This is a genomic window from Nocardia tengchongensis (assembly GCF_054781395.1).
On sequence record NZ_BAAGUM010000015.1, the window covers coordinates 285693 to 398806 of the forward strand.

Below are 113114 nucleotides of genomic sequence, written 5' to 3' on the forward strand. Positions count from 1 at the left end.
TCACCGCCGTCATCCCCGCCACCCGCAAGGTGCTGGCCCGGGCCGGACTGTCGATCGACGACATCGACGTCTACGAGGTGAACGAGGCCTTCGCGCCGGTCCCGCTGGTGTGGGCGCGTGAACTCGGCGCGGACCCGGCCAAGCTGAACCTGCGCGGTGGCGCCATCGCCCTGGGCCACCCGCTCGGCGCGTCGGGCGGCCGCATCCTGGCCACCATGCTCAACCACCTCGAGCAGACCGGCGGCCGCTACGGGCTCATGACCATGTGCGAGGCCGGCGGCCTGGCCAACGCCACCATCATCGAACGCCTCTGAAAGTCGCCGTCCCGCACCGGAATCGGTGCGGGACGCGGCACGGGGCAGAGGCGAGATCGCGGATGATGTCGGTGACCGGCCGTAAGCTGTGGCCGGTTGCGCGACGGGCGCGCGCCGCGGTGCGGGGAGGGATGATGCGGGTCTCGTGGGATCAGGTCTTCGCGTGGCGGGTGCGGCGGCAATTCGTTGATCCGCGCACCAAAGGCGATGCCGTCGCCGTGGCCGAACGGCTCTGCGGGATTCAGGCGCAGGTGACCTCGGCGGCCGAAACGGCGGTGGCGCTGCGACGTTCGGCCGGTGAGCCGGGGGCCGTGGTGCGGGCGCTGGGGGAGGGCACGCTACTGAAGACCTGGGCGATGCGCGGCACGCTGCACGCGCTGCCGCCTGAGCTGGGCGCGGCGGCGCTCTCGCTCATGGGCTCGGCCCGGACCTGGGAGAAGCCCGCGTGGACCAAGGCATCCGGGGCGACACCCGAGGATGTGGCCGCGCTGGTGAAGGCGGTCGGCGGGATTCTCGACGGGCAAGTGCTGACCCGGGACGAGCTGGTGACCGCGTTGATCGCCGAACCGCGCTTCCAGCCGTTGGAACAGCATCTGCGCTCGGGGTGGGGTTCCATGCTCAAGCCGCTGGCCTGGCAGGGCGCGCTCTGTTACGGCCCGGCGCGCGGTACTTCGGTCACCTTCACCAATCCCGCGCACGTCGTGCCGGGCTGGTCCGGGATACCCGACCCGGATGACGCCGCGCCGGCCGTCATTCGCGCGTATCTCGGCGCGTACGGACCGGCGACGCCGGAGATCTTCAACACCTGGCTGACCCGTGGGTTCCTGAGCAAACCGACTGTGCGCCGCTGGTTTTCGGCCCTGGGCGGCGAGCTGACCGAGATCGAGGTGGAGGGCCGGTCCGGCTACTTCCTCACCGAGCATCTCGATCAGCTGGCCGCGACGAAACCGACCTCTGCCGTCCATCTGCTCGGCCAGTTCGACCAGTACGTCCTCGGGCCCGGCACCGGCGACACCGCCCTGCTGCCCGGCGACCATCGGGCCAAGGTCAGCCGTACCGCGGGCTGGATCTCACCGCTGGTTCTGATCGGCGGCAAGATCGCGGGAACCTGGGAGGTCGAGGAGGAAGCCCTGGTGGTGTCCATGTTCGATGGCACACCGGTGCCGACCACCGAGATCACCGCCCGGCTATCGACCCTCACGAAGGCCACCGGTCAGCAGGTGACCACGGTTCGGGCCGCCTGACTGCATCAGCGTTGTTCGTCGACCGGTTGCACCCAGACCCACCACAGGCTCTCGGCAATGGTGATGGGAATCGTGCGGCCGTCCATGGTCACCTGGGCCGCGCCCGCACGGTCGGCGCGCCCGTAGGCCCACCCGACCCCGTCCGGGTTCTCGCCGAAGCCGAGGACGTAGGCGGAGTCGCGACCCCGCAGGGCGATGAACTCGCCTGCGCCCAGGCTCATTCCGGCGTGCCAGGCGTCGTCCTCCCCGAGGTACAACTCCTCGAGATTCACCTCGACGCCGTCGCCATTGGTGTCGACCAGCGCGAAGGCGACCGCGCCATTGCTCGCCAGGGCCAGGACGCGGGCGTGCCGACTCCACCCGCCGACGGCGAGGACGGTGTCCGGACTCGGCTGCGCGGGTTCGGTTTTCTCAGTGGTGTGCGACATCATCACAATTCTTACCCTCGGGAAGGTGACCGGTCCATCTCCGGTAGCAGGGCCGGGTCGTGCGCGCCGGGGCCCAATTGCGGTCGCAGGTCCTTGACCGTGAGGTGGTCGCCGCATTCCGAGCACACGGGCCGGACGGTGATCACGTGGCCACAGCCCTTGTGCACGGTCTGGATCGGCGGGCCGTCGGGTGCGGCCCATTCGTCGCCCCACTGCCGCATGGCCATCACGACCGTCCAGAGTGCGCGGCCCTTGTCGGTGAGCCGGTAGTCGTAGCGGACCGGGTTGTCCTGGTACGGGGTTTTCGCGAGCACGCCCTGTTCGACGAGGTGTTCCAGGCGCTGGGTCAAGACATTGCGGGCGATGCCCAGGCGGGAGCGGAAGTCGTCGAAGCGGGTGATTCCGAACAGGGCGTCGCGAATGATCAGCGGCGTCCACCACTCGCCGACCACCTCCAGGCATTGGGCGATGGAGCAGTTCATGTCCTCGAAGCTGGTTCGCCGCATGACCCCAGCATAGTCGGTTGCTTGAAAAGACTCACTCGCCTATGGTCAGTCTCATGATGCAACTCACTGGGCGCTGCGCCTCGACACATGGGGGAGAGCGATGAATGCCGTTGTCACACAGGAAGAACGGCGGGCGGTCGATTCGCGGGTGGTGCTCGGCATCGTCGCGGTCGCGGTCCTGCTGTCCAGCCTGGACCTGTTCATCGTCAATGTGGCGCTGCCGCGGATCGCCGAGGATTTCTCCGGCGCGCGCATCTCGGGCCTGTCGTGGGTGCTCAACGCGTACGCGATCGTCTACGCCGCGCTGCTGGTGCCGGCCGGGCGACTCGGTGACCGCAACGGCCACAAGACGACCTTCCTGACCGGCCTCGGCGTCTTCGTGCTCGGGTCGGCGTTGTGCGCGGTGGCCCCGAACACCGGGGCCCTGGTCGCGTTCCGGGTCGTGCAGGCCGCCGGCGCGGCACTGCTCACCCCGTCCTCGCTCGGGCTGCTACTGGCGGCGACGCCGGCCGAACGGCGGGCGACCGCGGTGCGGCTGTGGGTCGCCTTCGGCGGTCTGGGCGCGGCGCTGGGCCCGGTGCTGGGCGGCTTGCTCGTCGAACTGCATTGGCGCTGGGTGTTTCTGGTGAACGTGCCGCTGGGGATCATCGCCCTGGTGGTCGGCCTCCGGCTGCTGCCGCGGCCCGCGGGCACCGGCGGGCCACTGCCCGACGGTGTCGGCGCGCTCTCGCTGATCGCGTCGGTGGGCTCGCTGATTCTCGCGGTGGTGAAGGGTCAGGACTGGGGCTGGGGATCGGCCGGTGTGCTCGGCGCGATCGCGGCGACCCTGGTCTTCGCGGCGGTCTTCGTGATCTCGTCTCGTCGCCACCACAGTCCCGTCGTCGATCCGGGCCTGCTGCGGGTCCCGAATTTCGCTGTCGTGCTTGCCAATTCGCTGCTGTTCAACTTCGCTTTCGCGGGCATGCTGCTCTCGGCGGTGCTGTGGATGCAGAACGTCTGGGGCTGGTCGGCCTTGAAGACCGGTCTCGGCATCGCACCCGGCCCCATGGTCGTGCCGGTGGTGGCGATCGCGGCGGGACCGTTCATCGCCCGGGTGGGTGTGGGCCGAGTCCTCGCCCTCGGCGGGTTGGCGTTCGCGGCCGGAACCGTCTGGTGGGCGCAGGCCGTCGCCCTGCACGCGAACTATGCGAGCGGCTTGCTCGCCGGCATGCTGCTGACCGGACTCGGCGTCGGCCTGACCCTGCCGACCGGCACCGCCGCCGGCACCTCGGGCCTGCCACCCCAGCAGTTCGCGACCGGATCGGCGGTACTGACCATGGCCCGGCAGCTCGGAATGGCCGTGGGCGTGGCGGTGCTGGTGGCCGTGCTGGGTTCGCCGCTGGGCGGACCGGCGACCCTGGACGCGTTCCGGCACGGCTGGTACGTGATCGCGGCCGCGTCCGTGGCGGCGGGCGCGCTGGGCCTGGTCGTGCGCATGCCCAAGCCCGCGACCACAACCGGCTAGACCCGGGCCCGCGCGGATTCGGCGAGCAGCGCGACGATCTCGGCGGTCGTGCCCGACTCGCCGAGCCGCGGGAAGATCCGTTCGACGCTGTTGCGATGGGCGTCCATGTCCAGGTCGGACATGGCGTCCGTCGCGAGCGTCACGTGGTAGCCGTGCTCGTAGGCGGCACGGGCGGTCGACTCCACGCCGACGCTGGTGGTCAACCCGGCGAGCACGATGTGGGTGACGCCGCGGCGGCGTAGTTGCAGGTCGAGGTCGGTGCCGTGGAAAGCGCTCCATGCCCGCTTGGTCACCGTGACGTCGTCGGGATGGCCGCTCAGCTCGTCGACGATGTCGTCCCAGCCCGCGGGCAAGGAACCCGGGTGCCGCGGAATTTCGTTGCGCCCCGGCGGCGCATCCGAACCGTCCCCGCGCGCCGTGACCCGCACCAGGACGACCGGGGCATGGTGTTCGCGAAAGGCCCGAGCCAATTCGACTGTACGAGCTACCACCTCGGGGCCGGAGTGGGGGACCGTGGGCGCGGCCACGAGGGCATTCTGCACATCGATGACGACCAGGGCGGTCGAAGAATCCAGAGCGGTGACCGTCATGAGATTGCGCCTTTCTGCGACAGGGCATGGGACGTAGCCGCGGCCGGAGTCGCGGGTTCGGGGCGGCGGGGGAGCAGGAGCGGGCTGGCCAGGATCAGCAGGCCCGCGACCGCGAGGGCGGTGCGGGGGCTGGTCACGCTCGCGAGCAGTCCGCCCAGGGCGCTGAGGATCGCGATGGCGGCGCCGCTGCTGATCGACCAGGCCGAGAGAGTGCGGGCGATGCGGTCTTTCGGCGTGTGTTCGAGTCGATAGGTGGCCAGTACCGGGTTGTACAGGCTCATGCTGATGATGATCGCGAGCTCGACGGCGATCACGGTCAGCAGGCCCGGGACACCGGGCTGCACGAAGACGAGGCCGATCAGCCAGATGGCGCGCAGCGCGCCGACGGTGCGCAAGACGCGGATTTGGCCGTAGCGCTTCACGACTCGGCCCGCCAGGCGTGAGCCGACCAGGCCGCCGAGGCAGGGGGCGGCGAAGGCGAGGCCGTATTGCCAAGGGCTGAAACCGAGTTCGCGGAGCAGCAGGACGGCCAGCAGCGGTTCGGTGGCCATGATCAGGCCGCTGACGAGCAACTGGTTGAGGTAGAGGGCCCGCAGGCCCGGATGATTCAGCAGGTGCCGCCAGCCTTCGAGCAGGTCGGCGATTCGCAGCGGGCTCGCGCTGTTGCGCTGCGGGCGTTGTTCGTTGCTGCGGATCGCAGTGACCGCGAAGGCCGACAGCAGGTAGCTCAGCGCATCGGCGATCACGGTGACGACCGGTCCGAATATGCCGATCGCCGCGCCGCCCAGCGGTGGACCGACCGCAATGGAACTCCAGTTGGTCGACTCGAATCGCGAATTCGCGACCAGCAGGTCGTCCGGGCGGACGAGAGCCTTCAGATACGCGCCGCTCGCGGCGCCGAAGGCGATCTTGGCCGCCGCGATCACGGCCGAGACGATCATCAGCTGAATGAAGCCGAGGTGGCCGAGGGCGTAGGCGATCGGGATCGTCGCCATCACCGCGAAACGCAGCAGATCCATGGCGATCATCACCGGTCGTTTGCGCTGGAACTCGACCCACGGGCCGAGGGGCAACGCGATCAGCGCGCCCACCGCGGGCCCGACCGCCGCCAGCGCGGACACCTGAATGGCGCTGGCGTGCAACACCGTGACGGCGATCAGCGGCAGTGCGCCGAATCCGAGCCCGGAGCCGTAGGCGCTGACCGCGTAAGAGGCCCACAGCCATCCGAATTCGCGGCCCAGGTCTCGTCTGGCCATCACGTTGTGTACCTCCCGAACAACCCGCTGTTGACAGAGGTGATCCAAGCAAGGTGGGGAAGGCCGGATCAAACAACCGATCGATCGGCGAGCCACAACCAACCGTTGTGGGAGTACGGTGAGCCGGTGGATCTCACCGGCGTGCGCACCTTCGTCGTGGTCGCCGAGGCGGGCCGGTTCCAGGAGGCCGCTTTCGAGTTGTCGATCACTCAGCAGGCGGTCTCCAAACGCATTGCGGCGCTGGAGAAGTACCTGGGCGTGCGGCTGTTCGCCCGCACCGCGCGCGGCGCCGAGCTCACCATCGACGGACGGGCGTTCCTGCCGCACGCGCGGGAACTGCTGCGGGTCGCCGACCGCGCCGACGCCTCCGTGCGTCCGGGCCGGCGCGCGCTGCGCGTGGATGTGGTCAACCGGCGCGTGGTCATGGCGACGCTGATGCAGGACTTCCACCGCGCCCATCCCGACATCGCGCTCGATATCGTCACCCTCGAGGGCGACGCCCAAGCCGCGATCGCGGCGGTCGAGGCCGGCACGATCGACGCCACCTTCCATGCCGTCCCGGTGCGCCGGCAGCTGCCCGCCGGGGTCGCCACCGCCCGGGTGCTCGACGAGCCGCACGAACTGCTCATCGGCCCTCGCCACCCGTTCGCCAACGCCCATGCGGTGACGCCCGCGCAGCTGGCCGGGCATCGCATCTGGATGCCCGGCCTGCCCACGCACGGCGAGGTGGCCGACTACTTCGCCGAGCTCACCGCCACGTTCGGGTTCACCATCGACCGGCTGGGTCCGGTCTTCTCGAAAGAGGCGCTGCTCGAGGAGATCGCCGACTCCGCGAGCCTGGCGACGCTGGTCGGCGTGGGCACCCGGTATCTGTGGCCGGACAGCTACGACCTGCGCCGCATCCCCGTGAGTGATCCGGCGCTGGTCTATCCGCTGTCGATGATCTGGCGCACCGACAATCCGCACCCCGCGCTCACCGCCCTCCGTGACCATCTCGACGTGCGGCGAACGATCCGGCCGGCCGGTGAGATCTGGCTGCCGACATGGGCGCAACGCATCCCCGGGGCCGTGGACTGACGCCCGCTAGGCTGCGCCAATGCGGACGGAGCGGGAGCAGCGGCTGATCGACACGGTGGCGTGGGTGCGGATCGAGGGCGGGAGGATCCTGTGCGCGCGGCCGAGCGGCAAGGACGTCTTCTATATCCCGGGCGGCAAACGTGAAGGGGCGGAGACGGATCTGCAGACCCTCGTGCGCGAGATCCGCGAGGAGTTGACGGTCGAGATCGCGCCCGAGACGGTCGCGCACGTCGGCACCTACGAGGCGCTGATCCCCGAGGCGGTGGTGCGCATGGCCTGCTACACCGCGGACTATTCGGGCACCATCGCGGTCAGCAGCGAGATCGAGGAGATCGCGTGGTTCAGCTACGCCGATCGACCGCACGTACCGCCCGTGGACCAGCTGCTATTCGACGATCTGCACGCCGACGGCCTGCTCTCGCACGGCTGACCGTTCCCGGCAACTAGAACATGTTGTTGACATGGACCTACGGGTAGTCATCGAGAGACTGGTCCGAATGTAGAACATGTTCTAGTGTGGTGGGCACAACATTTCCAGTGCCGGAAAGTTCAGAGGAGCCCACCACACCATGCGTACCGAGATCTGCGATCGCCTCGGCATCGATGTGCCCATCTTCGCGTTCACCCACTGCCGGGACGTGGCCGCCGCGGTCAGCAATGCGGGTGGTCTGGGCGTGCTCGGCGCGGTCGGCTTCACCGCGGAGCAGCTCGAGGTCGAGCTGCAGTGGCTCGACGAGCACGTGCAGGGCGTCTACGGCGTCGACCTGGTCATCCCCTCCAAGTACGAGGGCAAGGGCGTCGAGGGCCTGAGCCCCGAGGAGCTGGAAGCCCAGCTGGCCAAGCTGGTTCCGCAGGGCCACCGCGACTTCGCCGAGAAGATCCTCAACGACCACGGCGTGCCGCACCTGCCGCCGGAGGAGAAGCACAACCAGCTGCTGGGCTGGACCGCCACCACGGTCGCCCCGCAGATCGAGGTCATCCTCAACCACCCCAAGGCCAAGCTGGTCGCCAACGCGCTGGGCACCCCGCCCGATGACGTGATCAAGCAGATCCAGGACTCCGGCCGCCTGATCGGCGCGCTGTGCGGTTCGGTCAAGCACGCGCTCAACCACAAGAACGCCGGACTGGACTTCGTGGTCATGCAGGGCACCGAGGGCGGCGGCCACTGCGGCGAGATCGCCTCGGTGGTGCTGTGGCCGCAGGTCGTCGACGCGATCGGCGACATGCCGGCGCTGGCGGCCGGTGGTATCGGCAATGGCCGTCAGGTCGCCGCGGCCCTCGCCATGGGCGCGGCGGGCGCGTGGACCGGTTCGCTGTGGCTGACCGTCGAGGAGGCCAATGTGCCGCCGGCGCAGATGCAGACCTACATCGACGCCTCCAGCTCCGACACCGTGCGTTCGCGCTCGTGGACCGGCAAGCCGTGCCGCATGCTCAAGAACGACTGGACCGAGGCCTGGGAGGCCGAGGACACCCCGAACCCGCTCGGCATGCCGCTGCAGATGATGGTCGCCCTCGACGGCGTCAAGCGCGGCCACCGCTACCCCGAGCAGGCCAAGGACGTGAACTTCAACCCGGTCGGCCAGGTCGTCGGCATGATGAACAAGATGGAGCGTTCCGCGGACGTGGTCCAGCGCCTCATCGCCGAGTACCTGGAGGCGTGCGAGCGCCTCAACAAGCTGAACAACGCCTGATCCACACCGCCTGATTCTCAGGACAATTCGGCGCGCCGGGTAGCTACTACCCGGCGCGCCGTCGTATATCCGCAGGTGGGGGCGTGGGAAGGGCTGCGCCGCCATTGTTTTCGATCTTCGCCGGACCCACCATGGAGTTACGGTGGGTGTGACACAGGTCTCCGAACCTCGCGTGCGACTTGCCGATTGGGGTCGCCGATTGCGAAGGTTTGCGGGATATGTTGCGCACAAATCCATTACGCCTGTCGGACCGCCTGTCCCCGGCCCAGCGCCGCCTGCTGAAAGCGGTCGTATCGCTATTGATCGTGGTCGCGCTGGCCGTTGCGGTCACCATCCTCGAAAAACGCGGCGGCACAGACAAACCGGATTCGAGTGGCCCGCCGATTCCCGATCGCGGCGCGCAACCGGCCGGATCGGCCAAGGAGATCAACGCGCTGCTGGGCAAACTGAAGGTGGCCGACGAATTGCCGATGACCGGCTACTCGCGTGACCGCTTCCCGCACTGGGACACCGACAAGCCCGAGCATGGTTTCGGTGACGCCTTCGCGCAATACAGCCGCTGCACCACCCGCGAGGTGGTGCTGCTGCGCGACGCGACCGGACCGGTGAAACTGGATCCGAGCAGCTGCAAATTCGGCGGCCTCGGCGCCGATGCGGGCTGGCGCGACCAGTACGGGGTCATGGACAAGAAGACCAACGCCCTCAAGCCCTACAAGTGGACCACCGATTCGTCGGGCCTGGACATCGACCACATCGTGGCGCTGGCCGAGGCGTGGCGGTCGGGCGCCGCGAAACTCGACGACGATACCCGCCGCCATATCGCCAATGACGCGCTGAACCTGGTGATTTCCGATCCCACCGCCAACCGTTCCAAGGGTGACCAGGATCCGTCCAGTTACCTGCCGCCCGGAAACTTCCGGTGCGCCTATATCGGGCACTACATCCAGGTGAAACTAAAGTACGGATTGAACGTCGACACCAAGGAACAGTCCGCATTGCAGACAGCGGTGAAGGACTGCATCAGCAAGGGAGAGTTCACATAGTCGCCATCGTCGAAATCCAGACCGAGGCAGCCGTCATGACCCGGGAAGAGGGAACGGTCTCCGGGGATCTCGATGTGACGCTGGACTACTCGGGCCACGGGCTCGTGCGCTATCGCGGTACCGCCACCTGGTACACCATCGGAAATCTGGAGGACGAGGAGCCGCGCAGCTGGACCAGCGTGCAGGACCTGGCCACCGCCATCGAGGACGAAAGCGGTGGCCGCGACGCCACGGGCAATGTGACGCCGTTCGAGGCGTGAACGCTAGTCGCGCACGGCTTTCAGGGCCTCGGCGCGGGCCTTGACCCCGTCGGTCATGCCGGTGAAGCCCTTGCGCAGGGCGCCGCCGAGCAGTCCGCCGACCACCACCGACAGCGGGCCGTTGAGCTGGAAGTGCGAGTCGTAGCGGGTGCGTCCGTCGCCGAGATCGGTGATCAGGTGCGAACGTTCGCTGCTGAGCACACCCAGCGGCGCGGGCTTCATGTTGTAGCTGAATTCGCGTTCCGGAGTGCAGGACCGGATGAATTCACGCTGCTGCTTGGGCGGGCCGACCAGCTGGACCCGCATATCGATGGGCGATCCGGGTTCCAGGGTGGTCTTGCACTCCAGGACGAAGGGGTTCCATTCCCCGTACGCGTCCACGTCGGTGAGCACCTGCCACACCAGGGCGGCGGGTGCGTCGATCTCCACGCTTTTGTCGATGACGAAGGCCATGGGGGAACAATACTGAAACCAGTTCCAGAAGGTGGGGTCGGTCTCACTCCGTGGCGGGAGCGCGGTCTCACCCCGGCGGGGGATCCCCGCGACCGCGCGGCGATCGTACGGTCAGGGCATGACGGACGAGCGGGCCATACCGGCGGTACCGAGGCTGCGGGAACTCGACGCCCTGCGCGGATTCGCCCTCGGCGGAATCCTGCTGGTCAATATCGAGATCATGTCGGACCCGAGCGGATTCGTCCCCGGCGCCGCGATGACGGTGTCGGAGGCGTTGTTCCACAACAAGTTCTATGTGTTGTTCTCGTTTCTGTTCGGCTATTCGCTGACGATGCAGTTCCGATCGGCCGAACGGGTGGGGGCGAGTGGGCGCGGGCGCACCGTGCGACGGTGCCTCGCGCTGATGGCCATCGGGGCCGTGCACGCGGTGTTCTTCTTCACCGGTGATGTGTTGTTCGGCTATGGGGCGATCGGGCTGGTGTTGCTCGCGCTCGGCCGGCTGCGGCCGCGGGGCGCGCTCCAGGTCGCGGCCGCCCTGTACGGGATCGGCACGCTGATCATCGCGATGATGGCGGTCGCGGGACGGGACGCCGGCGTCTCCGCCACGGAACGTGAACGACTGCTCGACATCGCGCGGGCAGGCTGGGGGACCGCCGCCGCGTGGCGGTGGGAGCTGTTCACGGATCGGCTGCCGACCTTCCTGCTGTTCGGTCTGTTCAACGTCCTGCCGCTGTTCCTCGTGGGCCTCGCCGCGGGCAAGGCGCGGCTGCTCGAATCGCCGGCGCGGTATCTGCCGTGGCTGCCCGGTGTGCAGTGGATCGGTTTCGGTATCGGACTGCCGATTTCGGCACTCGATGCAATAACGCACTGGCCGCCACTGGCGGGTTTCTCTGTGATCGCGGGTCCGCTGGTGGCCGCGGCCTACGGGGCGACGCTCTTGCGGATCATCCATAGCCGTCCCCGAGTGACCGATGTCTTCGCACCCGCCGGCCGGATCGCCGCCACCGTCTACATCGGCCAATCGCTGATCACGTCGCTGATCTTCACCGGCTACGGTTTCGGCCTGGCGGGCCGCTTGTCGGACTGGACGGTCCTGTCGATAGCGGTCGTTCTCTACGCCGCGCAATTGGCCCTCGCCTCCCGGTGGACCCGGCAGCACCGCTACGGCCCGATCGAATACCTGCTTCGCGCAATCACCTACGGCCCCACCCGCTTACGCCCCGGCCCCCGTACCGTCGAATCATGACTCTCGCCGAGCGTTATCCGCTGCTGCATGCCCCCGCCCGCTGGGAGTGGGGTGGGCTCGATGTCCAGTTCTCGACCGAGCTGCCACCCGATGAGCTGGTCACCAATATCCATCTCGTGTGTTTCGTCGGCGATCGCATCGTGCTGTGCCGCGACGACCGCGATGTCTGGATTCTGCCCGGCGGAACTCGCGAAGCGGGGGAATCCATCGAGTCCTGCGTCATTCGGGAGCTGGTCGAGGAAGCGGGCGCCGAACTTGCCGGTCCCATTCGGCAATTCGGTGCGCATTACGGGACGACCGACCACCCGGAGCCCTACCGGCCGTGGCAGCCGCATCCGCACAAGGCGTGGCTGTGGTGCACCGCTGATGTGAGGCTGGTGGGCGAACCCACCAATCCTGATGACGCCGAGAACATTCTGGAAGTGCGGACATTCAGCTTGGAAGAGGCGCTGCGGCACGCCGGCGACGACGGCTCGTACGTGCGGGAGCTGATCCGGCTGGCGGTGGAAGTCCACCGGGCGGGCGGCTCGACTACCGCACTGTGACAGCCTGGTTCACCAGCAGAGTGACGGCGCGTTCGACGCGGGCGGTGTCGCCGGTGATCCACCAGTCCATGATCAGGCCGCGGACGCCGGAGACGAGCAGGGTGGCAGACGCTTCGGGGTCGGGGAGATCCGGGTCGATGCGGCGCAGGGATTCGGTCATCGGGACGACGAGGGCCTGGATGGCGTCGGTGGCGTAGGGGCGGAAGGGGCTGCCGGGAACGGTTGCGGCGCCGAGGACCTGGAGCAGGGCGCGCAGGCTGACGGCGCTGTCGCCGGAGGTGTTGCGGTCGAAGGAGTGCGACAGGCGGGCGGCGAGGGTGGCGGGGTCGTCGATGCCGGTGAACATGGCGCCGATGTCGGGGCGGTGGGATTCCAAGGCGGCGACCAGCATTGCCTCCTTGGTGCCGAAGTAGTGGATGAGCATGCGGGAGCTGGTGCCCAGATAGTCGGCCAGCGGGCGCAGGGAGAGTTCGGCGAGGCCGTGGTCGGCGATGTAGGCGATGACGCCCTCGAGGAGCTGGGCGCGGCGGGCGTGGTCGAGTGGGCGGGGCACGGGTTGACTGTAGCGGGTGGTACAGGTATTCATGTCGACATGAGTGTAGCGATTGGTACAGAAACTCACCGGGGTGTCGTGGTGACCGCGATGGCCGCCACCACCTGCCTGGGATCCGATGTCGAAACGACCTGGTCGCGGCTGCTGGCGGGGGACAGCGGAATCGGTGCGCTCACAGATGATTTCGTCGCCGAATACGATCTGCCGGTGCGGATCGGCGGGCGGCTGGTGACGCAGCCGGGGGAGCGGCTGACCCGGATCGAGCAGCGCCGCATGTCGTTCGTGCAGCAGCTGGCGCTGGTGCTGGGCCGGCAGGTCTGGCAGGAGGCCGGGACGCCGGAGGTGGAGGCCGAGCGGCTGGTCGTTGCGATCGGAACCGGGCTCGGCGGCGGGGAGGCGCTGATCGGCGCGGTGGATCTGATGCGGAGCGCGGGCTATCGGAAGGTGCCGCCCATGACGGTGCCCATGGTCATGCCGAACGGCCCGGCGGCCACCGTCGGCCTGGAGATCGGGGCGAAAGGCGGTGTGTACGCACCGGTGTCGGCCTGTGCCTCGGGGGCGGAGGCCATCGCGCACGCCTGGCGGTCGATCGCCACGGGCGAGGCGGACGTGGCGGTCGCGGGCGGCGTGGAAGGGCATATCGACGCGGTCCCGATCGCCAGCTTCGCCATGATGCGCGCCCTGAGCACCCGCAATGACGAACCCGCGCGCGCCTCACGGCCTTTCGACCGCGACCGGGACGGCTTCGTCTTCGGGGAGGCGGGCGCACTGCTGGTGCTGGAATCGGAGGAGCATGCGCGGGCGCGGGGTGCGCGCATCCTCGGCCGGGTCCTGGGCGCGGGCATCACCTCGGACGGCTATCACATCACCGGCACCTCGCCCGACGGTGACGGCGCGGCCCGCGCCATGCGCAAGGCCCTCGCGGCCGCGGGGCTGACCGGCGCGGACATCGATCACGTCAACGCGCACGCCACCGGCACCCGGATCGGCGACGCTTCGGAGGCGAAGGCCATCACGGCGGTCGCGCCGCGGGCATCGGTCTACGCGCCGAAGTCGGCGCTGGGCCATTCCGTCGGCGCGGTGGGCGCGCTGGAGGCCATTCTCACGCTGCGCACGCTGGCCGAGCAGATCGTGCCGCCCACCCTGAATTTCGAGACGCCCGATCCGGATATCGACCTCGACGTGGTCGCCGACAAGCCGCGCTATCAGGAGCTGCGGTACGCGTTGAGCAATTCGTTCGGTTTCGGCGGCCACAACGTCACCCTCGCGCTGGCGCCGGCCTGAGCGAAAGCGCGGTCACCACACCGCGATTCGGCTCGATCAGGGCAGCTTGTCGGTCTGGACGCGCGGGTCCAGTTTGCGGAGCGTGTCGGGGCGGTCGGTCAGGCACGGCCAATCCCGGCTCACCGCTTCGAGAGTGGCGTGCCCGGCGGGGATGAGGGCGTCGGCGTCCGGCCGATCGGCGAGGGTGTCGCCGAGTTGTTCACTGGCCGGGCGGTCGAGCGGCTGGATGACGGTGTTGGGCAGATCCAGCAGCACCGAGAGGATGTCCCAGCGCCCGGGCGGGATCAGGGCGCGGGCCGCGGCGAGCGCGGTGGCGGGGACGATGATGGTGTGCCCGGCATCCGCGGTCGCCCAGACCACCGATTGCACGTAGGCCACGCGGTGGGCCCAGGCGGTCAGCGCGGCGGTGTCGAAGACGACGCCGCCCAGCGTGGGGGCGGCGGGGCTCATGCCGCGCCGGCGTGGTCGCCGGGGGCCTCCTCCTCATCGGATAAGGGTGGCAGGCCCTGCACCGCGCGGGCGCGATTGATCAGGTCCAGGGGCGGGCGGCCGCCGAGCGCGTTCTCGAGCCGGGCCAGGGAGTCGGCACGGTCGACGCGGGCCTTCACGGATTCGGCGACGAACGCGGAGATCGAGGCGATGCGTCCGGAGCTGCGCCAATCGTCGAGAGTGGCGGCGATCTCCTCGGGCATCGTCACGGTTATCTTGCGGGTGCGACGCTGTCTCGCCATACCGCGATAGTAAAGCGGTATGTGCGGGGGACAAAAGCTGACACCCGCGGGGTCGGGCCGGGCGCGAGCGCGCAATCCCGCACGAAAACGGGCTATTCGGATCCCCGTGATCGGAAACCTGCCGGTCAGGCCGGGCTCCGGGTTCGATACGGTGGAGTGTGCCCACCGCCGTGGGCGTTGCCGCAAATCTCCAGTCAAGAGGACATAACTCGATGGATCAGAGTTCGATCACGTGGGCCGACGGCGCCCTCGTCACCATCGACCAGCGGGCACTGCCGCACGAGGTGCGGGAGCTGCGGATCACGACGGTCGACGAGGTCATCGACGCCATCAAGACGCTGGCCGTGCGAGGGGCGCCGGCCATCGGCGTGTGCGGCGCGTTCGGTGTGGTGATCGCGGCGCGGGCCGCCGCCACCGCCGACGGTGTCCTCGACACCGCGCGCGTGCAGGCGGAGGCCGCGCGTATCGCCGACGCCCGGCCCACCGCGGTGAACCTGGCGTGGGGCGTGCAGCGCACGCTGGCCGAGCTGCCCGGCGGCGTGCCGGCGCTCGAGGCCGAGGCGCTGGAACTGCTGGCCGAGGACGGCCGCGTGAACCTGGCCGCCGCCACCGCGGCCGCCGATCTGATTCAGCGGCTGTGCGGGGACCGCCCGTTACGACTGCTCACGCACTGCAACACCGGCCGCCTCGCGACCACCGCGTGGGGCACCGCCATCGGCGCGCTGCGGGTGCTGCACGAGCGCGGCGCGCTGGCCGAGGTGATCGTGGACGAGACCCGCCCGCTGCTGCAGGGCGCGCGCCTGACCGCGTGGGAGATGGCCGAGGCGGGCATCCCGCATCGGCTCACCATCGATTCGGCGGCGGCCTGGGCGATGGCCACCGAACAGGTCGACGCCGTGGTCGTGGGCGCGGACCGGATCACCGCCGACGGCGCAGTGGCCAACAAGATCGGCACCTACATGCTGGCCATCGCGGCCGCGCACCACGGCATTCCGTTCATCGTGGTGGCCCCCGAATCGACGCGCGACATCTCCACCGCGCGCGGCTCCGACATCGTGGTGGAACAGCGCGCCGCGGCCGAGGTGACCGGATTCGGCGGCGTCGCAACGGCTCCCGAGGGCACCTCGACCTTCAACCCGGCCTTCGACGTCACCCCGGCGGAGCTGGTGACCGCCGTGGTCACCGAGTTCGGTGTGCTCGAGGACGCGGCTGCGGCGCGAACGTCCGCCGGAACGAACACGGCGACCGCATCGGCGTCTACCGCCGGCGCGGAGATCGCCGAGATCGCCCGTGGCCTCTATGCGAGCGGCTGGATGCCGGGCACGGCGGGCAATATCTCGGTGCGCCAGGGCGATACGGCCGTCATCACCGCGAGCGGGCTGTCCAAGGGCGAGCTCACCGCCGCCGACACGGTCACCGTAGCCGTGGTCGATTCCAAGCCGGTGGATGCCTCCGGCCGCAAGCCGTCGGCGGAGACCACCATTCACACCGCCGTCTACCGCACCCGTGGCGCGGACGCCGTCGTGCACGTACACCCGCCGCACGCCACGGCTGTAGCCGTCAAGACCGCCGGATCCGGTGTCACCACTACCCGTTTCACCGGATACGAGCTGATCAAGGGCCTGGGTTCGGCCCGCCCGGATCTCATCGACATTCCGGTGTTCCCGAATCACGCGGACGTCCCGCAGATCGGCGCGGATATCGAGAAGTACCTGACCGAGCATCCGGAGGCCCCGCCGGTGCTGTTCATCGCCGGGCACGGCATCACCACCTGGGGCGCGTCGCTGGCGCAGGCGCGGGATCGCGCGGAGTGCCTCGAGGCCATGTGCGAATTGACTACTTTGACCGGGCAGCGCGAAATTGCTGTGGGCGACAACTAGTTCCGAGAAGGGAACCCGATGACTCTGTTGCAGATCATGTCCGACACCGACGCCGGTGAGGTCGTGCTGCGCACCGGTGACGACGCGGTGATCGCCGCCGAGCTGGGCAAGCGCGGCATCACCTTCGAGCGCTGGCCGCTGCTGGAGGGCTTCAGCGCCGCCACCACGATCGAGCAGCTGCTGGCCGAATACCAGGGCCGCATCGACGAATTGAATGCCGACGGCCGCTACAAGTTCATCGACGTGGCCCGCATCCACCCCGACGACAGCGACCCGGAGTGGCCCGCCAAGGCGGTCGCCGCACGCACCAAGTTCCTCGACGAGCACCGCCACGCCGAGGACGAGGTCCGGTTCTTCGCGGCCGGCGCGGGCTGCTTCTACCTGCACCTGGGCAACGAGGTGCTGGCGACGGTGTGCACCGCGGGCGATCTGGTCTCGGTGCCGGCTGGCACCCTGCACTGGTTCGACATGGGCACCCGGCCCGAGTTCGTGGCCGTGCGCTTCTTCGAGGAGGAGGACGGCTGGATCGGCGATTTCAGCGGCGACAAGATCTCCGCGGGCTTCCCGACCCTGGACGAATTGCTGGCCCCGGCATGATCAAGGTGGTCGTGCTCGATATCGAGGGGACTACCAGCCCGACCAGTTCGGTGCGGGAGGAGCTGTACGGGTACACCCGCGAGCGGCTCCCGAGCTGGCTGGCCGAAAACGTGGGTAGCGCAGCCGATCCCGTCATCGAGGCCACCCGCGCCCAGGCCGACCGTCCCGACGCGGACGCCGCCGAGGTGGCGCGGATCCTCATCGAGTGGCTCAACACCGACGTGAAGTCCGAGCCGCTCAAGACCGCGCAGGGGATCATCTGCGCCGAGGGCTTCCGCAACGGCGCACTGCACGGCGAGTTCTTCCCCGACGTGCCGCCGGTCCTGCGGGCCTGGCGCGACGCGGGCCTGGAGCTCTACATCTACTCGTCGGGTTCGGTTCGCAACCAGAAGGATTGGTTCGAGTTCGCGCGCGGCGGTGATCTGTCCCCGCTCATCAGCGGACACTTCGACCTGTCGACGGCGGGCCCGAAGCGCGAGGCCGCCTCGTACGAGAAGATCGCGAGCGCCATCGGCGTTCCGGCCGATCAGATCCTGTTCCTGTCCGATCACCCGGACGAGGTGGACGCCGCGGCGGCCGCGGGCTGGCAGGCCATCGGCGTCACCCGCCCGGGCGAGCCGAACAGCCCTCGCGGAACACACCGCTGGATCAGCGACTTCGCCGACGTCGTCCCGAACTGATCAGCGCCACAACGACATCGAGCCCGTCCGGAACATTCCGGACGGGCTCGATTCGTCTATCACTACAAGAGCTTCAGCGCACCCCGGCGGTGGCGGCCCGATCGATCAGGTACTCGACCAGGGTCATGAGCACGTTCTTGGCCGAGCCGCGATCGCGAGCGTCGCAGAGCAGCACCGGAATCCGCTCGTCCAGGTCGAGGGCGTCACGCACCTCGGCCGGGGTGTAGAGCGGCGCGCCCTCGAAGCAGTTCACGGCCACCGTGAAGGCGACGCCACGGCGTTCGAAGAAGTCGATCGCCGCGAAGGAGCCCTCCAGCCGACGGGTGTCGGCCAGCACGACCGCGCCCAGCGCGCCGCGGGCCAGCTCGTCCCACAGGAACCAGAAGCGGTCCTGACCGGGCGTGCCGAACAGATAGAGGACCAGGTTCTGGTCGATGGTGATACGACCGAAGTCCAAGGCCACCGTCGTGGTGGTCTTGCCTTCCACACCGCGCAAATCGTCTACGCCGGTGGACAACTCGGTGATGAGTTCTTCGGTCCGGAGCGGAGTGATCTCACTGATCGCCCCCACCATGGTCGTTTTGCCAACGCCGAAACCGCCCGCGATGAGAATTTTCACCGAGGCGGCCATGGGCGCGGCGGATTCAAAGTTTTCGGATGCCATCGAGTACCGCTCGCAGAATGTTGAGGTCACCGGGTGCGGACTCGGGGGAGGCCGGGGCCCGGAATTTGAGGATGTTATCGGAGATCAGGTCCCCCACCAGTATTTTCGTTACCGCCAGTGGCAACCGCAGGGCGGCCGAGATCTCGGCCACCGTCAGCGGAAGGCGGCACAACCGCACGATTTCCGTGTATTCCGGTTCGGCACGCCGCAGCGGCGGGGCGGTATTGGGTACCACCACCACCGTGAGCATGTCCAGATCGTGCCCCGCGCCCATGGTTCGGCCACCGGTCCGTGCGTAGGGGCGCACGAGCGGACCGGCCGCGTCATCGAACCACTGTTCCCCCGGCCCCCGCGTCATGACAGCCGCGGGTTGCCTTGTCCGGCCAGGTTGTGGCGCGGCGTGGTGGACAGGAAGCTACCGACGCGCTGCACGGTCAGGTTCATCTCGTAGGCAACCATACCGAGATTGGCCTGTTCGTTCGCCTGCAGCGCGAGGCATGCGTGGCTGCCGGCCGCGGTCACGAACAGCACCGCGCGCTCCAGCTCGATGACGGCCTGGCGGACCCCGCCACCGTCGAATCGGCCTCCGGCGCTGCGCGCCAGCCCGTAGAGGGTGGAGGACATGGCACCGAAGTGCTCCGCGTCCTCGCGGCTCATGGCGGATGAGCGGCCCAGCAGCAGTCCGTCGGTGGAGTGCACCACCGCGTGACGGACGCCCGCTAGCCGGTCGACCAGATCATCGAGTAGCCAGTTGAGATCACCAGCGTTTGAGGTGGTCACCGTCGCCTTCCTGTCGTTCCGAGTTTGCCTGGGACTCAGGCCCGAACGAACCGGGGTCGGCCTGGCGGCCCTGCCTGGTTCCGTTTTCGATGGCGGAGAAAAGGTCTCGGGCCTGCTCGGCCGTGCGGGTGGCCTGGACCGCCGACTCGGGGGTCGGCTGTTCCTGCGCCAATTCCGGTGCGAGACTTGCCTGCCGGTGCCGTCGCGGGAGCGCGGGCCGGGCGTCGGAGCCAGTGTAATGGGACCGTCCGTGTTCGCGAGCCCGGAACCCGTTTTCGACCGGCGGGATCGGGGTACTCGGCTGGTCCTGCCACTGACCGTTCTGCGGCTCCGGCCGCGGATTGGTCGGCGGGTCGAACGGCGTCGCCGCCCCGAAGGACATGACCGGCGGCACCAGCGAACCGGTGGTGGTCGGGCCGAATGTGGTGGTGGGCGGCGCGTACGAACCGGTGGTCGGGCCGAAAGTGCTGGTGGGCGCGGCGAACGAACCGGTCGACGGGCCGAAGGGTTCGGGCTGCGGCTCGGCCGGGGTGGCCGGCGGCTCGGTCGCGGGCGGGGTGTCGTAGGACAGCAGGGGCAGTTCGTAGCTCGAGGTCATCGAGGGCGGAACCGCCGGTGCGGCAGGCAGTTGCGGCAGCGCGGCCACCGCGACCGATGCCGCGGACGGCCCGGCGGTCTCGAGCTGACGCGGCACCACCGGCATCTCACCGGTGCGGCCGGAGGCCTGCACGGTCAGCGAGGTGGGCACCAGCACGATGGCTCGCACGCCGCCGTAGTCGGACTCGGTGAGGCGCACCGAGATTCCGTGGCGCGCGGCCAGCTGGGCGACCACGAAGCGGCCCAGGCGGAAGTCGTCGGGCAGCATGGCGACACCGAAGTCCGGGGCCTCGCGCAGCACCGCGTTGATCCGGGTGAGCTCTTCCTCGGGCATACCCATGCCCTGGTCGATGATCTCGATGGCGACGCCCTTGCCGACCACGTTGCCGCGCACCTCGACCTGCGACTGCGGCGGCGAGAAGTGGGCGGCGTTGTCGACCAGCTCGGCGAGCAGGTGCACGAGGTCGGCCACGGCGCTGCCGACGATGGAGATGTCGGGCAACCGGGCGATCTTGACGCGGGTGTAGTCGGCGGTCTCGCCGACGCTGGAGCGCACGATCTCGAGCAGCTGCACCGGGTTTCGCCACTGCCGTCCCGGCTGACCGCCCGCGAGAATGATCAGGTTCTCGGCGTTGCGGCGTTCGCGGGTGGCCAGGTGGTCGAGGCGGAAGTAGATGTCGAGCAGCGCGGGGTCTTCCTGCTTCGACTCCGCGGCGTCGAGGATCTCGAGCTGCCGGTGCACGATGACCTGGCTGCGGTGGGCGATGTTGAGGAACATCGCCTTGACGCCTTCACGGGTGCGGGCCTCGGTGATGGCCGCTGTCACGGCGGAGGCGTGGGCGTGGGTGAACGCCTTTGCCACCTGGCCGATCTCGTCGTGGCCGAAGTCCAGGATCGCCTTTTCCTCGTCGGCGTCGAGCGGGCGGCCGTCGCGCAGCTTGGCCATGATCTCGGGCAGCCGCTCGTCGGCCAGCTCCAGCGTCTCGTCACGCAGGCCCTTGAGGCGGCGGATGATCCGGTTGGCCAGGATGAGCGAGACCAGGAAGGCGAGTGCCGACACCGACACCATGGCGCCACCGACCAGCGCGGAGTTGCGGGCGTCGGTGTCGGCGACCTCGGCGGCCGCGCGCTCGTTGTGCTTGCTGTTCTTGTCCCAGAGCTTGAGGACCTGGGTGGTGAGGCGCGACACCGTGTCCCGCCATTCCTGCGGGGTGAAGGTCAGCGGTGCGACCACCGGCGGGGTGCCGGGCTTGGCGGGCGGCAGGGTCATGGGATCGAGCGCCCGGGAGATCAGGACGTTCTCCATCATGACGATCTTCGTCCAGTCCGGATCGTTCATGAGGGCTTGCATATCGGTATTGCCGCTGCCGCCGTCGCCGCCGGCCAGCACGCCGAGGTTGACCCGGTAGGTGCCCGCGACGCGGGAGAATTCGATGGCCAGTTCGGGCGGCAGGGCGCCACCGGCGAGCAGCACCTCGGCCACCGCGGCTTCGCGGGAGAGCATTTCGGCGGACTGCACGATCTGCAGGCCGTTGAGCGTCTCCATGGCCACCGTGGCATTGGGCGCGTGGTCGGCGACGATGCGGGTGCCGATCCAGATGAACTCGAGCACCTTGCCGTAGAAGTAATAGGTGTCCGACACCGACACCGAGTTGGTGTCGATCCCCGTCCGCAGCCCCGCGAGCTGCCGGGTGAGGGTGAGGAAGCCACCCACGTCTCCGGTGACGGAGTCCGGACCGCTCTGCTTCATGGAGGCCGAGACCGGCGCCATCCCCAGCAGAGCGTTGTCGAGCCGGGTCCGCGCCTGCGCCAGGGCTTTCGGATTGGCGTCGTCGGCACCGCTCATCTGGGCCAGCGAGAGCTGTCGCTCCTGCTCCACCGCGGCGATCACTTCTCCGGTCGGCGTTCCGGCGGCCGACAACGCGTCCGCCCACTCCCGCGCGTGCTTGCTCTCGACCACCAGGTACCCCGCGCCACCCACGCCGATCGCGAGCAGCGCGAGGCTCGGGACGAGTGCGATGGCAAGCACGCGGGTCCGGACCCCGAGCCTCGCTCTGAACATCGGGCAAAGGTAACGGGACGTAGGTCACATTCGCCCCTTCGATCCCGTTGGGCGGGAGTGCGTTTGACACGTTTGTTCATGCATGCCGCCGCATCGCAATCGAAGTCGCCGAACAGCAATTCACTGGCTACTTGAATACCGGGCGGCACAGGGCGATTCACCGAGCTCGAGGCCGGTTCCGCGAATCAGCGGCGAGCGCCGAATCCAGTCCGGCGACGGTGGGATCCCCGGAATTTCCGCGTTCGATCAGACGGGCGGGAAATAGGACGATCGCCCGCACGCCACCGTGATCGGAGTCGGACAATCGGACCGAGATGTCGTGACGGGCGGCCAGTCGCGACACCACGAACAACCCCATCCGGGAGTCCTCGGACAATCGGGTGACCGCGAAATCCGGTGCGGCGCTCAGCAGATCGTTGCCGCGCTCGAGCTCCTCGGCGGGCATGCCCATGCCCTGATCACTGATCTCGACGACGACGCCACGACCCACCGCCGAACCGGTGATCTCGACCCAGGACTGCGGTGGCGAGAAGGTGGCGGCATTGTCGACCAGCTCGGCCAGCAGGTGGATGGCATCGGCCACCGCGGCGCCGACCAGGAAAACCGCAGGCAGACGGCCGATCCGGACCCGGGTGTAGTCGACGGTCTCCCCGGCGGCGGAACGCACCAGCTCGAGCAGGGGGACCGGGTTGCGCCACTGGCGGCCCGGGCGGCCGCCCGCCAGCACGATCAGGTTCTCGGCATTGCGGCGTTCCCGGATGGCCAGGTGGTCGAGGCGGAAGTAGATGTCGAGCAGCGCGGGATTCTCCTGGCGCGCTTGAGCCTCGTCGAGGATCTCCAGCTGCCGGTGCACCACCACCTGGCTGCGATGCGCGATAGCGATGAACACCGACTTCACGCCCTCGCGGGTGCGTGCCTCGGCGCGGGCGGCCCCGACGGCCGACGCGTGCGCGTGGCCGAAAGCCCGCGCCACCTGCCCGATCTCGTCGCGCCCGAAATCCAGGACCGGCGCGGCGGGCTCGGTCCCGAGGTCCTGGCCGGCGGCCAGCCGCCGCATGGTCGCGGGCAGTTCGTCGGCGGCGAGCGCCAGGGTGCGGTCACGCAAACGCCGCAGCCGCCGAATGATCCGATTGGCCAGCTCCAAGGCGACCAGGATCGCGAGCACGGCCACCACGACCATGCCCGCACCGGCCCACAGCGAATTGCGGGTGGTCTCGGCGGCAGCGGCCACCGCCAGATGCTGGGCCTCCGCGTTCTCCGCCTGCCAGAGCTCGGCCAGCCCGTGGGTGACCTCGTCGGCGCTGCGCTGCCACTCGGGCACCGAGATCGGAAGCGGTTGCGGTGCGGACCGTTTGGCCGGGCCCTCCGACGGGGCGAGCGTGCGCTGGGCCAGGACGGGCTCCACCGAGCCCAGCCGCTGCCAGGCGGCGCTCTGGACCAGGGTGCGCGCGACCGCGGCCTGCTGCTCGTCGGGCGCGTCGACGATGTCGCCGACCCGCGTGCGGTAATAGCCGACCAGACTGAGGTATTCGGTCCCGAGCTCCGGGGTGAGCCGGTTGCCGTCGAGCAGCGCCGCGGCCAGCGCGTTCGCGCGGCTCATCGCCTCCAGGCTGCGGAGCACGTCCGCGGCCTGGGCGAGCTCGACGGCGGTGGCCGAGTCGGGCGCGGTGCGCTGCACGACCGCCACGCCCGCCATCACGCCCTGCGGGATGCGGTTGTAGAAGGTGTAGGCATCCGCGACGGGAACGGTGCCCGCGTCGATGCCGGAGCGAATCACGGCCAGGTGCTTGCTGGTTTCGCCGAGGGCGTCGGTGGCCTGACCCATGGCGTCGGGCCCGATCCGGGACAGTTCGGATTGGGCCGGGGCGAGCAGTCGCACCGCGGTGTCGAGGCGTTGGCGCGCCGTGGTCAGCTGTCGCACATCGACTTCCGCCCCGGCCAGCCGCCAGAGTGTCAGCTGTCGTTCGGCCTGGACCGCTTCGATCAGCTCCCGGGTGGGCGCGATCCCGGCGCGCATTTCATCGGCCCAGGTGCGGGCGCGGTGGGCGCGGTCCACCAGGGTGCCGGTCGCGCCGATCCCGCTGAGGGCCAACGCCATGCTCGGGACCAGCGCGATGGCCAGGATCCGGGTCCGGACCCCGAGCTTCGGAAGACGCATCGCCGCAACGTAGCCGGGCAGCGGATGGCCCGGCGGCGCGAGTCCTTTTGTGCGGGACGGCAATTGACACCGCTTCGGCAGGTCCGTAAGCCGGGCGTCGACGAGACGGGGAGAAGGCATACGTTTACCTGCGAGCCAACTGTGAGTTTTCTGTGTGTCGGCAACGGGCAAACATGCAGCACTACGTTCAGCCGCGCCCGGCTGACTGCGGGCCGCGCCGCCGGGCCTCCGGGACGCGATGACGGAGGAGACGAAGTGCAGCACAGGAAACGCGCATGGGCGGTCGCGGTCGCGGCCACCACCGCCGCGATGTCGGTCGCGACGCTGGTCGCCGGTTGCGGGTCGGACGCCAAGGGCGACAACGAGGTGCGCAACATCATCTATCTGCTGGGCGACGGCATGGGACGCACCCACGTCACCGCCGCCCGGCAGCGCTTCGAGGGCGCCGGCGGCCACCTGCAGCTCGAGCAGCTCCCGTACGTGGGCGCGGTCGCGACCTACGCGGTGGAGCCCAACAGCGCCAAGCCGTCGCTGGTGACCGACTCGGCCTCCGCGGCCACCGCGTGGTCCTCGGGCGTGAAGACCTACAACGCCGCCATCGGCGTGGACGCGTACGGCAAGACCGTGCCGACCCTGATGGAGCAGGCCAAGGCCGCCGGCTTCGCGACCGGCAACGTCAGCACCGCCGAGATCACCGACGCCACCCCGGCCGCCATGTTCAGCCACGCGCTGCTGCGCGGCTGCCAGGGCCCCACCTTCAGCGAATCGACCTGTCTGCCCAAGAAGTCCGACGGCAGCTACGAGGCGCAGCCCGCGGACAAGACCCTGGTCACCCCGATCGCCGAGCAGATCGCGCGCAACGGCACCGCCGACGTCATCTTCGGCGGCGGCCTGGCCCGGTTCGAGCCCGACGACCAGAAGGTCATGCAGGACAAGGGCTATGAGGTGCTGGGCAGCATGGGTGATCCGGCGCTGAAGGCGCAGACGCCCGAGAGCCAGAAGGTGCCGACCGCCGCGGACCTGAAGTCGGTGACCGCGCAGAAGGTGATCGGCCTGTTCAATCGCGGGAACATGACCGTCACCAATGCCCGCAACGCGCTGCCGGATTCGGCCCCGCAGAAGCAGGAGCCGACGCTGGCGGACATGACCACCAAGGCCATCGACCTGCTGTCGGCGCGCAAGGGCGGCAAGGGCTTCCTGCTGCAGGTGGAGGGCGCGCTCATCGACAAGCGCTCGCACGCCAACGACGCCGCCCAGACCCTCGACGAGGTCAAGGCCTTCGACGACGCGGTCAAGGCGGCCGTGGACTTCGCCGAGAAGGACGGCCACACCATGGTCGTCGTGACCGCCGACCACGAGTGCGCCGGCTTCAGCATCATCGAGAAGAACACCTTCACCAACGCCGAGGCCGTCGCGCCGCCGACCAATGTCGACGCCACCAACCCGGCCAACAACTCCAAGCCCGCCCGGGACGGCAAGGACAACGTGAAGGACCCGGTGCGCTCGCCCGGTCTGGTCAACGGTGCGGGACAACAGGATCCGCGCAACTTCGCCCCGGCCACCTTCCGCACGCCCGACGACCCGGCCGAGGTGAAGGACGGTTCGCCCGAGGCCAGCCTGTGGCTGACCTACCTCTCGGGCAACCACACCGGCGCGGACGTGCAGATCTACGCCTACGGTCCGGGCGCGCAGGTGTTCGCGGCGAGCCAGGACAACACCTCGCTGTACACCAAGATGCACAAGGCGCTGCTGCCGTGACGCGGCGAGGCGGTGCGCTGATCGCGGGTCTGCTGGCGGTGGCGGCGCTCGGCGCGGGCTGCTCGTCCGCGCCGCAACCCGCGGCCCCGGCGCCCGTGGCCGCCCCGACGGTCACGCCCCGAATGGCCGAACCCCCGGCCGCGACGCTGACGGTGTCGGCGGGCGAGGTCCGGCTGGCGCCGGGACCGTTCACCGATCGGGTGCGATTGAGCGGCACCCGCCTCGAAGGCGCTTCCGTGCGTGGCAATCTCGCGATCACCTCCGATGTCAGCGATGTGCTGGCCTTGGAGGTGCAGGCGGCCTTCTACGACGCGACCGGTCACTTGGTCGGTACGGGAACGTTCCAGCACGCGGACGAGGAGCCCGGCGGGGGCGGCACGCATGTGCCGAGTGTGGACGGCATCCCGTTCACCATCGTGTCGGCGCCGGCGAATGCGCCGGTGTCGGCGGCGGTGCTGTCGATTCCGGTCCTGGTGAACGAATAGCACTCAGCCCGCGAGTCTTGCGTCGATCCCGCGCACGCACCCCTCGTACGTGCGCGGGATCGGGGCCGATCCGCCGGTGCTGCCATCACCGGCGAGCGATTCCCTGCCCGGGGTAGTACTGGCTGGTTCTTCGCTCGGCGATCACGATCGGTTACAGAATTCGCAGCTAGCGGGCCTAATTCCGGCATTCCAGACAAAATATTGCGGCACCCCCTCATCAGGTGGAGTGCCGCATTATTCGTCTTCCGTGGACGCTCGTGCCTGCCCGATGTCAGCCGCGCTGCGCGTAGTGGGCCGCGCCGGCCCAATCGAGCATCACGCACGCCTCGTCGCCGACGACCCAGGCGTCGTGGCCGGGCGGGCAGAACAGGTAGTCGCCCGGGCCGAGATCGGATTCGGAGCCGTCGTCCATGCGGATCCGCATCCGGCCGGAGACGCAGTAGCCCACATGCATGGCCTGGCAGGTGTCGGTGCCGGCGATCGGGCGAATATGGGTGGACCAACGCCAGCCCGGTTCGAAGACGGCCCGGCCGAGGGCGCCGAACGGCGTCTCGACGAGGTCCATGCGACCCGACTCCGCTTCGAAGGGGCGGGTTTCGTCGGGGGTGTCGAGGCTGCGCACGATCAGGTTCCGGCCCTGGCCGTCGGACATGTCGTCCTCGCGCAGCAGATCCAGATTGTGGAAGACCGCCGGGCCATCGCACAGCGCGGCCATTTCCTCCGCCAACCGGGCGGTTTCGGGAAGGTCGGAGTTCCGCATCGCCTCTTCGTAGGAGGGGAACTCGACCATCTGCAGGTACATGTCCGGGTGGTCGCGGTCCTTGGCCTCCAGACCGCGCAGAGCTGTCCGCTTGCCGGCTGTCGCGGTAAGCCACGCGTCGAGCTTCTCGTTGAACTCGTCGATGTGCGTGGTCTTGAACTCGATCGTCTGAACGAATTTGGTCATCGTGGGCACTTCCTTCCGGGCAAGCACCCCTCCGAAAACATTACTCGTGGATAGCTGCGCGAATAAGACACGATCCTGGCAATCCCGGAATCTCGGTAGTCGCGGTCCGACACTCGCCAAGCGGGGTAGATTGCGTGTATCACGAAGTTACTCGTAAGTAGGAGGCGATGATGCCGGTGCCGGCTGCCGCGGTGTTCGAACGGCTGCGCTCGTTCGCTGCCGTGGATACCACGCAGGACCACGCGACCCGAGCGATCACCGAGGTGTTCACCGGCGAGACCCTCGGCCGGGTGCCGGTCGGCACCGCCGCCGATGTCGCCACCGCCATCACCAAAGCCCGTGCCGCCCAGGCGGAGTGGGCCGCGCGCACGCCCAAGCAGCGGGCCGAGGTGCTGGAGCGCTATCGGGCGCTGGTGATCGAGAACCGCGACTACCTGATGGACGTCATCCAGGCCGAGACCGGCAAGGCGCGCTGGGCGGCGCAGGAGGAGGTGATGGGCCTGTTCCTCGCGGCCCGCTACTTCTCCCGGATCGCCCCGAAAGTCCTGGCGGCCCAGAGCGTGCCGGGTGCGTTCCCCGTCCTCAACCGGGCCTCGGTGCGCGCGGTGCCCAAGGGCGTGGTCGGGGTGATCGCGCCCTGGAACTACCCCATGCTGCTCGCGGTCGGCGACTCGATTCCGGCGCTGATGGCCGGCAACGCGGTGGTGCTCAAGCCCGACAGCCAGACCCCGTACTCGGCGCTGGCCAATGCCGAACTGTTCGCCCGCGCCGGCCTTCCGGCCGATCTGTTCGCCGTAGTCACCGGACCCGGCACGGTCGTCGGCACGGCCATCGTCGACGACTGCGACTACCTGATGTTCACCGGTTCCTCCGCCACCGGCCGCACCCTGGCCGAACAGTGCGGCCGCCGGTTGATCGGCTTCTCCGCCGAGCTGGGCGGCAAGAACCCGATGATCATCACGCGCGGAGCCGATCTCGACAAGGCCGCCAAGGCCGCGGTGCGCGCCTGCTTCTCCAACGCGGGCCAGCTGTGCATCTCCATCGAGCGCATGTACGTCGAGCGCGCGGTGGCCGACGAGTTCACCCGGAAGTTCACCGCGGCGGTCCAGGCCGCGAAACTCGGTGCCGCCTACGACTTCTCGACCGACATCGGCAGTCTCATCTCCGAGGCGCAGCTGGAGACGGTCACCAAGCACGTGGCCGACGCGGTCTCCAAGGGCGCGAAGGTGCTCGCCGGCGGCGGCGCGCGGCCGGATCTCGGTCCGCTGTTCTTCGAGCCGACCGTGCTGTCCGAGGTCACCGACGCGATGGAATGCGGCCGCAACGAAACCTTCGGGCCGCTGGTGTCGATCTACCCGGTCGACTCCGTCGAGGAGGCGATCAGTCGCGCCAACGACACCGAATACGGCCTCAACGCCAGCGTCTGGGCGGGCAGCAAGGCCGAGGGCGAGCGCATCGCCGGGCAATTGCACGCCGGCACAGTCAATGTCGACGAGGGCTACGCCCCGGCCTGGGGCAGCACGGGCGCTCCGATGGGCGGCATGGGCATCTCCGGCGTCGGCCGCCGCCACGGACCCGACGGCCTGCTGAAGTTCACCGAGCCGCAATCGATCGTGGTGACCCGCTTCCTGAACCTGGACGCCCCGCCCTTCGTCCCGCAGGACACCTGGCAGCCCTTCCTGATGACGATCGCGCGCAGCCTGCGTTTCCTGCCGGGCCGCTGACCCGGGATCCGCAGGGCCGCAACAGGTTTACGATGGCGCGGCCGACCCGGAGAAACCGGCCGCGCCACCTTCCTTCATCCGGCCAGTTCGTTGCCGCGCAGCGGAGCTGGAGCCGCTTCCAGTGCCGCTGCTTCGGCATCGGTGAACAGGCGTGACCGGATGACGAATCGCACCCCCTCGGGGGCCTCCAGGGAGAAACCACCGCCGCGGCCGGGGACCACGTCGACGGTGAGATGGGTGTGGCGCCAATACTCGAACTGGTCGGCGCTCATCCAGAACGCCGTGTCCGGGAAGACGCGGCCGAGCAGTACATCGGCCGCGCCCACCCGGAACTCGCCCAGGGGATAGCACATCGGGGAGCTGCCGTCGCAGCAGCCGCCCGACTGGTGGAACATCACCGGGCCGTTGTGGTCGATGAGACCTTGCAGCACCGCCGCCGCGGCCTCGGTGATGGTCACCCGGGAAACCGGACCTGCCCTCATCGCGCCCCCGCCGTTCAGAAGAATCCGAGCTTCTTCGGCGAATAGGACACGAGCAGGTTCTTGGTCTGCTGGTAGTGGTCGAGCATCATCCGATGGTTCTCGCGGCCGATGCCGGACTTCTTGTAGCCGCCGAAGGCCGCGTGCGCGGGATAGGCGTGGTAGCAGTTGGTCCACACCCGACCGGCTTTCAACGCCCGGCCCACCCGGTAGGCGACGCCGCCGTCGCGGCTCCACACGCCGGCGCCGAGGCCGTAGAGCGTGTCATTGGCGATGGTTACCGCTTCGACCTCGTTGTCGAAGCGGGCCACCGCTACCACCGGACCGAAGATCTCCTCCTGGAAGATCCGCATGCTATTGCGGCCCTCGAAGATGGTCGGCTCGATGTAGTACCCATTGGGGAAACCCTCCACCTTGCGCATCTCGCCGCCGGTGAGCACCTTCGCGCCCTCTTTGCGGCCGATGTCGATGTAGGAGAGGATCTTTTCGTACTGGTCGTTACTGGCCTGGGCGCCGATCATGGTCGAATCGTCGAGCGGGTTGCCGCCCTTGATCGCCTTGGTGCGCTCGATGCAGCGGGCCATGAACTCGTCGTAGATGGACGAGTGGATCAGCGCCCGCGACGGACACGTGCACACCTCGCCCTGGTTGAGCGCGAACATGACGAAACCCTCGACGGCCTTGTCCAGGAAGTCGTCGTCGGCCGAAAGCACGTCGGGGAAGAAGATATTGGGACTCTTGCCACCCAGCTCCAGGGTGACCGGAATGATGTTCTCGCTGGCGTACTGCATGATCAGTCGCCCGGTGGTGGTCTCGCCGGTGAAGGCGACCTTGGCCACGCGCGGGCTCGACGCCAGCGGCTTGCCCGCCTCCACACCGAAACCGTTGACCACGTTGACGACTCCGGGCGGCAACAGGTCGGCGATGAGTTCGATGACCAGCAGCAGCGAGGCCGGAGTCTGCTCGGCCGGCTTGATGACCACGCAATTGCCGGCGGCCAGCGCGGGCGCCAGCTTCCAGGCGGCCATCAGGATCGGGAAGTTCCACGGGATGATCTGCCCGACCACGCCCAGCGGTTCCTGGAAGTGATAGGCGACGGTGTCGGCGTCGATCTGGGAGAGGTGACCCTCCTGTGCGCGCACCACGCCGGCGAAGTAGCGGAAGTGGTCGACCGTCAAAGGCAGGTCGGCGGCGAGGGTTTCGCGGACCGGCTTGCCGTTCTCCCAGGTTTCGGCGACCGCGAGGCGCTCCAGGTTCGCCTCGATCCGGTCGGCGATCTTGTTGAGGATATTGGCACGATCGGTCACCGAGGTGGCACCCCAGGCGTCGGCCGCTCGGTGCGCGGCCTCCAGCGCCATATCGATGTCCGCGGCGCTCGATCGCGCCACCTCGCAGAAGGTTTCGCCGTCGATCGGGGAGGGATTGTCGAAATATCTGCCCTCGATCGGCGCTTTCCACTCGCCACCGATGAAATTGTCATAGCGGCGGTTGAAGCTGACGATGCTCCCGTCGGTGCCGGGTTTTGCGTAGATCATGGCGCGGCTCCTGATCACGTATCTGCGGTGACGGGGGCCACTATGAACCGCGAAGGTTGGCGGGAGGTTGGCGTCGGGTTGGCGAAACGTTGCTGAGTCACTGACGGTGAAAACGACTGGAATAACCGACAATCCGGGCACCTGGCACGGAGTGCGGTCATGCACGCAGTGCGGTGTGCAACCGTGCGGTCGCCAGGGCGCGGCGACTGTCGCCGTGGGGGAGCAGGCGCAGGGCGTGCTCGTGGATCTCGATGTCGTCGGGGCAGCGCTGACCGAAACGCAAGGCGTGCTCGGGATTCGGGTCGGCCAGCACGGCCGTGCGCAGGCAGACGTCGAGGTGCTCGCGCCACTGCACGATGCCGGGGACATCCGAATCCGGCAGCAGCGGACCGCGATACAGGCGCACCGCGGTGGTCAGGTCGCCGGCCTCGAGCGCGGCCAGCAGCTCGACCGCGTCGCAGGCGAGAGGTTCGGTGAGCATGTAGCGGCGGTCGGCGATGCGGCCGTCGGTGGCGGCGCGCAGGCGGGAGACGTCGGACTTCAGGGTGCTCGAGGACACCGACCGGTCGCCATAGACGGCGTCGTGCAAGCGCTCGGGCGTGAAGCCGTCCGGTTCCAGCGCCAGCAGCGTCAGGATCTCCAGCTGCCGCGGGCGCATCGGCACCTGCCGGCCCTGCTGGTACAGCCGCGGCACCCCCAGCGACTCCAGCCGGGTATTGCCGGCGGGGCGTTGTTGCTCGACGTGCACTCGGGATTCGATGGCAGTCACCAGCGCTCGGACCGTTGTGAGGATGAGGGGATGGGAGCGATCCCAATAGGTCGACAGATCCAGCACGCCCAGCTGGCGGCCGTCGGCGGCGCGAATCGGCGCGCAGTAGCAGACCCAGCCGTGCAACGCCTCGACCAGATGCTCGGCGGCCCAGACCTGGGAGGGGCGGCCACTGTGCAGCGACAGCGCGATACCGCTGGTGCCCATGTACGGTTCGTCCCAGCATCCGCCGGGCGCGAGGTTCACCGACTCCGCACGCCGCCGAACCGACCGGTCGCCACAGCTGAAGAGCACGGTCCCGGCCTCGTCGGTGACCACCGCGATCATCCCCGAATCCTCGGCCAGCGCCCGCAACTCCCCGGCCATCTCGGTGATCGGGGTGCGCAACGGCGATTCGGCCCAGCGCGACCCCAATTCGTCCCGATCGGTGCCGGGGGCCACCGCCCGCGTCGGATCGACCGTGCGCAGCGACCGCGCCCACGACTCGGCCACCTCACCCCGCAGCGCCACCTCGGCGCCGGGTGGGCTGGCGGGGGAGGACGTGGTCCACCGCTCCCAGGCCTTCTCCAACTCCGCACGCTTGTGCGACGCGGCGGGCAGCTGTGACATGGCGCAAACTCCTCGCGGTAAGTCCGGGCCGAGCGATATCCCATGATGGCGCGCGGTCGCGGCGCGCGGGCCGCATTCGACGCAGTCCGTGCGCTGATTCGTTTCGGGCGGCTTCGCACGCTTCGTCGCGGGTCGATGCCCCGGAACTCAGCTACCGGGGAGCGCGTCGGGCGCGACGAACATATAGCTCTTCTCCTCCACCCGCTGCTGGATCCGCCATTCGCCGTTCACGCGCACGAAGGTGTCGTGATACCACAGGCCACACAGCATGAGCCGGCGTTCGCCGTCGGCGGCGCCGACCATCATCGGGTTGTGGCACATGGTCCGGGCGGTGGCGTGATCGCCCTCGACCCGGATCGCCGAATTACTGATCATGTGCTGGAACGCCGAGAAGTTGGGCATGACGGCGGCGAGGAATTTCTTGGTGGATTCCACGTCACCGGCCGGGCCGCCCATCGCGGTGTAATCGATATGGGCATCCGGGGTGAAGATCTCGTCCAGCATTTCCCACTGGTGGGTATCCACGGCGTGGGAATAGCGGACCATCAGGTCCTCTATTTCCATGCGATCCGAAATCTCCTGCAGGGACAACATGCTGCCTCCGGGTGGCCGATAACTGTTCAGGGACGGTGGGCCAGCGTACGGCGAGGCAGGCGTTGATCTTGCCATTTCCGAAAGATACGGGGATGCAATAGATCTCGTTCGGACCGGTCCGTCAGTGCGAGACCGGGGAACGGGGCGGCGGCAGCACCGCCGCGGTCAGCCTCCCCGGCCGGGCCGCCACCCCGCGCTCGAGCAGCGCCCCGCGCCCTGTCATCGACCCGCGCCGGGGCATGGCATGGTGAGACCGTGCCCAGCATCGTCTTGGAACAGGTGAGCCTCGGCCACGGGTCGACTCCGGTGCTCGACGACGTCGACGCGGTGTTCGAGGCGGGTGCCTGTACGGCGGTGGTCGGACCGAGCGGGGCGGGCAAGACGACGCTGCTGCGGTTGCTCAATCGGTTCGGCGAGCCGGACAGCGGGCGGGTGCTGCTCGACGGGACGCCGGTGACCGAACTCGACGTGCTCGCGCTGCGGCGGGAGGTGGGGCTGGTACCGCAGAAGCCGGTGCTGCTCACCGACACGGTGGCCGAGGAGGTTCGGGTCGGCCGCGCCGTCGATGGCGACACGGTGGACGAATTGCTCGGGGCGGTCGGATTGCCGGACGGGTTCGCGGCGCGACGCTGCGCCGAGCTGTCCGGGGGTGAGGCGCAGCGGGTGTGCCTGGCCCGGGCGCTGGCGGTGCGGCCGCGGGTACTGCTGCTCGACGAGCCGACCTCGGCGCTGGACGGGGCCTCGGCGCTGGCGATCGGGGAGCTGATCCGGGCGCAGGTGCGCGGCGGCGGCAGTGTCGTGCTGGTCAGCCACGATCCCGGGTTCGTCGCCCAGGTGTCGGACACGGTGTGGACGTTGTCCGGCGGGCGGCTCACCCACGAAACGGGGAAGCAGCCGTGACACAGGGGCTTTCGGTACCGGATTGGACCGGGGTCGCGGCCTCGCTGCTGCTGGTCGCGCTGGCGGCGGGTATCGCCTACCGTCAGCACCTGCACCTGACCCGGGAGCTGCTGATCGCGGCGGCGCGCGCTGGGATCCAGTTGATCGCGGTGGGCGCGATCCTGCTGGTCCTGTTCCGGCACACCGGATTGCCGGGCGCGCTGGGCTGGGTGGCGCTCATGGTCGTGATCGCCGGGCAGGTGGCCGGGCGGCGCGGCGCGGGCCTGCCGCACGCGAAGCGTTCGGCGACCATCGGCGTGGCCTTCGGGGCGTGCATCACGCTGGGGGCGCTGATCGTGCTGGGCATCATCTCGACGCAGGCCAGGGTGGTGGTGCCGGTCGGCGGGATGATCGTGTCCTCGGCCATGCAATCGACGGGGATCGCGTTGCGCCGCCTGGTCGAGGATGCGCGGCGGGCGCGCGACGCGGTGGAAGCGCGGCTGGCGCTGGGGCTTTCGGCGCGGCAGGCGTTCCTGCCGCATCAGCGTTCGGCTCTGCGCACCGCGTTGATCCCGGCCATCGACTCGACCAAGGTGGTCGGTCTGATCAGCCTGCCGGGTGCGATGACGGGTTTGATTCTGGCGGGGGTGGATCCGCTGACGGCCATCCGCTATCAGATCGTGGTGATGTACATGCTGCTCGCGGCCACCACGCTGGCGGCGCTCGCGGCGACGCGGGTGGCCGAGCGGACGCTGTTCGACGGTGCGCAGCGGCTGATCGTACTGCCCGGCTGAATCTCCCGGCCCCACCGGCACTCTCGTGCGGCCCGCAGAATCCTAATGAGTGGGATTCCAGATGCGAGTGCAGACGTCCGAAATGCCGTTATCGTTACCATGTCCTCGGTTAACTAGTTGGGGGATAGGCAGTTTCACATGGAAGCGATCGAGATTTTCATGCCATTCGGCCCCGCCGGGCTCAATCCCGCGGAGGCGCAGGCCGAAGCGGGGATGTGGTCCTGGCTGGAAGCCTATGCGCTGGTGCCGACCGAGCCCACCCGGCGACGGATGGAACGCACGCTCCCGGCACGCATGTACGCGCTGTGGTGTCCGAGTGTGGGGGTGGAGGAGCTCACGCTGCTGAGCCAGTACACGGCCTGGGCCTTCATCGTGGACGACCAGTTCGACATCGAAATCCCCGAGCCCCCACGGTGTTTGGAGGCCGTCACCGCCATCGAGGCCGTACTGGACGGTACGGCGTCTCCTTCCGGGGTGCTGGCGATCGCCTTCGCCGAACTGTGGGACCGCCTGTGCCGGGGCCGGTCCGCGGCGTGGCGCGAGAGCGTGCGCGGCGAGATCCGGGACTGGCTGTGGACCTACTACACCGAGAGTGTCGGCCGGCTCTCGGGGAATCTGCCCGACCTCGAGACCTACCGCGCCCATCGCCGAGACGGCGTGGCGCTGTATGTGTTCCTGGACATCAGCGAGCGCGCCGAAGGGGTCGACCTGAGCGCGGCCATCCGGCACCTGCCCGCCATGCGCAGCCTGCGCGCGGCGGCCGTCGAGCACATGGGACTGTTCAACGACGTGCTGTCGGTGGCCTCCGACGAGGCGTCGGGCTATCTCTACAACTCGGTGCTGCTCGCGCAATATCACCACGGGCACGATCGAGCGCAGGCCCGGCAACTGGTCAATGGCATGCTCTCCGACTGCGTGTCGCGCATGACCGAGGCCATCGAGCGGCTGCCGACCGAACTCGACGACGCCGGAATCACCGGCCGCGACCGCGCCGACGCCCTCGCCACCGCCGCGAACTACACGGTCTACGTGCGGGCCAACCACGACTACCACTACCAGGCAGCCCGTTATACCAGCGCGCCGGCGGACGCGCTCGAACACGGATTGCCCCTTACCTGAACCACGCCCGCCGGGTTACCGTTGCGGAACTGAAATTCGCAGGCAACCCCCGGGTTTCAGGTTGCGGTGGGACCATGAGCTTCTTCTAAGCATTGCTACCCAGCTGCCACCGGGTGGCTGCGGTATCCGTGTCCGAGAGAGCGGGGCCGATTATGCGAGCGTCGAAACCGATCCGATTCACAACGGGAGCGCACTCCGGGGGCAGGCGCCGATGGGGCCTGTCACGCCCGGTCGCGGCCGCCCTCGCCGGGCACGACGAAACGCGTGCCCGGGCAGCCGAATCCATAACCCGGCCGCTCGACGCCACCGCCGAGCGCAGCGCCCGTAGACAATTGAGCGAGGCCAGAGCGGCCATCGACCCGGTGCTGCGGTCCGCGGTCGGTGAGATGGCCGAGCCGCTGGACCTGATGGCCGGGTACCACTTCGGCTGGTGCGATCCCGAGGGCACCGCGGTCACCGGGGTGCAGGGCAAGGCCTTGCGCCCGGCCCTGACCTTCGCGGCCGCGACGGCGTGCGGCGGGGATCCGGGGGAGTCGGTGCACGCGGCGGCCGCGGTCGAACTGCTGCACAACTTCTCGCTGGTGCACGACGATGTGATGGACTGCGACGCCTTCCGGCACGGGCGGCCGACGGTCTGGCGGGTATGGGGCGAGACCACCGCGACGCTGCTCGGCGACGCGCTGCAGGCGGTGGCGCTCGGCGCGTTGTGCGACGGCGTGCCCGGGCCCGTCACCGGTGAGGCGGTCATCCGGCTCACCCGCGCCACCGTCGACCTGTGCCACGGGCAGTACGCGGACTGCGATTTCGAGACCCGGGCGGCGGTCACCGTCGACGAGTACCTGGGCATGGCCGCGGGGAAGACCGGTGCGCTGCTGGGGTGTGCCTGCGCACTGGGCGCGTTGTGCGCCGGGGCCGACGATCGCGTGGTGTCGGCGATGCACACGTTCGGTTCGGAACTGGGTCTGGTCTTCCAGCTCGTCGACGATTTCATCGACATCTGGGGTGATCCGGAGGTGACCGGGAAACCGGCGCACAGCGATCTGATCCATCGCAAGCAGTCGTTCCCGGTGGTGTGCGCGCTGGAATCGGGTACCGCGGCGGGTCGTGAACTGGCTCGGCTCTATCGGACCCGGCATCCGCTGACCCCGGCGCGGGCGGCTCGGGCGGCGGATCTGGTCGAGCGAGCCGGTGGGCGGCAGCGCACGCTGCGGCGGGCGTCGACCGCGTTGGAGGCGGCCTTCGCGGCGTTGCCCGGTGATCTGGTCACGGACGATTTGACGGCATTGGCCCAGCTGGTCGCCCATCGCGATCACTGAACAGCGTGCCGCGGTGCGGGCGGGCCAAAAAACAAAGTACGTGTAACCGGCGGTTACACGTACTTTGTTTTTTGAGAATTAAATCTGATGAGGTACGCCGACTGTACCAGAGCCATCGACAATGTGGTGATGCCCAAGTCTTGTCTGCTGTTGCAGCTGCGACCCGAGCAAGCGGCCTCCGACCAGGAGTATCACGCCATCCTGGACGCGGGCGGACTCACGCCGGCGGAGGTGGTGCGGGTCGAGATGAATCACGGCATGCCCGATCTCGACCTCGACGACTACTGGGCGGTCATCGTCGGCGGCGGCCCCAGCAACATCAGCTACCCCGAGGACCGCAAGTACGACTACCAGCGAATCTTCGAACCCGAACTGCGGAAACTGCTCATCGAGGTGGTCCGGCGCGACTTCCCCTACCTGGGCGCGTGCTACGGCTTGAGCGTGCTCGCCGAGGCGTTGGGCGGGCAGGTCAGCACCGAGAAGTACGGCGAATCACCGGGAGCCACCACCATCGAACTGACCGGCGACGCGGACGCCGACCCCCTGCTGCGCGGTCTTCCGGACGCCTTCCGCGCCTTCGTCGGCCACAAGGAGTCCTGCCAGGACGTCCCCCCGGGAGCGACGCTGCTGGCCGGCTCCGAGGGCTGCCCCGTCCAGGCGGTCCGGGTGGGCGAGCACGTCTACGCCACCCAATTCCACCCCGAACTCGACGGCGAAGGCCTGGCCCTGCGCATCGAAATCTACCGCCACGACGGCTATTTCGACCCCGCCGAGGCCGACTACCTGACCGAACTGGGCCATCGCGAGCACATCACGGTGCCGCAGGAGATCCTGCGGCGCTTCGTCGCCCGCTACCGGGGCTGAGACCGCGCAGCCCGGACCGAGACCGGTCCGGGCCATCGTTCCGCGGCGATTCAGTTGTCGTGCACGGCGATCAGGCCCGGGATGACGCCGAGGTAGGCGGTGCCGTTGGGGCCCAAGGTGATTCCGGCGTAATTGTTGTTGTAGCCGGGGCCCGTTCCGGTCAGGTGTTTCCAGACCGTGGCTCCGGTGCGGAAGTCCAAGGCGGTGAAGTACCAGGGGTCGGTCGCTTCGTCGCCTTTGGTGTAGGTGTAGATCAGGCCGGTGGCCAGGGACAGTTTGGGGACGACGGTGGGGGCGGCCTCGGTGGTGTTGTCCCAGGCCTGGTGGCAGCCGTTGCCGTCGGGGTCGATGTCGATGCGGGCGAAGCCGGGGGTGGTGGTCTTGCCCAGGAGCGTGGCCTCGGGACCGGTGTAGCCGTAGTTGTTTTCGACGATCAGCGAATTGCCGGCGCTGATCAACGAGTTCTCGGTATCGCCGGCGCCGAAGACCGGGACAGCGCAGACCTGTCGCTGCGCGGCGTCGGCCGCGGTGCGGTAGACGACGACGTTCATCGGGTCGGCGTTGTCGGTGATCGCGACGTAGCCGCCGGACAGGATGGTGGGGGTGGTGCCGGTGCCGTCGTCGACCTGGCCCGGTTTGTGTTGGCCGCTGTTGGCGTAGGTGGTGCGCCAGGTGACGACGGGCTCACCGGCGGGGCCGGCGTCGAAACGCAGCAGTTCGCGGTTGGTGGCGATGTAGACGTCACCGTCGGCGCCCACCGCGAAGGAGTTCTCGATCTCGCCGTTCGCGCCGTCGCCGAGGCGGATCACCTGTGTCGCACCGGTATTCAGGTCCAGCGTGCCGACCACGCCGTTGCTGCGGGCGACGAACCACAGCAGGCCGTTGCTGTCGGGCAGCGCCGAATTGAAGGTCTCGCCGGGGCGCAGGACCCCGGTCAGGTCGTGGTCGTGCACGACGGTGAAGCCGTCACCAGAAGCGTTCTCGGCGAAGACGCGGATGTGGCCGTCGCGGGAGGCGACCACGGCGCGATCCTGGTTGTCGAGGTAGAAGTAGGCGCCGCCGGTGAAGTTGCCGAACGCGCCCGGACGCAGGAACGCGCCGGGGTCGCCCGGTAGAGCGCTGCGGCCCAGCACATTCAGGGTGACGGGGTCGAGCAGGTACAGCGCGGGGGACGGGCCGATGCAGGTGGTGACGATGCGTCCGGCGTGGTCGAAGGTGATCGATCCGCACTCCCCGCCGACCACCGACGAGACCACGCGCAGGTCGTGCCCGAGCGGTCCGGGGCGGGTGGTGGTGTTGCTCATCCAGCCGTCGTCGTGGATGCCGGAGCTGCCGTTGGGGGCGAGGTAGGGATGCTGCGGAACCGGCGGCAGATCGGTGATCGGTTGCGCCACCGCGGGATTGCCGAGGAAGACCGGCGGCGCGGCGGGCACGGCCGGGATCGGGACCGCGCCGGCGGTGGCGGCCACGGCGGCGAACAGGGTGGCGGTCGCGCCGCCCACGGCGCCGCCCCGGGAGCTATTTCGCACCGATGCCGTCCCGCAGGAAGTCGGCGAGCTGTTCACCGAAGGGCTTCGCGGTCTGGGTGAAGTAATCGTTCCATCCGTCCTGTTGAACCTGTTGCAGATTTGCGGGCAGTGGCTGCTGGAGCTCGGTGCGCACCGCCTCGTCGTGCAATCGGCTCATGGTGTCACGCAGGCCGCCGCCGATGGCGGCGGTGTTGTCGAGTTCGAGGCCGCCCTCGCGGGTGGAGTAGTCGTAGAGCTCGTACTCCTCCTGCTGTGCGGGGTCGATCCGCGAAGTGCCCGGCGCCCAATGCGAGTAGCGGACGAATTTCGCGTCGGCGGTGCGCAGCGCGATCACGTGTCCCGGTGCGTCGCCGTTGAATCGGACCGCGGCCTCCTCGATGGAGTGCTCGTCGGTGGTGTGCAGGATCCAGGGCCGCCCGGGGGCGCGCGGATCGCGGGCCACCGCGGCGATATCGTGCCGTCCGGCCAGGTGCGCGTACCGGTCGTCGCTGCGCCAGCCCGGGCCGCCGGTGCCGATGGTCAGCAGCAGGGCCGCCAGGTCGACGCTGGAGGTCAGGTGCTCGCGGGTACCCGGGGCCGGGGTGAGCAGCCCGCGGGGATCGTGGATGTACAGCGGCACCCGGATGGCCTCGTCGTAAGCGCCGCCGCCCTTGCCGTGCAGGCCGTGTGATCCCGCGTAGTCGCCGTGGTCGGAGGTGAAGACCACCACGGTGTTGGCGGCGACCTCGGGCCGGGCATCCAGCGCGGCGAGGACGCGGCCGATCTGGATGTCGACCTGCTGCTGGAACCAGAGGTAGAGGTTGCGCATGTCGATCCACTCCTGGTCGGCGCCGGGCGTGCCGTACGGGGCCAGCCCGAACGTCGCCGCGGACACTTCCACCAGGGCCTTCTGGAGTCGCGGCTTGCGCGACAGCTGTTCGAGGGTCTCGAAGTTGCCGGGCAGGTCGTTGATCCAGCGCGGAATGTTGTTGTTGGCCAGCGTGCGTCGCGTCCAGCGCGGCCACCACTGGATGTCGTGCGGGTTGACCAGCGACACCGTCGAGCACCAGGGGCCCTGTGCCGCATCGGAATCGAACCAGCCGGCGAATTCGTCGACGATGCGCCCGTCCATCTGCAGGCCCTGTTCGGGCGCGCCGTTGGGGGAGGGGTAGGTGCCGCCGTCGAAGCCGTAGCGGTCCAGTCCGCCCGGGGTGGTGTCGGCGTAGTGGCCCAGATGCCATTTGCCCCACCAGGAGGTGCGATAGCCCTGCTCGCGCAGCATCGAACCCCAGGTGGGGAAGCCCGCCGCGAGTTCGGACTGCGAGGTCGACAGGCATCCGGTCTGATGGGCGTACAGGCCCGTCACCAGGACGCCGCGGGAGGGCGTGCAGTCGTTGGCGGCGGTGTAGTGCTGCTCGAACGAGACCGACTTGTTCCGCAGCGCAGCGATATTCGGCAGCACGGTGTCGAGGACGGACTGCTCGGGGAACCACATCGGGGCGCGCATCTCGTCGACCAGGACGACGAGGATATTGGGCTTGCCGGGGTCGACGTCCAGACGGTCCGGCGTCGCGGCGGCCGGTCCGGCGGCGGCGACCGCCGCAGCGGTCGCGCCCGCCGCCGCACCGGTGCCGAAAAAGCCCCTCCTGCTGATCATTCGGCTGTTCCCATCGTGTCGGCCGCCGGATTGGCGGCGATGAATTCGGTGACCACCGTGGCGAGCTCCGGGCCGCGATCTTCCTGCAGGAAGTGACCGCCGCCGGCGATGGTGGTGTGGTGCTGACCGGCGGCGCCGGGCACCTTCTCCTGGAAGGCGCGGTGGCCGCCCGCGGTGATCGGGTCACCGTCGGAGAAGGCAGTGAGCACCGGCTTTTCGAACCGCGCCAGCTGTTCCCAGGCCGTGCGGTTGGCCGGGGCGGCGGGATCGTCGGGTCGGGTCGGGACCAGCAGCGGGAAGGCTCGCGCGCCCGCCTTGTAGGTCTCGTCGGGGAAGGGTGCGTCATAGGCGGCCACCACGTCGGGGGTCAGTTCGGTGCGGCAGCCGCCCGCGATGATCCCGCCGACCGGGAAGGTGGGCGTCTCCTGGGAGAACCGCTGCCAGGCGGCGAAGGCGTCGGTGAGTTTCGCGTCGCCGGTGGGCAGGCCGGTGTTGGCGACGACCACGCGGGCGAAACGCTCCGGATGCTCGGCGACCAGCCGCAGGCCGATCAGGCCGCCCCAGTCCTGGCAGACCAGCGTGATGCCGGTCAGGTCCAGGTGATCGAAAAGGGCCTCGCGCATCCACTCGACGTGGCGGGCATAGGTGTAGTCGGCCCGGTCGGCGGGCTTGTCGCTGCGCCCGAAGCCGATGAGATCCGGTGCGATACAGCGCAACCCGGCTTTCATCAGCACCGGCACCATGTGCCGATACAGGAAGCTCCAGGACGGTTCGCCGTGCAACAGCAGCACGATCTCCCCGTCCGGGGGGCCTTCGTCGAGATAGTGCAGCCGCAGGCGGGTGTCGCTCCCGTCCCCGGCGGCTACCTCGGTGTAGTGCGGTTCGAATGGGAAGTCGGGCAGGGCGGCGAATCGCTCGTCCGGTGTCCGCGATGCGTGCATGGTCAGAGCCTAAATGTATTTGCACGATGCGTGCAACAATTGTTCTTCCTGTGTAGGGTTGCCATCGATGGACGGACGGACCGCACGAGCAGCCAAGAACCGCCAGGCAGTCCTCGAGGCGGCCCTGGCGCTCATCGACGAGGGCAACCTGCAGCCCACCGCCCAGGCGGTCGCCGAACGGGCCGGCGTCGCGACACGCTCGGTGTACCACCACTTCCGGGATCTGGAGACGCTGTATGTCGACGCCGCGCAGACCCAGATCGCCCGGCACTGGGTCGTGCTGCTGGAACCCGTCAACGGCGACCTGGCCGAACGCATCGACCGCCTGGTGACGTTGCGCTCGGAACTGTTCGAGAACGTCGCGAGCACCCGCCGCGCCGCCCTGCTGCGCGAACACGAATCCGTGGTGCTCTCCGAACGATTGACCGAGAGCCGCGCCGCGCTGCGCGCTCACCTGCGCACCTACCTGCCCGAACTCGACGCCCTCGACCCGGCGGCCCGCGAGGCCGTCTTCGCGATCTGCTCCTGGGAGACCTGGGACGTCCTGCGCCGCCACCAAACCCTGCCGGTCGACGCGGCCCGCGCCGCCGTCACCGCCGTCCTCACCCGCATGCTCTCCGACTGAGCCACGAAGAAGGAGTCCCCTCATGGCCGTCGTGCCCGACCCCGAACAGTTCGCCCGCTTCGCCACCACCCCCGACGACGGACCGGTCGCGATGCTCAACCTGATCAAATTCCAGGACCGCGCCGAATACGCGAGCTACGGGGCCGCGGTGCTGGCCATGGTCGAGAAGCAGGGCGGCCGCCTGCTCTGGCACGGCGAACCGAGTCAAACCGGCCATCCTGCTGGAATCGGCCAAGGTAGGGGCCGAGATCTATTGGGGTGACAGCATTTCCGGTATCGAGCAGGACGACTCGGGAGTGAACGTCACCTTCGAGCAGGCCGCACCCGCCCGGTTCGACTATGTGGTGGGCGCGGACGGACTGCACTCCGCGGTGCGCCGCCTGGTGTTCGGCGCGGAGCAGGGATTCGTGCAGCACATGGGCATGTACGTCGCCACGCTCCCGGTGGACCGGACCTTCGGCGGCGATCGGGAGGTGATCATGTACAACGCGCCGGGAACGTCGGTGTCGGTGCATCCGGCGGGCGGAAAACCCCTCGCCGCCTTCATCTTCCGCAGCCCCGCAGTGGCCGGTTACGACTATCGGGACACCGAACAGCACAAGCGCCTGGTGATCGACGCCTACCGCGGGCGCGCCGGGATGTTCGACGAGCTGCTCGACCAGGTACGCGCGGCCGACGACCTCTACTTCGACGCGGTCTGCCGAGTCTCGTTGCCCGGCTGGACGAAAGGCCGCGTCACGCTGCTCGGTGACGCCGGGTCCAGCCTGTCGCTGTTCGGCGACGGCTCCAGCCTCGCCATCGCCGGCGCGCACACCCTCGCCGAGGAGCTGGGGCGCACGCCCGGCGACGCGGACGGCGCGCTGCGCCGCTACGAACAGCGGCAGCGGGCGCTGGCGAAACCGGCACTGCGCGGATTCCGGGTGGCGAGCGAGCTGCTGGTGCCGGGTTCCCGGGTCACGATCGCGCTGCGCGATGCCGCCGTCCGGGTGGCGTCCCGGTTCTGAGTTCCGGACGGCGACACGACGTCAGTGGGCGTGTGCGGCGACCTTCGCGACCGGGCGCGCCGCGGTCACCAGTTTCGCCGGGTAGAGCGTCTGCGCGAACTTCCGGTCCTGATCGTCGATATCGAGGCCACCGGGCACCGGACGGCCATCACGCATGATCGATCCCGGCAGCTGGTAGCACATGATCGACACCGTATCCGTCGGCGTCGCAATGAGACTGGAGTCCTCCAGCGGGGTCAGGACCTGAGCCTTCGTGGTCGCCGCACTCCACCCGTCGGCCTCGAGGAAGTAGCGGATCGCCTTCTTCGGGTCGATGTTCCCGACCACCTCGCGCCGCAGGTGCTCGTGCGGGAACCCCAGGGTGTGGCCGGTTTCGTGGCGGACGACACGCTTGTATTCGCTCTCGTCGGTGTCCATCGAGAAGGAATCCAGATTCATCGTCGGCTGGTCGGCCGCGATGTGCAGGATGTCGGTGCCCAGGTAGGACCAGTACCCGTCGCCGGGTGTGCGCGCGATGCGCACTTCCGCGTCATTGCTGCGGCTTTCGGAGAATTTGATGTTCGCGCCCGGCGACCAGGCGTTCATGTGACTGATGATGCGCGCCTTCAGGTCGGCGGCGTCGGTGTCGAGGAAACGGACCGCGAGATGGACGCCGCCGCTCTTCCAGTACTTGGTGGTCATCGCGGAGATGAACTCCTTGGTGACCGTGCCCGCGGGGAGCAGCGCCGTCACCGGCCGCACGTACGGGCGGTTGGCGGGATTCATCTCCACGGCGGTCTTGGCGGCCGCGAACAGGTCTGCGCCGGGCAGGCTCTTGGGGGTGCAGACTTTGATGGCGTCTGGGCTGGGCATGACTACTCCTGATGGTGATTCGGTGCGGTGAGGGTGACCTCGGTCCAGATATCGCCGTGGACGGCGAGCCGGCCGGGGACTGCGGCGGGCGGCTGATCCGCCCGGACAACCATGTGGTGATGACTCTCGAGCGACTCGACCAGTGACTTCTTGGGTATGGTCTTCACCCAGCGCTGCACCGGCCCGAACGGGACCATCGCATATCCCGGGGTCTGCCAATCCTTTTCGACGAATCTTCGAGGGGTGGCGTTGTGCGAACCATGGTGGCCGACCTTGTAGAAGGCCAGGTCCGCCAGCAGTTCGACATTGCGTGCGTCGGAGAACACGTAATCCCAGGCCCCCTGCTGCGCGTCGCCCGGGAACAGCAGGCGGGTTCCGGAGATGTCGAGGACGAAGAAGACGCTGGTGTTGTTCACCGCGTTCTCCAGAATCGCGGCGGCGCGCAGCAATCGGTCGTCGTCGTGCACGAGTTTCTGTAAGGCGAGGTCCGCCTTGGCTTCCGGGAGCCGGCCCGGCAGCGGGCCGGAGACGATGTAGCGCGGATGGAACAGCGGGGTGAGTGTGGCGTCGGTGTCGCCGGCGGCCGCGCGGACCAGCGGCCACGACTGCTGCGCGGGCGGGTCCATTCGTTTGAGGAAGTTGATGTCGCGCGAGGGGCCGAGGACATGGGCGACCAGACCGACCCGATCCACGGCGATCCGGTTCTCGGCCTCCTGCTTGCTGGGCAGGAACCGAACCCGGTGGGGCGCGGCGAATCCGAGTTGATTGCGACCCAGCAGCCGATCGGTCGCACCCGCGTTGCCCTGCGCGTTGAGCGCGAACATCCGGGCCTGCAAAACGCCTGTGGGCACGGCACGACCGGCGAATTCCGCGACGCGCCGCTCACCGAGCGCCAGCAGGCCGTTGGCGGCATCGGTCTGCCCGCCGCGGATCCGGCGCGCGTCCGCGTCGTTCGGGTCCTCCACGAACGGCACCCACACCTCGTCCACCAACACCTGTTCCCATTCCTCGCAGGCGAATCCGGTGATGTGGTCGGCGTGGTGGTGGGTGGCGACGACGACGTCGAGGTGCGGCCGGTGGTCGGGGGCGGCCTCGGTGAGGTCGGCGATGATCGCGCGCACGGACTCCTGAATCGGGCGGGCCCGGCCCTGGCTGTGCACCCCGCAGTCGACCAGCATCCGCCAGGTCTCGGGCCCGCGCTGGACCGTCACGGTGAACGCGTCACCGAAACCCACGTTGTACATTCGAACGGAAATCTTTGTCCCGGTATCCATCTCGCACCTACTCACCGGTCTCCGAATGGATGGTGGCGAAGCCGAGGCGGTGGATCGCATGCTCGGCGGTCCAGGCGCTCAAGGGGTCGGCGCCCTCCAGCTGCTCGAACCACTCGGTCATTTCGGCGAGCCGCTGCTTGCCGGCGGCATGGAATTCCCGGGCACTGTCGTCGGTGACCGCGGCCGGGTCGCTGAGCGGCAGCGGCTTCGCGATGATGTAGTCCACGCTGCCGTCGGTGCGGACGACCAGGGCGGTGCCCGCGCGAATCGCCGGTGGCTTGTACTGTTTCGGGTCCTCGAGGTCCGCGCGCCGCTGCAGCAGTTGGATGGCCAGTTCGGGCCGGGGCAGTCGATCACCGGCTCGGCGGTAGGACACGTGGATGCCTTCACAGCTGATCGGGAATTTCGGATCGAGCCCCAACTGCAGGGCGTTCGCGCGGGCCCAGGCGGTGACCCCGATGGCGACCTCACGGAAGACCGAACTCGTCGTCGGGGGCTCGGGCAGCGGAGAGTTGCCGTTGCCCTCCGGCGCGGGCGGTGTGCGCAATTCGCCCGCGGTGCCGATCGGATCCAGGTCTCGCGACGCAGACAGGATCACCCGGGACAGGTCCACCGCGTGCTTGCCGCGGCTGAGATTCAGCCCGGTATCGGGCTGATGCCACACCAGCGCCTCATCGGTCAGCGAGGTGACACTGGTCGGCCAGATGCCGCGGCGGCGGAGCGCCTCCACCAGGGTGCTGCGCAGGTGTTGCCGATCCTCGGGGTAGAGGCCGCGGTCCGCGGTGACGATCGCGCGCACCACATCTCCGAACCGGACATCGACCACCGGCAGATAGTCGAAGGCGCGCACCACCATTCCGAGCATGCGATCGGCGGTCCGTACGGCCTCATCGGCGATACGGGACACCAGATCCGGATGCAGGTGACCGGGAGGCAGAACACCCGTACCGCCGGTCGCGATGCGCAGCAGATCCGCGATCGCGCTCTGATAGGCATCGAGATAGGCGTCGAACACCGCGGCCACGAAGCACGCGCCGAGTTCGTGCGGCTCCTGGGCGGCGATGAACTGGTTGGGTGTGCGGTCCGGGTTCCTGATCGCCGACCGCAGGGCCGCGCCGCGACCGGTGGATTCGCCGAATTCCCGGGCCAGATCCAGCAGTCCGGCGCTCTTGCCGAGTTCCCCCGCGGTCGTCGCGATCGCGTCGAGGACGACGTCGCGGTGCGTGAAATGCTGGAACAGGGCCATCAGATCGGCGACGGCCTCGTGCCAGGCGAAGACGTCGCGGTGGGTGGATTCGCTGTAGAGCCGCCGGATTCGATGCACGATCGCGTGGGTCACCTCGTGCGCGACGATATCGCTCGACAGGCAGGTGAAGATGATCTGGTGCGGGAGGTTCGCGCCCGGATTCTCGGCATCGGCGCGGTAGTAGCCGAACAGCACGGCGCGGCGCTGCGGATCGAAATACGCGTTCTGCCCTTCGAAGGCGTGCGGAACCAGGCGCAGGACCTGTTCGTGATGCCATCGGAAACGGCGGCCCATGAATCGCTCGAACCGTTCCAGAACGCTCATCGCGACGGCGTACACGACCTGTTGATGGGCCCGGGGATCGCTCTCGGAGGGGCGAATTCCGTCCTGCGCCAACAGATACGGGTCGTCGAGGTCGATCGGCGCGTACCATTTCTCGCGGCTGGCGTCGTAGTCGATGACCTGCACGAGTTCGCCGTCCGGGCCCGGGCCGCGGATCTTCTCGAACGGGATGTCCAGGGTCAGGAAGCGGCCGGTCAAGCGCGTCGACATCGGATCGAAGGCGAAGGTGCGCAAGCGGCGCCGGGCGGGCGGGCAGATGCCGCCCATGCTGTAGGCCACCGTTCTCACGCCGGCCGCGGGCAGGGTCACACGGTCGGCAACAGGTGTGGTTTCGTCCATTGTTCGTCCTCCCACCGGACTTCTCGCGGGATTCGTTTGCCATAGTTCGCGTCGGTCTCGCACCGATCGCGCACACTCGCGTGCACCCGGGCTTCGGCCGGAATGCGGCGATGGCGGTAGGTGAGCAACGCCCAGATCCACCCCATCCGATGCACGCGTCCGCTCGCGTGCTCCACACTCAACGTGCAGATGTCTTGGTAGGAATGGGCTTTCAGGAGAATTCCGGCCTCGATGGCGCCGTCGGCGATCCATTTGAGGGCGATCTCGGCCAGTCGCGGATCGTCCTCGAACGTTCCGCCGACATCGGAATGGACGCCCGCGAACCACGCTTCGTCGAGCACCGGCCGCTGCCCCTTGGGGATCACCAGGTATTGCTCGTACGGACGGCGCTTCTCATCGATCGAAACGGCGTGGCGGACCCGCGCCACGTTCGGAATCTGCCGGGTGAAGGGCCAGTGCAGGTCCCATCGGAACAGCCCGGCCGCCTTCACCGTGTCCCAGACCCCCAGATATTCGATGGGAATCGAGAATTCGCCATCCGGGGTCTTGGAACAGAAGGCCCGCGCATACCGCCGCAGTTCGGGCCAATTGGTCGCCCTGCGGGTGTACGCGCTGACGACGTATTGGACGAGATTCTGGCTGCCGGGGCGCAACAGGCCGGGCTCGTGCAGCAAACCGGCGAGGGCTCGAGCCGTGTACGCGCCCCGGCTGAACCCGAAGACGTACACCCGGTCGCCCGGCCGCCAGTGCTCGATCAGATAGGTATAGGCCTCGGCGAGATTCGACCGCAGTCCACTCCCGACGGCCAACCCGAGCATCCGCGACAGCCAGCGGGCCGGCGGCGACCACGCGCCCCGGGCGCTGAAGGTCCCGACTCCCGGATCGTAGAAGGCGATCTGTTCGGCGGGATTACTCAGGTCGAGCATCTCGAACAGTCGAACGACATTCGTACTGCCGGTGGCCCGGAGCTGATTGCCCGTCCCGTCGAGACAAATGACGATGTTCTTACCCGTTGATGCTGTAAACACCGTATGAGTGTCACCCGGGCGGACCAGCCGGTATTGAGTAGCGCGGTACTCGAATTTCGGCGGTTCGGACTCGAATCAGCGCACGTTCCGCGCGGCCACGCAGCCGCGCAGCAACGGTCGCAGGTGATCGAACAGATCGTCCGGTCGATCGAACAGGAAGAAGTGATCTCCGGGCAGGATGCGCACCTCGCTGGGGGCGGTGGTGTGTTCTCGCCACGCGGCCAGTTCGAGGTCGTCGACCAGCGGGTCGGCCGCACCGCCGAAGACGTGGATCGGGCAGGGCAGGGGTGGCGCGCTGTCGTATCGGTGCGATGCGCACACCCGCAGATCGTCCCGGATGACGGGCAGTGCGTCGGCGAGCAGCGCCGGGACGTCGAGGATCGGGGCGGGCAGTCCGCCCAGGTCGCCGAGCAGCCGGATCAGCGCCGCGTCGTCGAGCGCCTCGACCGGCGGCAGCGAAGGCGGCAGGTGTGGCGCGGTGCAGCCCGAGACGATCAGCGCCGCAGGCGGTGTCGCGCCGCGGTCGCGCCTGCGGCACGCCAGGCGATAGGCGAGCAGCGCTCCCATGCTGTGCCCGAAGAAGGCGAACGGTTCGGTGAGGTGCTCGTCCAGCTGAGCGTCCAGGTCCGTGAGCAATGGCTCGAGGTCGTCGAACCGTGACTCGCCGCTGCGGCGCTCGCGGCCCGGCAGTAGTACCGGTCGCACCGCCGTGTGCGGACCCAGTGCGCGCTGCCAGGTGCGATACATCGACGCGCCGCCGCCCGCGTGGTGAAAACAGAACAGCCGCAACGACGCCGAGTCCGCGCCTGCCGCCGCGGGTTCGAGGTAGCCGGTCACCCGGCCGTCCGTAGCAGGGTCAGTTCCTCGGCGAGGATCTTCACCGTTGATCGGATTTGTTCCTCGGTGTGGCAGGTGGTGATGAAGAACCGCAGCCGGGTCTTGTCCTCGGGCACGGCCGGATACAGGATCGGGTTGGCGTTGATTCCCCTGCGCAGCAAGGTATTCGACAGTGCCAGCGTTGTCATCGAGTCGCCGACGATGCACGGGATGACGGGGGTGTCGTGGCTGTCGCCGGTGTCGATGCCCGCTTCCTTGGCCAGGGTCAGGAACAGTCGGGACAACGTGCGCAGTCGATCGAGCAGCGCGGGTTCGGCGCGCAGCTCACGTAGTGCGGCCAGGGAGGCGGCGGCGTTGGCCGGGGTGATGCCGACGCTGTAGACGAATCCGGGGGTGGTGTATTTCAGGAAACGGACGAGTTCGGCACTGCCCGCGACGTATCCACCGCACCCGGCCAGTGCCTTCGACATTGTCCCGGACCACAGTTCGACCTCGGCGCGGTCGACACCGAAGTATTCGCCGACGCCGCCGCCGGTCGCACCGAGCACGCCGATGCTGTGTGCTTCGTCGATCATCAGCAGCGCCTGGTGTCGCTTCTTCACCTCGATCAGCGCGGGCAGGTCGGGGATGTCGCCGTCCTGGCTGTAGACGCCCTCGATCACGACCAGCACCCGCCGATAAAGGTGGCGGATATCGGCAAGCATGCGGTCGAGTGCGGTGAAGTCGTTGTGCGGGAAGGGGCGTCGGGTGGCGCCGGAGAGTTTGCAGCCTTGCAGGATGCTGTCGTGGGCGAGGCTGTCGTGGACGATCAGGTCGCCGGGGCCGACGATGTGCCCGATCACGGTGACGTTGGTGGCGTGGCCGCTGGTGAGGGTGATCGCGTCCTCGGTGCCGAGCAGGGCGGCCAGTTCACGCTCCAACTCGGCGTGAATCGTCTTCTCACCCGAGAGCAGGCGGCTCGCCGAGACCGAACTGCCGTACCGTGCCACGGCGTCTTGCACGGCGGCGGTGACGGCCGGGTGCCCGGACATGCCGAGGTAGTTGTAGCTGGAGAAGTTGAGCACGTCCGCTCCGCCGATCACCGAGGTGTCGCGGGTGACTCCGTCGTTGATCAGGAAGTAGGGGTTGCTCACCCCGAACTTCTCGGCCGTCTCGATCCGGTCGAAAATCGCCTGCACCTCCGGAAAATCCGCGATGCGAAACTGGGGCTCGACCTCGGCCGATACCTCCGATTCGGTCGGTTCGGCAACTTCCGAAAGCGTTGTCGGCGAGCCGGATTGCGGGGGATCGGCCAGCCTGATCACCTCGGCGAGTGTGGTGGCGGGAGTGAGCCGGTCCGGCCTGATCGCGAGCCCGGGTATCCGGCGGGTGAGTCCGCTGAGTAGGTCGGCGACCATGATCGAGTCGAATCCCAGTTCGCCGCCGATGGTTTGGCTGTCGCGCAGTTTACCTACCGGGAATCCGCTGACCCGGGCGAACTCGGCGCGGACCACGGCTGCCACATCGACGCCGGTGTCGGGTTGAGCCTGGCCCCCGGTCGGCTGCCCCAGCTGGTCGGATGCCGCGTTGGCGGCGGCCGACAGGAGAGCGTTCTGCTCTCGGAACAGCGCGATCAGTTGATCCATGGTGGTGTCCTCGCTGTGGGGGGCCGGGGGAGTGGGTGCGTCGGTCGCGGGTGTTTCCGGCGCTGCGGTTTCGGGACGGATCCAGGACCGGTGGCTGGTGTCGAACTCGTACCCGCCGGTGCGCCGCCGGATCCGGTCGCCTGGTTCGTACAGCGCATCCCAGTTCGGGTCGAGCCCATCGCGATACAGCGCCGCGATCGTGTCGGCCAGTTCGTGGCCCGTGGCCTCCGGTCCGGGGCAGGGCGCGCAGATGCGAAGGTCGAGGCCAGGATTGGCGCGGCCGAGCATGGGCGCCAGCGTGCGCCGCGGGCCGATCTCGATCAGGTGTGTAGGCCCGGCGGCCAGCGCGGCGGTCGCGGCGTCGGCGAAACGCACGGTGGCCCCGATGTGTTCGACCCAGTAGGCGGCGTCCATGGGCTCACCGGGTTCGAGCAGACGACCGTGCACCGTCGAGTAGATCGCGGCGGTCGGCGGCTGGTACCGGCACTGCTCGGCGACGTGTGCGAACTGGTCCCGGACCGGTGCCATCAGGGGTGAGTGGAAGGCGTGCGAGACGGGGAGCCGCCGGACGGTGACGCCGCGGTCGGCGAGCACCGTGGCGAGGCGGTCGACCGTGGCCGCCGCACCGGAGAGCACCACCTCCCGCGGGCCGTTGACCGCCGCGAGCGCCACATCGGGCTCGTTCTCGATCAGCTCGGCGACCAGGTCGGCACTGCCGCGAACAGCGAGCATGGCGCCGGCGCAGGGCAACTGCTGCATGAGCCGCCCGCGGGCGGTGACAAGCCGGCAGGCGTCCTCGAGGGAGAACACCCCTGCGATGGCCGCCGCGGCGAACTCGCCGACACTGTGGCCGAGCAGCCACGCCGGGTCGACGCCGAGCTCCACGAGCGTCCTGGCCAACGCGTATTCGACCGCGAACAGCGCGGGCTGCGCGAACTCGGTCCGGTGCACGGCATCGTCGTCACCGAGCAGCAGATCGGCGACCGAGCGCTGCAGGTGCGTCGTCATGGGTTCGTCCACCTCACGGAGCGCCCGGTTGTACGTCTCCGATGTCGCGTACAGCGCACGCGACATGCCCGGGTACTGGGCGCCCTGCCCGGTGAACAGAAATCCGATCGACGGATGCTGCGCGACACCGGAATTCGCGTCGAGGACGGCATCCGAGGCGCACGCGCGCAGGTCGGCGACGGCGGCGTCCCGGTCCCGGACGACCAGCGACAGCCGGTGACGGCCCGAGGACTTCACCTGATTGGTCGACCAGCACACGCCACCCAAACCGACCGGATCCCGGTCCAGACGATCGGCGAGACGGGCCGCGTTGCGCCGCAACCCTTCCCGATCGTTGGACGAGAGAGTGAGCACGCCGACGCGACCCGAGGCCGTCGCCGCGGGTGCCGGGGGAGCGCTCGCCAGCAGCATGTGCGCGTTGGTGCCGCCCATGCCGAAGCTTGACACCGCCCCGTGAATCCGCCCGTCCGGCAGGGCCATCGGCTCGGCCGCCAGCCGCAGGCCGTACTCGGCCAGCCGCAGCCGCGGGTTCTCCTCGGCCGCGTACCGGGTGGGCGGCACCACCCGGTGGTGCAAACTCAACGCCACCTTGATCAGACCGGCGATCCCGGCCGCTCCCTCGGTGTGGCCGAGGTTGCCCTTGATCGAGCCGATCGCGCACGGCTGCTCACGCCGCGCGGCATGCACCGCTCCCAGCGCCTTGGCCTCGATCATGTCGCCGAGCATCGTTCCGGTGCCGTGCGCCTCGAGGAACGCGACCTGATCCGCGGATACGCCGGCCCGCCGGTACGCGGTCGCGACGACCTGCTGCTGGGCCCACCGGTTCGGCGCGGTGATCCCGTTGCTGCGGCCGTCGTTGTTCACCGCGCTCCCCGCGATCAGCGCGTAGATCGGCAGGCCCGCCGCCTGCGCGTCCGCGAGCCGGTGCAGCACCAGCACCGCGACGCCCTCGCCGCGGCCGATCCCGTCGGCCTTGCCGCTGAACGGTTTACAACGCCCGTCCGGCGCGGACAGGCCCGCCTGCGTGTAGAAGACATTGAGGGCGGGCGTCACCGTGATGTTGACGCCGGCGGCGAGGGCCTGGTCGCACTCGCCTGCGCGCAAAGCGCCGGCGGCCTGGTGGACCGCGACCAGCGACGACGAGCACGCGGTGTCGACCGCCATGCTCGGACCTTTCAGGTCCAGCTGATAGCTGATTCGGTTGGCGGTCATGAAATAGCCGTTGCCCGAACCGATTTGCGGGGTGATGCGGGTGTAGTCATGCATCTGCGCGGTGGCCCATTCGTTGGCCATGACACCGACGAACACTCCGGTGTTCGAGCCCGCCTGTCCGCGCGGGTCCAGGGTGGCGTCCTCGAACGCCCGCCACGCGGACTGCAGCAGCAGTCGCTGTTGCGGGTCCATCGCTTCGGCCTCGCGCGGGGCGATGCCGAAGAACTCGTTGTCGAAGGCGTCGGCGTCAGCGAGGAAGCCCCCGGTGCGGTTGTTGATTTTGCCAGGCCCGCCCGCGGCATCGTGGAAATCGGCTGCGCGCCAGCGGTTCCCGGGTACCTCGGTGATCGCGTCGCCGCCTGTCATCAGTAGCGCCCACAGCGCCTCCGGGTCCGGCGCTTGCGGAAAGCGGCAGTCGATCCCGACGATCGCGATCGCGTCGCTCATGCCGCGTACCCGGTCCGGTCGGCGGCCTCGGCGATGATGTACGCACCGAGTTCGCGGATCGTCGGGTAGTCGAAGACGACGGTCGGGTCCACGTCGAGGTCCCACTCGAATTCGATCTCGCCGCACAGGTTCACCGCCGACACCGAATCCAAGCCCAGTTCGGCCAGCGGCAGGGCGGGGTCGACTGCGGCCGGAGCGCACCCCAGGTACTCGGCTACCCGGGCGGTGAGCCAGTCCACCGCAACGTCATTCCGCTGGGCGGGCACGGTCGGTCTCATCAGTGGTGTCTCCTGAGTCATTCGAGGGCCTGTCCGTCAGTGCGCGACGAGCACGCCGGCCCGCACCCGTTGGACCGATGGTTCGATCTCCTCGTGCAGCACCCCGTCGACGACGTTGCCGAGGAACGCGGACCGCATCGAGTTGCGTTGCACCTTGCCGCTGGTGGTGCGGTGGACCGCGCGATGTTCGACCAGCACAACGTTCGGGGCCGGGAGACCGAAACCGCGCGCCACCTCCGACCTGATGCGGGCGGACAGCTCGGCGATCGGCAACTCGCCCAGCTGCTCGGTGCGCACGCCCTGGACCACCAGCAGGTGTTCCTGATCGGCCGTGTCGATCGAGAGCACGACCCCCGGCGCGTCGGCGACCGCCCGATGGGCGTCGCGCACGGCCTCCTCGATGTCGTGCGGATACAGGTTGCGGCCGTTCACGATGATCAGATCCTTCAGCCGACCGGTGATGAACAGTTCGCCGTCCAGGAGTGCGCCGAGGTCGCCGGTCCGCAGGTACGGCCCCGCGCCCTCGGTGCGGGCGTCGAACCGGTCGCGGGTGTCATCCGGCCGGTTCCAATAGCCTTGCGCCACACTCGATCCGCCGATCCAGATCTCGCCGATGTGACCGTCCGGCAGGGTGCGCAGGCTGACCGGATCCACGATGCGCAGGTCCAGGCCGGTGACCGCCGCGCCGCAGCCCACCAGGCGGGTCCCGTGGCCCGCGACGAGCCGATTGCGTTCCAGCGCTGCGGAATCCACGTCGAGGTACACCGGCGGTCGGCCGGGGCGCGCCGCGGTGGCCATCAGGGTGACCTCCGCCATGCCGTACGCCGCGAGGAGCACGTCGGCGGTGAAGCCCGCGGGGCCCAGGCGCTCGGCCACCGCGTCCAGGGTGCGGGGGCGGATGGGTTCGGCGCCGGTCAGTGCCACCCGCAGCGACGACAGGTCGAGTCCGGCCACTTGCGCGTCGGTCACTCGCCGGGCGAGCAGGTCGTAGCCGAAGTTCGGCCCCATCGTGAGGTGGCCGCGGTAGTGGTCGATCGCTTCGAGCAGCCGCACGGGACGCTTCAAGAAGGCGATCGGCGACATGTAGACCAAGCTCGCGCCCACGGACATCGGCTGCAGCAGCATGCCGATCAGACCCATGTCGTGAAAATGCGGCAGCCAGCCGACGAAGACATCGGCGGGACCGGTGCCGACCGCGGCGGAGATAGCCGCCTGATTGTGCATCAGGTTGCCGTGCGAGACCGCCACGCCCTTGGGGGTACCGGTCGAACCCGAGGTGTATTGCAGGAACGCGATGGTCTCGCCGGTGATGCCGGGCATGACCCAGGCGTCCGGATCGCCGAGCGAATCGGCGTCGGTCGCCGCCACCACGATCGCGGCCGACCCGTTCCGCGCACCCAGCCACGCGGCCACGGACGCACCGATTTCGGTGGTGGACAGGACGAGCCGGACATCGGCGTCGTCGAGCATGCCCGCGACGCGCGCCATGCTGCGCGCATCCGTCGGCACCGGCGCCGGAACCGCGATCACCCCGGCGTACAGGCAGCCGAGAAAGGCGCGCAGGAACTCGGGTCCCGGCGGGTAGAGCAGCAGCACCGGCCGATCGGATTCGGTGCGGTGGGTGAGCCACTCCGCGAGCGCCCTGGCGTCCCGGTCCAGTTCGCGGTAGGTCGCGACATCCTCGACCAGTTCACGCCCCGCCTCACGCAGGTAGGTGTACGTCCTGGTGTCGCCGAAGGTTTCGACACGACCGCGAAAGTGTGCGACGAAGGTGGATTGCATCTGGTAATCGTGACCGTGCAAATCCCCCGCAAATAGACACCTAGGTGGTAAAACAACCCCACCCTCGGAGGAAGCGGCCGCCTCCGAAGGGGTGCGCCGACCGGGCGTTGGTCCGGCTCCACCGGGCCTTTCACGACGTCGCCGACAAAGGAAGCGGCGCAGCTCGGGTTTTACCGGATTTCTCTAATTCACCACCGTGTCAATGCATTTCATCGATGCCAGATCGTGGACGACGCCGCAAGTCCTATTGACAAAACGTTGGCATAACTTTTGAATTGCGACGGCTCGGAACCCGGCAAACGCCACTTGCCGACCAGCGACGTTCGTGGCACCGTATACGACGGTTTGACTCAGTTCAGCTCACAACGAGGAGTTTGGAAATGAGGAACAACCTTTCTTTCGATGCTTCGATCGAGAACGCATTCGATTTTCTGCAGGTTCAGACCGACAATTCCGCCCTGACCCGGGTGGCGAATTCCCGGAACCGACCTCTGCATATCGTTCTCGTTGCGCCACCGTACTTCGACATCCCGCCGGTGGGTTACGGCGGCGTCGAGGCCGTCGTCGCCACCCTGGCCGACGAGCTGGTCGATCAGGGGCATCGAGTCACCTTGCTCGGCGCCGGCCGGGCCGGCACCAAGGCCACCTTCATCCGGGTCTGGGACGAGGTGATGACCAAGCGCCTGGGCGAGCCGTATCCGGAGATCGTCAATGCCATGAAGGCCTGGCAGATCATCGAGCGACTACACGCCGAGGACCCGATCGACGTCATCCACGACCACACCTTCGCGGGCCCCGGCAATGCGCCCGCGTACCGGATGCTCGGGATTCCCACCGTCGTCACCGTGCACGGCCCGGTCGACCCCGAGATGTTCGAGTACTACGGGTCCTTCGACCACAGTGTGCGACTGGTGGCGATCAGTGACCGGCAGCGCTCGCTGGCGCCCGACCTGAACTGGATCGGCCGCGTCCACAACGCGATTCGGCCCTCGGAGTGGCCGTTCCGCACCGAAAAGCTCGACTACGCGCTGTTCCTGGGCCGCTACGCCCCCTACAAGGGACCCCACCTGGCGCTCGAGGCCGCACACGCCGCCGGTCTGCGCCTGGTACTGGCGGGCAAGCTGAACGAACCGCCCGAGCACGAGTTCTTCGCGAAGTCCATCACGCCGTTGCTCACCGACACCGACGAGGTGTTCGGCGAGGCCGACGCGACCGCGAAACGCCACCTACTCGCCGGGGCGCGCTGCCTTTTGTTCCCGATTCGGTGGGAAGAACCCTTCGGCATTGTCATGATCGAGGCCATGGTCTGTGGCACCCCGGTGATCGCACTGCGCGGCGGCGCGGTGGAAGAAGTCGTCGAACACGGCGTGACCGGATGGATCTGCGACGATCCGTCCGAATTGCCCGGTTTCATCGCCCGCGCCGATGAGATCGACCCCCACGCCTGCCGCGATCGGGTCGAAAGACTGTTCTCCACCGACCTGTTCGCGCAAGGCTACGAAGCCGCCTACCGCGACGCGATCCGCATGGCGGCCGAACGCGCCGGGCACACCTCGGTGCGGGTGCGGCTCCCCGGGGCCGGGCGGGTCCTCAGCACCCGGGTGCCGGGCGGTCACGCGTGAGCGTCTTCAATGCCGGACCGCCGGTTCTCATCGAGGGTGGCTCAGGTGTGGTCACCCTCGTCGAGGCCGGCACCTTCTGCCTGTCCGACCAGCTCGGCGATATTCACCCCGGCACCGCGCACGGCCTGTTCTACCGGGACGCGCGCATCCTCACCCGCTGGGTGGTGCGCGTGGACGGCGCTTCGCCGGAACAGCTTTCGGTGGTGGTGCGCGAACCGTTCCAGGCCCGGTTCGTCGCGCGCAAGCCGCCACCGCACGGTGTTGCCGATGCGACGGTGCTGATCCAGCGCCGTCGCATCGTCGGCGAGGGGATGCAGGAGATCATCAGCGTGCTCAACCTCGGCGACGAGGACACCGCCTTGACGGTGGCCCTCGACGCCGAGGCCGATTTCGCGGATCTGTTCGCGGTCAAGGAGGGCCGCGCCGGCGGTGGCGGCGCCGAGTCGACCGCCACCGAGCAGGCCCTGCGCATCACCGACCGCGGCCAGCAGGGGCGCGGCATCATCATCACCGCCACCGAGGACCCCGAATTCCAGCCGGGATCGCTGACCTGGCAGGTGCTGATACCCGCGCACGGCAGCTGGCAGACGGTGGTGCACTGCCAGCCGATCGAGGACCATCGCGCCGTTCCGATGAACTTCGCCGACGGCGACGAGGAGCACCCGGAGGGCAAGATCCGGCGCTGGCGCGCCAGCACCACCTCGCTCACCGCGACCGGCGCCGGTCTCAACACGATTCTGCAGCGCACCGAAACCGACCTGGGCGCACTGCGTCTCGACGACCCCTCCGACGGCACCTCCTACGTGGCGGCGGGCGCGCCCTGGTTCATGGCGCTGTTCGGCCGTGACAGTCTGCTCACCTCCTGGATGGCCCTGCTGCTGGATTCGGACCTGGCGCTGGGAACTCTGCGCCAGCTGGCCAAACTTCAAGGCACCGAGTGCAATCCGATCACCGAGGAGGAGCCCGGCCGGATCATGCACGAGCGGCGCTACGGGCCCGGCAGCGACCGGGTGCTCGGCGGCACCGTGTACTACGGCACCGCCGACGCGACCCCGCTGTTCGTGATGCTGCTCGCCGAATGTCACCGCTGGGGTGTCGGTTCCGCGGCCGTACGCGAACTGTTGCCGGCCGCCGACGCGGCGCTGGCCTGGATCGACACCGACGCCGACCTCGACGGCGACGGCTTCGTCGAGTACCGGCGCAAGACCGACCGCGGGCTGGCCAACCAAGGGTGGAAGGACAGCTGGGACGCCATCAGCTTCGCCGACGGCCGCCTCGCCGACCCGCCGATCGCGCTGTGCGAGGTGCAGGGCTACGTGTACGCCGCCCGGATCGGCCGCGCGGAACTGGCCGAGGAGGCCGGCGACCACGCGCTCGCCGCCCGGCTGCGCACCCAGGCCGCCGACCTCAAAGACCGTTTCGACGAAGCGTTCTGGCTGCCGAAGAGCAACTGCTACGCCATGGCCCTGGACGGCGCGAAGCAGCCCGTCGACGTCGGATCCAGCAACCCCGGCCACTGTCTGTGGACCGGCATCGTGCCCGACGAACGCGCCGCGGAACTGATCGAGCGGCTCGCCGCGGCCGATCTCAACAGCGGATTCGGTTTGCGCACACTGTCTTCCACGGCCCGGCGCTTCAACCCGATGGGCTATCACACGGGTTCGGTGTGGCCGCACGACACGGCGATCGCGGTGGCCGGTCTCATGCGCTACGGCCACATCCCCGGCGCCATCGACCTCGCCGTGAAGCTCGCCAGCGGCCTGCTCGAGGCCATCCAGGAATTCGGCGCCCGCCCGCCGGAACTGTTCTGCGGCTTCGCCCGCTCCGAATTCAGTTCCCCGGTGCCCTATCCCACCTCGTGCTCGCCGCAGGCCTGGGCCAGCGCCGCACCGCTGCTGCTCATGCGTTCGTTCCTGGGCCTGATGCCCGACGTCCCCAACCGCACCCTCACCATCGCGCCCCGCCTGCCCGACCGCGCGGGCACGATCCGGCTCGCCGACCTCCGGCTCGGCCCCGCCACCATCACCATCGAGGCCTGCGGCAAGGACGCGAAAGTCCAGGGCCTGCCCGCGGATTGGCAGCTGAACCGGAAGTAGCAGGTTCGGCTAGGCCGCGACCGGCGTGCGTGATCGGGCACGCTCGGTCGCCGCGGCAGCGACATTCGACGGCTCGCTGTCGTGGTGCGCCGGTTCGGGGTGCGCCACCTCACGCCAGATCGCGGATGCGCGCAGTTCGCGCAGCCGCAGGCCCGCGATTCGAGTGAGGATCAGGCTGATGGCGACCGCGGCGAGGGCGGAGACGGCGCCGCCCGCGGCGAAGCCGACGCGCGGACCGTAGGTGTCGGTGATCCAGCCGACCAGGGGCGCGCCGATCGGGGTGCCGCCCGTGAAGACCATCATGAACAGCGCCATCACGCGGCCGCGCATGGCCGGGTCGGTGGCCAGCTGGATCGAGGAATTCGCGGTCACGTTCGCCGTCAGGCCGAACATGCCGATCGGTATGAGCAGGAGCGCGAACAGCCAGAAGGACGGGGTCAGCGCGGCCACGATCTCGAGCAGGCCGAAGACCAACGCCGCCGCGACCAGCTTGCGCAGCCGGGAGGTGCCGCGGCGGGCCGCCAGCAGCGCACCGGCCAGTGAGCCGGCCGCCAGCAACGCGTTGAGCAGGCCGTAAGTCTGTGCGCCCGAATGGAAGACGGTGTGGGTGAAGGCCGTGAGCCAGATCGCGAAGTTGAAGCCGAAGGTGCCGATGAAGCCGACCAGCACGATCGGCCAGAGCAGCTCGGGCCGGCCCGCGACGTACCGCAGTCCTTCGCGCAGCTGGCCCCGGCCGCGCGGCGTGCGCTCGACCTGACGCAATTCGCTGGTGCGCATCAGCAGCAGGGCCGCGATCGGGGCCACGAACGACAGTCCGTTGAACACGAACGCGTAGCCGCTGCCGACCGCCCCGATCAGCACACCCGCGACCGCGGGACCGACCAGCCGGGCGGATTGAAAGTTCGCGGAATTCAAGCTCACCGCGTTCGACAGCTGGTCCGGTCCCACCATCTCCGAGACGAAGGTCTGACGGGCCGGGTTGTCGACGACGGTCACCAGACCGAGCACGAACGCGGTCGCGTAGACATGCCACACCTGCACCTCGCCGGTGAGGGTGAGCACGCCCAGCGCGAGCCCGGTCGCGCCCATCGCGGACTGGGTGAACACCAGCAACGGCCGCTTGGGCAGCCGGTCGACCAGCACCCCGCCGTAGAGCCCGAACAACAGCATGGGCAGGAACTGCAGCGCCGTCGTGATGCCGACGGCGGCCGCGGATCCGGTGAGGGTGAGCACCAGCCAGTCCTGCGCGATCCGCTGCATCCAGGTGCCGATATTGGAGATGACCTGACCGGTGAAGAACAAGCGGTAGTTGCGGATTCGCAGGGAGCCGAAGGTGCTGTGTGGGGGAGGAGCATCGCCGGGGGTGTGTCGAACATCGGACTGGGGCGATACGACTCCCGGCCTCACAGATCTGCCTCCTGAGGGTGCGACGGACTACGGGTATGCGGGTCCGCTCCTGAACCGCTACCGCCCGGAGGGGGTGAGAAACATATCGCCGGCTCTGCGACAAGATCGGCAGCAGCACACGCGGCCCGGCAGCTTACGACGTCGTCGGCGTGGCCGGGAATCCCAAATACTTTCCTTAGGCTAACCAAATTGCTGCGCGGATGCCACTGATTTTGTCGAGGCTCACAACGGGGAACGGCCTCGATAACTGATGAAGGTCAGCACACGACCGGCACATTCGATTGCACTGCAATGTATTTCGCACCGGTCACGCAACGGGCAAGCGAGGATAGTGCATCCCGCGCAGACCATGTTCGACATTTGACAAGATCACCCGGAGGGGTTGCAGTAGATCACCCGGAATCGAACCGGGCACAGTTGATCGGGGGAGATTCGATGACAACAATGCTGCGCGCAGCACTGGCAGTGGCCATCGCGGCCGCGGGGATGGCCATGATGCCGGCGCGAGGACACGCGGAAGCCGATCCCGTCTGCCGCGAAGTGGATATCCCGGTGCAATTGTCGGGACGAACCGAGCACATCTGGGGCGAGATCTGCGATCCGGTGGGCGGGCCGTCGGCGCTGCTGCAGGTGCTGATTCCCGGCATCACCTACGACCATCACTACTGGGACATGCCGGGATTCGACGGCAAATACTCCTACCCCCGATATGCCGCGGCGGCAGGCTATTCCACACTCGCGATAGACCGTCTCGGCACAGGCAACAGCTCGCGCCCGGCGGCCCTCGACGTGACGACCGTGTCCCACGCCGATACCGTGCACCAATTGGTACAAGCGGTGCGCAGGGGCGATCTGGGGGAGCGCTGGAACACGGTCGTGACCGTCGGTCACTCCCTTGGCACCTTGATCGCCGAGCAGGAAGCCGCGGTCTACCGCGACGTGGACGGCGTGATCGCCACCGGCTGGCTCATCCCGCCGGGTGTGGTGGCCAGCGCCGGGATACTCGCCCGCCACGGCGTCGCGACACCCGGCAACGGTGTGCCGCAACAGGATTCCCTGCCGCTGTACTTCGCCATGACTCCGGGCAACCGAGCCTTCTTCTACACGGCCGGCAACTACGACCCCGAACTGCTCGCCGCCGACGAGCGCTACCGCCAGACCGACACCGCCGGCGAGATGATGACCGTCCCCATCCCGTGGGCCTCGGCAGCCCTGGCCCCGATCTCGGCCCCGGCCCTGGTGGTCGTCGGCGAATCCGACTCATTCTTCTGCACCCCACCGGAACACACCGCCTGCACCGCGGCACAGGCCGCCGAATCACAGCGCTGGTTCTTCGCCCCGCAGTCGAACCTCCAGGCCCACGTCCAGCCGGGCTCCGGCCACAACATCGCCCTCTCGCTGAACAACGACGACGGCTACAACGCCATGATCGCCTGGATCCGAGCCACCTTCCCGGGCTGAGAGACGGAAAGCGCCCTGCGGCAACGAAAACGGGTGGTCGTGGAGAAGTTCTCCACGACCACCCGTTCTCGGTCTGTCTGTGTCCGGAGGGGGACTTGAACCCCCACGCCCTAATACGGGCACTAGCACCTCAAGCTAGCGCGTCTGCCATTCCGCCACCCGGACCGGTGGTGCTGCACAAGATTAGCGGAGTGGTTGACAGAAACGGAAATCGGGGCTGGGCCAGGCGAAACAGGGTGGGCCGGGGGAGGATTCGGGGTGGGTTACCGGAAGAGGATGCCGGCGAGGTTGGCGTTCTTGATGGGGGTGTCCTTGTTGTTCTGGACCTGACAGAGGGCTTGGACGGCGGCCATGGACAGATCGACCTGGGTGCCGGAGGGCTCGTTCTGGGTGCCGCTCTGCTGCTTGATGAACTTGGTGATGGTGACGCGCTGGGTGTCGGCGTTCTGGATCAGGTAGTCGCTGCACTTGGTGTCGCCGCCCTGGTTGAGCGCCTTCTCGACGTCCGAGCAACCCGAGAGCAGGGTTACGGCCAGTGCGGCGGCCGCCACGGCCGTCCATCGCGCAGTGTTCATCGTGGGTTCCTCATGGGTCGTGCGCGGGGCCGTGCCGGCCGCGCGATCGACCGCCACTGTAGATGGGCGGGTCCGTGCGGCAATCGGGGCTCGACCCGGAAATTCACCTCCGGGTCGCGTGATGTGCGTCACGGGCCGGTCAGCGCTCGGCGGCGCCGCCCGCACGCCACGCTCGGGCCTCGCCGGGATTGCCGCGGCGGGTGAGCAGTTCGGCCAGCCCGGCCATGGCACGCGAGTCACCGTGGGTGGCGGCGGTGCGCCACCAGTGTTCGGCCTCGGTGTAGTCGCCGCGGCGATAGCGGACCACGCCCAGGTCGTAGGCCGCCCCCAGATGCCCGAATTCGGCTGCCTGCGTCCATAATTGGCAGGCCTGCTCCTCGTCTCCGCGACTCTGCATGGCCACGCCGAGCTCGTAGAGGGCGTTCTGGTAGCGGGCCGCGTCGGCGGGCGGCGCGGGTCGCGGAATGGTGAGGGCGGTGGTGAGTTCCACGACCAGCTCGCCGAAATCGGGTGGGCCGACGCCGGTGCTGCAGTGCAGGACGGTGATGGTCGGTTCGCGGGTGATGAGCATCCCGTAGTTGCCGGCCCAGGAGACGGTGGCGCCGCCGTCGTCGACCCAGACCGGGGTGAGGGTGATGGCGGCATCGGTTTCGGTGGGGCACACCTCGAGGTCGATCCCGCCGTCCATCGCATCGCTCCAGACGTCAACCCCCCTGAGCCGGCGCCCGCCCAGCAACACGTGCCCGCGGTCCACCGCGAGCCCGATGCCGAGACTGCGCACACCCACGCGCGCGGCGGCCGTGCGCAGGGTCAGCCGGACCGTGGTGGGGGAGACGCCCAGAACCTCCGAATACAGGGGGTAGACGCGGGCTCCGTTCCAGGTCACGGGGTCCGCGCTGGCATATCGATCGGCCAGTGGCGGCACGGTCGTGGCCGGTTCGGCATACGGATACGACCCCTGCATCTGCGCCGCCCTTCGCCGGTGCCCGGTGATGTTCGCGCCCACCGTAGTCCTGATGTCGGGTGTGGGTCCGGGTATTTGCCAGCTACGTCTTCCAGCAAACATCTGGTCGTCCGACCGGCGCTGTGGGAGGCTCCAGAGGGGCCTCCGATGTCCGAATTTCGCCGGTCGCTCGACGTGTCGGCCACGTCCGCGCGGTGTGTCGTACTTGCGGAGGGCCCTGTGTCCTGTTGAATCGTCGGCGAAATACCAGCGAACGAGTGAAAGGTAAGGACATATGGCTCTGCCCACCATGACCCCCGAACAACGCTCCGAGGCGCTGGCCAAGGCCGCAGCGGTTCGCAAGGCCCGCTCGGAACTGATCGCGCAGGTCAAGAAGGGTTCGGTCAGCCTGGCCGAGGTGCTCAAGCGCGCCGATGCGGAAGACTTGGTCAAGAAGACGAAGGTGGCGGCCGTGATCAAGGCGCTGCCCGGCATCGGCCCGGTCAAAGCCGCCAAGCTGATGGACGAGGCCGAGATCCCCGTCGACCGCCGCATCGGCGGCCTGGGCTCCCGCCAGCGCGCCGCGCTGCTGGAGGCACTGAAGGCTTGAGATTGGGGGGTGGCCTGCCGGGTCGGTAACCGGCCCGGCGGCAACCACTCCCACCGCCTCTGGTCGCTCGGCAAAAACGCACTACATCGATCGATTTGGTCCGCGCGGCCCGATCCGATAACCTTGCTGAGCATCACCGGTCCGGGTGGCGGAATGGCAGACGCGCTAGCTTGAGGTGCTAGTGCCCGTATTAGGGCGTGGGGGTTCAAGTCCCCCTCCGGACACAGACAGTACGTTGAGGGCGGTTGTGGCTGAGGATTCAGCCGCGACCGCCCTTTTTCGTTCGAGACGCGCGGAATGGAAACAGCGATGGCCGAACCGAATTCGACGATGCAATCCGCGGCCGGGACTCGCCTGAATCGACGGGGCCGGGAAACGCGGCAACGACTGCTCGACATCGCCATCGGCACGCTCGCGGAGGGCTCCGGGGAACCGCTGTCGGCGAATCGGGTGGCGCGCGACGCCGGCGTCAGCTGGGGCACCTTGAAGCATCAGTTCGGCGACATCGACGGACTGTGGGCCGCGGTGCTGACCGAGGTGACCGATCGCAGCGGCGCGAACAGTCCCGAGATCTGGCCCCCGATCACCGGTTCGATCCAGGAGCGGGTGTCGCAGATGATCACCGCGATCTGGACCATCCTCGACACCCCGGAGGGCCGGGCCGTCGAGGCGCTGCGCGCCGGACTGCCCAACGACCAGGCCGAGCGCCTCTCGGTGTTCCCGCTGACCACGGCCGCCATGGCCGACTACGAGGACGCCTGGCTGCGGGCTTTCGAATACTCCCTGGCCGACCTGAACCTGGATCCGGACAAGGTGCACCGGGTCCGGCACCTGATTCCGATGGCGATACGCGGGATCAATAACGAGCGCCGCCTGTCCTCGGCCACCGAAGTGGCCGGCGCGCGCGATTGCCTGGTCGACGCGATAGCCGTCTACCTGCAGTAATTCAAACTCTTTGAGAACCCTCGTTGACAATTGCGGGTGGGAGGTCCATGGTTACCCCCAGCTTTCGCAATCCAGTGAGGAGTGATCCATGTCTCCGTCCCCGCCTCCGAGCGACAAGGGCATGCGCCTGCAACGGTCCAGCCGTGACGCCGCCACCCTGATCCCGCGCCTGACCGAGTGGCTGGCCACGCAGCTGCCGGCCGACGCCGACCCGAACCTGACCCTCGGCTCCGGCATCGACAGCAACGGCATGTCGGCGGAAACCCTGACGCTGACCATGAATTGGCGCGAAGCGGGGGAGGCGCGCACCGCCGACCTGATCGCCCGCGTGGTCCCGGCCCCCGGCGACTTCCCGGTCTACGAGCGCTACAGCCTGCCCGAGCAGTTCGACGTCATGCGCATCGTGGCCGAGAACAGCCAGGTCCGCGTCCCCCGGGTGCGGTTCCTGGAGCCGACCGGCGACGTGCTGGGCACGCCCTTCCTGCTGATGGACCGCATCGAGGGCCTGGTGCCGCCCGATGTGATGCCCTACACCTTCGGCGACAACTGGCTCTTCGACGCCGACCCCGAACAGCAGCGCCGCGTGCAGGACAGCACCATCGAGACCTTGGCCGCGCTGCACGGGATTCCCGACGCGTCGACCACTTTCGCGTTCCTCGACCCGCAGCAGCCCGGCGACAGCCTGGTCGAGCGCAACCTGAACCGGGCACGCGCCTGGTACGAGTTCTCGGTCCGTGACACCGGGCCCTCACCGCTGGTGGAGCGAATCCTGGCCTGGCTCACGGCGAATCTTCCGCGGACGTTCTCCAGCGAGGCCGTCCTGTCCTGGGGCGACGCGCGGCTGGGCAACTGCATGTACCGGGACTTCACCCCGGTCGCGGTGCTCGACTGGGAGATGGCGACGATCGGCCCCCGCGAGCTCGACGTGGCCTGGATCCTGTTCGGGCACCGCGTCTTCCAGCGTATCGCCACCAACTTCGGCTTCCCCGGCATGCCGGACTTCATGCGGGCCGAGGACGTCCGGGCGGCCTACGCGAAGCATTCGGGCGTGCAGCTCGACGACCTCACCTGGTACACGATGTTCGCCGCCCTGAACTACTGCGTGGTGTTCCTGCGCGCCGGTGGACGTCAGGTTCACTTCGGCGAGATGGAACGTCCCGAGGACATCGAGACGCTGCTGCACCACAAATCCCTCGTCGAAGAACTGCTCGCCGAGCTCGGCGCCTGATTCCCGGCGTCCACCGTCATCGTTCCGAAAATCATTGGGGAAGTACAACTATCGTGATCGAGCAACTGAACGAGCTGTCCTACTACTGCATCACCCGGCACCCCGCCGACGCGCGCGTGCTGATCCCGGAGGCCCGCGACGCGGAGCGACTGGGCCTCGGGTCGTGCATGATCGGTGAGCGCATGACCGTCAAGGACTCCGCGGTCCTGTCCGGCGGTCTCGCCGGCTGCACCACCGATCTGGGCATCGCCGCGGCGGCCACCAACCACCACACCCGCCATCCGATGGTGACGGCCACGATGGGTTCGACCATGCAGGCCATCACCGAGGGCCGCTTCGCCATGGCCTTCGGTCGCGGCATGGCGGCCAACTGGAAGGCGATCGGCCTGCCCGCCGTCACCGAGGCCCAGCTGCGGGACTTCGTCGGCATCCTGCGCCGGCTCTGGGCCGGTGAGACCATCGTCAACCACGACGGACCCGCCGGTTCGTGGCCGGTGCTGTACCACCAGAACGGCCTCGAGGACGCGCCGCCGATCGGCTTCGTCGCGGTGGGCCCGAAGACCATGGAGCTGGCCGGCGCGATCGGCGACTTCGTCGTCCTCCACACCTTCTTCTCCGACGAGGCCACCGCGAATTCGGTTGCGGCGGTTCGCCGTGGCGCCGAGCGGGCGGGCAAGGACCCCGACAGCGTTCGCATCTGGTCGTGCCTGGCGACCGCGAGCGACGCGCTCTCCGCGGAGGATCAGCTGCGCCGGCGCACCGGCCGGCTGGTGACCTACCTGCAGGCCTACGCCGACATCCTGATCACCGCCAACGGCTGGGATCCGCAGGCGTGGGAGCGAATTCGCGCCACCCAGCTGTACCAGGACGCGGCGGCCGCCGGGCCGATCGACGCGTCCGCGCCGGTCGAGGTGCTCGAACAGCTCGACGCCATGGTCCCGGACGAGTGGCTCGCGTCGGCCGCCTACGGCACACCCGAGCAGTGCGTGAAGAAGATCTCGCGCGAGTACGACCTCGGCTGTCACTCGGTGATCATGCACGGCGCGAGCCCACACGAGCTGGAGTCGGTGGTCGAGGCCTACCGCGCCAATCGGCCCACACTGCGCCGGGCGGTGGCGGCGAACCCGGGCAAATTCGCCTGACGACCCGGATTCGCGGGGCAGACCGATTAGCCTGTGCACGTATGCGTGTGGCGGACGGCCGATCGGAGCGGAATGCGATGAGGGGAGACGGTCCGCTCGACCAACCGCACACTTCACGCATTTACGACTACTTTCTCGGCGGCAAGGACAACTACGAGATCGATCGGCGGGCCGCACAGGAAATCCTGACGGTGTGGCCCGCGATCCGGACCGCCGCCCGGGTGAATCGTCAATTCATGCACCGGAGTACGCGTTTTCTGGCCGAGGCCGGGATCCGGCAGTTCCTCGATATCGGCACCGGGATTCCGACCGAACCCAATCTGCACCGCATCGCGCAGGAGGTCGCACCGGATTCCCGGGTCGTGTACGTCGACAACGATCCGCTGGTGCTGGCGCATGCCCGCGCGCTGATGATGGGCGGCGAGCAGGGGGCGACGACCTACCTGCACGGTGATGTCACCGAGCCGCTCGACATTCTCGGTGCGCCGGAACTGGCCGAGATCATCGACCTGGGCGAGCCGGTCGGGCTGTCGATGATCGCGCTGCTGCATTTCGTCGAGGACGATGTCGATCGCATCCTGTCGACCTTCCTCGACGCCCTCGCTCCGGGCTCGTACCTCGTAATCTGCACCATCACAGCCGATTTCGCGCGGGAGCAGGTGGAGGCCGCGCAAGACGTCTACCGCGTCCGCAAGTTGCCCGCGCAGGTTCGCACCCGTGCGGAGGTCACCGGCTGGTTCGCCGGGCGCGACCTGGTCGACCCGGGAGTGGTGCCGCCGCACCGGTGGCGGCTCGGCGCGGGCGACGAGATGCCGGCGGTCTTCGACGCCAAGGTTTCCTGCTACTGCGGCGTCGCCCGCAAACCCTGATCCGACCTCGATCCGCGTCCGTTCCCGGCCGCGGAGACAGTCGGCCGCCACGATTAAGCAATAGTGATTAATTCAAGATCGTGGGCCGTCACGGCACACGAAAACGAAAGGGACACACCATGGGTAAGTTCAGCCGCACCGAATTGGAAGACGCGCTGCGCGAATACAGTCGGGTCGTCGACCGCTGCTCGGAAACCGGCGACTGGGGTCCGTTCGCGGATCTGTTCGTCGAGGACGTCGAATACATCGAGCACGCCTACGGCACTTTCCATGATCGCGAATCGGTCCGGACCTGGATCATCGAAGTCATGAAGCCGTTCCCGCACATGCGTTTTCCGCACGAGTGGGTCGCCTACGACGAGGACAACGACGCCATCGTGGTCGGCATCAAGAACCTCCTGGACCACCCCTCCGAGCCGGGCGTGGACTTCTGGTTCCCCAACACCACGCGGCTGGTCTACGCCGGTAATGGCCTGTTCGCCAGCGAGGAGGACATCTACAACCCGGCCCGTGACGCCGCGCGCATCATCGGCGAATGGGTCGAGGCGGGCGGTGTCATGCGTTGCGCCCCGCAGGTCGAGATGAAGTACATCGTCAAGCCGTCGGTGTAGCGGACCGAGTCAAAATCCTTGGCTTTCACGCTGTTTCACGCGTCCGTCGCGGTTCCCGGCCGCGGCGGACGTCCGCAGGTGGAGTAGGGTCTGCGACCGTATGTTTTCGAGATCGGAGTGCGTATGAATGCGGTGATGTCCCCGGCGAAGCAGGGGCAGTCGCGGCAGCGGTGGGTGTGGATCGTCGCCTCGGTGGCAGTGGTGGCCGCGGTCGCGGCCGGTGCGGTATTCGCGTTGCGGGACGGGGACTCCGACGACGCGGCCGGGGGAACGACTTACCGCCAGCAGACCGACGAATGCGTGCTGGTCTCGGCCGCGGTGCTGACCCGCTACGTCCCGGGGGCAACGTGCAAGCGCACGCCGTCGATGACGATCAACCCCGACGAGATCACCCAGACTCCCAGCTGGACCAGCGATTCCCTGACCCATCCGACCAGCATTCAAGCCGTGCTGCGGTTGGTCTCCAAGTCGCCGTCGGCCTATTCCCGGGCCAAGGCCTCGCTCGTCGATGTCTATCAGCAGCAACTCACCGGCGCGGTGACCGCCGATGTCGCGACCGCCGAGCTCGGTCCGCCGGCGCAGGAGGCGTTCGTGGTGAGCGGTGCGTCGAAGTCGATCCCGGGTCGCTCGGACGGGCGGATCGTGGTGCGCGCGGGCAACGCGGTCGTGGACATCGTCGTCACCGATTGGACCAGCGCCGCCGGCGCCGAGGCCGCGGCGAAAGCCGTTGCCGCCGATTTCATTTCCAATCTCCGATAGCCACTGTTCAGCGGGCTTTATCGCGCTTCGGGTTGAGCACCCCCTCCCTCGCAGGTAACTTCCGGCACTATCGTTCGTCACGCAGGAGGGGTTTGCTTTGCCCAGAACACAATTCGTCGCAGCACCACCGGCAGGCAGCGAACTCCGACAGGTCAGCGGGCCTGCGACGAACTCGATCACGCAACTACTGCGGCAGCGCCGCGACCCGGTGCTGGCCGCGCGCGAGGACGAGGCCGCCTACGGTCCGGTGTACGCGCTCAACATGTTCGGCACGCGGTGGATCATCGCCGGCGGACCCGAAGCGGCCCAGCAGATTCTGATGAGCAAGGACCGGGTGTTCGCCAACGGCCCCGCCTGGCAGCCGCTCAACGGACCGTTCTTCGACCGCGGCTTGCTGATGCTCGATTTCGAGGAGCACCGAGCTCACCGCTCGATCATGCAGCAGGCGTTCGGCCGCCCGGCACTCACCTCGTACCTGACCGCCCTGCACGCCATCGTCGAACGCCACCTCGGCGAATGGTCGGAAGGCAGCCTCGCCCAGGGCGATCCGGCGCTGATGCACCGCCGCCTCGAGCGACTGACCCTCGATGTCGCGCTCGAGGTCTTCATGGGCGCGCGCCTGCCCCGCGAGGAGAGCGCCCGCATCAGCAAGGCCGTCATGGAGACCCTGGCCGGCGGCGGCGCCATGGTGCGCGCCGCGATCCCCGGCAACCGGTGGTGGCGCGGGCTCCGCGGCCGACGCATCGTCGAGGCCTTCCTCATGGACCGGATCCCGGCCGCCCGCGAGCAGCAGGGCAGCGACCTGTTGTCGATGCTGTGCCACGCGGCCGACGAGGACGGCGCGCGGTTCGACGACCGCGACGTCGTCAACCACATGATCTTCCTGCTGGCCGCCGCGCACGACACCACCACCGGCACGCTGACGAACATGGTCTACAACCTGGCCAAGCATCCGGACTGGCAGAAACGCGCCCGGGTCCGCTCGCTGGAGATGCCACACGAACTCGGCTACGACGAGCTGGCCGAACTCACCGAACTGGAGTGGATTCTCAAGGAGACCACCCGGTTGTGCACTCCGATCCAGATCGAACCGCGCGTCGCGGTCGCCGACACCGAGGTCTGCGGCTACTTCATCCCCGAGGGATCCGTGGTGGTGGTGCCCACGCTGGTCAACCACCAGCGCCCCGAAATCTGGTCACACCCCGAGGAATTCGATCCCGAGCGGTTCGGCGACGAGCGCGCCGAGCACAAGCAGCACCGCATGGCATGGGCCCCGTTCGGCGGCGGCCCGCACAAATGCATCGGCCAGCACTTCGCCGGCCTGGAGATCAAGATGGTGCTGCACCAGCTGCTGCGCAGCTTCGAATGGGAAGTCCCGCAGGACTACATCATGCCGCTGGACATGAGCGCCACGCCCGTACCCAAGGACTCGCTGCCGGTGACCCTGCGGCGACGCTGACCCGCACACGGAACGAGCCCGGAACACGCCACCGAGGGACCCGCCGAGCCAAATCCGACGGGTGCGGTCGCTCACGTGCAACGATTCCCGACCGTGGCGAACGTCCGGGCTTTGCGGATAGGCATGCTGGTAGCGCTCGTAACCGCGCTGATGCCCCTAGACGCGCACGCCGACCCCCTCACCGATCTGATCAGTCCGAGCCACGACCCGGCCGGCGTGCTACCGACCCCGCCCGCCGACCCGTTCTACACGCCGCGGCCGGGCTTCGAGGCCGAGGCGCCGGGCACGGTGCTCAGCGCGCGCCCGAGCAGCGGCCTGTTCCCCAGCGCCGACGCCTACGAGCTGCTGGTGCGGTCCACCGACTCGCACGATCAGCCGGTCGCGATCATGACGACCCTGCTGCTGCCGCACGCCGCCTGGTCGGGTCCGGGGCCCCGGCCGCTGGTGTCGTACAACATTCCCATCTCCTCGATGGGGTACTCGTGCGCACCGTCGATGGAACTCAAGAAGGGGGTGTCGGCCGACGTCGTGGCCATCTCCCTGCTGCTGGCCAAGCAGTACGCCGTGGTCGTCCCCGATCACCAGGGACCGCGCCAGGCGTACGCGGCCGGATTGATGGGCGGGCACGCGGTGCTCGATTCCATTCGCGCGGTGACCCGGTCGGGGTCGCTCGAGCTGGGACCCGAGACGCCAGTGGTGATGACCGGCTACTCCGGCGGCTCGATCGCCACCACCTGGGCGGCTCAGTTGGCCGGGACCTACGCTCCCGAGATCCGGTTGGCGGGCACCATCATCGGGGGTGAACCCGCCGATTACGAACAGCTGCTGCCGGTCATGAACGGCAACTGGGGTTCGGGAGTGCTGCTGGCGGCCGCACTCGGCTTGGCCCGCGAATACCCGGAATTGCTGACCCTCTTCAACGACAACGGCTGGCGGGTCGCGCGCATGTTCCGCGATATCTGCGTCTCGCAGGAGACGATGGTCGGAATGATCGCGCCGCTGCGGGTCGAACAGTTGTCGACGGTCCCCGATCCGCTGAAACTTCCCATGGTGCAACAGATTCTGGCGGAGAACCGGCCCGGCGGAATGACTCCCTCGGCGCCGGTCTACCTCTTCCACGGCGCCAACGAGATCTTCATTCCGTTCACCGGGGTGCAAGAGCTTTTCGACGACTGGTGCGACCGGGGCGCCCGGGTACGACTGCGGCCTTTCCCCGGCGAGCATTTCATTGCCGGCGCGCTCTCCATTCCCTTGACCACCGAATGGGTCGACCAACTTCTGACCGGGGAACTGGTGCCGCCGGGATGCACCGGACCCGGCAACTGAGTAGGCGCTTGTGGTGTGGCGTACAGTCGGGGAATTGGGTGGCGTCGTTGCCGGTGAATCACCGTTGTTTCACATAGCATTCGATGTGCCCGATCGGGGGCGCTCGCAGCAGTGCTGGTTCCTGATGAATGGACATCGATGAACGCCGATATGCGTGCCGTCGCGGCAACGATTTTCAGCCTGGTGGCAATTCTGATATTCGGCGCCGGGGCGGTCCGTGCTGACCCACCCGCGGAATCGACCATTTTCGCGGCCTCCGATATGGGTCCGGAGCAGACCAGGATTTCGGTGTATTCGGCGTCCATGGGTCGTACGGTCATGGTGGATGTCCTGCACCCCGACGACGACCAGCCGCGGCCCTCCTACTACCTGCTCGACGGTGTGGATTCCGGTGCGGCCGAGACCAATTGGACGCAGAAGACCGATATCGTGTCGTTCTTCTCCGGGAAACGCGTCAATGTGGTGCTGCCGGTGGGCGGCAAGGGGAGTTTCTATTCCGATTGGGAGCGGCCCGATCCCAATCTGGGCGGCGTGCAGATGTGGGAGACGTTCCTGACCCAGGAACTACCGCCACTGATCGATCAGCGATTCGCGGGTAATGGGCGCAATGCCATCGGCGGGCTGTCGATGGGTGCGCTTTCCGCGGCGGCGCTCACCACCCGGTATCCGGACTTGTATCGCGGATTCGCAGCATTCAGCGGCTGCCTGGACACCATGAGCGCCAATGCCCGACTCGCCATCCGGAATTCGGTGCGCTGGGTCGGCGGCAATCCGGAGAACATGTGGGGGCCCGACGGCGACCCGGACTGGGCGGCCCACGATCCGCTCACCAACGCACCCGCGCTGCGCGGAAAGGCGGTGTACGTGTCGACCGGCAGCGGGATGCCCGGCCCCGAATCGCTCACCGATCCGCTGATGCCGCAGGCGGTGACATTCGGCGCGGTGCTCGAGTATTTGGTGCTCGGATGCACTGAATCGTTCCAGCGGCGACTCGACGAGGTCGATGTTCCGGCGACATTTGTCTTCCATCCGCTGGGTACGCATTCCTGGCCGTACTGGCAGCAGGATCTGCACGATTCGTGGCCGCTGATGGAGGCGGCGCTCACCGACTAGGGGCGAACAAGGCCACCAACGCCGGATCGTGGAACGCGACCACCCGCGCGACACCGGCGTCGGTCGCGGCCAGCACCACGACCCCGCTCGCCCGCAGCACGCCATCCGCGTCACGGCGATGGATGACCGCGGCGGGCTGCCCATTGGCGCTGGTGGCGGCCATCTTCCAAGCGCCGGGGGCGCCCAGCACCTGCGCGTCGAGCATGCGGATGCAGTTCGCCAATCCCGCCTGCCAATCGCGGAACGGTGTCGCCTCCAACGTGGCATCGGTGCGCAACACCTGTTCCAACAGCGCGGCATCGGCGCGTTCGAAGGCCGCGATATAGCCGTCGAGCAGCGCACGGGCGCGCGGGTCGGCCGGCTCGAGCAGGCGCTCGGGCTCTGGTTCGAGATCGCTCAGGCGGGCGCGGGCGCGCTGCAGGCCGCTCTTGACCGCGGCCGTGGTGGTGCCCAGTATGTCCGCGGTCTCCGCGGCGGAGAAGGTCAGCACGTCCCGCAGCAGCAGGATCGCGCGCTGGCGGGCGGGCAGGTGCTGCAAACTCGCGATGAGGGCCAGGCGCAATGATTCCCGGGCGACCACCACCGCCGCCGGGTCATCGCCGGCCGGGGCGACCCAGTGGTCGGGGAAGGGCTCCAGCCACGCGACCTCGCCCGGTGCGACGGGATCCGACGGGCGATCGGGGTCGGTGGCCGGGGCGTCCAGGCTCGAGGGCAGGACGCGGATCCTGCGATGCCGCAACGCCGTCATGCAGACATTGGTGGCGATGGTGTAGAGCCAGGACCGGATCGAGGCGCGGCCCTCGAAGGACGGGTAGGCGCGCCAGGCGCGCAGGTAGGTTTCCTGGACCAGGTCTTCCGCGTCCTGCGCCGAGCCGACCAGTCGGTAGCAGTGCGCCAGCAGCTCCTTGCGGAACCGCTCGGTCTCGGCGGCGAACCGGTCCTGGTCGGCGGCCTGCCGCAGCTGCGCCGTCATGCTGCGAGTCTAGGACTCGGAATCCGCGCCGATCGACAAGTCATCTGTTGCTCCCAGCCCATGCGGCTCCGCTGATCGGAACCCTCGCTCGTATCGACCCGCAGGCCGAGGCAAAGGAATCGATTCCCAGGTCAGCGGACATTCGGGCGCGGCTAGGGGAGCAGGGCCAGCTTGCCCACGGTGGCTCTGGCTTCCAGCTCGGCGAGCACTTTGCGGCCATCGGCCAAGTCGTAGGCGGTGCTCGCCCCCGGCGCCACCACGCCGGCGGCGATGAGCGCGAACAGCTCTCCCATGAGCTCGCCGAACAGCTGTGGGGCCGCCTGGATCAGCACCCCGATATTGAGCCCGATCAGGTGCACCTGGTGCTTGTACACCAGCTCCCAGTTGGTGATCGGGGCTTCGCCACCGGCCAGGCCGTAGACGACGACCCGGCCGGTGACCCGCTTGGCCATGGCCAGTGCGGTCTCGAAGGCGGAACCGCCCGCGGACTCCAGCACCAGATCCGCACCGGCGCCATCGGTCAGCCGCAGGACCTCGGCGGCGAGATCGGTTGCGCGGGAATCGAGTACGTGATCCGCACCCAACCCCAGAACCGTCGCGTGCTTATCCGGGGACGCGGTGCCGACGACCCTCGCTCCGTAGTGTTTGGCCAGGACCACCGCGGCCTGCCCGGTAGCGCCCGCGGCCGCGGGGACCAGGACGGTTTGCCCCGCCTCGAGCGCGCCGAGCTTCAGTGCGGCCAGCGCGGTCGGCCAGTTCACCAGCAGGCCGAGCGCTTGCTGGGCGGTCCAGCCGACGGGCACCGGAACCGCCGAGGCGGCGGGCAGCACCAGGTATTCGGCGAACGCGCCCTCACCGATTCCGGCCACGCGGGTCCCGGGCCCGGGTCCGGTCACCGCCTCGCCGAGCGCGACCACCTCACCGGCGGCTTCGAAGCCCGCGAGATAGGGCGGTCGCGGTCCGTCCCGGAAGACGCCGTGCGACTTCGACAGATCGGCGAAGTTGACTCCGGCGGCGGTGACACGGACGAGGACCTCGCCTCGGCCCGGGCTCGGGACCGGCGCGTCGGTGATCAGGCGCATGTCCTGGGGTCCGCGCAGGGAGTCCTGCCGCAGTGCGCGCATGGTGGCGGGAATGCTCATGGTTGTCGGGTCCTTCCGGAGTTGTCGGCACGTCCCGGGGGAGTGCCCGGTCCTTCAGGTAGACCTCGCTCACCGCGCAAAGGAATCGGCGCGCCCCCCAATGCCACGCACCGGCGGGCCGGGGCTACGCCGAGAGTGAAATGAGCGGCAGCTGATGGGTTTTCGCGGCCAGAATGGGGCGGGCCGTTCGGTCCCTGACTCGTGTGGAGGCTGTGGGAGATGACTGAGGTGCTGCTCACGCCGCCGGATGCCGCCGAGGTGCGGTTCCTGGCGCGGGGTGTGGTGAGTGCGGCGACCTGCGATCAGGGGCTCACGCCCCTGCAGCAGTTGCTGATTCCGGCGCTGTTCCTGTCGATGACCGGGCATCGAGTGGAATTGGCCGAGGTGACGCCGATCGGGGCCGCGGAGTTCGCGGCGGGCATGGCGCGGCGCAATCGGATCTTCCGGGAGCGGGTCGTGCAAACCATGCTGCTGGCGGCGCTGGTGGTGCGGCCCTTGCCCGAGGCGACCGGGAAGCAGTTGCGGGAGTTCGCCGACGCCCTCGGCGTCGACGACGACATGATCGAGGTCGCCCAGCGCTACGCGGAGGGCGCGGTGGATCTGGCCGCGGTCGACTTCACCCGCAACGGGTATCTGGGCAACACCGACACGCTGCGGCTGGACGCGCTGCACACCGAGGGCCTGGACAGCTCGTGGAGCGCGGTCACCGACGATGCCGGGCTGGCCGGGCGTTGGGCCCAGCTGTGGGAGCTGCCGGTCGGCACGCTGGGTCGTGGCGTCGCCGACTTCTATCGCGATCGCGGCTTCGTGACCCCGGGCCTGCCCGGTTCCGCGCCGCCGCTGCTGGCCCAGCACGACTGGGTGCACGTGCTCGCCGGCTACGGCACCACCCTCGAGAACGAGATCGAGGTGTTCGCGTTCATGGCCCGCGCCAATGACGACCCGCGCGCGTTCAGCCTGCTGGCCATGGTGATCTCGCTGTTCGAGACCGGGTACCTGCGTGCGGGCGCGGGCCTGTTCGAAGCCGACGCCGGCCACCTGAGCACCGCGGGCATGGCCACCCGGCTCGGCGACGCCATGCGGCGCGGGGCCCTCACCGCGGGCAGCCACGACTTCCTGGACCTGGACTGGTTCTCCCTCGCCGACCGCCCGATCACGGTGGTGCGCACCGAGATCGGGCTGGTACCCAAGGACGGGGTCGCGGTCGCCGCGGGCTCTGCGGGGCCGTGGCAACCCGGCGGAATCACGCCCTACCAGCTGAATTCGTCGAAGAACGCGGCCGCGGCCGAGGGGCGCGAGTACCTGCCCTGGCAGCCGGATCCGACCCGCGACTGACCTCGTCAGCTCGGCCCGAGCAGGTCCAGCATTCCGGAAACCGCTGCGGGCCAGGTGAATTGCTCGGCCCGGTGGCGGGCGGCGCGGCGGCGTTCGGCGCGCGGGCGGGCCAGGACGTCGGTGACGGCGGTGGCGAAGGCGCGCGGATGGTCGGCTGCCACCGCGCCCGCTTCGGCGGTGATGATGTCGGCCAGCGCCGAGGAGCGGCTCACCACGACCGGGGTGCCGGCGGCGAGAGCTTCCAGCGCGGCCAGTCCGAAGGTTTCGTGCGGGCCCGGCGCCAGCGAGACATCGGCGGTGGCCAGCAGGGTCGCCAATGTCGTCCGGTCGTCGATGAATCCGGTGAAGTGGACGGTGGGGCGGCCGTCGGGCAGCGGCGGGATGGTGCGGGCGCGCCGCTCCAGGGCTTCGCGGCGGGGGCCGTCACCGGCGACGACCAGGCGGGCGTCCAGGCCGCGGCGGCGCAGCGCCCCGACCGCGGCGATGCTGCGGTCGACGCGCTTCTCGACCGAGAGCCGGCCGCAGTGCACCAGCAGCGGGTAGTCGTCGGCGCCCAGATCGGTGCGCAGGCGGTGGTCGTGGCGGTCGGGCCGGAACATGTCCAGATCCACCCCGAGGGGGACCAGTTCGACATTGGCGGCGTCGATGCGCTGGAATTCCTCGCGCGCGAACTCCGTGGTGCACACGACCACGTCGTAGGTCGCGGCGGTGCGCCGGTTGGCGGCGTCGGCGGCGCGGCGGGCCAGCGGGCCGGGCAGCACCTGGCCCAGCAGCCGGTCGAGGCGTTCGTGGGAGATCATCACCCCCGCGATGTCGCGACGGCGCGCCCAGCGGCCGAAACCGCGCAACGTCAACCGGTCCGACACCTCCAGTACGTCCGGGCGCAAACCCGACAGGGTGTCGGCGACGCGGCGCGGATCCGCGGCGCGATAGCCGCCCGTCCACGGAATCTCCGGCGCGGGCAGCGTGATCCGCAGGACGCCGCCGGCCAGCACCTCCTCCGCGCGCCGCGGGCCGGGCACCACCAGCACCACCTCGTGTCCGGCGGCCGCGTAGCCCGCGCCGAGGTGATGCAGTGCGGTTCGCAACCCACCCGAGCGCGGACCGTAGAAGTTCGCCAGCTGAACGATGCGCACGAGGCCGATCGTGCAGGGTACCGGGTTACCGTCGGCACCTCCGACGCCAACACCACGTGAACAGCCGCGAAAGACCCGGACAACCGGGCGTGGTCCGCATCGTTCGGTCGCCCGGACCGGGTCTGTCGGGTCGAATTCCGCACCGATCGGGGCGGCGACCGGCCCCGGCCCGCCGTCGAACTGCTTGCACCCGACCTCAATTGACCGAATTCGTGCCCGCACCGGTCTGGCGCACGGCCGTCGACCTTGGTAGAGATTGGGGTACGCACAAGCGGAGTGATCCGGATCATTCCGGGGGATGGGGACGAATCAGTGGGTGCCAGAGCCGAACTGGAACAGGAACTGGGCGGGCCGCTGGCCGCGCTCGATCAGTTGAACGAGGCCGAGACGGCCGATCTGCTGGCGGTGTTCCAGCAGGCACAGCGCACCGAGAACCTGGCCATGGTGGAGGCGGTCGACAAGACCGTCGGCGCGCTGCCGTGGCCGTTGCGCACGGTCGCGAAGAAGATCATGTTCGGCAACAAGCTCGGGTAGGGGCGATGAGCGATCTGGTGACCCGCGCGCAGATCACCCTGCTGTCGCGGACTCTGCACGTGCCCGAGGAGCAGCTGGCCCATCTGGAGCAGCTGGGCGCGGCGAACCTGCACGAATTGCAGCAGCGGATGGCGACGGTGATGTTCGCCGCGCACAACGCGATCTTCTCGCGGCTGTCGATGCTGGTGCCGATCGTTCCGCTGAGCATCTCGATCCCGATCGTGCAGCGCGTGGTGCCGCCGGTGATGGCCGGGCGGGCCGCGGGCGCGATCGCGGTCGACCACCCGCAGAAGGCCGCCGAGGCGGTCAGCCTGCTCGACCCCGTCTACGCCGCCCAGGCGGTGCCCTACGTCGACCCGCACAGTGTCGGCCAGCTCGCCGAGATAGCGCCGGTCGAGCCGGTCATGCGGATCATCAACGAGTTGCTCGCGCGCGGGGACCACATCTCCGCGGGACCGTTTCTGGCCTACGCCACACCGACATTGGTGCGGGGGGTCGAGGAGCTCGTGCACGATGACGAGGGCTTGATCCGCTCGGCGTCCTACTCCTACTCCGGGACCAATATCAGCGTGATCGTGCGGCACCTGCTGTCCGGTCCGGGACGGCGCATTCCGAAACTGGTGCACACCATCCTGAATGGTTCCCAGGAGCTGCGGTTGGCGGCGTTGTCGGTCTTCGCCCGCTGTGACAGCGATGTCGTCACTCCGATCGGCGACATTCTCTTCGAGCTGGGTTCGACCGAGGAGATCGCCGACCTGGTCCGGACTTTCTTCGCCGCCGGCGCGATGCCGGAGACGTTGCGTTTCGTCGCCGAATTCAGTCCCTCGGCGCTGGATCTGCTGGCCGCCAACCCGATCGTCGCCGAGCCCGACCTGATCGCGGCCCTCGTCGACGCGGTCGACGGCTCCACCGAGCCCGCGGTGTGGCGGGGCCTGCTGGCACTGGCGAACCGCACCGAACCGGCCGTGGCCAGTGAATTCGCCTCCGCGGTCTCGCAATTGGATCCGGCGGTCTTGGCGCAGGTCGCCGACCTGGGGCTGCGTGAGGAGCTGACAGCGCTTACGGCTCGGGCCGAATAGCCCGATGGAGTGTCGTAGGCCGGGAATCACGGCCCGCGACAAGGGTTATCGGCGCGAGGACGTCGTGGCGCGCAGCTCCTCGACGGTCCGTTCGAAGGCGGCCGCGCCGTGACCGGCCTCGATCTGGCGATCCACCAGTGCGGCGAGACCGCCGAGTGGTTCGAAACCGACCCCGGCGTCGGCTGCCGCGCCGCGCAGGGCATCGAGCGCGGATTTGGTGAAGACCAGATCCTGGAAGACATCGGCGGTGTAGTCGCCGCCGTCGATGATCTCGGCGAAGGCCGGCAGCGACTGCGTCATGGCCGCCACCCAGGCGGCCGCACGGGTCGCGAACTCCGAGGCCGTGACCCCGGCCGCACCCATCAGGGCCGCACCCTGGAAGAACCCGCCGAACATCGCGTACATCGACGACAGCAGCGCGAAGTCCCACAGTGCCGCCATGCCCGCGTCGGACCCGAAATGCTCGGCGGATCCCAGCAATTCGAGAGTCGGCCGCTGCGCCTGGAACACCGTGTCCGACCCGCTGTAGAGGATGCTCGAGCCGGGCCCGCCGATCATGGCGGGCACCGCCATGATCCCGCCGTCGAGAAAATCGATGCCCCGGGCGGCGGCCCACGCGGCCAATTCCCGTGACTGCTCAGGGGTGGTGCTGGTCAGGTTGAGCCACTGTTTGCCGGCCAGTTCGGCGGCGACCGGGTCGAGCGTCTCGTGCACCGACGCGTGATCGAGCAACACGGTGACGATCAGCTCGCCGTCGCGAACCGCCGCACCCGCCGTGGCGGCCGGAACCGCGCCTGCCGCTACGACTTCCGCGTCACGGCCCGGCGTTCTGTTCCACACGGTGGTCGGGACGCCGGCGGTCACGAATCGCACCGCCAGCGCGCGGCCCATCGCCCCGAGTCCGAGGACGGTGACCGGGCTGTACTGAATATTCGTCATTGCGGGACAACTCCTGCTCGCATGGTCGAGGACTGGGCAGCGCGCGCTGTGATCGAGGCTGCCGCCAACGGCGTTGCCCCACAAGTACGCACAAATTCCTCAGACACTGACCGCGAGGTATGTATCCAGCTCGAGCGCGGACCGTCGGCGAAAGACCTCGGCGACGGCTACCCGGCTTCCGGGGCGCGGGCCGCGGCGGATCCGGCCACGCGGCCGAAGGCCAGGGCATCGGCGATGTGGAAGCCGCCGTCCTTGCACCACGAGTAGGTCGAGCTGACGTTGCCCGCGGCGTAGAGGCCGGGGATGGGGTTGGCGAAAGGGTCCAGGACTTGGGCGTTTTCGTTGCGGCGGGGCCCGCCGTTGCTCCAGGCCAGCAAGGGAGCGCTGGTGAAGGCGTAGTAGGGGGCTTCGGCGAGGGGGGACAGGGTCTTCGCGGGGCGGGCGAACTGATCGTCGGTTCCGGTCGCGCAGGCGGCGTTGTAGCGGTCGACGGTGCCGCGCAGGACCTCCGGGTCGACGTCGAGTAGGGCGGCCAGTTCCTCGATGGTGTCGGCTCGGTGGATCCACCCGGCGGCGATCTCGACGGAATTGTCCGAACTCCAGTCGTAGCCTTCGACGAGGGTGGCCCAGCCGACGGCCAGGCGTTCGCGGCCGGGGACGATCGGGCCTGCGCGGCGGGCGGATTCGTCGAAGACGATGTGCATGGGGGTGGTGGGGAACAGCTGGTAGGAGCCGTTGATGCGGGCGTGGCCGTGACCGAGCGCGACGCGCTCGTTGCACAGGCGGCGGCCGTCGAAGCCCACGTAGATGAAGGCGTTGGTGCTGGGGAATGCGGTGTAGAAGCCGGCTTCGTGGCCGGGGGCGCGCAGGCCGGCGAGGGTCATCATGTTGGACATGTGCCACAGGTCGGCTCCGGCCGCGAGGGCCATGCGCAGACCGTCGCCGGTGGCGGCCGGAGTGCCCCACACCACCGGGTCGGTCAGGCGCAGGTGGTCGCGGACCATGTCGGGGTTGGCTTCGAAGCCGCCGGTGGCCAGCACGACGCCGCGGGTGGCTCGCACGCGCAGTGCGGTGCCGTTGGGGCCCAGGGCCAGCACACCGAGGACCGCGCCCTGGTCGGTGATCAGTTCACGGGCGGGGGTGCCCAGGCGCACCTCGATGCCGCGGGCGTGGACCGCGCCCGACAGGGCCGCCCACAGCAGGCCATCGCCCATGCGGCCCTCGACGCCGACCCAGCCGCGCATGACATCACTGCCTTCGAGGTCGGGGAACTCCGGCGGCGGGGTGACCGCCACCCCGACGGGGATGCCGAGGCTTTCCATCCACTCGCTGTTGCGGGCGGTCTCGCGGGCCCACACCTCGATCACGGGCTCGGGGATCGGGCGCCCGGCGCTGAGACTGCGCAGATAGACAGCGGCCCGCTCGGGGTCCTGGTTGTCGAACCACACCGCGCCCGAGACCCGGGTGCTGCCGCCGGCGCGGGCGCCGGACTCCTTGTCCAGCACCAGCACTCGCGCCCCGGCGTCATGGGCGCTGATGGCGGCCGCGCACCCGGCCCCACCGAACCCCACGACCACCACGTCGGCCTCGACATCCCACGACAACCCCGCATCGACCACGACCGCACCGTCCTTCCGTCTCGTCTACCGCGAACGGAACCAGCACCGTGCGCGGACCGAAAACGCCGGTCCCACTCACCGGATCCCGCCACCCGCGCCGGGACGATCATCGGTCACCGCCCGATCGGGTCAGAGCGGATCGCCGAACCACGTCGTGAGCGCGAGGTCCAGGGCGTGCGGTTCGGCCGAGGTCCAGCACACGATGCCGTCGGGACGAATCAACAGGGCCAGCGGTTCGCGCGGCTGGGCGGGCTTGGCGGAGACGACCGTGACCCGATCCGACCACGGGGCCACCCGCTCGCGCAGGTCCGGGGAATCGGTCAGGTCGAGCAGAACCGCTGCGCCGGAGGCGAAATGGTCGGCGACGCGGGTGCCGTCGGCCAGCTCGAAGTCGGGGGCGGCCTTGCCGACCAGGGGATCGGCACTGCCCAGGTCGTAGCGGTGCAGGACGCCGGAGATCTTGGTCAGCACCCGGGTGGTGGCGGCGCGGGTGTCGAGCAGATCGGCGGTGACCGCGCGCAGGGCACGGCTGCGCGGGTCGGTGCGCATGAGCGCGACCTGCGCGCGGGTCCAGTCCAGCACCCAGGCGCCGATCGGATGGCGTTCGCGAGTGTAGGTGTCCAGCAACGATTCCGGGGAGCGGCCACGAATGACGGCGGCCAGCTTCCAGCCGAGGTTGACCGCGTCGCCGACGCCGAGGTTGAGGCCCTGACCGCCGAACGGCGAATGCACGTGGGCGGCATCGCCGGCGAGCAGGACACGGCCCTTGCGGTAGTCGGGGACCTGGCGGGTGTTGTCGGTGAAACGGGTCGCCGAGATCACCCGGGAAATGGACACTTTCACACCGGTGACGCGTTCGAAACTGTCCTCGAGTTCCTGCGCGGTGATGGGGGTGGTGCGGTCGGCGGGCGGGCCGTCGAGTTCGACGGTCAGGAAGCGGCCGGGGATCGGGCCGTTGACGAAGATGCCGGTGGGGGTGGTGTGCCAGCCCAGGGGCACGTTCTCCGCCCCGGTCATCTCGACCAGCGCCTGGCGGCCGGTGATTTCGGGGTCCAGGCCCGGGAATTCGAACCCGGCGAGCTTGCGCACGGTGCTGCGGCCGCCGTCGCAGCCGACCAGCCAGCTCGCGCGAATGCCGTGGTCACCGCACTGCACGGTGATGCCGATGCCGTCGTCGGCGAATCCGGTCACCTCGACACCGCGACGCACGGGCACCCCGAGTTCGGCGGCGCGTTCGGCCAGCATGGCCTCGATGGACTGCTGATCGATGAAGCGGACGTCACCGGCCGGGCCGATATCGGCGAAGGCCGGGTCCTCGCCGTCGATATTGTCCTGCCAGAGCATGATTCCGGCGAAGTGCGCGCCCGCGGGCCGGCGCACCGGCGCGGCCTGTATCTGCTTCATGCCGCCGAACATCTGGCCCATGCGGCCCATGGCCGCCTGCTGCACCTCGCGCATCCGCGGCAGCAGCCCGCGCCGGTCCAGAGCCTGGGCGGTGGGCACATTGATCGCGCCTGCCTTGATCGTCCTATCCGGTGCGGTCAGGCGTTCGACCACCAGCACGTCCACGCCCGCCAGGCGCAGCTCGCAGGCCAGCATGAGTCCGACCGGTCCGGCCCCGACCACCACCACGTCTCGTGTCTCGTTCATGTGACCCACTGTGGTGGTGGCCGATTGCCGGACGCTTGCGTTGGCTTGCGCGCGGCTTGCGCGGTCAGTTCCAGCCGCGCTGGTCCTGCTTGAGGGCGGTGTCGATGGCCAGACCGGAGGCCACCACCATCGACAGCAGCGGCTGCGGGAGCTGGCGGTGGATCTGCACCACGTAGTTGTCGGCGGAGGTGAACATGGTCTTGAGCAGGCCCTCCCACGTCTTGGTGATGCGGGCGACCTCCTGACCGGTGTGGTCGTGGATGGCGAAGTTCCAGGCCCGCCAGTTCTCGGCGCGGATGCCGCCGATCTGCTGACCGTTGACCACGAAGGAGAAGTTGATCTTGCCGATCATGTTGTCCTGGATGATCTCCCCGATCGGCGCGCCATTGCCGTGCTCGAGCAGGAACTTCGACTTGAACACCTTGGCGGGGCGGGTGATGCGCATCAGGCACTGGCCGTGCGCGTCGCGGATCTCGAGCTTGTGGGTCATGAACTGGTCGTAGCTGGACAGGAAGCGCACGGCCTTCTTCAGCGCCGACTGCCCGACCTCGGCGACCGCGCCGATCTGGCGGCCGTGCTGATCGAAGACGCTGTACTCGTTGACCATTTCGATCAACTTGACCTTCTGGTTCACCACCAGCACCGGCTCGGTGAACACGGTGCCGCCGCCACCCTGGGCGGGCGCGACCCCGGCCTGCTGACGAACCTGGCGCTGGATGTCGCCGGGGTTGTTGGCGCTGCCGACCTCGATCTCCCACGGGCTGGCCTCGCTGCGCGGGGCGAACTGCTGAGGCTGCTGGGCATAACCCTGCTGCGGGTGCTGCGCGTATTGCTGCCCGCCCGCGCCCTGCTGAGCGAACTGCTGCTGGCCGTATTGCTGCTGGCCAGGCTGCTGCGACGCGAACCGCTGCTGCGGCTGGGACTGCTGCTGGGGCTGTTGCGACTGCTGCTGGGGCTGGGCGGGTTGCTGGGCGGGGGCCGCCGGCTGCTGTTGGGGCTGTGTGTGATTGGTCCACTGGCTGCCGTCCCACCAGCGCAGCACTGGGGATCCGGGACGCTCGGGATACCATCCCGCGGGTTGACTCATGGCCCGAATCCTAACGTCGTACAGGGACTCTGCACTTTTTGCACTTTTTGCCGGGTGGTCACCTCTATGATGGGCCCTCGACATCCGGGGGCCCAGCCCAGGCCATCCGGGGAAATGGGGAAAGCATGTCCGCCACAGTCGAATTCACGGGTTGCCACGCGCGCACGGTGCGGCCGCTCTTATGACCGAACTGGTGACGCGAGCCCAACTCATCCTGCTGGCCCGGACCCTGCACGTGCCGGTGGAACGGCTCGCCCACCTCGAACACCTCGGCCCGCACCGGCTGCACGAACTGCAGCAACGCATGGCGGGCAACCTCTTCGACCGGCACACCCCGGTCTTCGAACGCATCGCCAAGCTCGTCCCCATCATCCCGCTGGCCATCTCACTGCCGATCGTGCAGAAGCTGGTGCCGCCGACCATGACCGGGCGCGCGGCCGGCGCGATCGGCGTGCTGTATCCGGACAAGGCGATCGAAGCGCTACTGCGCCTGGACGTCTCCTACGCCGCGGACTGCGGACCGTACCTGGACCCGCGCACCGTCGGCCAGCTCACCGGCGACGCCCCGCCAGAACCGGTGGTGGCGATCCTCAACGAGCTGCTCGCGCGCCGCGACTACATCACCGCGGGACCGTTCCTGGCCTATGCGACACCCGAACTGATCCGGGCCGTCGAGGAAGGCGTACCCGACGACGAGGGACTGATCCGGTCGGCCGCCTACGCCTACTCGGCGGAATCGATCAGCGCGGTGATGCGGCAACTGCTCACCGGCGACGGGCAGCGGGTGCCGCGGATGCTGGACACGGTCATCCACGGCTCCAAGGAGTTACGGCTGGCCGCGCTGTCGGTGTTCGCGCGCTGCGCCCCCGACGTGATCGCCGCGGTCGGCGACATCCTCTTCGAGGTGGCCCCGCCCTCGGCGGTCGCCGACCTGCTCACCACCTTCCTCGCCGCCGACGCCACCGACGACATGCTGCGCTTCATCGGCCGGCTCAGCCCGCAGGCGCTGACCCGCCTGGCCCTCAACCCGGTGCTGCCCGAGCTCGCCGAGGCCCTCGTCGACGCCGTCGACGGCAGCAGCGACGTCGGGGTCTGGCGCGGGGTGCTCGAACCCCTGGCCCGCACCTCCGAGCAGGTGCGCCGCCGCGCCGGCGGGCGGCTGGCCCGGCTCGACCCGGCCACCGTGATCACGCTGCCCGCCCTGGCCCAGGCGGCGCGACTGTGGCCGCCGCTGCTGTGGGTGCTGGCCGCCACCGACGTCGACGTCCAGTCCCGGGTCGGGGAACTGTGGGCCACCGCCACCCGCCTCGACCCCGACGTGCTCGAACGCCGCATCACCGATCAGCGGCTCGATGCGATGCTGACCACCCTCACCACCACCCTGCGCATGCTGCGCTGACCGGGAAACCTTGCGCGACCACTGATTACAACCCCGGATCGCGCCCCGACCTGCGGCGCGCCGCACCCCGGCGGGCGGCGGGCCGACACGCGGGCCCGCGGAGGTGGTAGGACTGTGACGTGTCCGAAACCGCCGAAACCCACACCCCCCGTGCCGTGTCGGAAGTCGTGGACCTGGTCAGCGCGCTGATTCGGTTCGACACCTCCAATACCGGCGAACTGGAAACCACCAAGGGCGAGCGTGAATGCGCGCAGTGGGTGGCCGAGCAACTCGAGGCCGCCGGGTACGAGACCGAATACGTCGAATCCGGGGCGCCGGGCCGCGGCAACGTGTTCGCGCGGCTGCGGGGCGCGGACTCCTCGCGCGGCGCGCTGATGATGCACGGGCATCTGGACGTGGTGCCCGCCGAGGCCTCCGACTGGAGCGTGCACCCGTTCTCCGGGGCGGTCCGCGACGGCTACGTGTGGGGTCGCGGCGCCATCGACATGAAGGACATGGTCGGCATGATGCTGGCGGTGGCCCGCCAGTTCAAGATCGAGGGCACCGTCCCGCCGCGCGACATCGTGTGGGCGTTCGTCGCCGACGAGGAGAACGGTGGACGCTGGGGCAGCCAGTGGCTGGTCGAGCACCGCCCCGATCTGTTCGAGGGTGTCACCGAGGCCGTCGGCGAGGTCGGCGGGTTCTCGCTCACGGTTCCGCGGCCCGACGGCGAGGAACGCCGGCTGTACCTGGTGGAGACCGCCGAGAAGGGCCTGGGCTGGATGCGGTTGCGCGCCAAGGCCCGTGCCGGGCACGGCTCGTTCCTGCACGAGGACAACGCGGTGACGATCCTGTCGCAGGCGGTGGCGCGACTGGGCACCCACACCTTCCCGCTGGTGGTCTCCGATTCGGTGGCCGAATTCCTGGCCGCGGTCTCGGAGGAGTCGGGTCTCGAATTCGATCCCACCGCACCGGGAATCGAGGATCAGCTGGCCAAGCTGGGCACCATCGCCCGCATCATCGGCGCGACGCTGCGCGACACCGCCAACCCCACCATGCTGCAGGCCGGCTACAAGGCCAACGTGATCCCGCAGACCGCCGAGGCGGTCGTCGACTGCCGCGTGGTGCCCGGCCGCCAAGCCGAATTCGAGAAGGAGGTCGACGCGCTCATCGGCCCGGACGTGGAGCGCGAGTGGATCACCAAACTCGACTCCTACGAGACCACCTTCGACGGGCACCTCGTCGACGCCATGAACGACGCCATCCTGGCCCACGACCCGGCCGGGCGCACCGTGCCCTACATGCTCTCGGGCGGCACCGACGCGAAAGCCTTCGCCAAGCTGGGAATCCGCTGCTTCGGGTTCGCGCCGCTGCGACTGCCGCCGGAACTGGACTTCTCGGCCCTGTTCCACGGGGTCGACGAGCGGGTTCCGGTGGAGGCGCTCGAATTCGGCACCCGCGTGCTGGAACACTTCCTGTTGCACAGCTGACGATTCGAAAGGACTGCTCGTGCCCGACTATTCGTACAACCCGTACGCCGCGCTGCCGCAGCTGCCGGAATTCACCCTGACCTCCACCGACATCAGCGAAGGCAAGCCGCTGGCGCTCGATCAGGTCAGCGCGCTGGCCGGTGCGGGCGGCGCCGACATCTCCCCGCAGCTGAGCTGGTCCGGATTCCCCGCCGAGACCAAGAGTTTCACCGTCACCATGTACGACCCGGACGCGCCGACGGCCTCCGGCTTCTGGCACTGGGTCTTGGCCAACGTGCCGGTCACCACAACCAGCCTCGAGACCGGGCAGGCCAGCAAGGGCGGCTCGCTGCCGGCCGGGGCGCTGCACCTGCGCAATGACGCCGGGCTGCACGAGTACACGGGCGCGTTCCCGCCCGCCGGGCACGGCGCGCATCGGTATTTCGTCGTGGTGCACGCGGTAGGTGTGGAGCGGCTCGAGGTCGACGAGAATGCCTCGCCCGCCTACCTGGGCTTCAACCTGTTCATGAACGCCATCGGGCGCGCCACCCTGATCGGCACGCACGAGCAGAAGTAGGCGGTTCACGCCGAACCGACTGTGGCCCCGAGCGTTTCGCTCGGGGCCACAGTCATGTCCTGGGTCGCTACTCGGCGGCCGTGCGGTCGGCCAGGCCGCGCAGTCCGGCCGCGAGGTCTTCGGCGGCGGGCGCGTGCTCGGGGTCGATCAGGTATTGCACGAGCAGGCCCGCGATCAGGGTTTGCAGGACCGCGCCGACGGCCGGGTCGCCGCCGCCGAGGTCGGCCGACAGTCCCGCGCGCGCCTGTTCCTGTGCCGCACCGATTTCCGCGCGCAGGGTGGGGGAGTGCATGGCCTGGGCCATCGATTCGACATTGGCGGCCCAGATCACGCGGTCGCCGGTGAAGGAGTCGATCAGCCGCTGCCAGAAGGTGTTCAGGCGCGCGGACGCGTCGCCGGAGTCTGCGGCGGGCAACGAGTCGAGGATGTGGGAGACCGCGGCGGCGGTGGCCTCGAGCATGGCCTGGTTCAGCAGTCGATCGCGGGTGCCGAAGTGGTAGTTGATGGCCGCCAGGTTGGCTCCGGACGCGGCGACGATGTCGCGCACGGTGGTGCGGGCGTAGCCGCGCTCGGCCAGGCAGTGCTTGGCGGCGGCCAGCAGGTCTTCACGGGTTCCCACGCGGCACAGCCTAACAGCGGGGCGAACAACCGTTTGTGACGCGCGTTTCAAACAATTGTTTTGAACAGATGTGTGAAACGTGTGTATGGTCGGAGATGGCCGATCCATCACACGGAAGAACGAGCCCGACATGACTGCGCAACGACCGTTGTCTCCCTTCGAATCCGGATATTTCGCCGCCGATGCCCGCCTGGGCAGCGTGCCGATCGGCGGGATGCCGCTGTTCATCGGTTCCGCCGTGCGCGGCGAGGTCGACGCGGGCATCCTGCGGCGGGTGCTCACCGAACTCGCCGACGGGCACGTGCTGCTGCGCAGTCGCGTACACACCGTGGACGGGGTGGCGAGGTTCGCAGCCGAGGAACGCGTGACACCGCCGCTGTCGGTGCGCGCGGGCGGGGTGGACGAGTACTGGGATCTGGTGAACAGCCCGCAGGACTGGGACGCGGGACTGTTCCGGGCGGTGCTGCTGCGCGGCGCACGGGAGAGCCGGGTCGTGCTGGTCATCCATCACGGGATCAGCGACGGGCGCTCGGCGTTCGCGCTGCTCGAGGAGATGTGGCGGCGCTACACCGCGCACGCGGCGGGAACGGCACTGCCGCCGCACGATTCGGATCGAGAGCTGATCGGCGGGGTCGACGAGCTGCTGGCGCGGACCGTCACCGACGCGCAGGTCGACGGGTTCCTCGCGCAGCTGGGACAGGAGATCGCGGTGGCAGCGCCGCAGGACGCGCCGCGCACGCTGCCCCACGACGGCGACGGGATCGGCGACCCGGGCGGGCGACTGGCGTTGCGGCGCATCGAGTTGTCCCCGCGGCACACCGCCGAATTGGTCGATGTCGCTCGCGGGCGCGGGATCTCGGTCAACAGTGTGCTGGCCGGGGCGGCGCTGGCGGCGGTGCGTGGCGAGATCGCCGGGGACGGGCCGATCCCGCTGATGTGCGGGCACGCCGCAGACCTGCGGCCGGAAACGTCACCGCGACTGGCGGTATCGGCGATCCTGAATTGCGCTTCGGGTGCGGGGACTCCGGCACCGGTCGACAGGGACGCCGACCCGCTGGCGGTGGGCGCGGTCGTCGACGCGACGATGCGGGTCATGCTCGAGACCCGCTTCCCAGCGCTGTTCATGCGCGGCTCGCAGCGTCGCCTCGACCCGCAGTTGGCGGCGATGCTGTCGCAGCCCCCGGCGATCGCCTTGTCGAATATGGGCCGGCTGCCCGCGCATCCGATGCCGCGGAGTCTGGAGTTCGTGCGCGACGAGGTGTTCGCGATGGCGGCGGGCATGCCGCCGAAGATGACGATCTTCACCGTCGGCGGGCGGTTGACCGTGCAGGTCGAATACGACACCGCCGAGCACAGTCACACCCGCATGGGCCGGATCGCCGAGGCGATGAGCGACCGGCTCGCCCGCGTCATCCACGTCGCCGCCCGCGGCTGAGAACGGCTGTGGGCCTGGACGATACGTCCAGGCCCACATCGATTCCGGAGGTGAATCCGGGATCAGCTCATGTTGATCACGCCTTCGGGCGCCGGGGTCAGATACAGCGCGGCGATCTCGGTCGCGTACTTGGCCGCGATCGGGTTGCGCTTGAGCTTGAGGGTCGGGGTGAGTTCGTCACCGCCGGGCTCCCAGCCCAGGTCCAGGATGGTGAACCGCTTGATCTGCTCGACCCGGTTGAGCTTGGTGTTCGCGGCGGCGATCGCGGACTTGACCTCGGCGATGATCTCCGGGTGCGCGGCCAGGGTTTTCAGGTCCGCGTCGGGGATGCCGAGCGCCTTGGCCCGCACCACCGCGATATCGGGGTCCAGCACGATCAGCGCGGAGATGAACGGCTTGGCGTCACCGATCGCCACCACCTGACCGACCAGCGAGGACGCCGCCTTCACGGTGTTCTCGATATTGGTGGGAGACAGGTTCTTTCCCGCCTCGGTGATGATGAGTTCCTTCTTGCGGTCGACGATGCTGATGTAGCCGTCACCGTCGATGGTGGCCACGTCGCCGGTGTGCAGCCAGCCGTCGGAGTCGATGGCCTCGGCGGTCTTGTCGGGCATCTTGCGGTAGCCGTGGGTGACGATGCCGCCGCGCAGCAGCAGCTCCCCGTCCTCGGCCAGGCGCACCTCGACCCCGCGCAGCGGAATGCCGACGGTGCCCGGCTTGGGCTTGGCCAGCGGCGTGTAGGTGCCGACACCGCTGGTCTCGGACATACCCCACACCTCGGTGACGGTGAAGCCCAGGCCCAGCAGATATTCCAGGGTCTCGGGCGGGATCGCCGCGGCGCCGGAGGCGGCCACCCGCAGTTCGTCGAAGCCCAGCGCGTGCCGCAGCTTCGACAGCACCAGCGCGTCGGCCAGCTTGTGCTGTACATCGAGCAGGGCGCCGCGGCCGGTGCCGGCCAGGTCGGCGCGCGCGGCCTGCGCGCCCACCCCGATCGCCCAATTGGCGAGCGCCTTCTTCACCGGGCTGGCCTCGGTGGCGAGCTTGGCGTCGATGCCGGCCTTGATCTTCTGCCACACCCGCGGCACGCCGAAGAACGCGGTGGGGCGGGCGTCGGGCAGGGCGGCGGCGATCTCGCGCGGATCGGGCACGCACGTCATCTGGACGCCGGTGAACAGGTTGGCGCAGTGACCGGAAATGCGGTCGGCCACATGGGCGGCCGGCAGATACGACACCGAACGGTCGTCGAGGCCGACGGTCAGCGGGCCCTCGACCAGGCCCACGATCTGGGCGACCACATTGCGGTGGGTCAGCTCCACGCCCTTGGACGGGCCGGTGGTGCCGGAGGTGTAGATCAGCGTCGCCACATCGTCAGGACGCACGGCCTGCCAGGCGGCGTCGAAGTCGAAGTCGGCCAGCGGGGCGGCCTCGACCTCGGCCAAGGTCAGCGTGCCCGCCGCGGAACCCTCCACCAGCACAATGTGTTCCAGTTCCACGCCCGCGCCGCGCACCACGTCCAGGAACGCCGGTTCGGTGATCACCACCGCGTTCTCGGCATTGGTGAACAGGTGCGCGATCTGCTCGGGGGAGCTGGTGTTGTAGATCGAGAACGGCGTCGCCCCCAGGTGCAGCGCCGCGGTGTCGACCAGATTGAACTCCGGCCGATTGGTGAGCATGATCCCCACCGCGTCCCCGCGCCCCACCCCGAGTGCCGCCAACCCGGCGGCGATACTGCGCACCCGCTCCCCGTACTCACGCCAGGTGAACTGCCGCGTCCCGCCCACGGTCCGCAATGCCACCTGCCCCGGTCGCAGCGTCAAGGTTTCCTGAAATGCCTCCGGAATCGTGTGAACGGTCTTCCCAGATGCGTGCGCATACCCGATGTCAGTCGTCATAAGCCCTTTTCCCGATAGCCTCTCGCTTCACCGTCCACCCGCGCGTCCACCCGCGCGAACCTGAAGTCCGAGACCACGACCAACCCGATCACGCGATGGCCACGCGTCACCTGTGGCGCGGCTCACTCATCGTAACCAGACTTTCCCGACTGTGTCGCGGGCTACATCGGTCAGAGTGGTGACCGGAATTGTCAATTGGCCGGTGTCGACCCGGCGCCGATCCCCGCGTGACCCGGATACGCGGTGCGGCGCTTGGCCTTCGCCGCCATGTACTGCGCGGCGCGCTCGTTCTGCGGTTCGGTCACGAGCGGCACCGCCGTGACGGCCAGGCCCGCGCGCTCGACCGCAGCGACCTTGTCGAAGTTGTTGGTCATCAACCGGACCGACCGTAGACCCAACGCCGCCAGCGCGAACGCCGCGTGATCATAGGTACGCCTGTCGTCGGGATGCCCCAGCGCGCGATAGGCGTCGAAGGTATCGACCCCGGTTTCCTCGCCGATGTGCAACCCCATGGCCTTGACCTCGAGCCCCTCGCCGCGACCCTCCTGTTCGAGATAGAACAGGACCCCCTGGCCGCCTTCCTGCTGGATCAGGTCCATGGCCATGGCGAGTTCCGGCCCACAATCACAGTCCTGCGAGGCGAGGACATCGCCGTAGAGGCAACGCGAATGGATGCGTACCAGGCAGCCATCGACGGGCTCCCCGAAGATGAGCATGTGCCCGATGCCGGTCTCGTCACGCACTTCGGTCACCCGCACTCGCAACTCGCGCCCGTTGCGGAACAACGAATGTGCGGTTGCCTGAAGCTCTTTCACGCCTGACCACCTGCCGCCCTGCCTTCGGCAATTATGGCGGAGCGGTCGGGTTCCCACCCTCATCCAGACAAAACGGGCCGAATATCCATCTGGGCGAACGCCCTACCCCAATCGCAGGAACGCGAAGCGCGACGCCAGCCGCCCCTTGAGCAGCCGCCACCGAGCCGACCCGCGCTGGCCGATAACCAGACCCAGCATCGCGGCGACGCCGACGGCAGCGGCGACGAAGGCGCCGACGGGCACCTCACCCGTCGGCGACATGCGCTCCCAGACCGTCAGTATCGCCGAGCGCGCGAGGGAAGCCAGTACCGCGCAGCTGACCCCGAACACCATCAGCGCTCCGCCCTGTATCAGCCGATCCGCCCATTTGTAGGACTCCCAGGACGCCGGCAACACATGGCCTCGGTGTGCGCGCTTGGCCTCGAGATAGCGGTGGACGTGCCGGTTCTGCGGGAGGGTCCACAGCGAGGTCATCTCGACCTGTAATCCTGCCGCGCGCACGTCGTGGACCTTGTCCGGATTGTTGGTCAACAAGCGGATCCGGTCGATGCCCAGGTCTTTCAGCGCCTGCGCCGCGCCGGTGTAGCGCCGGGAATCGACCGGCAGTCCGAGCCGGCGATAGCTGTCGAAGGTGTCGGCGCCGTGGTCCTGGCTGTATTGGTAAGCGCGGGCCTTGTTGACCAATCCCGCTCCGCGGCCTTCCTGTTCCAGATAGATCAGAACCCCACGACCCTCCCGCTGGATCATGTCCAAGGCCAGGTTCAATTCGGGGCCGCAGTCGCAATCATCGGACCCCAGGGCGTCCCCGTACAGACACCTCGAGTGGATTCGAACCAAGCAGTTCGTCAATTGCGAGCTGTCACCGAAAATGAGCGCGTACCCCTGATTCACGCCGAGAGCGGCAACGCGCACGGTGATCGCGCGTCCCTTGCGAGTGATTCGATGCTCGGTATCGTGGTGATCATCGACAACCGGTGTGGCAACACACTTCTCATCAGACCGATCGGTCTCGATAACCGGTGCGCGCAACCGAGCCTCCCAGGGGTGAGGTCGAACGATTCCGACCCCATACGTGGGGGGACCGTGCCGCACGCACAGTGCGGCGCGGGGAAGCTTAATACGACTCCCGGCTCAACGCTGGTGTGTCCATTCACACCGGACCAGTGTGTCGCGTATATCCAGCAAATCACGGCGTCGACGTGCGCCCGACCATCGCGTCGATGCTCGGCTCGAAGGGCATACCGTCAGGAACACTCTCGACCGGATGCCGGCCGGACGCCCGTTGGATCATCGTCGCCATCGCCGCGGTCGCCCAGTCGAAGTCGCCGGTGTCGGCGGGACGGGCCTGCTTGACCAGTTTGCTGGTCAAGGCCGAGGAGAATGCCGAGGCAGCGCCGGCGACATTCGAGACCGAGGTACCGAATCGATCGACCTCGATGGCATCGAGACCCCTGCGGTGGACGATGCACTGCGATCGGTCGATCTGGCAGACGGTGCCGACCCCGTCGTTCACCAGGGCCTCGGCGACCGCATCGCCGGGCAGATCGGGGCGCAGCTTCTCCAGATCGTCGGAGGACCCGACCAGGTAGTCGATGCCCGACAAGTGCTCACGCATGTACGGCGTGAGCGGACGCGGCGGACTGACATTCACGATCACCCATGGCGACCCGGGGCCCGGCGACGAACCCTTCACCACGCCAACAATTTCCAGCACCTTCTCGATCACCTTGTCGGTTTGCTCGAAAGTCAGAACCACCGCCGCCGCACCGGTGATCGCGTGCCGGATCGGCGCGAGATCGAGGTCGGAGACGGTCAGCCGAGTCCGCCCCTTCGTGATCGCGATCGACGAGTAGTCGCCATCGGCCGGGGTCACCACGGTCGTCACCGGCGTCCGCATTCTCGGTTCGACCTTGATCAGACTGGTATCGACCTTCTCGCGGGTCAGATAGTCGAGAATCTCTCGGCCCTCACCGTCGTCGCCGATGGCCGCGAGCAGTCGGGCATCGAGCTCGAGACGAGCCAGCGCGACAGCCCGATTCAGGCCCTTGCCACCCGGGCGGCTGCCGGAATCTTCGCCCCACATCGAGGTTCCCGGCTGCGGGAAGTGCTCGACTTCGAGTATGTGATCGATGACGGCGTCGCCGATGATGGCGATCGCGCTCGGCGCACCGTCGTACGGATCCGACAGCGAGGTCAGCAGTTTCGCGAGCGCCTCGAAAGCGGGCAACTCGTATCTGCCACCGCGAACCGCCCGAGCCGACGGCGCGGCGGGGACATCCTGCGCGCCGAAGGCCTCGTGCAGCGTCCGCCAATGCCGCGCCAACGAGATGCGGCGCTTGGAGAGCACGGCGCCGTAGTGCATCGCCAGATCGACACCCGGCGGTCCGTTTCCCTGCAGCAGACCCAAGGCCAGTTCGGCATCGACGACGATGCGGTCGGTGACCGACAGCCGTCGAGCCAGGTGGCGGATCGTCTCGGGCAGGGCGGCTTCCGGCTTGATTCCCTCGACGAACGCGCACCGGCGAACCGCTGTGAGCTGCAGCAGAATTCGGGCATCGATCTCGCTCGCGGCGTTGAGCCCCTCGCTCAGACCCGCATTCTTCCTGACCTGCATCAGCTTTCCGCACACCGCGTCGGCGGCGTGGTCGGTGATCGCGATGGTGGACGCGAGCCCTGCTTCGGCGCTGTCTTTGCCCATTTGCTCTAAGGATACCGCCGAGAATTGTTTAGCGACCAGCGATTTCGGCAATATTCTGGAGGCAGCGGAAAATGCCAGAGCGGTTCGGAAAAATACCGGACACACTGGTGAATGCCACACACCGATGGTGATGAAGTGGAGGCCATCGTGATCTACCCCAGCGCGAGCTCGATCACCAGCAGCGTCACTGGCGAGTGCGCCGAACGGCTGCCGCGCCGCCCGGAACCCGCGTGGCGGCTCAGTTGGCGCAGGTCGCCGCTGCTGACACGCGAACAGGCGCTGCTGGCAATGGAACTCACCGAGATCCTGCGCAGCGCACCGATTCCCGCCGATCCGGCGTGGCAGCGGGCTCGGGACATCGGCGGGGAACTGGGCATCGATCTCGATGACGCCAGTGACACCTTGCGGGCACGGCGGCGTGAGAGGGGGGAGTTATGACCATCTACGCGACCGATGACTGGTCGATGACCAGTGACCGGACCGATGAGAACGCGGTGCGGGTCGCGGATCGGTGGATGCTGGCGTGGCGGTGCAGTTGGCTGCCGGATCGGCTCCTGACCCGGGCGCAAGCGCTGGCGGCTATGGTGCCGGCGGAGATCGTCGCGGCCGACCCGTATCCGCGACACGAAGCCGCGCAGGGGCGCATGATCAGCGCGGCGGGCGAGGTGGGGATCCCGGTGGAGCAGGCGGTGTTCCTGCTGATGCGGCGGCGCTCGGCATGAGAGTGGCCGGAAGCCGCGGTGCGAAATGAGCATTCGATGAGGGGATGGCAGGTCCCGGTGCGGCGATCAGCGGCGGCGGGCGAAACACGGTGCGCGCGCGGCGATCCCGCGACGCACACCGACGGCCCAGGGAGGTCCTTGTGACGATCGACATCACGACGCGGGCGATGACCAGCGACATCAGCCCCGAATACGCGCTGCGGGAGTACCGGCGCGGGCAGGCGGTGTGGCGGCTGAGCTGGCTGCCCGCCCACCACCTCACCCACGAGCAGGCCCACGCCGGAATGGAACTGGACGAGGTGCTCTCCGACCCTGCCGTCGTCTACGACGAGGCTGCGCAGCTGTGGGCCGCGGACCTGGCCACCCGGCTGGGTATCGGGGTCGAACGCGCGGTGATCCTGCTGGCGCAACGACTGGCCGAACGCCTGCACCGGGAGGAGTGGTCCGAGCAGGGAAGCGATGCGCCGACGGCGGCACTGTCGGTCTGGGGTAGGGGTGCCGCCGTCGGTCACGGCGCCGGGTCGGGCGCGCGGTCACAGCACCGGTGGCGATGACCGGACCCTGTTGCCGGTGAACCGGAGTCAGGCCTGCGAGCGGTGTTCGGCGCCGACGGCCTCGGACAGGTTGGTGTAGCCGTGTTCGCGGAGCTTGGCGGCCAGGCCCTGGTGGATGTGCTTGGGCCACAGGGGGCCGCCGTAGATGAAGCCGGTGTAGCCCTGCAGCAGGGAGGCTCCGGCGAGGATGCGGGTCCAGGCCTGGTCGGCGGTTTCGATGCCGCCGACGGAGATCAGGGCCAGTTTGTCGCCGACTCGGGCGTAGAGGCGGCGCAGGACCTCGAGGGAGCGGTCGGCGACCGGGGCGCCCGAGAGGCCGCCCGCGCCAATGGGTTCCACCTCGGCGGCCGGAGTGGCCAGGCCGTCGCGGCGGATGGTGGTGTTGGTGGCGACGATGCCGGCCAGGCCCAGTTCGACGGCGAGGTCGGCGACGGCGTCGATGTCCTCGTCGGACAGGTCGGGGGCGATCTTCACCAGGACCGGGACGGTGACGGTGTCGAGGACCGCCTGCAGGATCGGGCGCAGCGAGGTGACCGCTTGCAGGTCACGCAGACCGGGGGTGTTGGGGGAGCTGACGTTGACGACCATGAAATCGGCCAGCGGGCCCAGCAGTTTCGCCGAGATCGCGTAATCGGTGGCCGCGTCCTCGGGCTCGACGACCTTGGTCTTGCCGATGTTCGCGCCGATCGGCACGCCGCCGGGCAGGCGGTTCGCCAGATGCTCGGCGGCCGCGGCGGCACCGAAGTTGTTGAACCCCATACGGTTGATGAGCGCCCGGTCCGCGGGCAGGCGGAACAGCCGCGGCGCGGGATTGCCGGGCTGAGCCTGGGCGGTGACGGTGCCGATCTCGGCGTAACCGAAACCCAGCGGGCCCCACGCGTCGACGCCGTCGGCGTTCTTGTCGAAGCCGGCGGCCAGACCCAGCGGCGCGGGGAAATCCACGCCGAACACGCGGGTGCGCAGGATCGGATCGTCGGCCACCAGCAGCGCACCGGTGAGCTTGCGGCCCGGGGTGAACCGGGTCGCCAGCCGCATCGCGGCGAAAGCCAGATGGTGGATGCGTTCCGGCTGGAGCAGGAACATCGTCTTCAGCAGGAGGGCGTACAGGCGCTCATACATAGGGGGTTACATCACCGCCTCGGGTGTCGGGGATAGCAGGGGAGTGGTCTTGCGGCGGCGCAGTAACACGCGGCGGCTGCCGTCGGTGTAGGCGCGCACTCGCGAGAGTTCCCAGCCACCGAATTCGGCGTGAATGGACAGTCGCATGGTGGCGGTGACCCTGGTGATGCCGGGCGGCAGCCGCAGGGGCACGTACTCCCATTCGTCGCTGGATTCCTCCCAGCCTTCCGGTAATGTGCGCGATTGGTGCGCCGATCGTGAGGCCCGAGCCATCACTGCCCTCTCTTCCGCTGGTCCGCGCCGATCCGCTGCAGACCGTCACCGGTCGCGGATCCCACGAACAGGTCACCGGTGCGGGCATCGACGGTCGCCGAGTTGGGCTGGCGCACCGTCGGGTAGCGCCCCACCTCTACCGGTATACCCGTCGACAGCTCGTAACCGACGACTTCGTTACTGCCAGTCAGCGTCACCCACACGGTCTCGGACCGCTGATCGTAGGCGAGTGCGTAGGGCGAAGAGCCTACCGGGAAACGCTGGTGCAAGACCAACGGATCGGCGGTGTAGACCAGCAGTTCGGCGCCGTCGGTGTCGGTGACCAGGCGCCGGCCGAAGTGGTCGCCGATCATCATGGCCGCCCCGTCACCGGCCCGCAGGGCCAGACCGAGCTTGGCGGTGCCGTCGAGTTGCACGATTGCGGACTGGCGGCGGTCGAGCACCACGACCGAGCCGTCACGGGCATCGATGGCGTCGGCGGCCGACAGTCCCGTAATGGTGTGGCGCACAGCACCGTCCGCGTCCAGCAGCAGCACCCGGCCGTCGGCCAGGCCCGCCACCAGCGAGCCGTCGGTGTTCACCGCCACCGAATGCAGATCACCCTCGACGGACACGGTGGTGAGCGCGCCACTGGCGACATCGACGCGAACGATCTTGCCGGGCACCGCGATCAGCACCTCACCGGGCTTGCCCGCGACCAGGGCGGCCGCCTTGCCGGGCAGCGCGACCGAGCGGGTGACGCCCTTGTCGATGAGATGCAGCGTGGCGCCGGAGTCCACGACCGCGGCCAGGACGCCGGTGGTCGGTTCGTCGAGCAGCAGCGAGATCGGCGCGCTGGCGCTCACCTCACCGGCGGGAGTGGCCGCGGCGCTGGGAGCGACGGCCGGGGCGGCCGGTTCCCGGGTGGCGTTGCTCGCGTTGTCCGGCTGGCCCGAACACGCGGTCAGCAAGGTCACCGCTGTCACCCCCACGAGGGCCGACCGGATCCAACCGCGACGGCGCATGCAGCGAACTCCTTAACTGACCGAACTGACCGAACTGACCGACGAAAGTATGCGTGCACTCCAATCTGACCATGGTCCCTTGCCCGGCGGTGCGACCGGGGGTCCGCGCGGCGGTGTGGCGCGATCGCCGATCGTTGCATCGCGTGCCGATATGCATGATGTGACATGGTGATTCGGGGGCGGTGTCGGGGCGAGCGGTTACCGTGGAGAGCAAAAGCGGTCTGTATCAGGGAGATCTGTTGGTTGCCGACCAGACTTCGGGGTTCACCGTCGAGGACGTCACCGTCGGGCGCTACGCGCACGGCTTCGGTGTCACCGCCGACGGGCGTAGCTTCGCGTTCCGCACCCACCGTTCCACGCTCACGGTGGAGATCTACCGCCCCGGTGTCACGACCGCGGTGCCCGCGCCCGAGGATGTCGAGGCGGTCGCGGTGGCCCCGGTCACCGACATCGACCTCGATGACGAACGCAGCGTGGTGGCACTCGTGCGGGACCTGATCCCGCAGGCGACGGTCGTGCCCGCGGCTCAGCCGCGCGAGGCCACCACGGTGCGCGCGCTCCTGGGCCGGTTGGGCGCGGTCATCGACGGGCGGTGACTGGTAAAACCTTGCTGATCAGGGCCTTCCGTAGATGGCCGTGACGAACTCGCTGAGCTCCTTCTGATCGAGGTGCTGGGCGAGGTCGGCCTCACTGATCATCCCGACCATCCGCTTCTTGGCGTCGATCACCGGCATGCGTTTGATCCGGTAGCTCCCCATCGAGTCGAGCACCTCGCTGATGTCCGCGTTGGCGGCCACCCAGCGCGGGGTGGCCTCGCACAGTTCCAGCGCCCGCGTGGCGCCGGGATCGCGCCCCTGTGCGACGCATTTCACCGCGATGTCGCGGTCGGTGATGATGCCGACCATCCGCTCGTTCGGATCGGCGACGATCACTGATCCCACATCGAGTTCGTCCATGATGCGGGCCGCGTCGGCGACGGTCTCGTCCTGCGATATCCACTGTGCGCCGGGTTTCATGATGTCTTTTGCCTTGGTCACCAGAGCTACCTCCTCATATCGAGCCGTGCTGGATCTGGGATGGAGCGCCCTTGATTCTCCTCGAAACAACACCGACCGGACGGTGTTTTTTCAGAACCGGGAGATATCCGCCCGCGCGAGTGTCTGTGACACAGAGATCACTCTCGGCCCGGGCACGTGCCAAACTAACGGCACACAACCGCAGTTCGAGCTCACGAGGATGTTGATGCGACTTCGACGACCGGCCGCCATCTTGCTCTTGTCGACCGTGCTCGGCGCGTCGATCGCCGCCTGCGGCGGCTCCGACGACGAGTCGAAGGTGGCGCAGGCGCGGTCCTCGGCGTACGCGGCGCTGAGTTCGTCCTCGCAGGCCGCGGCCGCGCAGACCAGCGCCGCGCGGCCCGCGATCCCGACCGCGGCGCAACTGGACGCGCAGATCAAGAGCGCGCTGGATCCGAATCTGCCCGACAGTGAACGCACCGCGTTGATCGAGGACGGCGACGCGTTCAAGGACGCGATCCCCGACATGTACAAGGCGTTGAAGGACAACCCGCGCGCGGTGTACGGGGTCAAGGACCCGGTGTTCGACAATCACGACGGGACGCTGACGGCGACCCTGAGCCTGGACAAGGACGGCACCGGCAGCAACGTGCGCACCACGGTCGTGCACTTCGTCGCCAAGGACGGGCACTGGAAGATCTCGCGCACCGACCTGTGCGGGATTCTGCGCTCGGCCGACTACAAGACCGCGGCCTGCGGCTGATGCTCGAAGCCGGATCCCTGCGGTGGGGGCGTCTGATCCACCGCTTCCGGTTCGTGGTGTTCGCCGCGTTCGGGCTGGTGGTGCTGGTGTCGGGGTTCTACGGACGCGACCTGGGCGATCACCTGACCCAGGAGGGCTGGTTCGACGAATCCAGCCAGTCGGTCGCGGCATCGAAACTGGCCGACTCCACCTTCGGACGTGACACCGACGCCGACCTGATCGCCATCTACACCGCCCCGGCGGGGATGACCGTCGACGACGAGCCGGTGCGCAGCGCGGTGGCCGCGGAGTTGACCCGGTTGCGCACCGAGCACCCCGACCGCATCCTCAAGATCGACTCGTATTGGGACGGCGCCCTGATGGGACAGTTCGCCGACCCGTCGCGCACCCACGCCTTCGCCAGCATCGGATTGCGCGGCGACGGCGGCACCGACACCGTCGACAACTACCTGGCCCTCGAGAACGAATTCCATGCCGGGACAGCCGGTTCCGGGCCGGGCGGCACCACCGTGCAGCTGGCCGGATTGCAGCCGGTGGTCGAAGGCATCAACACCGGGATGCAGCGCGATATCGAACGCGCGGAGCTGATCGCGCTGCCGCTGGTGGCGATCCTGCTGTATTTCGTGTTCGGCGGTGTGGTGGGGGCGCTGCTGCCGGTGCTCATCGGCGGCATGACGATTCTGGGCAGTCAGGGCATCATGCGGCTGCTCACCAACCATCTGCAGGTCAACGTGTTCGCCTCGGCGGTGGTCACCTTGGTGAGCCTCGGGCTGGCCATCGACTACGGGCTGTTCGCGGTGACCCGGTTCCGGGAGGAGCTGGCCGCGGGGCGCAGCGTCGAGGAGGCGACCGCGCGCACCATCGCCACGGCCGGGCGCACGGTGTTGTTCTCGGCGGCGATCATCGCGGTCAGCCTGGGCGCGTTGTTCATCTACCCGAACGGGGTGCTGCGGTCGGTGCCGCTGGGCGGTATCTCCTCGGTGCTGCTGGCGGCGGTGCTGTCGGTGACGGCGCTGCCGGCGGTGTTGTCGATCGTGGGCCCGCGCATCGATCTGTGGGGCTGGCATCGGCTGGCCAGTATCCGCACCGCCGAGCAGATCGATCGCGGATTCTTCTCGCGGCTGGCGGTTTTCGCGATGCGCAAGCCGTGGCTGGTGATCGTGCCGGTGGTGTTGATGCTGCTGGCGTTGATCCTGCCGTTCCGCCACATCGAGTTCGGCGGACTCAGCGAACGGTATCTGGCGGCCGACAATTCGGCGCGGGTGGCGCAGCAGGACTTCGACCGGCTGTTCCCGCATTTCCGCACCGAACCGCTGAAACTGGTGGTGGTGGGCGCGAATCCGCAGCAGCTGTCCGACATCCGCTTCGAAGCCAACCAGTTGGTCGGGCCGCAGATGACCGGACCGTTCGATCCGGCCGCACCGACCAAGGATCAGGTGACGGTGCTGGCCTCCGGCCTGGTCGACAAACGCGACGCCGACACCGTGATGGCCGCGCTGCGCTCGATCCCGCAACCCGACGGCGTGCAGGTGATGGTGGCCGGGGTGCCCGCCCTCGAACGCGACAGCATCCAGGGCTTGATCAAGGGCCTGCCGCTGCTGGTGCTGATCCTGGTGGCGGCGGCGATCGCGTTGATGTACGCGGCGTTCCGGTCGCTGGTGCTGGCGATCAAGGCGGTGGTGATGAGCGCGCTCAGTCTGGGCGCGACCCTGGGCGTGCTGACCTGGATCTTCGTTGAGGGTCACGGGGCGGGGTTGTTCAATTTCACGCCTGGCCCGCTGATGTTCGCGGTGCTGGTGTTGATCGTGACGGTGCTGTTCGGGCTCTCGACCGATTACGAGGTGTTCCTGCAGTCCCGCATGGCCGAGGCCCGCGCCGCGGGAGCCGATGCGCCCGAGGCGATCCGCTACGGCATCGCCCACACCGGTGGGGTGATCACCTCGGCGGCGGCGATCCTGATCGTGGTGACCGGAGCGTTCGGGTTCTCGGATCTGGTGCTGATGAAATACATTGCCTACGGCATGATCGCGGCATTGGTGTTGGACGCCACCGTGATTCGCATGCTGTTGACTCCTGCGGTATTGAAGTTGGTCTGGCGATGAGCGTGCTCAAAGGCGCGAACCTGTTGGTGATGTTCCTGCTGGAACTATGCGTGCTCGGCGCGGCGGCCTGGTGGGGGTTCACCGTGTCCGCGCCGATCGCGGTGCGCATCGTGGCGGGGCTGGCGGCCCCGGCGGTGTTCATCGTGGTGTGGGCGCTGTTCGGGGCGGCCAAGGATCCGCGATACCCGCAAACCGGGTGGCGGCGGGTCGCCTTGGAGGTCGCCTGGTTCGGTGTGGCGGCGGTGCTGCTGGGGCTGGCGTGGACGCCGGTCGCGGGGGTGGCGATGTTCGCGGTGTGGTTCGTCAACGGCGCGCTGCGCCTGGTGTGGGGTCAGCAGCAGCTCTGACCCCATCGCGGGTTGTTCAGCCGCGTACGGGCAACACCAGTTGCGCGCCGGTCACCGGATGATCGAACACGTCGACCGGATGCTGGTAGACGCGGGTGAGCAGCTCGGGGGTGAGGATCTGCCGGGGCGGGCCGTCGGCGGCGATGCGCCCGGCTTCCAGCACGGCCACCCGGTCGGCGTAGGCGGCGGCCACACCGAGATCGTGCAACACGACCACCACGGCCGTGCCCGCGGTGGCCCGTTCGCGCGCCAGATGCAGCACCTGCTCCTGGTGGCCGAGATCGAGTGCGGCGGTGGGCTCGTCGAGCAGCAGGGTCGCGGTGTCCTGGGCCAGTACACGGGCCAGGGCGACGCGGGCGCGTTCACCGCCGGACAGGGCCGGGAAGGGGCGCGCGGCAAAGCGTTCGACGTCGGTGGCTGCCATGGCGTCGGCGATGGCCTTGTCGTCGTGGAGCTGGCGGGGGGTACGCGCCCACGGGGAGCGGCCCATGGCGACCACCTCGCGCGCGCTGAACGGGAATCCGACGGTGTGCGACTGCGGCAGCACCGCGCGTCGCCGCGCCATGTCGAGGTGAGTCCAGTGGGTCAGGGCGTGCCCGTCGAGTTCGACGCTGCCGCCACTGAGTTCGAGTTCCCCGGCCAGCGCGGCCAGCAAGGTGGATTTGCCGGCGCCGTTGGGGCCGACCAGGGCCACGATCTGCCCGGCGACGACCTCGAAGTCGATGCCGTTGAGGACGGTGCGGTCGCCGCGTTTGGCGCTGACGCCGCGGGCGCGCAGGGTCGCGGTGCCCGGTTCGGGCGGCTCGGGCAGGGCGGGCGTGCGCCCGAAGATCGTTGTCAGCTCGCGTAGGCCGCTCATGCCCAGCCTCCCGATCGTGAGCGGGTGCGGCGCAGCAGCCAGAAGAAGAACGGCCCGCCGACCAGTGAGGTGATCATGCCCAATGGCAGGTCCGCGTTGTGGACCAGGGCGCGCGCGCCGATGTCGGCGGCCACCAGCACCACCGCGCCGACGATCGCCGAGAGCGGGATCAGCACGCGATGCCCGGGCCCGACCAGCATGCGCACCAGATGCGGCACGATCAACCCGACGAACAGGATGATGCCGGTGAACGCGACCCCGGCGGTGGCCAGCACCGCGACCACCACGATCACGTTGCGGCGCAACCGTTCCACGTCCACACCCAGGTGCCGGGCCGCGGACTCGCCCAGGGCGAGCAGGTCCAGGCGCGGGGCCATCCAGATCGCGGCCGCCAATCCGATCAGCGTCAACGGCCACACCACGTTGACCGACTGCCAGGTGGCGCCGTTGAGACTGCCCATCTGCCAGAACACGATCTGATCGCGCGCGGCCGGGGAGGCGGAGAACAGCAGGAACGAAATCAGGCCGCCGGCAAAGGCATTGATGGCCACACCGGTCAGCACCAGGGTCACCACTTCGGTGCGCCCGTTGGAGCGGGCCAGCAGATACACCAGCAGCGTGGTCCCGAGCCCGGCCACGAACGCACCGGCTGCCACCGACCAGGCGGCCGCGAACGCGCCACCGGCGACGATGACCGCGCCCGCCCCGACGGCCGCACCCGCGGACACACCGATCACGCCCGGTTCGGCGAGCGGGTTGGCGAACACGCCTTGCAGCAGGGCGCCGGCGGTGGCCAGCGCGGCTCCGACGAGCATGCCCAGCACCACGCGCGGGAACCGCACCTCCCACAGGGTCACGTATCCGGCCGGGTGGGCGGGCATCGGCCCCCAGTCCAGCCCGAACCGGTGCAGGAACGCGCCCGCCACCTCGGCGGGGCTGGTCGGCACCTGACCGATGGCCGCCGAGATCAACGCCAGCACCACCAGTCCGGTCAGCGCGCCCGCGAAGATCAGCGTGGTGCGCGACCAGCGTCGGCGCGCGGCGCGCGGACGCCCGGTGACGTCGGGGTCGGATTCCGCGTGGCCGCCGCTGCCCAGGGAGCTCGGCTGGTCGCCTGCCCCGGTGGAGTCCTGGTCCTCGGTGGCCGGGGCTGTCGCCGCCCCGCTCGTGGTCGAGGCTGCCGCGGCAGCGCCCGTCGCCGAGGCACCCGCGTCGCCGGCGTCGTGCGTGCCCGGCGGCCGCCCGGTGCCGGGTGAATCCGGGTGCGGGCCAAGCTGTCCGGCCGGGTCTAGCGGCTCGCTCATGCGGTGGTCGGGCCGTAGACGGCCTTCACGAGGGCCGTCAGGACGCGGCCGGTGTTGGGGCCGAAGGACAGCAGCACGGCGTCGGACATGTCCACCACGCGGCGGTCGCGTCCGGCGGGGGTCTGGGCGATGCCGGGGACCTTCTCGAGGCCGTCGACGCCACCGACGGAGGCCAGGCCGTCGCTCATCAGCAGCAGCACCTCGGGGGCGGCGGCGATCATGGCTTCGCTGGTGATGGGCAGGAAGTCCTTGGTCAGGCCCGAGGCGGTGCCGGCGTCGATGCCGCCGATGGCGGTGATCAGCGAGTCCGCGCCCGAGCCGGGGCCGGCGATCATGGTGATGGCGGCGCTGCGCAGGTACAGGAACGCGATCTTGGGTTTGGCGTCCTGGTGCGGCACCGAGGCGGTGGCGGCGGCGATCTCGGCGGCGGTGCGTTGCCCGAGGGCCTGGCCGGCGGCGGGGACGCCCAGGGCGGTGGCGACGGCCTCGATCTGGGGGACGACGCCGTCCATGGTGCGCTGGGAGTCGAAGTAGACCACGGTGATGCCCAGTGCGCGCAGCTGGTCGCGCAGCGCGGGGGTGACGGTGGTGGTGTCGGTGAGGAACACCGTGGGCCGCAGCGCCGCAACGGCTTCCACGCTCAGGGTGCCGCTGCCGCTGGAGACGGTGGGCAGTTCGTGCACGGCGGGGAAGGCCGCGGAGTTGGAGCGGCCCACCAGTTTCGAGCCCAGCCCGAGCGCGACGACGGTCTGGGCGAGGGTGCCGTAGCGGTCGGCGGCGATGATGCGGCTGGTGTCGGTGACGGTGACCTGGGTGCCGTCGAAGGAGGTGACGGTGACCGGCAGGGTGGGCGCCGGTTCGGGGCCCAGCACAACGGGATCGAGGTTGCCGATCTCGGCGGTGACCGGTCCGCGTCCGCCGGTGTTCGTGGTGCCCGAGCCGCAGGCGGTGACACCGGCGACGAGGCCGGCGCCGAGCAGCAGGATCAGCACCGTGCGGGCGACGGTGCGGGCACTCACGAGACACCTCATGCAGGCAAGGCTAGCCTGGCTCATTCTGTGCGTGCGCTCACGTCTCCCAGGGCCGCGGCGATCGCGCGCGGCAGTTCCAGGGTCTCGGCGGCCAGGATGCCGGTGAGCTGCCCGATGTCGCGGGCCCCGACCAGCATCGACGCCACCGCGGGCTGATCGCGGATCCAGGCCAGCGCCACCGCCAGCGGCGAGGTGCCCAGCCCGTCGGCGGCGGTGACGACCGCATCGACCACCCGCACCGCGCGGTCGTCGAGATGGGCGGTGATCTCCGCGGCGGTCGACTCGTCGGCGCCGCGCGAGTCCGCGGGCACCCCGTCCCGGTATTTGCCGGTGAGGATGCCCCCGGCCAGCGGCGCGGTGGCGATCACGCCGATGCCGTGATGCTGTGCGGCGGGCACGAATTCGTGTTCCACACCGCGCGCCAGCAACGAGTACGGGGTCTGGGCGGCGGTCAGGGGCGCGGCGGTGGCCAGGGTCGCCAGCTGCCACCCGTCGTAGCCGCGCGCTCCCGCATACCGCACCCGGCCCGAGCGCACCGCCCAGGCCAGGGTGTCGGCGATCTCCTCGAGCGGGGTGTGCGGGTCCCAGGCGGCGACGGTCCACAGGTCGAGGTGGTCGGTGCCGAGCTGGGTGAGGGTGTGGTCGAGCTGGCGGCGCATGGTGCGCCGGGAGGCGTCCACGGTCCAGCGCACCGCGGCGGGCGCTTCGGCGGCGGCGTCGCTGAGTATCGGTGTGTATCCGGCACTTCCGGACAGCACCAGGTCCTCGCGCCCGATCTCGGAGATCAACTCGCCCAGGATGTGCTGGGCGGCGCCGTCACCGTAGGCCGGGGAGGTGTCGACCAGGTTGCCGCCGGCTTCCACGAACGCCATCAGCTGGGCCGTGGCGTCCTCGGCGTCGGTTTCGCGGCCCCAGGTGTGGGTGGCCAGCCCGAGCCTCGAGACCCGCAGTCCGCTGCGGCCGACCGTCCGTTGTTGCATCACCGCGCTTGCCCTTTCGTCACACGCGTCAGCCTAGGCGCACCGGAGGCCTGTACCCGGCTACGGCCCGCGGCGAGCGCGCCGCCGGCCCAATTCCTGCGTGCGTATCCGGATTCGGACACCGGCCCGGTAGGGTCGCTGCGAACTTGCGGCGCGCCTGCGCCGCGCTGGTGGCAGCCCGGGGCGCGGCGAAATCCCCACCGGGAGCCGATAATTCGGGATTGGAGGGTGCGTGGGCGAGTCGATGACGTGGGTGCAGGCGCTGGTGCTGGGCTTGGTGCAGGGGCTGACGGAATTTCTGCCGATCTCTTCCTCGGCGCACCTGCGCATCACCTCGGCGGTGTTCTTCGGCGACGACGCGGGCGCGTCGTTCACCGCGGTCACCCAGCTGGGCACCGAGGCCGCGGTGCTGGTGTATTTCGCCAAGGACATCTGGCGCATCCTCACCGCGTGGTGCACCACCATGTGGCTGAAGGTGGCAGCGCCGCAACGGGATTCGGTGCCGTTGCACGAGCGCGCGACCACGCAGCTGCCGGTGCTGGGTGAGGACGGCAATTTCGCCTACGGCCCCGACCCCGAGGTGCAGCGCGAGCTCGACTACCGGATCGGCTGGTATGTGATCATCGCCACCATCCCGATCGGGGTGCTGGGATTGCTGTTCAAGGACCAGATCCGTACCGGCGCACGGAATCTGTGGCTGATCTCGATCATGCTGATCGTGTTCGCGCTGGTGATCGCGGCGGCGGAGTACTACTCGGGCAAGGCCTACGGACGTCGGCGCCGCCCCATCGAGCTGCTGACCACCCGCGACGGGCTGATCATGGGCCTGGCCCAGTGCCTGGCGCTGATCCCGGGCGTGTCGCGTTCGGGTGCGACGAGTTCGGCCGGGCTGTTCGTCGGGCTCACTCGTGAGGCGGCGGTGCGGTTCTCGTTCCTGCTGGCCATCCCCGCGGTGCTGGCCTCGGGCCTGTTCAGCCTGCCCGACGCCTTCGAACCCGCTGGTGAGGGACTCAATGCGTCGGGCCCGCAGCTGCTGGTGGCGACCGTGCTGTCGTTCGTGGTCGGTTACGCCTCGGTGGCGTGGCTGCTCAAGTTCGTGACCCGGCATTCGCTGGACTGGTTCGTGGGCTACCGCATCGTGCTGGGCTTGACGGTGATGGCGCTGCTCGCGACCGGCGTCGTGTCGGCGACCTAGTCGGTAGGCTGTCCCGGTGACGGTGATCCTGTTGCGGCACGGCGTGTCCACGTCGAACACTGCCCGCACCCTGGCCGGGCGCAGCGCCGGCGTCGATCTGACCGACCACGGCCGCGAGCAGGCCCGGGGCCTGGTGGAACGGCTGGGATCGCTGCCCATCGAGCACATCGTGTGCTCGCCGCTGCTGCGTTGCCAGCGCACCGTCGCCCCCTTGGCCGACAAACTGGGCCTGGAAGCCGAACCCGACGAGCGACTGCTGGAAGTCGACTACGGCGACTGGACCGGCAAAGCGCTCGCCGACCTGGTCACCGAACCGTTGTGGAAGGTCGTGCAGCGCCACGCCTCGGCCGCGCGCTTCCCCTCGGGCGAGTCTTTGGCCGAGGTGCAGTTCCGGGCCGTGTCCGCTGTGCGCGAACGGGATCGGCAGTTCGCGGCCCGCCATGGTAGCGATGTGTTGTGGATTGCGTGCACGCACGGCGATGTCATCAAGTCGGTGCTGGCCGACGCCTTCGGTCTGCACCTCGACGGCTTCCAGCGGATCGTGGTGGAACCGGCGTCGGTGAGCGTGGTCCGCTACACCCCGACCGCCCCCTATGTGTGGCGGCTCAATGACACCGGGCCTGATCTGTCCGGGTTGGCGGCGATTTCACCGCGAACAGGCGGCGAATCGCGCTCGGGGCCGGTTCCCGGCGGAGAAACGGGTACCACCGACAGTACGGATAATGGGGCTGGCGAACGCCCCGATTCATCAGTGTGAGTGAACCGAATGGAGGTGCAATGGGCCGGGCAATCCATATCTTCCGCACCCCCGATCGTTTCGTCGCCGGCACCGTCGGCGAGCCGGGCGACCGCGCGTTCTACCTGCAGGCCGTGCAGGAGCCGCGGGTGATCAGCGTGCTGCTCGAGAAGCAGCAGGTGAAGGTGCTGGCCGATCGGATGGGTCTGCTGCTCGACGAGGTGCAACGGCGGTTCGGAACCGCGGTGCCCCCGCAGGCCGCCGACGTGGCCGACACCGCGCCGCTGGTGACGCCGATCGACGCCGAATTCCGGGTCGGCACCATGGGTTTGGGCTGGGATGCCGACGCGGGCGCGGTGGTGGTGGAGCTGTTGGCGATCACCGAGACCGAGGTCGACGAATCGGTGGTGCTCGACGACACCGAGGAGGGCCCCGACGCGGTCCGGGTGTTCCTGACCCCGATCCAGGCCCGCGAATTCGCGTTGCGCTCGGCCCGGGTGATCGCGGCGGGACGCCCGCCGTGCCCGCTGTGCGGGGAACCGCTGTCCACGGCCGGGCACATGTGCGTGCGCACCAACGGCTACAAACGCGGCGACATCTTCGGCGCCACCACCGCCGGAACCGACGACGACGAGCCCGAGGACTGAGATGGCGACCCCGGCCGGCAACCCCTCGGTCCCCGACCCGCTGTACGCCGCCGAGCTGACCGTGATCGGTCAGGTCACCACCGCCAGCAACGTCACCCTGGTGTGCGAGGCGGGCCCGGGCGGGCCGCGGGTGGTGTACAAGCCCGAACGCGGGGAACGGCCGCTGTGGGACTTCCCCGACGGCACCCTCGCCGGGCGTGAGGTGGCCTCGTATCTGGTGTCGCAGGCCCTGGGGTGGGGCGTGATCCCGGAAACGGTGTTGCGGGAAGGTCCTTTCGGTCTCGGCATGGTGCAGCGCTGGATCGACACCTCCGACGAGGAGACCGGCCCGGGCCTGGTGGATCTGTGCCCAGTCGCCGAGGTGCCCGAGGGCTATCGGGAGGTGTTGCGGGCGTTGGATCCCGGCGGGCATCCGGTGTCGCTGGTGCACGCCGACGACGATGGGCTGCGGCGCATGGCGGTGCTCGATGTGCTGATCAACAATGCCGACCGCAAGGGCGGGCACGCCCTGGCCGGACTCGACGGGCGCGTGTACGGGGTCGATCACGGCATCTGCCTGCACACCGAGCCGAAGCTGCGCACGGTGCTGTGGGGCTGGGCCGGTGAACCGGTCGCCGACGAATTGCTCACCGACATCACGGTTTTGGTGAAGGCGCTGCCCGGCGAGCTGGGTGAGCGGCTGGCGGAGTTGATCACCGACGCCGAGATCGAGGCCCTGGAAGCGCGCGGGCGTGAACTGCTGGACAACCCGGTGATGCCGATGCCCTTGTCGCAGCGGCCGATTCCCTGGCCCGCATTCTGAAAACCGGGACCGGCGGCCCGAATTCGGGCGGCCGGATTCCGGATTCGGGCAATCCTGACGCGGTGCGGGCGCGACGTTCCCGTCGCGCTGATTGCAAGCCTTGACACCGTCGTGGCCGCGACTAGGGTGCAGGTCGGCCCGGTCGGGCGCGTGTCGTGCGGCACACCGGCGCGGGGGCGGCGGGAATGGCATGCGATCCCAGCGTTAACCTCGATTCATGCAGTCCTGGTCCGATACCGCTGTCCCGACCGTCCCCGGATCCGGACCAGCGTTGCGGTTGTTCGACACCGCCGACAAGCAGGTGCGCCCGGTGACCCCCGGCGCCACCGCGACGATGTACGTGTGCGGCATCACCCCCTATGACGCCACCCACCTCGGGCACGCCGCCACCTACCTGACCTTCGATCTGGTCAACCGCCTGTGGCGCGACGCCGGACACGAGGTGCACTACGTGCAGAACACCACCGACGTCGACGACCCGCTGTTCGAGCGGGCCGAACGCGACGACATCGACTGGCGTGAGCTGGGCACCCGCGAGATCAACCTGTTCCGCGAGGACATGGCCGCGCTGCGGGTCATCCCACCGCGCGACTACATCGGCGCCATCGAATCGGTGCAGGAAGTCGTGGAGCTGGTCGACAAGCTGCTGGCCTCGGGCGCGGCGTACGTGGTCGACGACCCGCAGTACCCCGACATCTACTTCCGTCACGACGCGACCGAACAGTTCGGCTACGAGTCGGGCTACGACCGCGCGACCATGGAGCGACTCTTCGCCGAACGCGGCGGCGATCCGACCCGGCCGGGCAAGCGGGATCCGATCGACGCGCTGCTGTGGCGCGCCGAGCGTCCCGGCGAGCCATCGTGGCCGGGGCCATTCGGGGCGGGCCGTCCCGGCTGGCACATCGAGTGTGCGGCGATCGCGGTCAACCGCATCGGCACCGAGTTCGATATCCAGGGCGGCGGCAGCGACCTGATCTACCCCCACCACGAGTACTCGGCCGCGCACGCCGAAGCCCTGGTCAAGGGCCGCCGCTTCGCCCGCCACTACGTGCACGCGGGCCTGATCGGGCTCGACGGCGAGAAGATGTCCAAGTCGCG

The 113114-nt window shown here is 68.8% G+C and carries 109 protein-coding genes and 2 tRNA genes (2 of these 111 cut by a window edge); 58 read left to right on the top strand and 53 right to left on the bottom strand.

The window, feature by feature from the left end:
* Together ACYVKL_RS27800 and ACYVKL_RS27805 are read left to right on the top strand one after the other, a co-directional pair.
* A protein-coding gene (locus tag ACYVKL_RS27800) for a thiolase family protein (RefSeq protein WP_379166091.1) crosses the window boundary here: on the top strand, window positions 1–314 show its end. It extends 853 nt beyond the left edge of the window; the window shows 314 of its 1167 coding nt (coding positions 854–1167); its start codon lies beyond the left edge, outside the window; its stop codon occupies window positions 312–314.
* A 71-nt stretch (window positions 315–385) separates the two neighbouring features.
* A complete protein-coding gene (locus tag ACYVKL_RS27805) occupies window positions 386–1558 on the top strand; it encodes a winged helix DNA-binding domain-containing protein (protein ID WP_379166092.1) in 1173 nt (390 codons plus the stop codon).
* 5 nt (window positions 1559–1563) lie between these two features.
* On the opposite strand, the gene ACYVKL_RS27810 is transcribed toward ACYVKL_RS27805, so the two are convergent.
* The gene (locus ACYVKL_RS27810) at window positions 1564–1986 is read right to left on the bottom strand and encodes a hypothetical protein (RefSeq protein WP_379166093.1); all 423 of its coding nucleotides are present in this window, start codon (window positions 1984–1986) and stop codon (window positions 1564–1566) included.
* A gap of 11 nt (window positions 1987–1997) precedes the next feature.
* Window positions 1998–2492 carry a winged helix-turn-helix transcriptional regulator gene (locus tag ACYVKL_RS27815; protein ID WP_379166094.1) on the bottom strand — a complete coding sequence of 165 codons (495 nt, stop codon included), beginning with the start codon at window positions 2490–2492 and terminating at the stop codon, window positions 1998–2000.
* Between the two features lie 100 nt (window positions 2493–2592).
* Here ACYVKL_RS27815 and ACYVKL_RS27820 point away from each other — a divergent pair, with 100 nt between their 5' ends.
* Window positions 2593–3996 (top strand): MFS transporter, encoded by a 1404-nt coding sequence (locus ACYVKL_RS27820; protein ID WP_379166096.1) that lies wholly within the window; start codon window positions 2593–2595, stop codon window positions 3994–3996.
* Here ACYVKL_RS27820 and ACYVKL_RS27825 read toward each other — a convergent pair.
* Both ACYVKL_RS27825 and ACYVKL_RS27830 read right to left on the bottom strand, forming a co-directional pair.
* Complete coding sequence (locus ACYVKL_RS27825) at window positions 3993–4586, bottom strand: isochorismatase family protein (RefSeq protein ID WP_379166097.1); 594 nt, start codon at window positions 4584–4586, stop codon at window positions 3993–3995. The two genes, ACYVKL_RS27820 and ACYVKL_RS27825, sit on opposite strands and share 4 nt — an antisense overlap.
* Entirely contained in the window at window positions 4583–5842 is a 1260-nt protein-coding gene (locus ACYVKL_RS27830) for an MFS transporter (RefSeq protein ID WP_379166683.1), read from the bottom strand. The genes ACYVKL_RS27825 and ACYVKL_RS27830 overlap by 4 nt, the downstream gene beginning before the upstream one ends.
* A 126-nt stretch (window positions 5843–5968) precedes the next feature.
* Here ACYVKL_RS27830 and ACYVKL_RS27835 point away from each other — a divergent pair, with 126 nt between their 5' ends.
* The 5 genes from ACYVKL_RS27835 to ACYVKL_RS27855 all read left to right on the top strand — a co-directional run bounded on the left by ACYVKL_RS27835 (window position 5969) and on the right by ACYVKL_RS27855 (window position 9913).
* Window positions 5969–6919 carry a LysR family transcriptional regulator gene (locus tag ACYVKL_RS27835; RefSeq protein WP_379166098.1) on the top strand — a complete coding sequence of 317 codons (951 nt, stop codon included), beginning with the start codon at window positions 5969–5971 and terminating at the stop codon, window positions 6917–6919.
* A gap of 19 nt (window positions 6920–6938) precedes the next feature.
* The gene (locus ACYVKL_RS27840) at window positions 6939–7349 is read left to right on the top strand and encodes an NUDIX hydrolase (RefSeq protein ID WP_379166099.1); all 411 of its coding nucleotides are present in this window, start codon (window positions 6939–6941) and stop codon (window positions 7347–7349) included.
* Between the two features lie 139 nt (window positions 7350–7488).
* Window positions 7489–8610: an NAD(P)H-dependent flavin oxidoreductase gene (locus ACYVKL_RS27845; protein ID WP_213555321.1), complete on the top strand. Its 1122-nt coding sequence runs from the start codon at window positions 7489–7491 to the stop codon at window positions 8608–8610.
* 218 nt (window positions 8611–8828) lie between these two features.
* Window positions 8829–9653 (top strand): HNH endonuclease family protein, encoded by an 825-nt coding sequence (locus ACYVKL_RS27850; protein ID WP_379166100.1) that lies wholly within the window; start codon window positions 8829–8831, stop codon window positions 9651–9653.
* Between the two features lie 35 nt (window positions 9654–9688).
* Complete coding sequence (locus ACYVKL_RS27855) at window positions 9689–9913, top strand: hypothetical protein (RefSeq protein WP_213555323.1); 225 nt, start codon at window positions 9689–9691, stop codon at window positions 9911–9913.
* A 3-nt stretch (window positions 9914–9916) separates the two neighbouring features.
* Here ACYVKL_RS27855 and ACYVKL_RS27860 read toward each other — a convergent pair whose 3' ends face one another.
* Complete coding sequence (locus tag ACYVKL_RS27860) at window positions 9917–10366, bottom strand: SRPBCC family protein (protein ID WP_379166101.1); 450 nt, start codon at window positions 10364–10366, stop codon at window positions 9917–9919.
* Between the two features lie 118 nt (window positions 10367–10484).
* Between ACYVKL_RS27860 and ACYVKL_RS27865 the strand changes: the two genes are divergently transcribed.
* Together ACYVKL_RS27865 and ACYVKL_RS27870 are read left to right on the top strand one after the other, a co-directional pair.
* The gene (locus ACYVKL_RS27865) at window positions 10485–11612 is read left to right on the top strand and encodes a DUF418 domain-containing protein (protein ID WP_379166102.1); all 1128 of its coding nucleotides are present in this window, start codon (window positions 10485–10487) and stop codon (window positions 11610–11612) included.
* Entirely contained in the window at window positions 11609–12157 is a 549-nt protein-coding gene (locus ACYVKL_RS27870; protein ID WP_379166103.1) for an NUDIX hydrolase, read from the top strand. Before ACYVKL_RS27865 ends, ACYVKL_RS27870 begins: the two co-directional genes overlap by 4 nt.
* Here the strand turns inward: ACYVKL_RS27870 and ACYVKL_RS27875 are convergent.
* Window positions 12144–12710, bottom strand: a complete 567-nt coding sequence (locus ACYVKL_RS27875) for a TetR/AcrR family transcriptional regulator (protein WP_379166104.1) — start codon at window positions 12708–12710, stop codon at window positions 12144–12146. The two genes, ACYVKL_RS27870 and ACYVKL_RS27875, sit on opposite strands and share 14 nt — an antisense overlap.
* Window positions 12711–12749: 39 nt before the next feature.
* Between ACYVKL_RS27875 and ACYVKL_RS27880 the strand changes: the two genes are divergently transcribed.
* A complete protein-coding gene (locus ACYVKL_RS27880) occupies window positions 12750–13994 on the top strand; it encodes a KasA/KasB family beta-ketoacyl-ACP synthase (RefSeq protein ID WP_379166105.1) in 1245 nt (414 codons plus the stop codon).
* Window positions 13995–14030: 36 nt separating this feature from the next.
* On the opposite strand, the gene ACYVKL_RS27885 is transcribed toward ACYVKL_RS27880, so the two are convergent.
* Window positions 14031–14444, bottom strand: coding sequence for a hypothetical protein (locus tag ACYVKL_RS27885; RefSeq protein WP_213555328.1), 414 nt, complete (start codon window positions 14442–14444; stop codon window positions 14031–14033).
* Window positions 14441–14725: a ribbon-helix-helix domain-containing protein gene (locus ACYVKL_RS27890; RefSeq protein ID WP_213555329.1), complete on the bottom strand. Its 285-nt coding sequence runs from the start codon at window positions 14723–14725 to the stop codon at window positions 14441–14443. Before ACYVKL_RS27890 ends, ACYVKL_RS27885 begins: the two co-directional genes overlap by 4 nt.
* Before the next feature lie 212 nt (window positions 14726–14937).
* Here ACYVKL_RS27890 and mtnA point away from each other — a divergent pair, with 212 nt between their 5' ends.
* Genes mtnA through mtnC form a run of 3 tightly spaced genes read left to right on the top strand, consistent with a single transcriptional unit; the run spans window position 14938 to window position 17882 of the window.
* Complete coding sequence (gene mtnA, locus ACYVKL_RS27895) at window positions 14938–16605, top strand: S-methyl-5-thioribose-1-phosphate isomerase (protein ID WP_379166107.1); 1668 nt, start codon at window positions 14938–14940, stop codon at window positions 16603–16605.
* 18 nt (window positions 16606–16623) lie between these two features.
* Window positions 16624–17202: a 1,2-dihydroxy-3-keto-5-methylthiopentene dioxygenase gene (locus ACYVKL_RS27900; protein ID WP_379166108.1), complete on the top strand. Its 579-nt coding sequence runs from the start codon at window positions 16624–16626 to the stop codon at window positions 17200–17202.
* Window positions 17199–17882 (top strand): acireductone synthase, encoded by a 684-nt coding sequence (gene mtnC, locus ACYVKL_RS27905; protein WP_379166109.1) that lies wholly within the window; start codon window positions 17199–17201, stop codon window positions 17880–17882. The genes ACYVKL_RS27900 and mtnC overlap by 4 nt, the downstream gene beginning before the upstream one ends.
* A 73-nt stretch (window positions 17883–17955) precedes the next feature.
* Here the strand turns inward: mtnC and ACYVKL_RS27910 are convergent, their stop codons facing one another.
* The 5 genes from ACYVKL_RS27910 to ACYVKL_RS27930 all read right to left on the bottom strand — a co-directional run bounded on the left by ACYVKL_RS27910 (window position 17956) and on the right by ACYVKL_RS27930 (window position 24143).
* Complete coding sequence (locus ACYVKL_RS27910) at window positions 17956–18546, bottom strand: GTP-binding protein (RefSeq protein WP_213555333.1); 591 nt, start codon at window positions 18544–18546, stop codon at window positions 17956–17958.
* Window positions 18527–18904, bottom strand: coding sequence for a DUF742 domain-containing protein (locus ACYVKL_RS27915; protein ID WP_213555334.1), 378 nt, complete (start codon window positions 18902–18904; stop codon window positions 18527–18529). Before ACYVKL_RS27915 ends, ACYVKL_RS27910 begins: the two co-directional genes overlap by 20 nt.
* Window positions 18901–19326: a roadblock/LC7 domain-containing protein gene (locus tag ACYVKL_RS27920; RefSeq protein WP_213555335.1), complete on the bottom strand. Its 426-nt coding sequence runs from the start codon at window positions 19324–19326 to the stop codon at window positions 18901–18903. The genes ACYVKL_RS27915 and ACYVKL_RS27920 overlap by 4 nt, the downstream gene beginning before the upstream one ends.
* Window positions 19304–21985 carry a nitrate- and nitrite sensing domain-containing protein gene (locus ACYVKL_RS27925; RefSeq protein WP_379166110.1) on the bottom strand — a complete coding sequence of 894 codons (2682 nt, stop codon included), beginning with the start codon at window positions 21983–21985 and terminating at the stop codon, window positions 19304–19306. Before ACYVKL_RS27925 ends, ACYVKL_RS27920 begins: the two co-directional genes overlap by 23 nt.
* Before the next feature lie 157 nt (window positions 21986–22142).
* Window positions 22143–24143, bottom strand: a complete 2001-nt coding sequence (locus ACYVKL_RS27930) for a sensor histidine kinase (protein ID WP_379166111.1) — start codon at window positions 24141–24143, stop codon at window positions 22143–22145.
* A 255-nt stretch (window positions 24144–24398) separates the two neighbouring features.
* Between ACYVKL_RS27930 and ACYVKL_RS27935 the strand changes: the two genes are divergently transcribed.
* Both ACYVKL_RS27935 and ACYVKL_RS27940 read left to right on the top strand, forming a co-directional pair.
* Window positions 24399–25901: an alkaline phosphatase gene (locus tag ACYVKL_RS27935; RefSeq protein WP_379166112.1), complete on the top strand. Its 1503-nt coding sequence runs from the start codon at window positions 24399–24401 to the stop codon at window positions 25899–25901.
* On the top strand, window positions 25898–26386 hold the full coding sequence (locus ACYVKL_RS27940) for a hypothetical protein (protein WP_379166114.1): 489 nt from the start codon (window positions 25898–25900) through the stop codon (window positions 26384–26386). The genes ACYVKL_RS27935 and ACYVKL_RS27940 overlap by 4 nt, the downstream gene beginning before the upstream one ends.
* A gap of 271 nt (window positions 26387–26657) precedes the next feature.
* On the opposite strand, the gene ACYVKL_RS27945 is transcribed toward ACYVKL_RS27940, so the two are convergent.
* Window positions 26658–27332 carry a cupin domain-containing protein gene (locus ACYVKL_RS27945; protein WP_379166115.1) on the bottom strand — a complete coding sequence of 225 codons (675 nt, stop codon included), beginning with the start codon at window positions 27330–27332 and terminating at the stop codon, window positions 26658–26660.
* 170 nt (window positions 27333–27502) lie between these two features.
* Here ACYVKL_RS27945 and ACYVKL_RS27950 point away from each other — a divergent pair, with 170 nt between their 5' ends.
* Complete coding sequence (locus ACYVKL_RS27950) at window positions 27503–29056, top strand: succinic semialdehyde dehydrogenase (RefSeq protein WP_379166116.1); 1554 nt, start codon at window positions 27503–27505, stop codon at window positions 29054–29056.
* Window positions 29057–29130: 74 nt separating this feature from the next.
* On the opposite strand, the gene ACYVKL_RS27955 is transcribed toward ACYVKL_RS27950, so the two are convergent.
* From ACYVKL_RS27955 to ACYVKL_RS27970, 4 genes are all read right to left on the bottom strand, one after another.
* Window positions 29131–29538, bottom strand: a complete 408-nt coding sequence (locus tag ACYVKL_RS27955) for a DUF779 domain-containing protein (protein ID WP_379166117.1) — start codon at window positions 29536–29538, stop codon at window positions 29131–29133.
* A gap of 14 nt (window positions 29539–29552) precedes the next feature.
* Window positions 29553–31070 carry an acetaldehyde dehydrogenase ExaC gene (gene exaC, locus ACYVKL_RS27960; protein ID WP_379166118.1) on the bottom strand — a complete coding sequence of 506 codons (1518 nt, stop codon included), beginning with the start codon at window positions 31068–31070 and terminating at the stop codon, window positions 29553–29555.
* A gap of 157 nt (window positions 31071–31227) precedes the next feature.
* Entirely contained in the window at window positions 31228–32448 is a 1221-nt protein-coding gene (locus ACYVKL_RS27965) for a transcriptional regulator (RefSeq protein WP_379166119.1), read from the bottom strand.
* A gap of 147 nt (window positions 32449–32595) precedes the next feature.
* Window positions 32596–33042 (bottom strand): nuclear transport factor 2 family protein, encoded by a 447-nt coding sequence (locus ACYVKL_RS27970; protein WP_379166120.1) that lies wholly within the window; start codon window positions 33040–33042, stop codon window positions 32596–32598.
* Between the two features lie 255 nt (window positions 33043–33297).
* On the opposite strand from ACYVKL_RS27970, the gene ACYVKL_RS27975 reads away from it, so the two are divergent.
* The 5 genes from ACYVKL_RS27975 (at window position 33298) to ACYVKL_RS27995 (ending at window position 38014) form a co-directional block, all read left to right on the top strand.
* Entirely contained in the window at window positions 33298–33942 is a 645-nt protein-coding gene (locus tag ACYVKL_RS27975) for an ABC transporter ATP-binding protein (protein ID WP_379166121.1), read from the top strand.
* The gene (locus ACYVKL_RS27980; RefSeq protein ID WP_379166122.1) at window positions 33939–34715 is read left to right on the top strand and encodes an ABC transporter permease; all 777 of its coding nucleotides are present in this window, start codon (window positions 33939–33941) and stop codon (window positions 34713–34715) included. Before ACYVKL_RS27975 ends, ACYVKL_RS27980 begins: the two co-directional genes overlap by 4 nt.
* A gap of 138 nt (window positions 34716–34853) precedes the next feature.
* Window positions 34854–35834 carry a terpene synthase family protein gene (locus ACYVKL_RS27985; RefSeq protein WP_379166123.1) on the top strand — a complete coding sequence of 327 codons (981 nt, stop codon included), beginning with the start codon at window positions 34854–34856 and terminating at the stop codon, window positions 35832–35834.
* 332 nt (window positions 35835–36166) lie between these two features.
* Window positions 36167–37150: a polyprenyl synthetase family protein gene (locus ACYVKL_RS27990; RefSeq protein ID WP_357196676.1), complete on the top strand. Its 984-nt coding sequence runs from the start codon at window positions 36167–36169 to the stop codon at window positions 37148–37150.
* A gap of 87 nt (window positions 37151–37237) precedes the next feature.
* On the top strand, window positions 37238–38014 hold the full coding sequence (locus tag ACYVKL_RS27995) for a glutamine amidotransferase (protein ID WP_379166125.1): 777 nt from the start codon (window positions 37238–37240) through the stop codon (window positions 38012–38014).
* Between the two features lie 50 nt (window positions 38015–38064).
* Here ACYVKL_RS27995 and ACYVKL_RS28000 read toward each other — a convergent pair whose 3' ends face one another.
* Genes ACYVKL_RS28000 through ACYVKL_RS28010 form a run of 3 tightly spaced genes read right to left on the bottom strand, consistent with a single transcriptional unit; the run spans window position 38065 to window position 42120 of the window.
* Window positions 38065–39543: a hypothetical protein gene (locus ACYVKL_RS28000; RefSeq protein ID WP_379166126.1), complete on the bottom strand. Its 1479-nt coding sequence runs from the start codon at window positions 39541–39543 to the stop codon at window positions 38065–38067.
* Entirely contained in the window at window positions 39533–41179 is a 1647-nt protein-coding gene (locus ACYVKL_RS28005) for a sulfatase-like hydrolase/transferase (RefSeq protein WP_379166127.1), read from the bottom strand. Before ACYVKL_RS28005 ends, ACYVKL_RS28000 begins: the two co-directional genes overlap by 11 nt.
* Complete coding sequence (locus ACYVKL_RS28010) at window positions 41176–42120, bottom strand: haloalkane dehalogenase (RefSeq protein ID WP_379166128.1); 945 nt, start codon at window positions 42118–42120, stop codon at window positions 41176–41178. Before ACYVKL_RS28010 ends, ACYVKL_RS28005 begins: the two co-directional genes overlap by 4 nt.
* A 67-nt stretch (window positions 42121–42187) precedes the next feature.
* On the opposite strand from ACYVKL_RS28010, the gene ACYVKL_RS28015 reads away from it, so the two are divergent.
* From ACYVKL_RS28015 to ACYVKL_RS28025, 3 genes are read left to right on the top strand one after another with little or no spacing between them, the layout of a single operon-like run.
* Complete coding sequence (locus ACYVKL_RS28015; RefSeq protein WP_379166129.1) at window positions 42188–42745, top strand: TetR/AcrR family transcriptional regulator; 558 nt, start codon at window positions 42188–42190, stop codon at window positions 42743–42745.
* Window positions 42746–42767: 22 nt separating this feature from the next.
* Window positions 42768–43007 (top strand): hypothetical protein, encoded by a 240-nt coding sequence (locus ACYVKL_RS28020; protein ID WP_379166130.1) that lies wholly within the window; start codon window positions 42768–42770, stop codon window positions 43005–43007.
* Window positions 42994–43749 (top strand): FAD-dependent monooxygenase, encoded by a 756-nt coding sequence (locus ACYVKL_RS28025; RefSeq protein ID WP_379166684.1) that lies wholly within the window; start codon window positions 42994–42996, stop codon window positions 43747–43749. The genes ACYVKL_RS28020 and ACYVKL_RS28025 overlap by 14 nt, the downstream gene beginning before the upstream one ends.
* A gap of 21 nt (window positions 43750–43770) precedes the next feature.
* Here ACYVKL_RS28025 and ACYVKL_RS28030 read toward each other — a convergent pair whose 3' ends face one another.
* The 8 genes from ACYVKL_RS28030 to ACYVKL_RS28065 form a co-directional block, all read right to left on the bottom strand.
* Window positions 43771–44601, bottom strand: a complete 831-nt coding sequence (locus tag ACYVKL_RS28030) for a M12 family metallopeptidase (protein ID WP_379166131.1) — start codon at window positions 44599–44601, stop codon at window positions 43771–43773.
* Window positions 44602–44603: 2 nt separating this feature from the next.
* Entirely contained in the window at window positions 44604–45836 is a 1233-nt protein-coding gene (locus ACYVKL_RS28035) for a ComEC/Rec2 family competence protein (protein WP_379166132.1), read from the bottom strand.
* Between the two features lie 46 nt (window positions 45837–45882).
* The gene (locus tag ACYVKL_RS28040) at window positions 45883–47802 is read right to left on the bottom strand and encodes a gluzincin family metallopeptidase (RefSeq protein WP_379166133.1); all 1920 of its coding nucleotides are present in this window, start codon (window positions 47800–47802) and stop codon (window positions 45883–45885) included.
* Window positions 47769–48830 carry a DUF2235 domain-containing protein gene (locus tag ACYVKL_RS28045; RefSeq protein WP_379166134.1) on the bottom strand — a complete coding sequence of 354 codons (1062 nt, stop codon included), beginning with the start codon at window positions 48828–48830 and terminating at the stop codon, window positions 47769–47771. The genes ACYVKL_RS28040 and ACYVKL_RS28045 overlap by 34 nt, the downstream gene beginning before the upstream one ends.
* A gap of 75 nt (window positions 48831–48905) precedes the next feature.
* Window positions 48906–49667: a thioesterase II family protein gene (locus ACYVKL_RS28050; RefSeq protein ID WP_379166135.1), complete on the bottom strand. Its 762-nt coding sequence runs from the start codon at window positions 49665–49667 to the stop codon at window positions 48906–48908.
* Complete coding sequence (locus ACYVKL_RS28055; RefSeq protein ID WP_379166136.1) at window positions 49664–53959, bottom strand: type I polyketide synthase; 4296 nt, start codon at window positions 53957–53959, stop codon at window positions 49664–49666. The genes ACYVKL_RS28050 and ACYVKL_RS28055 overlap by 4 nt, the downstream gene beginning before the upstream one ends.
* Window positions 53956–54237 carry an acyl carrier protein gene (locus ACYVKL_RS28060; RefSeq protein ID WP_357196714.1) on the bottom strand — a complete coding sequence of 94 codons (282 nt, stop codon included), beginning with the start codon at window positions 54235–54237 and terminating at the stop codon, window positions 53956–53958. The genes ACYVKL_RS28055 and ACYVKL_RS28060 overlap by 4 nt, the downstream gene beginning before the upstream one ends.
* Before the next feature lie 36 nt (window positions 54238–54273).
* Window positions 54274–56019 (bottom strand): fatty acyl-AMP ligase, encoded by a 1746-nt coding sequence (locus ACYVKL_RS28065; RefSeq protein ID WP_379166137.1) that lies wholly within the window; start codon window positions 56017–56019, stop codon window positions 54274–54276.
* Window positions 56020–56399: 380 nt separating this feature from the next.
* Here ACYVKL_RS28065 and ACYVKL_RS28070 point away from each other — a divergent pair, with 380 nt between their 5' ends.
* Together ACYVKL_RS28070 and ACYVKL_RS28075 are read left to right on the top strand one after the other, a co-directional pair.
* The gene (locus tag ACYVKL_RS28070; protein WP_379166138.1) at window positions 56400–57641 is read left to right on the top strand and encodes a glycosyltransferase family 4 protein; all 1242 of its coding nucleotides are present in this window, start codon (window positions 56400–56402) and stop codon (window positions 57639–57641) included.
* Window positions 57638–59737 carry an amylo-alpha-1,6-glucosidase gene (locus ACYVKL_RS28075; protein ID WP_379166139.1) on the top strand — a complete coding sequence of 700 codons (2100 nt, stop codon included), beginning with the start codon at window positions 57638–57640 and terminating at the stop codon, window positions 59735–59737. The genes ACYVKL_RS28070 and ACYVKL_RS28075 overlap by 4 nt, the downstream gene beginning before the upstream one ends.
* A 9-nt stretch (window positions 59738–59746) precedes the next feature.
* Here ACYVKL_RS28075 and ACYVKL_RS28080 read toward each other — a convergent pair whose 3' ends face one another.
* A complete protein-coding gene (locus ACYVKL_RS28080) occupies window positions 59747–61144 on the bottom strand; it encodes an MFS transporter (protein ID WP_379166140.1) in 1398 nt (465 codons plus the stop codon).
* 435 nt (window positions 61145–61579) lie between these two features.
* On the opposite strand from ACYVKL_RS28080, the gene ACYVKL_RS28085 reads away from it, so the two are divergent.
* The gene (locus ACYVKL_RS28085; RefSeq protein WP_379166141.1) at window positions 61580–62605 is read left to right on the top strand and encodes an alpha/beta hydrolase; all 1026 of its coding nucleotides are present in this window, start codon (window positions 61580–61582) and stop codon (window positions 62603–62605) included.
* Window positions 62606–62685: 80 nt separating this feature from the next.
* On the opposite strand, the gene ACYVKL_RS28090 is transcribed toward ACYVKL_RS28085, so the two are convergent.
* From ACYVKL_RS28090 to ACYVKL_RS28100, 3 genes are all read right to left on the bottom strand, one after another.
* Window positions 62686–62770 (bottom strand) — tRNA-Leu (locus ACYVKL_RS28090).
* Between the two features lie 98 nt (window positions 62771–62868).
* Window positions 62869–63180: a hypothetical protein gene (locus tag ACYVKL_RS28095; RefSeq protein ID WP_343223201.1), complete on the bottom strand. Its 312-nt coding sequence runs from the start codon at window positions 63178–63180 to the stop codon at window positions 62869–62871.
* 139 nt (window positions 63181–63319) lie between these two features.
* Window positions 63320–64144 (bottom strand): tetratricopeptide repeat protein, encoded by an 825-nt coding sequence (locus tag ACYVKL_RS28100; protein ID WP_379166142.1) that lies wholly within the window; start codon window positions 64142–64144, stop codon window positions 63320–63322.
* Window positions 64145–64418: 274 nt separating this feature from the next.
* Here ACYVKL_RS28100 and mihF point away from each other — a divergent pair, with 274 nt between their 5' ends.
* The 11 genes from mihF (at window position 64419) to ACYVKL_RS28155 (ending at window position 74185) form a co-directional block, all read left to right on the top strand.
* On the top strand, window positions 64419–64733 hold the full coding sequence (mihF, locus tag ACYVKL_RS28105) for an integration host factor, actinobacterial type (RefSeq protein WP_213555367.1): 315 nt from the start codon (window positions 64419–64421) through the stop codon (window positions 64731–64733).
* 139 nt (window positions 64734–64872) lie between these two features.
* A tRNA-Leu gene (locus ACYVKL_RS28110) sits at window positions 64873–64957 on the top strand.
* An 85-nt stretch (window positions 64958–65042) separates the two neighbouring features.
* Entirely contained in the window at window positions 65043–65678 is a 636-nt protein-coding gene (locus ACYVKL_RS28115; protein ID WP_379166143.1) for a TetR/AcrR family transcriptional regulator, read from the top strand.
* Window positions 65679–65766: 88 nt separating this feature from the next.
* Window positions 65767–66906: a phosphotransferase family protein gene (locus ACYVKL_RS28120; RefSeq protein WP_379166144.1), complete on the top strand. Its 1140-nt coding sequence runs from the start codon at window positions 65767–65769 to the stop codon at window positions 66904–66906.
* A gap of 56 nt (window positions 66907–66962) precedes the next feature.
* Window positions 66963–68048, top strand: a complete 1086-nt coding sequence (locus tag ACYVKL_RS28125; RefSeq protein WP_379166686.1) for a TIGR03857 family LLM class F420-dependent oxidoreductase — start codon at window positions 66963–66965, stop codon at window positions 68046–68048.
* A gap of 77 nt (window positions 68049–68125) precedes the next feature.
* Entirely contained in the window at window positions 68126–68917 is a 792-nt protein-coding gene (locus ACYVKL_RS28130; protein ID WP_379166145.1) for an SAM-dependent methyltransferase, read from the top strand.
* Between the two features lie 119 nt (window positions 68918–69036).
* Window positions 69037–69528, top strand: coding sequence for a nuclear transport factor 2 family protein (locus ACYVKL_RS28135; RefSeq protein ID WP_379166146.1), 492 nt, complete (start codon window positions 69037–69039; stop codon window positions 69526–69528).
* A 135-nt stretch (window positions 69529–69663) separates the two neighbouring features.
* Window positions 69664–70287: a hypothetical protein gene (locus ACYVKL_RS28140; RefSeq protein WP_379166147.1), complete on the top strand. Its 624-nt coding sequence runs from the start codon at window positions 69664–69666 to the stop codon at window positions 70285–70287.
* Window positions 70288–70384: 97 nt separating this feature from the next.
* On the top strand, window positions 70385–71746 hold the full coding sequence (locus ACYVKL_RS28145; protein WP_379166148.1) for a cytochrome P450: 1362 nt from the start codon (window positions 70385–70387) through the stop codon (window positions 71744–71746).
* A 123-nt stretch (window positions 71747–71869) separates the two neighbouring features.
* Window positions 71870–73072, top strand: coding sequence for a lipase family protein (locus ACYVKL_RS28150; protein WP_379166150.1), 1203 nt, complete (start codon window positions 71870–71872; stop codon window positions 73070–73072).
* A 150-nt stretch (window positions 73073–73222) separates the two neighbouring features.
* On the top strand, window positions 73223–74185 hold the full coding sequence (locus ACYVKL_RS28155) for an alpha/beta hydrolase (protein ID WP_379166688.1): 963 nt from the start codon (window positions 73223–73225) through the stop codon (window positions 74183–74185).
* Here ACYVKL_RS28155 and ACYVKL_RS28160 read toward each other — a convergent pair.
* Both ACYVKL_RS28160 and ACYVKL_RS28165 read right to left on the bottom strand, forming a co-directional pair.
* On the bottom strand, window positions 74175–75146 hold the full coding sequence (locus tag ACYVKL_RS28160; protein ID WP_379166691.1) for an RNA polymerase subunit sigma-70: 972 nt from the start codon (window positions 75144–75146) through the stop codon (window positions 74175–74177). The two genes, ACYVKL_RS28155 and ACYVKL_RS28160, sit on opposite strands and share 11 nt — an antisense overlap.
* Window positions 75147–75310: 164 nt before the next feature.
* Window positions 75311–76300, bottom strand: coding sequence for a zinc-binding dehydrogenase (locus ACYVKL_RS28165; RefSeq protein ID WP_379166152.1), 990 nt, complete (start codon window positions 76298–76300; stop codon window positions 75311–75313).
* Between the two features lie 219 nt (window positions 76301–76519).
* Here ACYVKL_RS28165 and ACYVKL_RS28170 point away from each other — a divergent pair, with 219 nt between their 5' ends.
* Window positions 76520–77635 (top strand): hypothetical protein, encoded by a 1116-nt coding sequence (locus ACYVKL_RS28170; protein ID WP_379166153.1) that lies wholly within the window; start codon window positions 76520–76522, stop codon window positions 77633–77635.
* A 5-nt stretch (window positions 77636–77640) separates the two neighbouring features.
* On the opposite strand, the gene ACYVKL_RS28175 is transcribed toward ACYVKL_RS28170, so the two are convergent.
* Window positions 77641–78771 (bottom strand): glycosyltransferase, encoded by a 1131-nt coding sequence (locus ACYVKL_RS28175; RefSeq protein WP_379166154.1) that lies wholly within the window; start codon window positions 78769–78771, stop codon window positions 77641–77643.
* Window positions 78772–79083: 312 nt separating this feature from the next.
* Between ACYVKL_RS28175 and ACYVKL_RS28180 the strand changes: the two genes are divergently transcribed.
* On the top strand, window positions 79084–79305 hold the full coding sequence (locus ACYVKL_RS28180) for a hypothetical protein (RefSeq protein ID WP_379166155.1): 222 nt from the start codon (window positions 79084–79086) through the stop codon (window positions 79303–79305).
* Between the two features lie 5 nt (window positions 79306–79310).
* The gene (locus ACYVKL_RS28185; RefSeq protein ID WP_379166156.1) at window positions 79311–80384 is read left to right on the top strand and encodes a hypothetical protein; all 1074 of its coding nucleotides are present in this window, start codon (window positions 79311–79313) and stop codon (window positions 80382–80384) included.
* Between the two features lie 45 nt (window positions 80385–80429).
* Here ACYVKL_RS28185 and ACYVKL_RS28190 read toward each other — a convergent pair whose 3' ends face one another.
* The 4 genes from ACYVKL_RS28190 to ACYVKL_RS28205 all read right to left on the bottom strand — a co-directional run bounded on the left by ACYVKL_RS28190 (window position 80430) and on the right by ACYVKL_RS28205 (window position 85679).
* Window positions 80430–81323, bottom strand: a complete 894-nt coding sequence (locus ACYVKL_RS28190) for an NAD(P)-dependent oxidoreductase (RefSeq protein ID WP_379166157.1) — start codon at window positions 81321–81323, stop codon at window positions 80430–80432.
* Window positions 81324–81490: 167 nt separating this feature from the next.
* Window positions 81491–82942, bottom strand: a complete 1452-nt coding sequence (locus ACYVKL_RS28195) for an FAD-dependent oxidoreductase (RefSeq protein WP_379166158.1) — start codon at window positions 82940–82942, stop codon at window positions 81491–81493.
* Between the two features lie 129 nt (window positions 82943–83071).
* On the bottom strand, window positions 83072–84592 hold the full coding sequence (locus ACYVKL_RS28200) for an FAD-dependent monooxygenase (RefSeq protein WP_379166159.1): 1521 nt from the start codon (window positions 84590–84592) through the stop codon (window positions 83072–83074).
* Between the two features lie 64 nt (window positions 84593–84656).
* On the bottom strand, window positions 84657–85679 hold the full coding sequence (locus ACYVKL_RS28205) for an LURP-one-related family protein (protein ID WP_379166160.1): 1023 nt from the start codon (window positions 85677–85679) through the stop codon (window positions 84657–84659).
* Between the two features lie 181 nt (window positions 85680–85860).
* Here ACYVKL_RS28205 and ACYVKL_RS28210 point away from each other — a divergent pair, with 181 nt between their 5' ends.
* The 3 genes from ACYVKL_RS28210 (at window position 85861) to ACYVKL_RS28220 (ending at window position 89103) form a co-directional block, all read left to right on the top strand.
* Window positions 85861–87078, top strand: coding sequence for a hypothetical protein (locus tag ACYVKL_RS28210; RefSeq protein WP_379166161.1), 1218 nt, complete (start codon window positions 85861–85863; stop codon window positions 87076–87078).
* 119 nt (window positions 87079–87197) lie between these two features.
* On the top strand, window positions 87198–88547 hold the full coding sequence (locus ACYVKL_RS28215) for a M20/M25/M40 family metallo-hydrolase (protein WP_213555383.1): 1350 nt from the start codon (window positions 87198–87200) through the stop codon (window positions 88545–88547).
* 19 nt (window positions 88548–88566) lie between these two features.
* Window positions 88567–89103: a YbhB/YbcL family Raf kinase inhibitor-like protein gene (locus tag ACYVKL_RS28220; RefSeq protein ID WP_357196775.1), complete on the top strand. Its 537-nt coding sequence runs from the start codon at window positions 88567–88569 to the stop codon at window positions 89101–89103.
* A 67-nt stretch (window positions 89104–89170) separates the two neighbouring features.
* Here the strand turns inward: ACYVKL_RS28220 and ACYVKL_RS28225 are convergent, their stop codons facing one another.
* The gene (locus ACYVKL_RS28225; RefSeq protein ID WP_379166162.1) at window positions 89171–89722 is read right to left on the bottom strand and encodes a TetR/AcrR family transcriptional regulator; all 552 of its coding nucleotides are present in this window, start codon (window positions 89720–89722) and stop codon (window positions 89171–89173) included.
* Between the two features lie 130 nt (window positions 89723–89852).
* Here ACYVKL_RS28225 and ACYVKL_RS28230 point away from each other — a divergent pair, with 130 nt between their 5' ends.
* Window positions 89853–91157: a phthiocerol/phthiodiolone dimycocerosyl transferase family protein gene (locus ACYVKL_RS28230; protein ID WP_379166163.1), complete on the top strand. Its 1305-nt coding sequence runs from the start codon at window positions 89853–89855 to the stop codon at window positions 91155–91157.
* A gap of 62 nt (window positions 91158–91219) precedes the next feature.
* Here the strand turns inward: ACYVKL_RS28230 and ACYVKL_RS28235 are convergent, their stop codons facing one another.
* The 4 genes from ACYVKL_RS28235 to ACYVKL_RS28250 all read right to left on the bottom strand — a co-directional run bounded on the left by ACYVKL_RS28235 (window position 91220) and on the right by ACYVKL_RS28250 (window position 96613).
* Window positions 91220–93049, bottom strand: coding sequence for an AMP-dependent synthetase/ligase (locus tag ACYVKL_RS28235; protein WP_379166164.1), 1830 nt, complete (start codon window positions 93047–93049; stop codon window positions 91220–91222).
* Between the two features lie 191 nt (window positions 93050–93240).
* A complete protein-coding gene (locus ACYVKL_RS28240) occupies window positions 93241–93792 on the bottom strand; it encodes a GTP cyclohydrolase II (protein WP_379166165.1) in 552 nt (183 codons plus the stop codon).
* Between the two features lie 174 nt (window positions 93793–93966).
* Window positions 93967–94956: a GTP cyclohydrolase II gene (locus ACYVKL_RS28245; RefSeq protein ID WP_379166166.1), complete on the bottom strand. Its 990-nt coding sequence runs from the start codon at window positions 94954–94956 to the stop codon at window positions 93967–93969.
* 94 nt (window positions 94957–95050) lie between these two features.
* Complete coding sequence (locus tag ACYVKL_RS28250) at window positions 95051–96613, bottom strand: carbohydrate kinase family protein (protein WP_379166167.1); 1563 nt, start codon at window positions 96611–96613, stop codon at window positions 95051–95053.
* Window positions 96614–96673: 60 nt separating this feature from the next.
* On the opposite strand from ACYVKL_RS28250, the gene ACYVKL_RS28255 reads away from it, so the two are divergent.
* The 3 genes from ACYVKL_RS28255 to ACYVKL_RS28265 all read left to right on the top strand — a co-directional run bounded on the left by ACYVKL_RS28255 (window position 96674) and on the right by ACYVKL_RS28265 (window position 97838).
* Complete coding sequence (locus ACYVKL_RS28255) at window positions 96674–97000, top strand: hypothetical protein (RefSeq protein WP_379166168.1); 327 nt, start codon at window positions 96674–96676, stop codon at window positions 96998–97000.
* Window positions 96997–97284: a hypothetical protein gene (locus ACYVKL_RS28260; RefSeq protein ID WP_379166169.1), complete on the top strand. Its 288-nt coding sequence runs from the start codon at window positions 96997–96999 to the stop codon at window positions 97282–97284. The genes ACYVKL_RS28255 and ACYVKL_RS28260 overlap by 4 nt, the downstream gene beginning before the upstream one ends.
* A 140-nt stretch (window positions 97285–97424) precedes the next feature.
* Window positions 97425–97838, top strand: a complete 414-nt coding sequence (locus ACYVKL_RS28265) for a hypothetical protein (RefSeq protein ID WP_379166171.1) — start codon at window positions 97425–97427, stop codon at window positions 97836–97838.
* Between the two features lie 27 nt (window positions 97839–97865).
* Here the strand turns inward: ACYVKL_RS28265 and ACYVKL_RS28270 are convergent, their stop codons facing one another.
* The 3 genes from ACYVKL_RS28270 to ACYVKL_RS28280 are packed head-to-tail and all read right to left on the bottom strand — an operon-like array spanning window position 97866 to window position 100234.
* Window positions 97866–98945: a quinone-dependent dihydroorotate dehydrogenase gene (locus tag ACYVKL_RS28270; RefSeq protein ID WP_379166693.1), complete on the bottom strand. Its 1080-nt coding sequence runs from the start codon at window positions 98943–98945 to the stop codon at window positions 97866–97868.
* A gap of 18 nt (window positions 98946–98963) precedes the next feature.
* Window positions 98964–99230, bottom strand: coding sequence for a DUF5703 family protein (locus ACYVKL_RS28275; RefSeq protein WP_213555396.1), 267 nt, complete (start codon window positions 99228–99230; stop codon window positions 98964–98966).
* Window positions 99230–100234: an NHL repeat-containing protein gene (locus tag ACYVKL_RS28280; protein ID WP_379166172.1), complete on the bottom strand. Its 1005-nt coding sequence runs from the start codon at window positions 100232–100234 to the stop codon at window positions 99230–99232. Before ACYVKL_RS28280 ends, ACYVKL_RS28275 begins: the two co-directional genes overlap by 1 nt.
* A 239-nt stretch (window positions 100235–100473) precedes the next feature.
* Here ACYVKL_RS28280 and ACYVKL_RS28285 point away from each other — a divergent pair, with 239 nt between their 5' ends.
* Window positions 100474–100830 carry a hypothetical protein gene (locus tag ACYVKL_RS28285; protein ID WP_213555398.1) on the top strand — a complete coding sequence of 119 codons (357 nt, stop codon included), beginning with the start codon at window positions 100474–100476 and terminating at the stop codon, window positions 100828–100830.
* A gap of 18 nt (window positions 100831–100848) precedes the next feature.
* On the opposite strand, the gene ACYVKL_RS28290 is transcribed toward ACYVKL_RS28285, so the two are convergent.
* A complete protein-coding gene (locus ACYVKL_RS28290; protein ID WP_357196807.1) occupies window positions 100849–101271 on the bottom strand; it encodes a CBS domain-containing protein in 423 nt (140 codons plus the stop codon).
* Window positions 101272–101476: 205 nt separating this feature from the next.
* Here ACYVKL_RS28290 and ACYVKL_RS28295 point away from each other — a divergent pair, with 205 nt between their 5' ends.
* Genes ACYVKL_RS28295 through ACYVKL_RS28305 form a run of 3 tightly spaced genes read left to right on the top strand, consistent with a single transcriptional unit; the run spans window position 101477 to window position 104462 of the window.
* On the top strand, window positions 101477–102013 hold the full coding sequence (locus ACYVKL_RS28295; RefSeq protein ID WP_379166174.1) for a WKL family lipoprotein: 537 nt from the start codon (window positions 101477–101479) through the stop codon (window positions 102011–102013).
* On the top strand, window positions 102013–104115 hold the full coding sequence (locus ACYVKL_RS28300; protein ID WP_379166175.1) for an MMPL family transporter: 2103 nt from the start codon (window positions 102013–102015) through the stop codon (window positions 104113–104115). The genes ACYVKL_RS28295 and ACYVKL_RS28300 overlap by 1 nt, the downstream gene beginning before the upstream one ends.
* On the top strand, window positions 104112–104462 hold the full coding sequence (locus ACYVKL_RS28305; RefSeq protein ID WP_379166176.1) for a YrdB family protein: 351 nt from the start codon (window positions 104112–104114) through the stop codon (window positions 104460–104462). Before ACYVKL_RS28300 ends, ACYVKL_RS28305 begins: the two co-directional genes overlap by 4 nt.
* A gap of 16 nt (window positions 104463–104478) precedes the next feature.
* Here the strand turns inward: ACYVKL_RS28305 and ACYVKL_RS28310 are convergent, their stop codons facing one another.
* The 4 genes from ACYVKL_RS28310 to ACYVKL_RS28325 are packed head-to-tail and all read right to left on the bottom strand — an operon-like array spanning window position 104479 to window position 108636.
* Complete coding sequence (locus ACYVKL_RS28310; protein WP_379166178.1) at window positions 104479–105321, bottom strand: heme ABC transporter ATP-binding protein; 843 nt, start codon at window positions 105319–105321, stop codon at window positions 104479–104481.
* The gene (locus ACYVKL_RS28315; RefSeq protein ID WP_379166179.1) at window positions 105318–106625 is read right to left on the bottom strand and encodes a FecCD family ABC transporter permease; all 1308 of its coding nucleotides are present in this window, start codon (window positions 106623–106625) and stop codon (window positions 105318–105320) included. Before ACYVKL_RS28315 ends, ACYVKL_RS28310 begins: the two co-directional genes overlap by 4 nt.
* The gene (locus tag ACYVKL_RS28320; protein ID WP_379166180.1) at window positions 106622–107656 is read right to left on the bottom strand and encodes a heme/hemin ABC transporter substrate-binding protein; all 1035 of its coding nucleotides are present in this window, start codon (window positions 107654–107656) and stop codon (window positions 106622–106624) included. The genes ACYVKL_RS28315 and ACYVKL_RS28320 overlap by 4 nt, the downstream gene beginning before the upstream one ends.
* A 20-nt stretch (window positions 107657–107676) precedes the next feature.
* Window positions 107677–108636, bottom strand: coding sequence for an aldo/keto reductase (locus ACYVKL_RS28325; protein WP_213561146.1), 960 nt, complete (start codon window positions 108634–108636; stop codon window positions 107677–107679).
* A 232-nt stretch (window positions 108637–108868) separates the two neighbouring features.
* Between ACYVKL_RS28325 and ACYVKL_RS28330 the strand changes: the two genes are divergently transcribed.
* The 5 genes from ACYVKL_RS28330 to mshC form a co-directional block, all read left to right on the top strand.
* Window positions 108869–109831, top strand: coding sequence for an undecaprenyl-diphosphate phosphatase (locus tag ACYVKL_RS28330; protein ID WP_379166181.1), 963 nt, complete (start codon window positions 108869–108871; stop codon window positions 109829–109831).
* Window positions 109832–109847: 16 nt separating this feature from the next.
* Window positions 109848–110588 carry a histidine phosphatase family protein gene (locus ACYVKL_RS28335; RefSeq protein ID WP_213555404.1) on the top strand — a complete coding sequence of 247 codons (741 nt, stop codon included), beginning with the start codon at window positions 109848–109850 and terminating at the stop codon, window positions 110586–110588.
* A gap of 20 nt (window positions 110589–110608) precedes the next feature.
* The gene (locus ACYVKL_RS28340; RefSeq protein ID WP_213555405.1) at window positions 110609–111214 is read left to right on the top strand and encodes a DUF3090 domain-containing protein; all 606 of its coding nucleotides are present in this window, start codon (window positions 110609–110611) and stop codon (window positions 111212–111214) included.
* Between the two features lies 1 nt (window position 111215).
* Window positions 111216–112016 carry an SCO1664 family protein gene (locus ACYVKL_RS28345; RefSeq protein ID WP_379166182.1) on the top strand — a complete coding sequence of 267 codons (801 nt, stop codon included), beginning with the start codon at window positions 111216–111218 and terminating at the stop codon, window positions 112014–112016.
* Window positions 112017–112233: 217 nt separating this feature from the next.
* A protein-coding gene (gene mshC, locus ACYVKL_RS28350) for a cysteine--1-D-myo-inosityl 2-amino-2-deoxy-alpha-D-glucopyranoside ligase (RefSeq protein WP_379166183.1) crosses the window boundary here: on the top strand, window positions 112234–113114 show its 5' portion. Its footprint extends 358 nt past the window's final position; 881 of the gene's 1239 nt are visible here — the first part of the coding sequence; its start codon is at window positions 112234–112236; the stop codon falls past the right edge of the window.

Coding starts and splice junctions, on each gene's coding strand:
- ACYVKL_RS27815 (WP_379166094.1), bottom strand. CDS start 2,492: ATGCGGCGAACCAGCTTCGAGGACATGAACTGCTCCATCGCCCAATGC.
- ACYVKL_RS28030 (WP_379166131.1), bottom strand. CDS start 44,601: ATGCCCAGCCCAGACGCCATCAAAGTCTGCACCCCCAAGAGCCTGCCC.
- exaC (WP_379166118.1), bottom strand. CDS start 31,070: ATGATCTACGCAAAACCCGGCACCGACGGGAGCATCGTCAGCTTCAAC.
- ACYVKL_RS28135 (WP_379166146.1), top strand. CDS start 69,037: ATGGGTAAGTTCAGCCGCACCGAATTGGAAGACGCGCTGCGCGAATAC.
- ACYVKL_RS27950 (WP_379166116.1), top strand. CDS start 27,503: ATGCCGGTGCCGGCTGCCGCGGTGTTCGAACGGCTGCGCTCGTTCGCT.
- ACYVKL_RS28210 (WP_379166161.1), top strand. CDS start 85,861: ATGACCGAACTGGTGACGCGAGCCCAACTCATCCTGCTGGCCCGGACC.
- ACYVKL_RS27995 (WP_379166125.1), top strand. CDS start 37,238: ATGAGGTACGCCGACTGTACCAGAGCCATCGACAATGTGGTGATGCCC.
- mihF (WP_213555367.1), top strand. CDS start 64,419: ATGGCTCTGCCCACCATGACCCCCGAACAACGCTCCGAGGCGCTGGCC.
- ACYVKL_RS28340 (WP_213555405.1), top strand. CDS start 110,609: ATGGGCCGGGCAATCCATATCTTCCGCACCCCCGATCGTTTCGTCGCC.
- ACYVKL_RS28010 (WP_379166128.1), bottom strand. CDS start 42,120: ATGCACGCATCGCGGACACCGGACGAGCGATTCGCCGCCCTGCCCGAC.
- ACYVKL_RS28325 (WP_213561146.1), bottom strand. CDS start 108,636: ATGCAACAACGGACGGTCGGCCGCAGCGGACTGCGGGTCTCGAGGCTC.
- mtnA (WP_379166107.1), top strand. CDS start 14,938: ATGGATCAGAGTTCGATCACGTGGGCCGACGGCGCCCTCGTCACCATC.
- ACYVKL_RS28065 (WP_379166137.1), bottom strand. CDS start 56,019: ATGCAATCCACCTTCGTCGCACACTTTCGCGGTCGTGTCGAAACCTTC.
- ACYVKL_RS27955 (WP_379166117.1), bottom strand. CDS start 29,538: ATGAGGGCAGGTCCGGTTTCCCGGGTGACCATCACCGAGGCCGCGGCG.
- ACYVKL_RS28015 (WP_379166129.1), top strand. CDS start 42,188: ATGGACGGACGGACCGCACGAGCAGCCAAGAACCGCCAGGCAGTCCTC.
- ACYVKL_RS27885 (WP_213555328.1), bottom strand. CDS start 14,444: ATGAGCCCCGCCGCCCCCACGCTGGGCGGCGTCGTCTTCGACACCGCC.
- ACYVKL_RS28085 (WP_379166141.1), top strand. CDS start 61,580: ATGACAACAATGCTGCGCGCAGCACTGGCAGTGGCCATCGCGGCCGCG.
- ACYVKL_RS28280 (WP_379166172.1), bottom strand. CDS start 100,234: ATGCGCCGTCGCGGTTGGATCCGGTCGGCCCTCGTGGGGGTGACAGCG.
- ACYVKL_RS27910 (WP_213555333.1), bottom strand. CDS start 18,546: ATGGCATCCGAAAACTTTGAATCCGCCGCGCCCATGGCCGCCTCGGTG.
- ACYVKL_RS28100 (WP_379166142.1), bottom strand. CDS start 64,144: ATGCAGGGGTCGTATCCGTATGCCGAACCGGCCACGACCGTGCCGCCA.
- ACYVKL_RS28170 (WP_379166153.1), top strand. CDS start 76,520: ATGACTGAGGTGCTGCTCACGCCGCCGGATGCCGCCGAGGTGCGGTTC.
- ACYVKL_RS27830 (WP_379166683.1), bottom strand. CDS start 5,842: ATGGCCAGACGAGACCTGGGCCGCGAATTCGGATGGCTGTGGGCCTCT.
- ACYVKL_RS27825 (WP_379166097.1), bottom strand. CDS start 4,586: ATGACGGTCACCGCTCTGGATTCTTCGACCGCCCTGGTCGTCATCGAT.
- ACYVKL_RS28115 (WP_379166143.1), top strand. CDS start 65,043: ATGGCCGAACCGAATTCGACGATGCAATCCGCGGCCGGGACTCGCCTG.
- ACYVKL_RS28200 (WP_379166159.1), bottom strand. CDS start 84,592: ATGAACGAGACACGAGACGTGGTGGTGGTCGGGGCCGGACCGGTCGGA.
- ACYVKL_RS27945 (WP_379166115.1), bottom strand. CDS start 27,332: ATGACCAAATTCGTTCAGACGATCGAGTTCAAGACCACGCACATCGAC.
- ACYVKL_RS28310 (WP_379166178.1), bottom strand. CDS start 105,321: ATGAGCGGCCTACGCGAGCTGACAACGATCTTCGGGCGCACGCCCGCC.
- ACYVKL_RS27900 (WP_379166108.1), top strand. CDS start 16,624: ATGACTCTGTTGCAGATCATGTCCGACACCGACGCCGGTGAGGTCGTG.
- ACYVKL_RS27925 (WP_379166110.1), bottom strand. CDS start 21,985: ATGTTCAGAGCGAGGCTCGGGGTCCGGACCCGCGTGCTTGCCATCGCA.
- ACYVKL_RS27965 (WP_379166119.1), bottom strand. CDS start 32,448: ATGTCACAGCTGCCCGCCGCGTCGCACAAGCGTGCGGAGTTGGAGAAG.
- ACYVKL_RS28230 (WP_379166163.1), top strand. CDS start 89,853: ATGACTGCGCAACGACCGTTGTCTCCCTTCGAATCCGGATATTTCGCC.
- ACYVKL_RS28150 (WP_379166150.1), top strand. CDS start 71,870: ATGCTGGTAGCGCTCGTAACCGCGCTGATGCCCCTAGACGCGCACGCC.
- ACYVKL_RS28275 (WP_213555396.1), bottom strand. CDS start 99,230: ATGGCTCGGGCCTCACGATCGGCGCACCAATCGCGCACATTACCGGAA.
- ACYVKL_RS27870 (WP_379166103.1), top strand. CDS start 11,609: ATGACTCTCGCCGAGCGTTATCCGCTGCTGCATGCCCCCGCCCGCTGG.
- ACYVKL_RS27845 (WP_213555321.1), top strand. CDS start 7,489: ATGCGTACCGAGATCTGCGATCGCCTCGGCATCGATGTGCCCATCTTC.
- ACYVKL_RS27855 (WP_213555323.1), top strand. CDS start 9,689: ATGACCCGGGAAGAGGGAACGGTCTCCGGGGATCTCGATGTGACGCTG.
- ACYVKL_RS28155 (WP_379166688.1), top strand. CDS start 73,223: ATGCGTGCCGTCGCGGCAACGATTTTCAGCCTGGTGGCAATTCTGATA.
- ACYVKL_RS28055 (WP_379166136.1), bottom strand. CDS start 53,959: ATGAGCGACGCGATCGCGATCGTCGGGATCGACTGCCGCTTTCCGCAA.
- ACYVKL_RS27930 (WP_379166111.1), bottom strand. CDS start 24,143: ATGCGTCTTCCGAAGCTCGGGGTCCGGACCCGGATCCTGGCCATCGCG.
- ACYVKL_RS28300 (WP_379166175.1), top strand. CDS start 102,013: ATGCTCGAAGCCGGATCCCTGCGGTGGGGGCGTCTGATCCACCGCTTC.
- ACYVKL_RS28320 (WP_379166180.1), bottom strand. CDS start 107,656: ATGAGGTGTCTCGTGAGTGCCCGCACCGTCGCCCGCACGGTGCTGATC.
- ACYVKL_RS28020 (WP_379166130.1), top strand. CDS start 42,768: ATGGCCGTCGTGCCCGACCCCGAACAGTTCGCCCGCTTCGCCACCACC.
- ACYVKL_RS27850 (WP_379166100.1), top strand. CDS start 8,829: ATGTTGCGCACAAATCCATTACGCCTGTCGGACCGCCTGTCCCCGGCC.
- ACYVKL_RS28255 (WP_379166168.1), top strand. CDS start 96,674: ATGCCACACACCGATGGTGATGAAGTGGAGGCCATCGTGATCTACCCC.
- ACYVKL_RS27810 (WP_379166093.1), bottom strand. CDS start 1,986: ATGTCGCACACCACTGAGAAAACCGAACCCGCGCAGCCGAGTCCGGAC.
- ACYVKL_RS27880 (WP_379166105.1), top strand. CDS start 12,750: ATGAGTGTAGCGATTGGTACAGAAACTCACCGGGGTGTCGTGGTGACC.
- ACYVKL_RS28235 (WP_379166164.1), bottom strand. CDS start 93,049: ATGACGACTGACATCGGGTATGCGCACGCATCTGGGAAGACCGTTCAC.
- ACYVKL_RS28130 (WP_379166145.1), top strand. CDS start 68,126: ATGAGGGGAGACGGTCCGCTCGACCAACCGCACACTTCACGCATTTAC.
- ACYVKL_RS28070 (WP_379166138.1), top strand. CDS start 56,400: ATGAGGAACAACCTTTCTTTCGATGCTTCGATCGAGAACGCATTCGAT.
- ACYVKL_RS28190 (WP_379166157.1), bottom strand. CDS start 81,323: ATGACGAATATTCAGTACAGCCCGGTCACCGTCCTCGGACTCGGGGCG.
- mtnC (WP_379166109.1), top strand. CDS start 17,199: ATGATCAAGGTGGTCGTGCTCGATATCGAGGGGACTACCAGCCCGACC.
- ACYVKL_RS28295 (WP_379166174.1), top strand. CDS start 101,477: ATGCGACTTCGACGACCGGCCGCCATCTTGCTCTTGTCGACCGTGCTC.
- ACYVKL_RS28060 (WP_357196714.1), bottom strand. CDS start 54,237: ATGAGACCGACCGTGCCCGCCCAGCGGAATGACGTTGCGGTGGACTGG.
- ACYVKL_RS28095 (WP_343223201.1), bottom strand. CDS start 63,180: ATGAACACTGCGCGATGGACGGCCGTGGCGGCCGCCGCACTGGCCGTA.
- ACYVKL_RS27860 (WP_379166101.1), bottom strand. CDS start 10,366: ATGGCCTTCGTCATCGACAAAAGCGTGGAGATCGACGCACCCGCCGCC.
- ACYVKL_RS28140 (WP_379166147.1), top strand. CDS start 69,664: ATGTCCCCGGCGAAGCAGGGGCAGTCGCGGCAGCGGTGGGTGTGGATC.
- ACYVKL_RS27985 (WP_379166123.1), top strand. CDS start 34,854: ATGGAAGCGATCGAGATTTTCATGCCATTCGGCCCCGCCGGGCTCAAT.
- ACYVKL_RS27890 (WP_213555329.1), bottom strand. CDS start 14,725: ATGGCGAGACAGCGTCGCACCCGCAAGATAACCGTGACGATGCCCGAG.
- ACYVKL_RS28185 (WP_379166156.1), top strand. CDS start 79,311: ATGAGCGATCTGGTGACCCGCGCGCAGATCACCCTGCTGTCGCGGACT.
- ACYVKL_RS28165 (WP_379166152.1), bottom strand. CDS start 76,300: ATGAGCATTCCCGCCACCATGCGCGCACTGCGGCAGGACTCCCTGCGC.
- ACYVKL_RS28345 (WP_379166182.1), top strand. CDS start 111,216: ATGGCGACCCCGGCCGGCAACCCCTCGGTCCCCGACCCGCTGTACGCC.
- ACYVKL_RS28040 (WP_379166133.1), bottom strand. CDS start 47,802: ATGGACGAAACCACACCTGTTGCCGACCGTGTGACCCTGCCCGCGGCC.
- ACYVKL_RS27840 (WP_379166099.1), top strand. CDS start 6,939: ATGCGGACGGAGCGGGAGCAGCGGCTGATCGACACGGTGGCGTGGGTG.
- ACYVKL_RS28305 (WP_379166176.1), top strand. CDS start 104,112: ATGAGCGTGCTCAAAGGCGCGAACCTGTTGGTGATGTTCCTGCTGGAA.
- ACYVKL_RS28315 (WP_379166179.1), bottom strand. CDS start 106,625: ATGAGCGAGCCGCTAGACCCGGCCGGACAGCTTGGCCCGCACCCGGAT.
- ACYVKL_RS27865 (WP_379166102.1), top strand. CDS start 10,485: ATGACGGACGAGCGGGCCATACCGGCGGTACCGAGGCTGCGGGAACTC.
- ACYVKL_RS27915 (WP_213555334.1), bottom strand. CDS start 18,904: ATGACGCGGGGGCCGGGGGAACAGTGGTTCGATGACGCGGCCGGTCCG.
- ACYVKL_RS28005 (WP_379166127.1), bottom strand. CDS start 41,179: ATGATCAGCAGGAGGGGCTTTTTCGGCACCGGTGCGGCGGCGGGCGCG.
- ACYVKL_RS27970 (WP_379166120.1), bottom strand. CDS start 33,042: ATGTTGTCCCTGCAGGAGATTTCGGATCGCATGGAAATAGAGGACCTG.
- ACYVKL_RS27820 (WP_379166096.1), top strand. CDS start 2,593: ATGAATGCCGTTGTCACACAGGAAGAACGGCGGGCGGTCGATTCGCGG.
- ACYVKL_RS28120 (WP_379166144.1), top strand. CDS start 65,767: ATGTCTCCGTCCCCGCCTCCGAGCGACAAGGGCATGCGCCTGCAACGG.
- ACYVKL_RS28205 (WP_379166160.1), bottom strand. CDS start 85,679: ATGAGTCAACCCGCGGGATGGTATCCCGAGCGTCCCGGATCCCCAGTG.
- ACYVKL_RS28260 (WP_379166169.1), top strand. CDS start 96,997: ATGACCATCTACGCGACCGATGACTGGTCGATGACCAGTGACCGGACC.